Origin of the sequence: Terrabacter sp. Root181 (assembly GCF_001428505.1) — a bacterium.
Classification (GTDB): domain Bacteria; phylum Actinomycetota; class Actinomycetes; order Actinomycetales; family Dermatophilaceae; genus Terrabacter.
Genome location: NZ_LMHU01000011.1, coordinates 57672 through 172560 on the forward strand (window position 1 = coordinate 57672; position 114889 = coordinate 172560).

The window sequence follows — 114889 nt, forward strand, 5'->3', positions numbered from 1 at the left end:
TACGGGACGCTCCATGTCGTCGGCGTCATGACCAGCGTCAACATCGACTTCGACCTGTTCAGCTTCAGTGGCGTCCCGCTGCGCGCGAAGTGCGCGGTGCAGATCAAGGAGCAGAAGGCCGAGTTCGACCTGACGCAGGACGGCGCCGGCGCCAACACCGGCGCGGGCGCCTCGGACGTCCTGCGACCCGGGGCCGCGGGCGGCCAGCCGTCGGGCGCAGACGGGACACCCCGCCGCCCCACCGACCGCACGGGAGCGGCCGTCGCAGGAGAGAGCGCGCCGTCGTTCGCCAACCGGATGGGTCTTGACCCCAAGGCGTGGAAAGGCCTCCAGGGCATCGACGACCCGATGAACCTGACCGCCGGTGAGCAGATCGACTACGCGTCGGACCTGTCCCTCGACGTGGGGCTTGGCGTTCAGGTCGGCCCGGGGGCGGTCTCGTCGGCGCCCCCGGCGGCCGGGCCCACCGCGTCCGAACTTCCTGCGAGCCCCGTCCCCACATCCCTACCTCTGAGCGGACCCGACCTGACGGCGGCCGGCGGCCTAACGAACGCACTCGGTCGCCTCGCGGCCAGCGCGGCGGCTGGCGCTGCGGCGGCCGCCGTTGCCTCGTTCACCGGAGCGGCCGCGCGGTCGGGGTCTGGCACAGCGACGACACCTGACGCCCCGAGCACGCCGTTTGCCTCGGCCCAGCCGGGCACCGACCGTCCCGACCCGCGCGCCGTGACGTACGGGTATGGCGCGCCACTGCGACCGCGGCGGGCCGTGGTCGGGCCCGCTGCGGTCGGTCTGGTCCACCAGCGGCAGCGCCGGCTCGCGGCAGGAGGGGAGCTACCGCCCGAGTCACACGACTCCACGGTTCCCAGCTGGCAGGCGCTCTCGGCCCATGAGATGGCACTGGCGCCGGGGCCCGACGGCGGCGGGTGCGGGTGCGGCTCCGGCGGGTGTGACGGCGGGTGCGGCTCTGGCAGCGGGGGATGCTCGCACGGCTCGACAACGGTCGTGCGCGGGTCATGCGCAGGAGGTTGTCCATGAGCCTGCACATCGGCGACATCACCTCCGAAGTCAGGGTCGAAGGGCCGGTGCCGACTGGAGGGCCTCCGGCCGGCGGAGCCCAGCAGCCCGCGCAGCCGTGGGATTTCATCGAGCGGCATCGACTGCTGGACGAAGAGGTGTCCGACCTGCGTCGGCGCACGGACTCGGAGGGATTCGATGGCTGAGACTCCGGCATACGCATCCGCCAGTCCCGTGCTCAGCGTCGACGGCAGCCGCGAGCCTGACCTCGCCCGGGACCTCGTCCGCCTCGAGGTCGCCGAGACGACGGAAGGGCTTCGCACCCTCGTCGCCCACGTGCTCGGAAATGCCCCTCGGGTTCAGTCCTCCAAAGACGTCGTCGAGTACCTGGACGGCAGGACGCTCGACTTCGGCAAACGGCTACAGGTGTCCATCGGACCACCGGGCACCGAGAAGATCGTGTTCAAGGGCGTCATCTCCGCGATCGGTGCCGACTTCGCCGACGGGGATGCTCCGACGATCGTCATCCACGCAGAGGACGATCTCATGCGACTCCGGTTGACCCAGCGTTCGGCGACATACCTCAAGGTCACGGATGCCGACGTCCTGCGCACGATCGCGTCGAAGCATGGCCTCACCGCCAAACCAGACGTCGACGGGCCGACCTACGACGTTGTGCAGCAGTTCAACCAGAGCGACCTGGCCTTCCTTCGCGAACGTGCGAGAAGGATCCGCGCCGAGCTGTGGGCGGACGACGGCGCGCTTCGCCTGACAACGCGCGACCGACGGCCGAGCACGACGGCGACCCTGACGCGGGGTGGGGACCTCATCTCGCTCACCGCTCGCGCCGACCTCGCCGAGCAGTGCACGTCCGTTCGCGCTGCGGGGTACGACGCATTGTCACGCAAGTCCATCGACGCGGAGGCTCCCGCCTCGACGGTGAATGCCGAGACGACCGGCGGCCGGACCGGGCCGCAGACTCTCGAACGCGCCCTCGGTGAGCTGCCCGGGCGACTCATCCGTGACGTCCCCGTCGCCGAAACGGAAGCGCGCGCGTACTCACGTGCGGAGATGCTCGGCCGCTCGCGGCGTTTCGTCCGTGTCCGCGGGGTCACCAGTGGCACGCCTCAGCTGCTGGTCGGCACCCAGGTCACCCTGTCGCGCTGCGGCCGGCCCTTCGACGGCCCCGGCTACTACGTCACCGCCTTTCGGCACACGTACGACCTACGGAACGGGATGCGCACGCATTTCGACGCCGAGCGACCGACTGTCAACGCGAGCTGAGCGGAAGGGGACCCCGCAATGACCGAGAACAGGCACCCGCCGAACTGGACCGGCTCCAGCTTCTTCGGGCTCTACCCCGCGATCGTCACCGACATCGTCGACCGGGATCGGCTGAGCCGGGTCGAGGTCAGCTTCCCGTGGCTGGGGGACGGGGGTTCGGATGTCCGCGCCTGGGCGACACTGCTGACCCCGTACGCCGACGACGACCAGGGCTTCGTGGCCCTGCCCGAGGTCGGCACCCAGGTCGTGGTGGGGTTCGAGGCGGGCGACCTGCATCGCCCGTACGTGGTCGGCTCGTGCTGGAACGGCAAGGAGATGATGCCCGTCACTCCGACCCGCCCGAACGACAAGCGACTCATCAAGACCAGGTCCGGCAGCCTCCTGGAGTTCGACGACACCTCCGGAGCGACGAAGGTCACGCTGTCGACGTCCAAGGGTCACAAGGTCGTTCTCGACGAGGGGTCCCTGCAGCTGCAGATCACCCACCAGAACGGATCGAGCATCACGTTCACGGCATCGGGGCAGATCCAGATCCAGGCCAACGCCACCGTGGACGTCACGGCGTCCGTGCTGAACGTGCACGCGCCCGTCGCGAACTTCGACGGAATCATCAACTGCACCAACGTGGTGGCCTCGGTCGGCATCTCATCGCCGCTGTACACCCCCGGCGTCGGGAACGTCTGGTGACCGCCGTGCAGACGCAGGTCGGTCACCAATGGCGCGTCGTCGCCCCTTGGTGGCACTGGCCGCAGCGCGCCTCCTCCGATCCGGGCGACCTCGGCGACCCGGACGACCGGCGCGCTGTCCGGGCGTCCCGGCCGGTCCTGCAGAAGTATGCGACGTCGGACCCCGTGACCGACTTCCTTGGCCAGCCGCAACACCGGCTGGAGTTCGACTGTGAGACGGACGAGGTCTGGGACGTCTCGCCCAACGGCTTCGGCAAGGTGCCTTCCCGGACTCGGACCCACCGCCGCAAGCTCTTCCTCACGTCGCACCACCGTCACTACCTCGTCGTGTGCTCGATCCATTGCGACACAGCCGGTTTCCCACACGCGCGCCGCGACGACGTATGCGAGGCAGGTTTCGTCGTTCGGCGACGCCGCGTCGATCTGCCGGGCGGTCCGCGCGGCGAGGCCGCCGGCGCGTTCCGGCGACACGCGGTGGCCCGGAGCAGGCGCCTCGATCTTGAGTTCCGCCTTCGGCTCGCCACGCCGCACAAGCTCCGGATGGCAGCGCTGCGTCGGCGCCTCGAGGTGGCCCGCGAAAGCGAGCGCGACGCCGCCGACCGACTTCGCGTCTGGCTGGAGGAGCTGGGCAACGTCCGATTCCTCGAAGGATGGGTCCCGGCCGGGGTCGACCCGGCGGGAGATCGCCAGCCGGTGCCGCCGTGCACCAACCCCACCAGCTTGGAGCCGGTGCGCGGCTTCGGCTCGTGGCAGCAGGTCGAGGAGTTGCCGGCCGCACTTGGCGAGTCGTGGTTCCCGCTCTCGCCCTTGGTCCCGGACCCGACCAAGCCTGAGCACGACGCGACCGGTGAGTCGATCTATTTCGGCGTGGTGCCCACCGGGTCGTCCGACCTCGACGACCAGCAGGCGCCCCGGTTCGGCCCGACCGACGACTACGAGATACGGTGTTTCGTCCGGCGACATCGAGCAGAGTGTCCTCGCGATGGAGGCCACTGCGGGTGCCCGCTCACCTGGTCGGAGGCGACAGAGGCGTACCGCCTGGCAGACCCGATGGACCTCGAAGGAACGGCCAACCGTGCCTCCACGGTCGTCATGCCAGACCTCGCCCAGCTGCACGCCGACACGATGCGCCTGAGCCCTGGCGGCACGGGCGGCGTACGCTTCCAGACTCCACCGGGCTCGACGTTGAGCTTCACCTCGCAGGACACCAAGGCGACGCAGACCCCGGCCCTGCCGGACGCTCAGACCTGCTCGTTCGCGATCCCCCTCATCACCATCGTCGCGTACTTCCTGCTCAAGCTGTTCCTGCCCATCGTCGTCTTCGTCTTCCAGCTCTGGTTCCTGCTCGCCCTTCGCTTCTGCATTCCGTCCAGCATCAAGATCGACACCGGGCTCGCCGGAAAGTTGGACCAACTGGGCGGCGGCCTCGACATCGACGCCGATGTCGTGGTCGCGAACCAGGCCGATTTCGACAAGCTCCTGAAGGACCTGCTCGACGGCCTCGAGCCCGGTGGACCGGGGACCAAACTGGGCAGCCGCATCGTTGCCGAGCACGCCAACGGTGACATGGACCATGGGTCCTTCGGCTCACTCGTGGGCGCGGTCGCGGCACGAAAGGTCACGGGGCCGAAACTCGTGTTCGCCGGGCGCGTCGAGCGATCGGAGGTGGTCCGACCATGAGCATCCCGCCCGCTCCCTCGCCGGCCGTGCGAGATGACGTCCTCGGCGTGGGATGGCGGTTCCCGCCAACTCCGTCGGGTGCCGGTCGTTTCGAGCTGCGCAACGGAGCGGCCCTGGTCCGACAGTCCATCCTGGTCATCGTCGGCACCGAGCGCGGCGAGCGACTGATGCGACCGAGCTTCGGCTGCGGCCTGCGGCGCTTCCTGATGGAGGCCAACACCCCGGCCACGCGGGCTGCGATCGCGCGTGACATTCGGTCGGCGATCACCCTGTGGGAGCCTCGCGTCCGGCTCGAGTCGGTCGACGTGTCGCCGACCGGCGACCCGAGCGCCGTGCTGGTCGACATCATCTACACCCAGATCCGGGACGAGAGCGTCGGGGCAGTACAGCTCACCGTCCCCGTCGCGGGTATGCCGGGAGGCTGAGATGACACTGCCCGCACCGATCCTCGACGACAGGTCCTACGACGAGCTGCGCGAAGAGCTCGTCTCGCGGATCTCCGTGTACCTTCCGGAGTGGACCGACATCGGGCCGAGCGATCCCGGCATCACCTTGCTCGAGCTCGTCGCCGGACTCGGCGAGAGTATGCTCTACCGGTTCAACCAGATCCCGGACCAGACCCGGCTCTGGCTGCTGCGCCTGCTGCAGCTCCTGCCCTACCCGGCAAGGCCGGCCACGGGCCTGGTCCAGTTCGAGCTTGCGGGACAGGGCGCCTCCGCCGACGTCATCGAGGGCTCGGCGGCGCAGGCGCGAGACGTCTCCTTCAGGGTCGAGAACGATGTCACGGTGCTACCCCTGACCGCGACAGCCGTCGTGAAGGCCACAGCCGATCCTCCGACTGACGAGATGCTCCAGGACGAGTACCAGCGGGTGCTCGACGCCGCGGGCCTGACCGCGGACGAGGCACAGCCGTACGAAGAGGCGGTGCTCGACCACGACCCGGGCTCCCCCGGGTTCACGGCGTTGGATGTCGAGTCGGCCGTCGACCGGTTCCTCTGGATCGCCGTGCACGCCTACCCCGACCCTGAGACCTTCGAGGTGCATCGGACCGCGCTGTTCGGCAGCACGGGGGTGCTCAGCCGCGCACCGCTGCTGCTGGGCCTGGCCGGGGAGACCGAGTTCCCCACGATCGACGAGATCGATCCCTGTGCCGGTCCAACCCTCGCGCCCGAGGCGCAGCGCCTCCGAGACGTGCAGTCGCGTTGGTGCGAGCAGCGCTGCGACGACGGCGTCGCACCGGGCCCGGAGACCGACGGAGTCCGCCCCACGGGCGTGGCCTCCACCCTGGTGTGGCAGGCGTCCGTGCGTCGGGACGACGACCCGACGGTGCCGGAGTACGTGCCGCTGACAGTGGTCCGCGACACGACGAGCTCGCTGCGACACGACGGTGTAGTCGCGCTCCGTCTCCCGGCCTCGAGGCTCAAGGACATCGGCGTCCCGGACCTCGCCGATCCCGACCTGGCCGGAGTGCAGGACCGACCGCCTTCGCTCGCCGACGGCAAGCCGGTGCTGTTCTGGATCCGCGTCTTCTCCCGCGACGGCACCGCGCCGCTCCGTCGGCTCCGCTGGGTGGGCCTCAACGCCGCGGACGTCGTGCAGGTCACCGATGCCTCCCCCGAGCAGGTGGCCGTCGGGACGGGTTTCAGCCATCAGGAGTACCAGCTGGCCAACATGCCCGTCGTGCCGGGCACCCTCGAGCTGCAGGTCTTGGAGAACAACCGGTGGCAGACCTGGACGCCGGTGGAGACCTTCGCGGGGAGCCGTCCCGGCGATCGCCACTTCGTCCTGGACGCCGGCCCGGCAAGGGTCCGCTGCGGGGACAGCGTCCGGGGAATGGTCTTTCCGGCCGGCGCACAGATCCGCGCGGCGGCATACCGCTACGGCGGCGGTCGCCGGGGACTGGTTAAGGCACACGACATCCAGACGACCGATTCGCCCGGCGTCACTGTGGACAACCCGCTCCCGACGGCGGGCGGCGAGGACGCCGAGTCCATTACGTCGGCACTCGAGCGTATTCCCGGCGAGCTCGCGCGGCACGACCGTGCCGTGACCGCCGACGACTTCCGGGCACTAGCGTCGATCCCGGGTGTCGCGCGCACGGAGTGCCTGCCCCGCTTCGACCCGACGACCAAGCGGTTCGACGCAGCCGGAGTCGTCACGGTGATGGTGTGGCCAGCGGCCGACCCACACCATCCCGACGCCCCCCTGCCCGACGCGACGTTGCTGCGCGCGGTCTGTGGACAGCTCGACGCCCGCCGGCTGGTGACGACAGAACTGTACGTGATCCCGCCCACCTACAAGCGGATCGCCATATCGGTCGGGCTTGCCGTGAAGCCGGGATTCAGCCCACTCGGTGTGCGTCGATGGGTCGAGCTGGTCCTGCGCCAGTACCTGTCGCCGCTGCCGCCCTTCGGCCCGGACGGACGCGGGTGGCCGCTGGGGCACCGTGTCCACGCGCCGGAGCTCGAAGCCGCTGCCGTGCAGGTCGAAGGGGTCGACTTCGTCGAGGAGCTGGTGGTGGCCGACCTGAGTTCCGGGACGCCGGTTGAGGGCACGGTCGAGCTCATGGGCTGGGAGGTCCCCGAGGTGGTCGAGATCACCGTCGTCGAGGGTCCGGCGCCCGCTCCGGGCTCTGGCGGCGCGACCCCTGCGCCGACCAACCCACCCGTGCCCGTTCCAGTGCCGAAGGACGAGTGCTGATGGCCACGGCGAGCTCGGCGCAGGTCGGTGGCCGGCGGATGGTGCCGCTGGCGGGTCCGAACGCCTGGTTCCTGCCGCAGGGCTGTGGGGCCGTGCTGGAGCCCGTGGCGGCCGAGGTCCTGCTCGCCGGCGAACCGATCGGGCCCCAGGCGCCGTGGCCGGACGGAGGACAGCTTCCCCCGGAACGCGCCGGCCTGTGCTTCGACGGGTGCGGCTCGCTGTACCACGGCGACCCCGACTCTGGACAGGTCGTCCGGCTCCCATGGCCACCGACGGGTCACGAACAACCATCCCAGCGGGTTCCATGGCCCGCCGACGCGGACCCCGGTGCTGCCGCCGAGTTCGTCCCGACGACGGGTGGCGGCCGGTCGCTGCGAACTCGCGCTCTCGCCATCGACGCACACGGCTGTCTATACGTCCTGGACGGGGCTTCGGAGACGATCGCCATCATCGATCCTGCGGACGACCGGCTCATTCGCACCGTGGCGACCGCGCCGGGGCCTCCCCGGGATATCGCGAGCGCCGGCGACGGTGTCATCGCAGCCCTCGCATCACGCTCGACGCCGATCGTGTGGCTCGACGAGATCAGCGGGCCGCGTCGGTTCCCGCTGTTCCCGGCCGCGGTCCCGGAGCTCGCAGCGCTCGACGAGGCCGCCCTGCCGTCCCGCGTCGCAATCGACCCGGCGGGCGGTGTCTGGCTGCTGCTGCGGGCCGAAACGGCCGCGTGGATCGTCTGCTGTACCGGCGAGGCGACCGGTGCGTCGCTCCGCCTGGACGGAGCCTGCGACTTGGAGTTCGACGCGACCGGCAGGCTGATCGTGGGCGGCCCCGCCGGATCCGACCTCCTGGCGTTCACGGTCGACAAGGGCCAGCTCGTTCCGGCGGTTCCGCTCGCCGGGCAGCGGTACGACGGACGCGGGCTCGCCCGAGCCCCCGACGGCAGGGTGGCCTGCTGGACCGACCGTGGAGCCCGGATCGCCCGGCCGTACCGGCTCCGGTACCCACCCCATGGATTCGCCGAGAGCTACGCGCTCGACAGCCTGACGCCACGGGCGGTATGGGGCCGCATCTTCATCGAGGCGTGCGTGCCGCCCGGCGCGAGGCTCGACATCGGGTTCGCCACGCTCGACGAGCTCCCCCACCTTGCCGAGCCCGATGCCGGCCTCGCGCGGCCGGTCGCCGGACCGCCCGCCGCACCTGCGTCACTCGACGAACTCGACGTTCGTCGACCGCTCCACCGCCGCGAGACCGGCCGGGAGCTGCCCTGGACGCCGCTGTCCCGCGGCGACCGTTACGAGGTGTACGAGGCCCCGGTCATCGCTCCCCCTGGGCGTTATCTGTTCGTCCGGTTCCACCTGTCGGGCACACCCACGCAAACGCCCAGGGTGCGTGCCGCGCGGGTCGAGTGCGACAGCCACGCCCTCATGAGCCAGCTGCCGCGGATCTACCGCGAGGACCCGTCGGCCGAGCAGCCGTTGCGGCGCTACCTGGCCATCGTCGACGGACTGCTGCGCGACCTCGAGTGGCGGGCGCTCGAACGGCATCGCGTCCTGGACCCGTGGGGGGCTCCGGCCGAGCTGCTGCCGTGGCTGGGGTCGCTCATCGGGCTGTCGGTCGACGAGCGCTGGAGCGAACAAGCGCGGCGCACGCTGCTCGCCGAGGCGATGAGCCTGTTCCGGGCGCGCGGCACCGTCAGAGGGCTCACGCGACTCCTCGAGATCTACCTCGGTGCGCCGGTGTCGATCCTGGAGGCGTTCCGGGTGCGCGGATACGGCGGTGCCTTCGTGGGCGGCGCGAACGACGCTCCCGGGCCGGCCTCGGCCGTCGTGGGCGAGACGTATCGAGTCGGTGGCGCACTCGGGGGCGGTGACGACTGCACCTCTGCCGACGACGCCTTCACTACTCATGCTCACCGCTTCACGGTCCTGGTCGCCCGCGATCTGTGCGCCGACGAGGTCGACGTCGTCCAGAGCATCCTGGACGTGCACCGCCCCGCTCACACGGTCGTCGAGGTCTGCACCGCGGCGAAGGGCATGCGAGTCGGCATCAGCCTGCACATCGAGCTCTCGACCGTGGTCGGCCCCGGCGCGGCGTTCGGCAGCCTCGTCGTCGGCGGTGCAGCACTCGAGTCCGGAGCCGTGTTGGGGCGTGGTCGTGCGGGCGTCCGCCTCGGCACGACCGTTCTCGAGGAGGGCACGGTGATCGACCCATGACGTTCGGCTCGGCACCCACCAGCTCGATCGGCTCCGTCCACGCGACCTGGCGGGTTCCACAGACCCTGAGCACACCCGACCGCGAGCGCCTCGACGCCCTCGCCATGGCGCTCGAGGCAGGTCCCCTCGCGGACGCCCTCGATGCCATCGTGCGGAACCCGTCCGAAGTGGTCTGCATCCGCCACATCGTCGCTGAGCCGTTGACGGTGAGATGGGCGACGACCGACGACGAGCTCCTCCACCGCTGGGCTCGGCAGATCGCCGACGCGGTCTCCGGCGCGGCCCGGGCAGCCGACTCGGACGTGGTGCGCTATCCAAGCCTGCGGCATACGGCCATCGATCTTGTCCTCTCCCTCCTGGCGGGCGACCGGTCGCGCGCCTGGGCGTGGACGATGGCGGGCCTGCCGCAGGCTGTCGGCACGTCACCCGATGCCGTCGTCCGGGCGGTTGTCGAGCGCTTCGCCGTCGACGACCCAAGCTGGCTGGTCCCGCTCATCGTTGAGGTCGCTCGCGGGGGCTCCCTGAGCCGACTCGTCGAATGGCTGGGCTCCTCACTCGTGGCGGCCGCCGACACGGCGTGGCTCCACACCGGCGGCTCGCGGCCCGCCACGGCCGTCGAGCACGCTGGCCCGTCCGTCGACGCACTGGCCGCCTCGGTCCGAGCGCGGTCGGCCATCTGGGCTGGAGTCGCCCGCTCGGCACCTGCTCAGCGGCATGTGTTCGCCTCGAACTCGGCGGGTGCCGAGGTGGGTGCAACGGCAAGGTCGCTCGCGCGGCTGAGCATTCTCGAGGTCGAGCCGGCATCTGCCCGCGGTTCGTTGGCCAGTCGTGCCGTCACGGCACTGGTCGACGCCCTTGACCGGACCTCAGACGCGTCCGTCGGGCAACGGGCGTCACGCGTGGGCACAGCTCCGGGCGCCGTGGACCGACACAGCTCATCCTCCGGGGAGCACGCGCCCCCGGCTCAGCAGGCGGACCCGGCTCAGCAGGCTGACCCTGCACAGCAGGCGGGCCCGGCGGGGCGGGCCGACCCACAACGCCCCGCCGGTACGTCTGACGAACCCCGCTCGGCGGCAGATGACTCCAACGCCCAGCACGGTATGCCGTCAGTCGGCCGCGCGGCATACGCGTCGTCGGTGTGGGGTGGGCTCCTGTTCCTCCTGCGGCCGCTCGGCGAGACCGGGTTTGCCGAACGCGCAGCCGACGATCCGCACGTGTACGGGGTGAGCATCCGGTCCGCAGTGGGTAGGCTCGCCCGCGCCCTCATCCAGCTCGCGGTCCCGGACGCTGCGCCTCCCGATCCGCGCGATCCCGCGGTGCTCGCCTTCTGTGGCCTTCCGCCGGACGCCGACGACCCCGTATGCGCGCCGGACCGCCTCGAACCCGACCGCTGGGTCGCCGCCGAGCTCGCCTCCGTGTTGGACGTCCTGCGCAGAGACCTCGTCATCACCGACCCGCGGGGGGACGGCCTCGCGGTCCGAACCGACTCCTCGCTCTTGCTCCGCGTCGTCCGGCGGCCAGCGCGGATCGTCGGCGACGCGGGGTGGATCGAGGCCGAGTACGACCTCGACGACGTCGACGTCGACGTGCGCCGAGCAGGCCTCGACCTCGACCCCGGATTCGTCCCATGCCTGGGAGTGGTCGTGAGGTTCCGCTATGTCTGAGCGGCGCGCCCGGCCCAGCCGCTCCGGGACCACGTCGACGCGGATCGACGCGGCCATCGATCTCATGCTCCGCGGCCTCGCTGTCGTGGTCGCCGATGTCATCGCCCCCGAGGCTGGCCGTGTTCTCGAAGGCCTTGCGGCGGAACGGAACTCGACAAGCCCGGACGGTGGCGCCGTAGGTCTGCCGACGGGCGATCCGCAGCCGGTGGACCGTCTGGTGTCAATTCTGCAGCTCCGCGCCTGGGAAAGAGACCTCACCGTGCTGGCGGTGGTCGGCCACCGCGACGCCGAGGCCGCCGCGGCGCTTCGGACCCTGCACCCGCACGGACGGCCGACTCCCACGGTGGGACTCGTCGCCGAGCTCGGGAGACGAGGACTCATGGCCGGACTGACCACGGCCGCGGATCTTCGCCTGGCCGTCGCGGATTCGCCGCTGCTCGCGACAGGCGTCGTGAGAGTCGAAGGTGACGGACCCTGGTCCGAGCGAAGCGTTGTCGCGGGCCCCGCGGTGTGGGAGGCCCTGGTCGGCCTGGGCGGTTGGCCCGGCGATCTCTCCGCCGACCCGTTGCCGAGTCCCGACTGGGGCCTCGACGAGTGGCTCGACCTGCCCGGGGTCGTGACCGCACGACGTGCCATCGAGGCGCGCCGCGCCTACGCGCTCGGCGCGTTCGGCGACCGGCCCGGTGCCGCGGCCGCACGACTCGCTGCGCTCGTCCGGGTGAGCGGCAACGAGCCGGTCATCCTGCGGGCGCCCCAGCTGAGCAGCCGCGATGTCCAGCTGGCCATGGTCGTCGCCGCCGTGCGCGACCTCATCCCGGTCTTCTGCGAGACCGGTGACTCGAGCTCCCCACTCGAGCTGTCGGTTCCATACGTGACCCTGCCGCTGCTCGTCGCGCGTGGCTCGAGCGCCTTGACGGCCTACCCGCGCGCGCTGATCCGCGTGCCGGTGGCCGCGCTCAGTCACCATGACCGAGTCGCCGGCCTTCGATCGGCGGCACCCGACCTGCGGCTCGAGGACGCACGCTCCTCCGCATCCGCGGAGCCGCGCGACCTGGCCCTGGCCGCGACCGACCTCCGGGGTCGGCTCGCACTCGGACGTGACCAGACAGACGTGTCGCGCCACAGGACGTTCTCGGACGCTGTCGAGCGTCATCTGTCCGGCACAGCTCCGCAGGGAGCCGTCCTCGTACATCCACGTGCGACGTGGGACGACCTCGTCCTGGCCGACGATCGCCTCGGGCTGCTCCGAGATGCCGTCCGGCGTGTCGAGCTGCAGGGCGCACTCCATGCCCGGCCCGACCAGCCCGAGCCGCGGCGCGGTGAGCGAGGCCTTCGGATGTTGTTCCACGGCCCTCCGGGCACCGGCAAGACGCTGTGTGCCGAAGTCCTGGCACGAGCGCTGGGCCGCGACCTGCTGGTGGTGAACCTTGCATTCCTGGTCAGCAAGTGGATCGGCGAGACCGAGAAGAACCTCGAGAACGTCTTCGACGCCGCGGAGCGGGCCAGCGTGCTGTTCTTCGACGAGGCCGACGCACTCTTCGGGAGACGCACGGAGATCGGCGACGCTCGCGACAGGTACGCGAACATCGAGACGGCCTACCTGCTGGGCCGTATCGAGTCGTACGACGGCGTGGTCGTGCTGTCGACCAACCTCAGACGCAACCTCGACTCGGCCTTCGCGCGCCGCCTCGAGTTCATCGTCCCGTTCGACCTGCCGGACGCGGCCGCCCGGGAGCGCCTGTGGCGCCTGCACGCGCCGACGTGGGCACGGCTCTCACCCGATGTGCGTCTCGAGGACCTCGCAGCGCTCTACGACCTCACGGGCGCCCTGATCCGAAACGCCGCGACCGCCGCGGGCTACCTGGCTGCGGGCGACCATGCGGCGGACGAGCCCGGCGATCCGGACACACCCCGGAAGCTTCCAACCATCACCGACGAACACTTGGCGCGCGCGATCGAGCGCGAGCACGACAAAGCCGGGATGGCCTACCCCGGCGCACCACCGCTGCTGCACACGGTCGGCAATGGACACGGGCGCCGACTCGGAGGGCTCGCCCATGCCTGAGACACGAACGCACCCCGGGTCGCCGAGTCGGTCGGCCCACGCAGGCCATGGCGTGCAGACCACGCCGACGTACGAGTGCCAAAGGAGTCGGCAATGACCGCATGGGATCCCCCGCAGCAGAGCGATGCGCAGGAATCGGAACTGGCGAGCGCGCTCACCGTCGACCCGTTCAACTCCCTCTTGGCGCACTACGGGATGCTCCTCGGTGTCTCGGACTTCCAGGTGCTCGGCGCAAACCCGCGTGGAAAGCTCCGGCTGCACCAGGCGTGGCAGCACGGCGCAGGCGTCATCTGGGGGTTCGACGTCGCCCTCGTCAACGGCGACAGCCTCCGCGTCAGTCCTGGACTGGCCGTGGACGCGCTGGGGCGCGAAGTCGCCTGCGGCGCGGAGATGTGCCTGGACCTGCCGGCCTGGTGCCGCGAGCGGCAGGCGACGGACACCGGCTTCAAACCGGGGACGGGGTCACCTCCGTGGAGGTTCAGCGCCCGGCTGTGGGTGCGCCACACCACCTGCCTGGGCAGGAGGGTGCCGTCGGTCAGCTCGAGCTGCGCCCAGGGCGACGATTCGGTCCAGTACTCGCGCGTGCACGAGTTCGGACGGCTCGAGCTCGAGCCGTACACCCGGTCTGATGACCTGTGCGCGCCACGTGGCGAGTCGGGCGAGGATCGCGCGCCGTGCCTGTTCGACGATGCGTTCGAGCCGCTTCGCAGCCTTGTGCGGGACGGCACCGTTCCGGACCTGCCGCGAGAACCGGACGGTTGGGTGGACGCCTTCCGGGCGGTCTCCGCGAAGGCCGCGGCCCAGTTCAGGCCACCGGGCCATCAACCCGGCGGTGAAGGGACCCTGCTGTTCCCGTGCGACGGGCCGGGCTGCATCCTCTTGGCAGACCTTCCGAGCATCGTCATCGAGAGAGGCTCGGACAACGCGTACAAGGTCACGGTCGAGCCGATCGATCTCTCGGTGCGCCGTACGTCGGTCCCGACCATGGTCACGCAGGAGCTCCTTCTCGAGGCGCTGACGGGTCTGGTCGGGCCGCGGTTCGCGCCGGATGCCGGAGGACCACGGGTCCGCCGAATGTTCGTCTCCGAGGGTCGCGTCAACATCGACCTCACCGGCAACGTTGTCGAGGGCACGATCGGCGACGCGCTGGAGGTTCACTCGATCGATCGCGCTGCCGCGAATCCGTCATGGAGCCAGCCGATCCGGGTCCGGACGCGCTACGCCGAGACGACTGCCGAGGACGATGCGCGGATCAGCTTCCGCCTTCCCGAGGACGCAGGCGACATCTGGTACCGGGTCCTGGTCCGAGGCACTGGCCCCACGCCCTTGCTCGGTCTGTGCGAAGCAGAACTCGTCCCGCTGGCTGGTCGCGTCGGCGACCCCGCCGCCCGCCGGACCGACGGCCGAGACGTCGTCGACATTCTGCGAAAGGACGGTGCGTCATGAGCCCCGACCAGATGCGGCTCGCCGAAGGCCCGGACACGGCCAACCCGAGCATCGCGTCGTCCGAGTCCGTGGCCGGGTTCGTCGTCACACCGACGTCTCCCGAGAACCTCGGTCTGAACTACTTCGACGGCAGGTTCCTTCGTGCCGACGATCTCAACTTCGAGCGTCTGGCACAGCGGGCGTACATCGACGTCGGCCGGCGGGCCGCGGGGTCGGGATGCGGGTACGGACTCACGTTGTCCTCGACGGGCACCACCGTGACGGTGGGCTCCGGAGCCGGGATAGACAGGTCCGGCCGACTCATCTCACTCAACACCGCGGTCACGGTCGAGTTCGCACGGCTGGTGTCGTCGTCCGAGCAGCCAGATGCCTCGGTCGGGACGCCGCCCTCCGGCGTCTACATCGTTGCTCTCAGCCGGCAGACACAGCTCGCCGGCAACGCCGAGGTCCTTGGCCGGCTTTGCGACTGCGGGTGCACCTCGTCCAGCGACCGGCCGACGACGGTCGACGGCGTCCGCATCTCCGCGCGGCTGATGCCGCCCCTGACCCTGCCACCCCCACCGGCAGGGCTCGCGGACGAGTCGAAGTTCCTCCGTTCACGGATCGCTTCAGCGTTCTTCGACGACGAGCGCGACCGCACGTGGACACCGGTGTCCGGCCAGTCCCTGTCCGCTGCGGGCTGGTCAGGGGGAGAGTCTCCCGACGCCGACCTGGGCGGCGTCGGGCTCGACATCGGCATCCTGCTGTGGAATGGCTCGAGTGTCGCGTGGCACGACGACTGGATCGCGCGGCGGGACCTGATGGAGACGCGACCGCGCACCTACTGGGCGAACCAGGTCGAGCAGCGACCGTGGGCGGTCTTCATCGCACAGGTGCTGCAGTTCCAGAGTCAGCTCGCCAGCACCGACGCATCCGCGGCCAGCGGCGGCCTCACCGCGGCGGGGTTCGTCGCGGTCCCGCCGACCGGGTACCTCCGGGTGACCCCCACGACCGCGACCGCCCTGCGGAGCGATCTCGAGACGTTGTTCGGCGCCGGCATCGACCTCCGGGTCGGTGCGGTGCGGCGGGACCAGATCGCGCAGGAGTTCGAACGCGCCCAGCACATGGAGCGGATCTCGCTCGTTCGAGGACTGGCAGACCCGGCCCACCGTCAGCTGGTAGACGTCCTGGTCCCGGACGGGGTCGTCGAGGCGTCGACCGAAGGGTCGACGAGCCACGGGTTCAGCGTCGACTTCGTGCTGCCGCAACGCGTCAGGGAGCCTGGGCGCGAGCTCGGTCTGCGAGCGGCAGCGGACGCCGCGCGGCTGCGGTTCCAAGGGGTCGGTCGGTTCAGCACGAGCGGCGGCATCTCGGTCCGGGCCGCCGTGGCAGGGACGGACGCGCGCTCGATCAAGGAGGTAATGAGCGCCCTCACCGAGGTTGCCCGCGGTGCCACGACACTCGGGAGCGCGATTGCGACGATGCGCGCGCAGGCCTTCGGCACCGGCGGACTCTCCCACGAGCTGCTCCGCCAGGTTGCCCACGCCACGGCCCTGGGAGCAGCCCAGCATCGAGTCACTCGTAGCAGGGCGAGGTTCGTCAACGTTGCTGAGGCAGGCGGTCGCGTCGGGGCGCTGGGCGGCAGCCTCTGGGTCGGCATGGACCCCTTCGCCCTGGGCGACGGCAAGCAGACGATCATCCACGGCACGTGGGAGCACGTGATGCCACAGGCAGCGGCCACGATCGGCATGCGCGTGCAGGTCGACGGGGTGCTCCAGCGGCTCTTCCTGACAGCGGGTCCCGGTGGCGAGAAACTCACGGTCCAGGTCGACGGGCTGGTCCGTGCCACGGGCTCCGGCGCTGCCGAGCAGAAGACGTCGTTCAGCAGGCGTATGGAGGTGACCCGGGACCAGTCGGGGCCGCAGTCCGACCTCACGCTGGTCGACGTCCGCTCCCGGGCGACGGTCACCGTGATGTGGCAGGGCTCGCCCATCGAGGCCACCGGGGACCTGGGTACGGCGGTTGCGAATGGACCCGATGACGTGCAGGCGCAGTTCACCGCACAGGAGACCCAGGCCATCGACCAGCCGGGCAACGACTATCGCGACGCCGCGATCTCGGCCCTGCAGCTACTGGCCGGGCTCGATCCCAAGGACCCGTCGTACTTCGACGACAACCTCGCCCTGCTCTTCCCCGACCAGGGTGTCGAGGTCGGGCGCTCGGGCATCCGCCCGATCTATGACTGGGTGCTGTTCCGGCGCCGCCTGCGCGAGGAGTATGCCGGATCGGCTGCCGGGCCGGAGCTGCGACCCGCGCAGGTCGCGGTGTGGGTGGCAACGGCCGAGACTGCGGACCAGGCGGAGCAGTACCGGAGGTTCCTGCTCACCGGGACTGCACCCGTGCCCTGGACCCCGACAGCCGTGCAGCTTGTCGTCTTCGACCCCGGCACCGCCACCCTCCGCTCCTCAGCTGCCGAGTGGCGGCAACGCTATGAGGCGGCCCGGGGCAGCGACGCGCTGGTGTTGGCCGCATACGCGAGGTCGTCGTCCTCGACGGAACTCCCGGTTGGCCTGCCCCGGGCCAAGGCACTCGTCGCAGCGACGGCCCCGAGCGCGACGATGGACGCAGATGGCCAGTTCGAGATTCTGCCCAATCCGCCGGCGGCACAGATGTCGGTCGACACCGACGGCAGCATCTTCCTGATCGGCTACACCAGTGACGCCGTCGAGGTCGTTGCAGTAGACACGCTGGGCGACGCGGACCTGCTGAAGGCCGTGACGGACGGCGACGTCAAGCTCCTCGCCGCGGCTCCAGCCGACGTGTTCACCGTGCTCGCCAGCTCGAACCGGTCGGGGCAGCTGGTCGATCCGCCCGCCAAGGACGTCATTACGCGCCTTGACGAGTGGAAGGGCGACGTGGAGACGCAGCACGCCAGCTCGGGCATCTTCAGCGCGGTCATCTGGACGGCGACCGGCGTCAGCGACGCTCGGTCGACCCGAGCAGTCGATCGCGCGCAGTCGATCATCAAGGAGATCGGCCTCGACCCCGCGAATACCAAGGTTGCGGTCGACTTCCGCCCGGGGCCGGGAGTCGTCGCGCGGGTCTACGTGACCATCGTGACCATCGTCGAGGGGTGATGCCATGGGCAGCGAGAGCGCCGGGGCGGACGCCGATCTCAAGAAGGCGCCCGACGCGAAGCCCGCCGTCAAGGACGCGCGGGACGGCACTGCCGCTGCCAGCACAACACCTACGGCGGCGACGCAGGGTCTGGGTCAACGCCAGCTCCAGCGGACGTCCGTCGTCGGCAGGTCCGGCGACGACGCCGAGCGCAAGGCCGACCAGGCAGCCGACCATGTGATGCGCACGCCGGCACCCGTCCGGCCGGGCGGCGACACCGACGCGCCGCACGGTGCCGCGCCCGGGTTTGGAACCTCGTCACAGGAGCCGGTGCGCCGCGCCGCAGACCCGGCCGCGGAGCAGAAGCCGCCCGGCCAGCCCACGGTGAAGCCCACGAACACCGGCGCCGGCGGCGGCGCCGGTCCGGACACGGCGACACCAGCCGGCCCCGCCCCAATGGTGGCCGCGCCCGCCGGAGCCGGCCAGACGCCCGCCGGGGCCGGCCAGCGGCCCGCCGAGTCGGCGACCCCGGCGCCCGAGCCAGAACCGCCGGCGCCGGCCGGATCAGCCCCGTCCCGCGAGACTCCGGTCGTGTCCCCCGAGCTCCAGGACTACCTGGACGCCAGCCGCGGCAAGGGCGCGCCACTCCCCGATGCCGTCCGCGCCGAGTTCGAGTCGCGATTCCAGCGACCGTTCGACGACGTCCGGGTCCACGACGACGCCGAGGCCGACAACGCCGCCCGTGGAATCGACGCGCTGGCGTTCACCCGTGGCAACGACATCTACTTCCGATCCGGCGCCTACGACCCGACGTCGGCAGTTGGCCGCTGGCTGCTGGCGCACGAGTTGACCCATGTGGTGCAGCAGCGGCCGGGTGTGAACCGGAAGGTGGCTCCTGGTCTGGGCGGCGCCATCATCCGTCGCGCCGACTCGAATGCCTCGAAATCGGCGTCCCCCTCACACGTCCCCGTGGGCACCAAAACCAAGGTCTCTAATGAGTTGGGCGCGATCGACACGGACGCGCATACCCTCACTTTCGATCAAATCATGGTCCCTGGCTTCAAGGTGGCGGGAACAAAATCTCCAATCGTCTGGCGGAAACTCTCTGAGAAGCGCCAGGACAAGCAGCGCAGTATATGGCTCACGAATAAGGATAAGGTTCTGGGCCCGGCTTCGAAGGCATTGCAATCTAAGATCAAATCGTTGCCGGGGATGGCGGACGACAAGGGCCCCTACAAACTTCAATTCAAGGGAGAAAAGAGCAGCAAGTTCTTCTACTTCGGGACGGTCGATGATATTGCGCCCCTCTTGGCGATTCCGCCTTGGAATAGAAGCGGGACATTTGCCCAGTGGGAGGTCGACCATATTCATGAACACCAGATCGGCGGACAGGACGTCATAGACAATTTCCAACTCCTAAACCGGTCCGTCAATATGGCAGCAGGAGACGAGATAAAGAAGTTTGTGTCAACGCAGGTCAAGAATTTTCTCAAGCAGGCAAATCCAGAACTTGCCAAACCGCAGGACGAGCGGACGGTGCGAGCGGACGACTGGACGGTGTCCTGGAAGCTGGCGGCAGCGAGCAACTTCCCGGAACCCGCCAAGGACAAATACTTCGAGCTCAAGGAAATGGAGCAGATTGAGGCGATGGCTGGCCTCTCAAAGCTGGACGATGAGGCGGTCGACAGGCTTGAGGGCACTCAGGATACACTTGCCATCTATCGCGACAAGGCAGGCGGGCACGTCAGCAATCCCAAGAAGAAGGACGCAGGAAAGAGCAACATCTCAGGCCCAGCCACGTACGACTACAAGTCGGTGATCGGGTTCAACAAGCTGCGCTCTGTGGTCTGGAAGCACGACGGCCCGAACCACGACACAACGGGTGAGGTCGGGACGATCAGCGGGATCGCGTTCGAGGACCGTGGCCTTACAAGGCCACTGGCCCAGGGCCCGATTTCCTTGTTGGGAATCCCCAACGTGGTTCCCTGGGGTGGCTACATCGACCAAAAGTCGATAGAGGCTATGCGATCGAAGCCACCAGTTGAGGTCCGCGGTGCGAGTCCGGTAGCCTTCGACACGCTCGAGGCGGACATGGACCTCGGCCTTTCGGGCAGAGGCCTCATACCCAAGCCCTCTTGGAAGATCCTTGAGAAGGCGTCAATCTACGTCATCTCGAAGGATGGCGAGCTAGGCATCGAAGCGACGATCACTGGCGGCGAGCTGTCACTCCCCGGCCCGCTCCATGTGACTGGGGGCGCGCTGACGTTGTCGGCCACAACCGGAGGCCTTGAGGTGAGCGGCGAGGTCGGCATACGGATCGACAAGCTCGCGACGGGTTCTATCGGAGCGGCCGCCAAGAAGGGCGCGACTGGCACGGCCTTTGCGCTTCAGGGCAGCCTGGACTTCGATTCCAAAATGTTCGAGCCGGCGAGGATTAGGGTCTCATACGAACAGGGCAGCTGGGGAGCCGAGGGTGAGCTCGGCGTGCCTCCCGGCAAGGTCAAAGGCATCAAGTCAGCGAGAGCGCGGGTCGGTATCTCGGATGAGGCGATCACGGCCGACGGCGAGTTCGTGCCAGCGATCAAGGGCGTGAAGAAGGGGACCCTGGGTTTCAAGTACGACGAGAAGAACGGTGCCGAGATCACGGGGCTGATCGAGCTCGGCGAGGGGATCCCCGGGATCAAGAGCGGCAAGCTGGCGGCGACGATCAAGGAAGGGTCGGACAAACACTCGCTGAGCGGCGACCTCGCGCTCGAGCCGTCGATCCCCGGTGTGACGGGGAAGATCACCGGACGGTACGAGGACGGCGCCTTCGCGGTCGATGCGCAGCTGGGCTACGAGAAGGGTTTCGCCAAGGGCACGGTCCACGTCGGAGCCACGAACCAGGCCATCGGTCCGGACGGAAAGCCCGCCGGGCCGCCCAAGGCCGACGGGAGGCTTGCCGTTTTCGGCGACGGCACGGTCACGCTCCAGCTCACCCCTTGGCTCCGTGGCACGGTCGGCCTGAAGCTCACTCCCGACGGCCAGGTCGAGGTGAGCGGCGAGGTCGCGCTGCCACCGACGTTCGACGTGTTCGACGTGCAGCCGATCGACAAGGAGCTGCTTTCCCTTCGTGTCGACATCCCGATCGTCGGCGTCGCCGTTGCGGGCCAACGGATCGGGATCTTCGCCTCGATAGGCGGGGCAGTCCGAGTCGAGGCCGGGGTCGGGCCCGGGCAGTTGCGCGACACCGTGTTGAAGGTGGTCTACAACCCGGCCAAGCCCGAGGACACCACCGTCTCAGGCAACGCCAAGTTCGCCGTTCCAGCCTTCGCGTACCTGCGGCTGTCGGTTGACGGATCCGTCGGCGCGGGAATACCCGTGGTGAGCGCCAAGGCGGGCCTCGAGGTGTTCGGCGAGATCGGGGTCTTCGGTGAGGCGTCGGCTGCGAGCACGGTGACCTGGACGCCCACTGCCGGAGTCGTCCTCGACGCCAAGGGTGAGATCTTCGTCGAGCCGAAGTTCAAGTTCGGTATCAACGCGTTTGTCGACGTGAGCGCCGACCTGTGGCTCACCACCGTCGAGCTGTACCACCAGACGTGGAATCTAGCGGCCTTTGAGTACGGATCGAACCTCAGGTTCGGGCTCACGCTGCCCATCCACTACGAGTCGAGCAAGCCGTTCGCGGTGTCATACGACCAGATTCAGTGGACGATCCCGCACATCGAGCCCAAGGAACTCATCAGTGGCTTGGTCAAGCAGATTGTCGGCTAGAACGGGAGACGAAGATGGCCGGGCTCGATGAATCACCTGCCAAGAACTCCGTGAACCGGGGTGCCGTGCGGCTGGCCGAGGGAGATGTCGAAGGCGCGGAGTCGCTGTTCCGTGAGGCGATCGCGGTAGACCCCAGGAACCCCATTGCGCACGCGAACCTCGGTTACGTACTCGCGTTGACGGACCGGCATACCGAGGCGATCGACGAGTCCGAACAGGCGCTCGCGCTCGAGCCCGAGCGCACCGCCCCATGGGCGCACATCGGCATGTCCCGACTTGCGCTCGGTGAGATCAGCGCAGGCTTGTCTGCGCTGTCCCAGGCGGTCCGGCTAGACCCGCGCAACCACTTCGCATGGCATGCGCTGGGGCGAGCCCTCCTTGCCCTGGGACGGGCCGAGGAGGCCGAACGAGCATGGGCATCTGCTGTAGCCGTCCGGCCAAATGATGTCGACCTGCTGATCGGCCTGGCCGTTGCACTCTCGGTGGGTGGCCGCACGGGCGAGGCGGTCCACATACTGCATCGAGCCACCGCGCAGGCGCCACGGTCCAGCCGGGTCTGGACCCAGCTTGGTGTCGCCTCCTTGGTCAACCATGACCACGGCACGGCCGGCGAGGCCCTACTCAACGCGATCGAACTCGACCCCGACGATCTCGATGCGCGATTCCATCTCGCCCTCCTTCACGTGCTGGTCGGTGCCGTGGACGAGGCGGTGACCGCCCTCACGGGGCTGGCCGTCGGCGACACGCAGGTTGCATCCGAGGCCCGAGCCCTCCTCGCTCGGATTGACGATTCGACTGGCTTCCCGGAACGCATTGCAAAGAGCGCCTGGACCGCCGGCCAGTTCGTGCAGACCGGTACGGCCGGGGGCCAGGCGAGGCGCACTGGGACGGCACTGCGTGGCAGGAAGGCCGGGCGCCCTGAATCGAGGGCTGGGAGGGATGGGTCAACTAGTGGGCCGGGGGATCGCAACTGAACGTACCTATCTCAAAGAGACCCGATACCCAGAAGGGCTTTGTACCGACCTCGGAATCAGCAGCGTGCACGGCGTCCTCAGCCGAGGGACACCCCCGTCGGAACGCGCGTGGATGTCGATGTGGCCAGGATCCTGGACGGCCTGTCGACCAGTCCGCTGGCGCTGCCCATCGTCAGAGGATGAGGTCTACGTCGTCTTTGGATGATGGCGCGCCAAGGGAGCCTCAAGTACCCGATCCGCGACTCGCTGCACGCCAAGGAAGGAGCACGGTTCGGCGCCCGGTCACCGTGTGTCTGCCAAAACACCATGGGGGCCTGAGGTCAGGCTGTCTCTTCAACCGTAGCGTCGTTCGAGGGGCATGGCCCGAGCGAGACATATGTGGCCAAGAAAGGTGCGAGCGCGAGGGCAATAGCCGCGCGGGCGACCGGCCCCGTTCCCGGAGTCGCGCCGCTTGGCTGCCTTCGAGTTGGACGGCCACCCGGTCACTGTGGACATGGTCAGGCCTCCGCCGTATTCACCGCGGGGGAGCAGACTGCCGACCTAGGCCAGTCTTTGGCGTTCCCGAATGTCGCATTGTCGGCGGAATCTCTTCATGGGCCGGCCGGCCGGTGGACTCGCCACGATGGGGCGCTGACAATGCGGTTTGGCCCCGCCGGGTCCGCGACCCGACGCACGCGATTCGGCAAAGCGCGCCCACGCCGGAGTGCCGTGCACCAAAGCCATGCTTAGTTCGGTGAGTTGCGGCGTAGCGGTCGGTGCACGATGTGCAGCGGTCCCTAGAGCGGTCTGACAGTGAACGTGCCGGCGTCCTCGATGAGCAGCACGCCGGCACCCTTGCCGAGGGGCTCGACGTGCGGTCCCATCACCGGGCTACGACGGTGACCGCGTCATGGGGTCTTCATCGGAAGCCCGAAGAAGACCGAAGAAGACCGATGCATCCAAATGCGTCGCCCAGATCAACATGCGGCTCAGAAGATCGTCATGGCGAAGATTCAGGCGAAGCATGCGAGGAACTTGTGGCGATAGGACGCAGCCCGAGGTGAATGCCACATCCCCGCCGCCTCGGGCGCCATGAGTTGGGACAGGTGGGAAATGCACTCGGAGAAGTTGTCCGCAAGGTATGCGAAGAGCCTGGCGTTCCTCCAGGCCCAGAGGACGGTAACGGGATCCTGCGTGACCAGATGGCGCGCCGCAGGGATGGCTCGCCGTTGTGTGGCGCGACTTCGGCGCCCCGGCGGACGGTGTTCACCCGCTGATGAACTCCTCAGGCTCACTCATCCCTTTGTGTTTCACCAGCGTCACCCTTGCTGGCCAGAGGACTGGTTGGCAAAGGCGCTCGCTCACGCGTGACCCGCGGCGTGACACGCGGCAGGAACGCTGTAACGTTCAGGCCGCTTGGGCCGGCAGCACGAGCAGGGTTCCGTCGCTGTGCTTCTCGATCTCGATCACCACCTCCGACGTGGGCGACACCGGGCCAACCCCATTCCCGAGGGCTCGAAGCCGGTAGGACGCCTCCAGCAACTCGTCGACCTGTCCTCGGCTCATGAACGTGTCGAAGAGCCCCTTCGGTGCCTGCAATTCCAAGGTCGAAAGCCGTAGCAGGACGGTACTGATTCGCGCTTCCAGCTCGTCGATCCGCTGCTGGTCGACCTTCAGGCTGCGAGCGAAGTGTTCGAACGGGTTGTTCAGGTCGCTCTGTCCGGCCTCGACCGCCTGCAAGACGACCACTCGGCGCTTCAGCGCAATGGCAAGGGCCGCCAGTTCGACGTGTGTCCGGAATTCGCCGCCGTCTTGGCCGATTCCTGGGAATGCGTCCTCTAGGTCTTCGACCCAGACGCGGCTGCCGCCGAAGGCGTCGAGGGCGACTTCCCACTTCCGCAGCCGACGGCCGGCATTCTCCGCCGCGGTACTGATCGCGTGTACGGCTGAGTCCAGGCCGAGGGATGCCCCGATCCTGCCCCGGTCCAGCAGGAGCGCGGTGGCCTTGTCGATGGCGTCGCGACAGCCGTCCAGTTCGCTGCGTTCGTGGTCCAACTTGTCGCTGTGCAACTTCTCCAACAGCTCCGCGATGTGCTCGATCGCCGCCTGTCTTTGACGGTCGGCATGTGCACTCACGCCTACTGCGATCGCCATGAGAACGAGCGGCGCGGCGACAGTCAATGCAGTCCCGGCGGCGGCAGTACCTACGACTGTGCCTGCGGCTCCGGCGGCGGCTGTCTGTACCGGCACGAAAGTCGCCTTGGCCGACACGATGTTGGTTGCGCTACCGACCAGATCGCCGTACACACCGTTGGCGACCGCTTTGGAGGCCATCGGCTTCACAAGGCCGCGGCCTACCTGCGCTGCAACTTTCGCGGGGACCACCATCCGGTAGAGGACCTCAGCCGAGTCTGCGACCGTCGCGACCGCGGAGACGTTCGTCGCGTTCGCTGTAACCAGACGCGACAACTCCTGCGCGAGCGGGCTCATAGCGTCCAGCGGCAGTCCCGCCGTGCGCTCACGCCTCTTCGGGAGGGGATGTGCCTCCAAGGTGACCAGTGGCGCCGTCGCAAAGGCTGCAAGCGCTGAGCGGAGCTCCGCCAAGCGTCCCGGGGTGAGCGCGCCGTCGGCGGAGACCGCCGGAACGCTCGCGGTGTCGGCCGTGGACAGCGTCCAAAACGGCACGACCGTGGTGTCTTCGTCGCTCATGGATCTCCCTTGGTGAGGTTCCGGATGCTAACGGCCCATGGCGACACACTTACCCCCGGCCCGCTCGAAGAGGCGCATCCCCGACGTGAAACGTCCGCCCCCACCGCAGGCAGCCATGGCGAGGCGGCGCTTGACGTGGGAAGGGAGACCTCGAGACTGGTCGGCTCGCGGTGAAAGGACGCAACCACTTGGCGGTGGGTGCGGGATGTCGGACATCGCTGTCGTGAGGGCGGCGGCGTCGGCCTATCGCACCATGCGTATCTCGACCAGCCCGTCGAGATCTGGGTCGACCTGCTCGGTCCCGTCGGCTGTGAATCCGTTCTTCTCGTAGAACCGTCGAGCCCGCGCGTTGTCCTTGGCCACCCACAGTTGTGCAGGCCGCTCGCCGAGAGCCTGGTCAAGGAGAGCTTGACCGACACCGTGGCCGTAGTAGTTGGACAGCACGTAGAGCGCGTACAGCTGCTCGTCGCGCTCTGGCGGGTGCCCTCGGTGGTCGGCGGCCGGACCGTGCGCGACGAACCCCACGATTCGGCCGTCGCGCCGGGCGACACGGACCCGCTCCCCGGCATCCTCCTCTGAGAGCAGACCCGACCACATCACCTGCCGACTTTCGCGCGCGGCGTCATCGTAGAAATGCTCTGGGAGCAGCTCTCTGTAGGCTTCCCGCCACGCCTGAACGTGGACCGAGGCCAGTTCCTCAGCGTCAGCGAGGTGCGGCACCACCACCTCAAAGTCTGTCGACACGGCCACTCACATCCTCACCGGAGACCCACGAGATGCGTCGCTCCGACAGCGAAGAACACTATCNCTCGCGCGCGGCGTCATCGTAGAAATGCTCTGGGAGCAGCTCTCTGTAGGCTTCCCGCCACGCCTGAACGTGGACCGAGGCCAGTTCCTCAGCGTCAGCGAGGTGCGGCACCACCACCTCAAAGTCTGTCGACACGGCCACTCACATCCTCACCGGAGACTCACGAGTCGCGTCGCTCCGACAGCGAAGAACACCATCCCCAGTTCCGCACCGCATCGATGCCGAAGAGACCGTATCGCGGCGGAATGGGGCACATGACGTTCAGGCCGATAGCTAAGAGCCGGATGGCTGCTGGTCGACGGCGGAGCAATCCCGGACCAGTCCACGAGTCGCATGCGACCAGCCGAGCTTGGCACAGACCGCCGCCGAAGGCGCTGATGAGCTGCTCACGGCGCAAGAGGCCGCCCAGATCCGCAGCGGCGTGCGAAGTGTTCTCAGAAGACGACGTGGCATGGACGCGGTCAGAGCTCCTCTCGCGTTGGTCACCTGGACTCGCGAGCCGCCAAGTGACAGGCCCGCGTGGACCTCGACGCAACGGCCGATCACCGCAGGGTCGACAGAGTAATCCGAGGAGTCGACCCGGCCGCAGAGTCGCGTCCCAAATGGACCCTGTTGACCCACCCAAGCGGCGGCGGCACCGGCGGAAGAGGCAGCATCGCTGCCCGGTCGACCTCAAGTCGCTGGAGCGGCCTAGCCTTGACCGTCCGCACCACCCTGGCGTTCGCGACGGCCAGCCAGTCAGTGAACTGGCCTCGTTTTCGGTCGTCGTTATGGCCTCGTTTTCAAGCGTCTTCGACAGCTAGCCAGTCGGGACAGGTGCACCTACACACGCGTCGTTTGTCCCAAGGGCGGTTGGAAGTCAGTGCGCGACGTCGAGATCGCCGTCGCCGAATACGTCGACTGGTCCACCACCGACGCCTTCACGGCGAGATCGGCCTCGTCCCGCCAGCCGGTTGGCGTCCACCACTGTGCCAGCGTCACGCCCGAGCACTACCCTGAACCACCCGTCCCATCAGGGGCTGGTTCCAAGTAACCGAGCCCGACTCGAAACCCGGGGCGATTCACACGCCGCATGTCGCCAGGCCGGTGGTCTGAGCTAGGTGCGCTCCTCGAGTGGCAGCGCGAGCTCGGTAAACCGCTCATCAGGATGGCGCACACCGAGATCGATCTTGAGATCGGTCCGCAGAAGTGAGAGCTTCAGGGCGACCTCGGCCTCAGTCGCGTTGCTGTCCGCGAGGGCGTCACGGGTCTCCAGGAACTGCCTCAGGGCGCGTCCGGACAGCAGCAGACCCGCGCCGTCTGTGTAGTACCACTGCCGAATCTGCTTGCTCAGCTTCTGCCTGTCCTCCGCGGTGCCCGGGACGTTCTCCGTCAGTGCCAAGAGGGCTGAGTACCTGTTCAAGCGCTGGTCGAAAAGGCCTTGGATGCCTGCGATGGCGGGCTCTGCCGCTGGGTCGCCTCGCAATCGATTCGCATGTCGCCAAGGTTCCTTCTGGCCGCGCATGACCCGCTTCCAGTCTGTGCAGGCTTTTTCGAGATCGGGGCTTGACGTCTGTGGAAGCTTCGCCAGTTCATCGAGGTAGTACAGCCACTGATCTCCGTCGTGCTTGTCAAAAGCGATCCAGAGCTGGTTCACCGCATAGATGACCGCAGGGTGCAGGCTCAGGATGAAATCCTTGTTTCCGGACACCTGCTCACGCTCGAAGATCTCCTCGTGTATGAACCGCTTCCGTAGATGCTGCCACCACGGAGACTCCGGATCGCCACTCACCTGGAACGGGCCGATCTCGGCAAGCTCGCGCTTGATGATCCTCTCGAACTTTCGTCCGCGCTGCCTCGCTTGCAACCAGGGCCAGAACACGGCAACCGTGCCTCCGACCAGCGGGACAGCCAAAGGCACGATCCAGTCCTTCAGCATGTCGATGCACCCCTCCGTCTTGACGTGGCTCTTTCGCCTTGCGGGTCCCCGGGACGGTCGGCCGCTGCTACGTGGCTCGAACACGAGAAACCATGCTTTCATATCCAACCCGTTCCTCGGTCACAAACCACCCACCTTGCGGTCACCTCGGCCAGTGGCCGCCGTCTGGTCCAGCTGTTCATCTGCCAATCGGCGAACACGCCGAAGTGTGGGTCCTATAGTGGATGCAAGCGATTCAGCGTCGACGCAGGGGGATTCATGAATGACAAGATTGGCTGGCCCGCGGCCTTCGTCGCTCTGGGATTCCTCGCACTGGTCGGCCTGATGTTCTGGCGGGCGACCGCGGACATGGCGAACTTCGACAAGATCTGGCTGGCCGCCGGTCCCATCGTCGGCGTGGTCGTCGGTGCAATTCCAGGTTTCTTCTTCGCGCAGAATGCACGGAATGACCAGAAGAACGCCCAGCACCGAGCAGAGATCTACGCGGCGGCAGTGCCCGCGGACCAGAAGATGGACATAGCAGAGGCGGTGCGCACCTTCCGCTAGGCCACCGCACCACAGGTGTGCGCTGCTCGGTTCGCGGTCGTTGTGCGCGCGTGCCATCTGCCCTGGTTGCCGGTCACTGAATGGCCGACAGCCGCGCGTTACCTTTCCTGGGTTGCTCCCGGGAACCTGATCGACAAGGGCAACTCCATCGGCCAGAAGGCCATCGACTGAACTCGATTCCAGGACGTCCTCACCGCCCTGACGGTTCGCCATCGAGGTGACGTTTCGCGCGCCTTGAAGAGGCAGGGTGTTTGGACTTCTCCTCTAATTCCAGTCCTGATGTCCGACATCATCCATTCCGCTTCGGGACTTCGGGCGGGACAGTAGACTTGTGGGGCAGGAGTTTCGCAGCGGCGGCAGTTCGCGGCCGCTGTAGATCGTGTCGAACAGATCGTTGGGGAGGTCGGCATGGCTACTGGATTCTCGCTTCACATCGGGCTCAACTCGGTGAGTTCGAGGCACTACTTGGGCTGGTCTGGAGAGTTGGTTGCCTGCGAGAACGACGCCCGAGACATGGCGACGCTCGCACAATCACTGGACTACGCCGAGACGAAGGTGCTGCTGACCAGGGCCGCCACTGCCAAGGCAGTGATCGCCGGCATTCGCGGCACTGCGCAGAAGATGGCGGCCGGAGACGCGTTCCTACTCACGTACTCGGGCCATGGCGGGCAGGTCACCGACACGAACGGCGACGAAGCCGTCCGTGACTACGGCGAGATGGGCGAGAAGCCCGACCGCAAGGACGAGACCTGGTGCCTCTACGACCGCCAGCTCATCGATGACGAGCTGTGGGCCCTGTGGGCGGAGTTCCCGGCGAGGTCACGCGTCTTCGTCCATTCCGACTCGTGCCACAGCGGCACGGTCTCGCGAGGCCCGCTCGACGAACCCGACTGGGATGCGGTGGCGGGGGTCGACGCTGCCCGCGGGAGGGGCCGGGCGGCCAGAGCAGCACGTCCTCGAACGCGTGACATGCCCGTTCACGTCGCCCTGGAGGTACAGAAAGCGCGCGCCGCCACGTACGCGCGCATCCAGCGCGAGGTGCCTCCGCGCGAGGCGAACAGCGTCAAGGCGACAGTGGCGCTCGTGTCCGGCTGCCAGGACAACCAGACGAGTCTCGACGGCGACGTCAACGGCCTCTTTACCGAGACCCTGCTCCAGGTCTGGGACGGAGGGTCGTACGAAGGCTCGTTCCATGACCTGCGCAACCAGGTCGTCCAGCTGATGCCGGCAACTCAAACACCGAACTACTACGTGGTGGGCCGATCGAACGTCCGCGCCCTGCGACGCCCTGCCCTGCGGATCTGACCTGCCTCGGGCGCGGGCAGGAGGGGATTGCCATGAAGGCCCGGGGGCAATCGACACCTCGACGAGCACTGTCAGTTGCATACGCCACCTCGTTCGATGGCGAAACACACGACATGGACGCCGCGGGCGGAAACCCATTCGCCACCGCTCTCATCAAGGCCGTGTCCACGACCGCGTTGCCGTTCACCGAGCTCCTCACCAAGGTGCAGAAGCAGACAGACCGTGCAACGGAAGGGTTCCAGAAGCCGCAGTTCACCATTCCGGATTCCATGGCCGGGTGGCAGCTCCATACCTCGACGAAACTCGGCAAGGACTCCCGAGTCGCGTTGGTGCTCGTCGTATCCGACTATTCAGCGACCCGGTGGAAGTCACTGGAAGGCGCGGCGTGGGACGAGCGGAGAGTCTCTGCGATGTTGGCGGAGCAAGGCTTCTCGGTCCACCAAGGTGTCGGCCCCTCGCGTGGGGCCATCCAGAAAGCACTTCGAGACTTCAGGCTGTGGTCAGCAGGTCACGATTCCGCGGCCATCTACTGTACGGGCCACGGGCTCATGGTCGGGGATGAGACGTTCCTACTGCCCGGGTCACGATTCGACCCGACCGTCGAAACAGGCGCGCGCTGGGTGGCTCGTCACGGGATTTCAGTGACGAGGATCGCCGACGTCGCACGCGCACGACAGCATAACGTCTGCTTCTTTGCGGGTTGTCGCCGACAGGCGCACCGTGACGCGTGATATCTGGCGCAGCGCAGGTCTGATCACGACCGATCCAGGGGGACATCATGAGAGTCGAGCTCGTCACCGCATTCGACCTGGGTCGCTCGTTCGGGGTGGGCGACGACGCGTTCGTGCAGGAGGCTCGCAGCCCGGACCCTGATGTCGAGTGGGTGGCCATACGGAACCCGCTCGGCAACGGATCGACGCTGGACCTTCTTGCAACCAGCCCTGAACTTCTCCAGAAATGGCGCGAAGAGAGCGTCCGCCAACTGCGTCGCGCTGAGCTCGAGACCGGTTGGAGCGAGGTATTGGGAATATCGGAGGCCGCGTTCGACGCCGAACTCGAAACTCTGGTCACGTACCAGCCGGCCACGATCTGCCAGGTCACCGTTTTCGCAGTCGGGACGGCATATGTCCGAGTGGGGATCGAGCTGACCAATCCGACGCTCTACCTGCTCGACGGGCTCCTTTCGGCCTGGGAGTACGCCGCGTACACCAAGCCCATCTCCGACGGAATAGCGCGCGCCGTCGAACACCACCTACGTCGATCGATCGTGCCTGGGCGGACCGATTTCGAGACATTGACACGGCGGCCCGGGGCAAGCACCAGGACCAGCGGCGCTGGGTACATGGAGTCGACACTGTTCACCAGCTTCACCCGCGTGATCGAGTGTCCGGGCGACGAGGATCCGTTGCGAGTGACACAGATCCTGAAGGACTTCGAGATGCGCAAGAAGCCCGTGGAGTTCGAATACCACGGGAAGCTCTATTTCAGCTGGGAGACCTGCGTCCTCGTAGCACGTGGAGTGGACCCCATGGAACTCGAGCTCGAAAGACACCGAGAGTGCATGCGCATTGCCCACGTGTTCAGCGGCTCGTGCGCCGCACTCCTGAGCCTGTTCGAGACCGAGATCAAGGTTCAGGTGGACTCCTACTTCGGCGCGGACTCCCGCGCCAGAGGCCTGGCGGACCTGAATCGACTGAGAACCTTTGCGCTCGCTGTTGTCACGCTCACCAACTTCGACCGCGTCACGGACACGAAGGAGGATCGACGGTACTTCGCGGCATATGCGACCGAGGCGAACATCGACCGCACGCAACAGCTGCTGACCGAGTCGGTTTCGGTCCTCTTCGAGGTCCAGGCGGCAGAAGTGCAGGAGGAGCGAAGCGGCCGTGAGCTCCTGTTGAACGCGGTCGTCCTCGCGTTGGCACTGATCACACTCATCTCTGTCTCGGCAGACGCCTATAACTTCGTTCGCGAGCAGGAGAGCATCGTGGGGACTCGGGTCGAACGGCTCGAGATGTTGGTCCTGTTCCTGGCTGCTCTCTTGGTCCTCAGCACCGTTTTCCTGACGCGATCGCGTTCTCGACCTTTGGGCATGCGGCGCCGAAAGACGCGCAAGCGCCCGACGCAGAAGGTCCCCTGAGGTTCGCCTGGGACTGCTGACGGCTGGTTGACACCTGACCTGTGGCGACGGAGGTCGCCGCTGGAAGGATGTTCACCAAGCCTGCAGCCCACCAGAAGGAGTTCCGCGACGACGTCGTGGCCGTCGCCCGACGCGGCGAGGCCCCGCTCGGTCAGGTCGCCAGGGACTTCGGGATCTCCGAGTCCTGCCTGCGCAACTGGCTCAAGAGCGCCGATGTCGAGGACGGGATCCGACCCGGCACGACGCGGCAAGAGTCCGACGAGCTTCGCGAGCTGAAGAAGCGAAACCGGTTGTTGGAACAGGAGAACGAGGTCCTGCGACGAGCTGCTGCGTATCTGTCCCAGGCGAACCTGAAGCTCGGTCAGTCCCCAAAATGAGCTACCCGCTGGTCCGTGACCTTGCTGCTGACGGGATCCCCGTCGCGGTGACCTGCCGGGTGCTGGGCTTCTCCCGCCAAGCGTTCTACTCCTGGCGCGCCGCGCCAGTCAGCGAGCACGACCTCGTCGATGCCTACGCGACCAACGCCGCCGTCGAGGTCCACGCCGATGACCCCGGCTTCGGGTACCGGTTCATCGCCGACGAGGTCATCGACGCCGGCCATGCCGTCTCTGAGCGGCGGATGTGGCGGCTGTGCTCACAGGCCAACCTCGTGTCCCTACACGCCCGCAAACGCGGCAAGTCCCGCCGGCCCGGGCCGCCCGTGCACGATGACCTCGTCAAACGTGACTTCACCTCGGATCGGCCGAACCGGCTGTGGCTGACTGACATCACCGAGCACCCCACCCGCGAGGGCAAGCTGTACCTCTGCGCCGTGAAAGACGCCTGGTCGCGGCGGATCCTCGGGTACGCCATCGATGACCGGATAACCTCACACCTGGCCGTCGACGCGCTCCGGATGGCCGTGGCCCGGCGCGGCGGCCTTCATGTCACCGCCGGCTGCGTGGTGCACAGGGACCGCGGGTCGCAGGGCGGATTCAACTGGTCGTCGCAACACCTCGAGCGTGGAGGTGTCGATGGGCAGGCCAGCGGGATGGATGAAGGAGTTCACGGGGCGGGCGCCGATGAGGTCGCCGGGCGCACCGTCGCACCGTCGGGAGGTCGAGCGGGAGTTCTGGAAGGAGATCGCCAAGGGTCTCCTCCCCGAGGAGGCAGCCAACGTTGTGGGCGCGTCGCAGGCGGTCGGAAGCAGATGGTTCCGCCACGGTGGCGGCATGTCACCGTTCGACCTCAAGGCGTTCACGGGCAGGTACCTGTCCTTCCCTGAGCGCGAGGAGATCGCGCTGCTCAAGGCTCAAGGCGCTGGCGTCAGGGCGATCGCCCGCTCGCTGGGCCGCTCACCATCGACGATCAGCAGGGAGCTGGGCCGCAACGCCGCGACCCGCGGCGGGACGCTCGAGTACCGGGCGTCGGTGGCGCAGTGGAAGGCCGAGCTGGTCGCGCGGCGACCGAAGAGCGCGAAGCTGGTGGACAACCCGCGGCTGCACGCCTACGTCCAGGATCGGCTCTCGGACCAGATCACCCGCCCCGATGGCACCGTCGTGCCGGGCCCGGCGGCCGGGGCGTGGACCGGCCGGAACAAGCCGCATCGCAAGGACCGGGCGTGGGTGCGGGCGTGGAGCCCGGAACAGATCGCCAACCGGTTGCCGGTCGACTTCCCCGATGATCAGTCCATGCGCATCTCGCACGAGGCGATCTACCAGGCGCTGTACATCGAGGGCCGCGGCGCCCTCAAGCGCGAACTCATCCTGTGCCTGCGCACCGGACGAGCCTTGCGCGCCCCGCGGGCCAGGTCCACGCGCAAGACGTGGGCGCACGTGACACCCGAGGCGCTGATCAGCGAACGGCCTGCCGAGGTCGAGGACCGCGCCGTGCCGGGGCACTGGGAGGGCGACCTGATCATCGGCCTGGAGCGCTCGGCCATCGGCACCTTGGTGGAACGGACCACCCGCTACACGATGCTGGTACACCTTCCCCGCGAGGAGGGTTGGCGTCACAACCAATCGGTCAAGAACGGCCCGGCGCTGGCCGGCTACGGCGCGATCACGATGAAGAACCGCCTGGCCGAAACCATGTCGACGCTGCCCGAGCAGCTGCGCCGCTCCGTGACCTGGGACCGCGGCAAAGAGATGTCCGCACACGCCCAGTTCAAGATCGAAACCGGCATCCCGGTGTTCTTCGCGGACCCACACAGCCCGTGGCAGCGTGCCACCAACGAGAACGGCAACGGCCTTCTCCGGCAGTACTTCCCCAAGGGCACCGACCTCTCGCGGTGGACCGCCGAAGACCTCGAAGCTGTCGCCCACGCCCTCAACACCAGGCCCCGCAAGTGTCCCGTTCCGGGTCTGATGGAGGCTCTCATTCCACGGAAGGATGAGAGTCATGGCAGCACCGAGGAAGTACCCGGAGGAGCTTCGGGAGCGAGCGATCAGGATGGCCGTCGAGCTGCGGCGTGACCCGGACACCAGATCCGGGGCGCTCAAGCGGGTCGGTGACCACCTGGGGATCAACTCAGAGACGTTGCGCAACTGGGTCCAGCAGGCCGAGGTCGACGAGGGCCACCGGCCTGGCGTGAGCACCGCCGAGGCGAAGCGGATCGCTGAGCTCGAGCGTGAGGTCAAGGAGCTGCGTCGGGCGAATGAGATCCTGCGGACCGCGTCCGCGTTTTTCGCCAGTCGTCAACGGGCGGAGCTCGACCGCAAGCTGAAGTGAGCACAGCAGTGCCGACCGGGGTGCTCGTGGAGTACGTCGACGAGCACCGCGACCGGTTCGGGGTCGAGCCGATCTGCACCGTCCTGACGGGGGCCGGCACGCAGATCGCCCGCATGGGCAGCGGGCACGCACTACGCGGCCAAGACCCGCGCGCCGTCGGCGCGCTCCGTCAGCGATGCCGCGACGCTCGCGAAGATCGTGACGATCCACGCCGAGAACTACGGCGTGTACGGCATCCGGAAGGTCCACGCCGAGCTGTGCCGGCAAGGTCATCTGGTGGCTCGCTGCACGACGCACCGGTTGATGAGATCCGTTGGCCTGCATGGCGTGAGCCGCGCGAAGGGGCCACGCACCACGATCCAGGGCAGCGGACCGGACACCCGACCGGACCTCGGGCAGAGGGCGTTCACCGCCACGGCACCGGACCAGCTGTGGGTCGCGGACATCACCTACTGCCGCACGTTCGCCGGGTGGGTGTACGCCGCGTTCGTCATCGACGTCTTCTCCCGCCGTGTTGTCGGCTGGCAGCTGTCCAAGAACCTGCGCACCGACCTGGCCCTGGACGCCCTGGAGATGGGGTTGTGGGACCGGGCCCGCGCCGGCCGGGACACGACCGGCCTGATTCATCACTCCGACAAAGGAGTTCAGTACCTCGCCATCCGCTACACCCAGCGCCTGGCAGACGCCGGCGCGGTGGCTTCGGTCGGCTCAACCGGTGACTCCTACGACAACGCCCTGGCCGAGGCGTTCAACTCGCTGTTCAAGGCAGAGCTGATCCGCAACCGGGGTCCGTGGCGATCGATCGATGACCTCGAGATCGCAGTCGCGGAGTACATCGACTGGTTCAACCACCGACGCCTCCACGGCGAGATCGGACTCATCCCACCCGTCGAGCTCGAGAACCAGCACTACCGACAGAACCTCGTGACGGCTACCGTCGAAACGTCAGTTCCGAGCCTCCACTAAACCCGGAACGGGACAGGCAGGAACAACGGCCGCACCTCCCGAACCCGGTCCTTGAGCACCGTCAACGACCGCTGCCAGCCGATCCGCTGCGCGATCACCGTGGCCGGCATCGTCGGGCACGAACGCAGCAGCTCCCGGATCGCCGGCTCCACCACATCCACGCACGAGCCCTTCGCCGGCCGCTCGTACCGTGGCGGACTCTCCTTAGCCAACGCGCGGCGCACCGCGTTCCTGGAGATCCCCAACCGCCGAGCGATCCCCTTGATCGGCATCTGCTCCGACCGGTGCAACCGGCGAATCTCTGCCCAGTCCTCCACGCTGATCACCCTCCACAGGCTCACGGAAGGGGTGCGTTTTCACCCGTCGATCAGGGGTCAGTTTTCACCCGACGCTGACAAGAGGGCCCTCAGAACGACAAAACCGCAGGTCAGAGGGCTCTGAATTGCGGTTTCGGGTGGTGGCCAGGGGCGGGGTCGAACCGCCGACCTTCCGATTTTGAGTAGGAGCTTTTGCTGGATGGCTGGTCTCAATTCTGGTCTCATTCGCGCGCGATCGGTGTAGTCCAGAGGTGTTCGCCCCAGCCCCCATGAGCGCGTCGCTGCCCTCCGCGGCCCCATGCGGACTCTGTAGCGCAGACCTCGAAAGCGTGTGTGGGGGTAACTCCACCGTGGGTTCAAATCCCACCGCCACCGCCAGAACGACGAAGGACCCGGCATGCTTCACCGTCGGGTCCTTCGTCGTTCTACCGGAAGCACGCGGGATTTGGGAGGAGCGAGCGGTCGGGTGAGGAACGAACCCGCCCGCTAGTGACGGTTCCCACCGCCACTGATCGCCGAAGGCGATGCGCTACCGCCCGTTGCCCGCGGCGCGATCCTCTGCCGGTCGCGGTATGCGCGCCTCGAGACGGGTGCCACCGTCAGGCGGGCTCGTCACGATCAGCCGTCCCCCCATGGTCTCGATCCGGTCGGTGAGGCCGAGCAGGCCTGATCCGTACGGGTCCGCCCCACCGATACCGTCGTCCTCGACGACCGCGATGATCAGGTCCGGCCCAGCCGTGATGATGACCTCGCACCGGGTCGCGCCGGCGTGCTTCGCCACGTTGGTCATTGCCTCGGAGCAGAAGAAGAGCAATGCCCCCTCGAGCGCGTCGGGAAGCCGTCCCACATCGACTCGTACATCGACCTGGAACGGAAGGTGCCCGGCCATGTCACGGACAGCCGCGTCGAGGCCACCCTCGACGAGGGCTGAAGGGCGCACCCCCCGGACGAACCTCGTCAGGTCCTCCTGCGCCTGCATGACCTCCGCACGTACCAGCGTGAGGTGCCGGTCACCTGACAGATCCGCAGTCGCGGCGTGGTCCAGGATGTCGGCGACGCGGGCAAGTCGTCTTTGAGCGCCGCCGGCGAGCTCGTCAGCGATCCGTGCCCGCTCGTCGTCGACGGCTTCAACGATGCGTTGCCTGGACTGCGTGAGGTCGCCGACCCGGGAGCGGATGTCAGCGAGCATCTGCGCGTTGGTCATCGCGAGCCTGGCCGCCGTTGCCACGCCGCTCACCAGCCCGGGGTCCTCGAGCAGCGCCCGGTCGTGGACCAGCACGGCGACATGCCTCCCGTCGTCGTCGATGGGGGTCGCCAGGCGACCACCGTCATGCGCCGGCAGCTCGATCGGCTCACCCTGGTCATCGACGTAGGCCGCCCTCTCCGGGATCCAGTAGCCGACCGTGAGCCCGGGGTCGCCCAAGGCTCGCTGCAGCCGTCCGGCCAGCCCGCTCGTATCGGAGGTTTTCCCGAGGTCGGCAACGAGATCACTCAGGGTCGCTTCAGTCCAGCGACCCCACCGTAGGTCGGCAGCCAGCACGACAGCGGCGCCCGCGACGACACCGTCGTATGCCAGCAGGACGGGCACGTCGATGTTCCAGGCCAGTAGCTGGTTGAGGGCGCTCGTCATCAGCACCGCGGAGAACCCGAGGGCTGCCCCCAGGGCCGGGCGTCCCGCCTTGCGGGCGGGGCCCGTGGTGCGCACGAAGACGTCGATCGCCGCTGCGGCGACCAGGAGCGCGAGTGCCAGGGTGAGCGNCGTCCCGCCTTGCGGGCGGGGCCCGTGGTGCGCACGAAGACGTCGATCGCCGCTGCGGCGACCAGGAGCGCGAGTGCCAGGGTGAGCGCGGCAGCGGGCACGAACGCCTCGACAACGCCCAGGACGTATGCCGCCCCGATGACGACCGTGACGTAGCGGCGCCTCGCGTGCCCGGTGGGATAGGTGAGGTGCAGCTGCACCAGCGGACCGCGGTGAAGGAAGACGGCTGCGGAGAAGACGCTGCCGACCAGCCACGTCGCCCCGACGAGCAGCATCAGCCGGGCGACCCTGCCGGACCGCATCGACGCCAGGCCGGCGGAGATCACGACCACACCGACCAGCAGGTCGACGACTTGGAGGAACCGACTCCCGACCATGGGTCACCCGGTCACCCGGTCAGCAGGTCCAGCGCAGAGCCGCTGAGCTCGCTCTTGCCGACGAAGCCGCGAGCGGGGCTGGCGGCAACGCGCGCTCCGTAGGATCTGCGCCCGCGAGTTGACGTCAGCACGACCGCACAGTGAGGCGCCGTGTCCGCAATGCGCTCGGACACCGCGAACCCGTCGACGTCCGGCAGAACGACGTCGAGCAGCACGACATCGGGTTGCAGGCGGCCGACCAGCTCAGCACCCGAGGAACCGTCGGCGGCTTCTCCGACGACGTCGTAGCCCTCCGTCTCGAGCAGCGCTCTGGCGAAAGCCCGGAAGCCGGCGTGGTCGTCGATGATCACGAGCGTCGGTGTCATGGCGCCCTCTTCGTCAGGGTCCACGGGTGGCGGGTCCACAGGACCCGGCTCTCACACCGCCAGGACCCCACGGGTGTGAGCGTCAGAGTCCTGCCGACGAACGTGAAGGTAGCGGTCATGGGGCCGCGGCGGTCAGTGCCGGCCGGATAGTTCGCTGTGCTCCTGAGACCGGTCAGCTCGAAAGTGTTGCCGTAGACGCGGTAGCTGCCCACCCATCCCATGCGGGCGATCGCCGTAGGGCTGACTTCGCTCTCGTGCTCCGTCACCACTCCGCCATCGAGAGTGAAGCTCAGGTACCAGGTGCGGGGGTGGTCCTGCGGGACGAAGAGTTCCCTGTTGAGAAGGTATTCACCCAGCTGGCCGTCGCAGAGGTGGCGGTCGGCTGGAGACAGAACCGTCTCGTACGTGCCCTCCGGAACCACCGGCGCGCCCGCCGCAGGGGGTGTCCGGAGGACCCAGGGTTTGGTCGTCCAGATGACGGTCTCGCCGCACGAGCCACCGGTCATGTCGCTGAACCGTAGGGCATTCCCGTCGAAGGACCACCTCGCGTTGAGGCTGTCTATCCGGATCCGGTCGCGCAGGGTGGAGTACGCCCCGTTGTATGCGGACTCCTTGGGCGCAGTCTGGCTGTCGACGCGTTGGCGAATGGTGACCTTGTCGCCCCTCACCTCGAGCGAGAACCAGGACCTTCGACCTGGAGTGCCCTGCCGCGGGCCGCCCGGGCACTGCCATCTGGCATCGTTGTCGAGCGCCATCTCGTAGGTTCCCTCGGGGAACGACCCGCGCGCTGAAACGGCTCCCGGCATAGGACAGACCGAGAGGTCCGGCGGCGCGGCGACGGTGGCCCTGAGAGCAGCGAGCCGGTCGAGCATGCGGGCGTTGTCCGGGTCGACGGCGGCGATCTGGTTGTAGACCGGTTGGACGGCCTGGCGCAGGGCGGCGAGCTGGAGGTCCGACGAGGCCGGGAACGCGACATCCTGACCACACAGCTTGGCGACCGCGGAGACGTCCTCCGTCCGAGCTGCCTCGAGAGCCGCCGGGACCGCAGTCGTTGCGGCCGTGCGCAAGACTTCCCGCTGGGCGTCGGTCAGCCCGCGGTAGGCCGCCTCGTTGAGGACCACGGTCATGGCCGCCGGCCAGAGGTTGAGGTTCGCGGTGACGTATCTCGCCTCGAGTCCGTAGAAGCTGCCGAAGATGCTGTCGACCTGTTGCTCGTAGGCGTCGAGCCCGCTGAGGCTTGCTCCGGACGACATTCGGGTGAGGGTCGCCCCGAGCGCCTTCGCCGTGGCCTCCGGTATGTCGCCGCCCTGGACTCCGAGTTCGGCGCCCCAGAAGTCCACGGGCTCCCGGAACGGCCTGCGCACCCCGAGCACCTTGCGCATCGGACCCGGCAGGACGGCGACCGCCATCAAGCCGTGCCCCTCGAAGCTGCGCGCCATCTCGAGCGGGATGCCCTCCGAGAAGATGCGATCCTGCATGTCGTGGCTGTCGACGAGCAGCGGGGCAACCAGCGGCTGGAACGAGGTCACCCCGATCAGGTCGAGCGACCGCACGCCGACCCAGGCACCCGGCACGCGACCGCTCGTCACGTCTTCGAGGGTGTTCTTCTCGAACAAGATCTCGCCCTGACGCCAGTCGTCGTTGAAGTGAAGGCGCAGGGCCCCGTGCGACTGCTTCTCCACCTCCGACGCATACGCCTGCACCTGCGCGGGCGCAGCGTTGTCAGGCTGGGCGATCTCCAGCACGGTCACCTCGTGGAGGCCACGGCCGCCGGCCCGGTCCGGTTCCGTGGTGGTGCACCCGGCGGCGACCACGGCCACGGCGGCCAGGAGCGCCCAGGTCGATCTCTTCACCAAGCAGCCGGCCGTCATGACAGTCGGCATGACTCCTGCGGTCGATGTCGTGCTTCGGATCATGGCCGGCACGTCCCTTCGGTGCCACAACGGTCCATTGTCTCGCTCCCAGGCCAGTGTCGTCCGGTCAATCGATCGAGCGAATCAGTGCCAACCCTGAGTCGCGAGGCTCGTCCTGGGTGGACGCTGGGTGACATGAGGGGTCCGCAGAGGGCGCGACGTGCGTTCGTCCCGGCGGCCGGGGGCGTCGCAGGCGGGCACGCGCCACGACGGGCGATGTCCGTCGATGCCGCACAGATCTTTCGGTCGGCCGTGACGCTGGGCATCACCGCTGGTCTCGCGTGGCTCACGGCACGCGTCGTGGCCGCGTCGCCGGGCTTCTCCGACAGCGGTGAGTCAGTTCGCTCCGAACTCGCCTTCTTCTGCACTGTGTCCTGGCTCGTGACCGTCGGAATCGTCCATCGGCTTGCCAGACCGGTGAATCCGTTCGGCTGGCTGCTGATCCTCGTCGCGAGCCTCATGCTTACGACCGAGTGGGACATCCCTGGTGCCGCAACGGCTGGATTCCTGTCTGCGGCAGTGTTTTCGGTGGGGCTGCTTCTCGCTGTCGCCGTTCCTGTCGCCGCGACCTGGACGGTGTTTGCCTTCCCATCCGGACACATCGACTCGCGTGCGGAGCGTTACCTGCTCGCGGCGGGAGCCCTCGTGCTCGTCGGTGCACTGGGACTCGTGCCCATGCTGTTCTTCGACCCGCAGGCCCTGGGCTGCTCGGACTGCCCGAGGAATCTTCTTCTGGTGCTTGACGACCCGGACGTGGCAGCAACATCCGCGCGACTGGCGATGATCGCCGCGCTCGCGTGGGCGATCGTCACAATGGTCGTCCTGGCCGTCGGCCTCGTGCGTATGAGTCCCGCGTCGCGACGGGCGCGTGGCGCGGTGTGGACGATCGGCTTCCTGTACCTGGCGGCGGTCGTGGCGCACCTCGTCATGAGCCTGGATCGCGGCTTCGTGGGAGGTTCGGCGGCGGAACAGGCTCTCTGGTGGGCGCAGCTCGTGGGTCTGGCCGCACTGGCAGCCGCGGTGGCGTTCAGCCTGCTGCGATCTCGTGTCATGCGCCGGGGCGTCACGGGCCTCGTCGTCGACCTGCACCGGGAGGCGGCGGCCGGCGGCATGCGTGAGGCGCTGGCCGCGTGGCTGCACGACCCATCGCTCCTCGTGGCCTATCCCGTCGACGGCACCTACCGCGACGTCCACCTCGAGACGGTGGACGTGACGCCCCGGCCGGGACGAGCAACCAGCCGACTCGTGAACGACGGCGACGAGATCGCCGTGCTGGTGCACCGGCCGGGCCTGCTCGACAACCCGGATGAGCTCCGTGAGGTCGTGACCGCAGCCCGGTTGGGGCTCGAGAACGAGCGGTTGCGCGCCGAGGGGCTCGCCCAGGTGCGCGCCCTCGCGGGGTCGCGTCTCCGCATCATCGAGGCAGGCGACCGCGAACGGCGTCGGCTGGAGCGCGACCTTCACGACGGTGCGCAACAACGTCTCGTCGGTCTTCTGCTGGGCCTACGCCTGCTGCGGGCGAGCATCGGGAAGGACCAGCCCGAGGTGGCAAGGACGGTGGATGTGGCGGAGGCCGAGGTTCAGGGTGCCGTGCGCGACCTCCGGGAGCTGGCCGCGGGGTTGTTCCCGAACGTCTTGGTGACCGAAGGGCTCGCAGGCGCGTGGGAGGCGCTGAGCGAAACACTGTCTCTGCAGGTCGTGGCCGCCCCGGAGGGGCGGCTTCCGACGGCGGTCGAGGCGACGGCATACGTCGTCGTCGCAACCGCTGCGGCACATGGGCCCACGACGGTTCGCGCGACATGCGACGGGGGCTGGCTCCGTGTCTGCGCGGACGTCGCGGATGCCAGCCTGGGCTTCTCAGCTCTCGAGGACCGGGTGGCCGCCATCGGCGGGCGCATCGAGTTGACGCACGTGGACGGCGGCAGCCGCGTCGACCTGGCGCTGCCGCTCAGGCTGGACGTGTCCCCTGACGCGGAACCCGCCGATGGCGTGCGGACGTGAGTCGACGATGCCCCTTGACCGTCGCAGAGGGATGATCCACTCCTCGGGGGCAAGCCTGCTCGGACTCAACCCCAAGTGCGCGGACGGCGGGGCTGACACACTGGCACGGGGACCAGGGCGACCGCCGAGATCGGTGTCGACTGGCCTCCGAGCGGAGGTGGCATGCGAGCCGTTGTTGCGGACGACACACTCCTGACGCGCGAGGGCGTCGTCGCCCTGTTGCGGTCCGGCGGGGTCGATGTCGTGGGCCAGGCGGCCGACGCCTCGGCGCTCCTCCACCTGGTGCGAGCCCACCGTCCGGACGTCTGCGTCGTCGACATCCGCATGCCTCCGACGCATACCGACGAGGGCCTGGTCGCGGCAGCCACGATCCGGTCCGAGTTCCCGGACACCGGCGTGCTGGTGCTGTCCCACTACGTCGAGTCGGCGTACGCGTTGCGTCTCATCGAGGACCAGCCCGAGGGCATCGGCTACATCCTCAAGGAGAGGATCTACTCGGGCGACGTCCTCGTCGACAGCCTGCGGCGGGTGGCGGAGGCGGAGACGGTGATCGACCCGACGATCGTCGCGCGCCTCCTGCACAAGCACCGCGACGCGGACCCGCTCGACGAGCTCAGCGTGCGTGAGCGCGAGGTGCTTGCTCTCGTCGCTGAGGGCCTGACCAACCAGGGCATCAGTAGGCGGCTGTTCATCACCGACCGCACGGTCGAGGCGCATGTCCGCCAGATCTTCACGAAGCTGGGGCTCGACGAGTCGCCGGAGAGCAACCGCCGGGTCCTGGCCGTCCTGACCTTCCTGCGCAGCGCCTGACGCCGGGACAGGTCAGGCCCCATGGGCCTGGCCGACGCCTGGTCGCGGACGCGCGGTTGATGCGCATTTCACAGCCTTTTGCGACGCCGCGATGCGGGGAAACCCCAAGACCGCGGTGCGCGGTCAAGTGCTACTCCGCATGTGCGCCAGGCCTCCCTGAGACGACTCTGGACGTGGATCACCCGGCGCGAGCCGCGACATCGATCCCGAACCACATCGCTTGACCCACAAGCGAACTCATCCAGGAGATGATCATGAACGTTCGCACCGCCACCGTCTCACTCGTCGCCTTCGGCCTGTTGGCACTGCCCGTCGCCGCTACCGCCTCGCCGGTTCCGGATCCACCGTCACGGCAGACGTCCGACATGGTCCAGGTGGCGATCGACGAGCTGACCGAGGCCTACGCGCAGGCGCGGCCCTCGGACAGACGCGGCATCCACAACGAGATCGTCCTGCTGACCAACGTCGGTCACGCAGCGCTCTGAGAGATGCAAGGAGCGTGGTGGGTCGCCGGCACCCGGTGCCGGCGACCCGCGGATGCATCCTCCGGCACGCTCCCTGTTCGCCCGGCCGGCCCTCCTCCTGCGTTCCACGCCTCCACCTGGACGAACCGCCCGGTATGCCGTTCGGTTGCATCGGCAGGAAAGGTGGCTCGGGTGTGCCCGGTGACGGGGGACGAGCGGCATACGCGATCACTGTTGGCAGGGCCCTCCACCGCAAATTCCTTGACGAGCCGCGATCCCAGGACCCACGCTCGGAAACGGCAGAGTGGGAGGGAGGCGCCGTGCGCGAGCTGCCGTCCGGGACGGTGTCGATGCTGTTCTCCGACATCGAGGGGTCGACGCTGATGCTGAGCCGTCTGGGGCGCCGGTACACGGAGGCCCTGGACAAGCACCGGGACGTGCTGCGTTCGGCATGGGCCGCCCACGGGGGCACGGAGATGGGCACCGAGGGGGACAGCTTCTTCGTCGTGTTCCCCACCGCCGAGGGCGCGGTGAGCGCCGCCGTCCAGGCCCAGCGCGGACTGGACACCCAGCCGTGGCCCGGGGACGAGCGCGTACGCGTACGCATGGGCATCCACACGGGGTCACCGCAGGTCCACCACGACGACTACGTCGGGATGGACGTGCACCGCGCGGCCCGCATCGCCTCCTCTGCCCACGGGGGGCAGGCCGTCCTGTCGTCGGTCTCGGCGGGGCTCGCTCGGGGCGCTCTTCCCGACGGCGTCGGACTGCGGGACCTCGGCAGCCACCGCCTCAAGGACATCCCGGAGCCGGAGCGGCTCTTCCAGCTCACGGTCGACGGCCTGCAGAACGACTTCCCGGCGCTCAGGACCCTCGGCGCTGCGACCCGCCTGCCGATCCCGACGACCCACCTGGTCGGACGTGAAGAGGCGGTAGAGGAACTGGTCGACCTGGTGCGGTCGCCCGAGGTCCGACTGGTCACGCTCAGCGGACCCGGAGGATCGGGCAAGACGCGACTCGCGACGGAGGTGGCGACCAACCTCGTGACGGCCTTTCCCGACGGGGTCTACTTCGTGCCCCTGGCGGCGGCCACCACCCCCGAGGTGACGTGGACGACGCTCGGCGACGTGCTCGAGGTGCCGCGGAGCAGCCGCCTGCCACCGCGACTGTTCGAGCAGGTGGCGAACCGGACGGCCCTCTTCGTCCTGGACAACCTCGAGCAGCTCAGCGACGCCGACGAGGTCGTCTCGGAGCTGCTGCAGGCGGCGCCCCGAGCAGCGGTCGTGGCCACCTCGCGTCGACCGCTGGCCGTGCCGGGGGAGCACCTCTACCCGGTCCTGCCCCTCGGCCTGCCGACCGGTTCGACGGTGGCTGCCGTCGAGAGGTCCCCGGCGGTGCAGCTGTTCCTGCAGCAGGCCCGTAGCGTGCGCCCGGACTTCCGGCTGACGCCGGAGAACGTCGACGCGGTCGTCGCCATCTGCCGGCGCCTGGACGGGCTACCGCTGGCCATCGAGCTGTCCGCCGCGCGGACCCGTCTGCTCGGTCCGCAGGCGCTCCTGCGTCGGATCGACACGACGCTCGACCTCGCGTCGATGAGCAGGCACGGCCCGATGAGGCACCGGACGCTGCGCGAGACCATCGCCTGGTCCTACGACCTGCTCCCCGGGCGTCATCAGGCGTTCTTCCGGCGGCTGGGGGTGTTCGCAGGCGGGGCAGACCTCGAGGCGGTGAGGGCGGTCGCGCTCCCCGCCGGGTCGGGGGACCCGCCCAGCGAGCCCCTGGACCTCGTCGCCGACCTCGTCGACGCCAGTCTCGCGCTCGTGTCCGAGGCGCCCGACGGCGAGCCGCGCATCACCCTCCTGGAGACGATCCGATCCTTCGCACTGGCGGAGCTGCGCGGCACGGGTCAGCTCGACGAGGCACGCTCCGCGCACGCCGACCACTACCTGGAGGTCGCCGAGAGCCTCAGGGTGACGCGCGACTCCGACCACCTCCTCGCCCTCGGCCAGGCGGAGGCCGAGCTCGACAACTTCCGTGAGGCCCTGGTGTGGGGGCTTCGCCATGGCGGGGCGACCGAGGGCCTGGATCTCGCCGCGACCTCGACCGCGCTCCGGTTGTCGACGTCGCTCGGATGGCTCTGGTACACGGGTGGATACGTCATCGAGGGATGCCGTTGGTTGGAGCTGGCTCTCGAGCGCGCCGGGAGCGCGCCGTCGGGGGAGCTCGCCGCATGCCTCGGGACCTACGCCAACCTCCTGATCGCGCGGGGTGAGGCCGATCGCAGCGCTGAGTACGCCATGCAGAGCCTGTCCATGGCGCGCGCGGTCGCCGACGAGGAGCGGGAGGCCTTCGCGATGGGGGTCCTCGGGACGGCGCAGCTGCACCAGGGGGACATCCACTCCGCCCATCGGACGTTCGAGGAGTCCCTCTCGCTGCACCGGCGGATCGGCAACCAGTCGAGGCTCACCCGTGCCCTGGGCAACCTCGCCGGGGTCGAGGAGGAGCTGGGCCACTACGCACGCGCCGAGGAGCAGACCCACGAGGCGCTCGAGATCGTCCGGGAGGCCGGCGATGAGCACGAGTCAGCGGTCCAGGGCCAGAACCTCGCCAACCTCCTGGCGGCGAGCGGGCGGGCGGAGGAGGCCGGCCGGCTCGCACAGTCGCTCGTCGACCAGGTCGTGCGGCTGCGCAGCCCGAACCTCACGATGGCCTTCGCCAACACCTACATGACCATCCTCATCGGGCTCGGGGACCCGGTGGGCGCCGCGCACCTGATCGGAGCCGAGGAGGCCATGAGGGACCGTCTCTCGCTGCCGAACCCCTACCGGGACGAGGAGCGGGCCGAGGCCTGGACCGCGGTGGAGGGGCACATCTCCGCCGAGGACTGGGCGCGCGAGATCCGGACCGGGCGGGAGTCCTTGGTGGAGGACCTGCTCCTCGGACTCGACGACGGCTGACCCCGCCGACCGGCGTCCACCGCCGGGTGCAGTCGCGACCGATCGACGCACAGGCAGGCACGTCGGAGACCCGAACCCGAGCTGCACGGTTCGGGACGCCACGTGGCGTCTCGTGGTGGCGCACCACTGGCAGGATGTGCGGCATGACCACGGACGTCCCCCTCAGCGTGCGCACCCCCTCACCCCTGGGCGAGTTCCTCCGCGCGCGCCGGCACGAGCTGGCCCCCGAGGAGGTCGGCATCAAGCGGGCCAAGGGTCGGCGCCGGGTGGGCCTCAGCCGCACCGAGGTGGCCGAGCTCGCGAACGTCTCCGTGGCGTACTACGACATCATCGAGCGCGGCCGCGACCTGCGTCCGAGCCAGAGCGTCATCGACGGCCTCGCCCGTGCCCTCAAGCTCAACGCCGACGGGCGCGCGCACCTGCACGCGCTCGCGACGGGCGCCCCGTCGCGGCGGCCGCAGGCGCACGAGGAGCTGACCGAGGAGCTCGAGGAGCTGCTCGACTCGATCGACCCGAACCCGGCCTACGTCGTCGGCGCTCGCTGGGACGTGCTCGGCGCCAACCACACCGCCTGCCAGCTGTTCACGGACTGGGAGAGCAAGCGGAGCAAGCGCGAGCGCAACCTGCTCTGGTTCTACTGCTGCGACCCGGCGGCCCGGAGCCTCTTCGTGGACTGGGAGCAGGAGGCGGCCGACCAGCTCGCGCTCTTCCGCGAGGCGTACGCGCGGCACCCGGACGACCCGTCGTTCAAGCGGATCCTCGATGAGATCTTCAAGACCAACCCGGACACCGTCGAGTGGTGGGAGCGGCACGACTCCGACCCGACCCGCGGCCGCACCAAGCGGATCCGCCTCGACACCGGCCAGGTGATCCAGCTGCGCCAGCTCGTGCTCCAGGTGCTCGACGAGCCGGACATCCGCATCATCAGCTACTTCGCCGACGTCGACGGGGACCTCGACGACGTCGAGCTCGACGCGTAGCCGAGGGTCGCCGGTCGGGTTGTCCCGGTGAGCCGTCCGCGCCAGAGCGCCCCGACCCTCGAGGTCGGGGCGCTCTGGCGGCCCACTAGCGAGCGATGACGGGCCACGCCCGCCAGTCGTCCGGCAGGACCGCCCGAACCACGAGGGGGTCCTGACTCGTCTCGTTGACCCAGTCGTAGGCGGCTTCGGCGTCCTTCGGTACGGACCTCAGCGTCCAGGTCCGTCCTCGGTCGCTGCTGAGCAACGCGGTGAGCGGCGTGCCAGCGACCACGTCCTCCTCGGTGCTCAGGTACCAGCCGATCGTGCCGTCCACGGCGTCCTCGACGAACGCCCGCGTCGGGCTCGCCACGAGCTCGTAGAGCTCGGGGCGCAGGAGGGTGCCGTCCGACTGCTCGACGACGGCCTGCCCGGTGTCCAGGATTCCCCACCAGCCGGCCTGATTGGTGATGGCCCAGGCCCCGGTCGGCAGATCGTCGACCGGGACCAGGACGTTCGCTGACAGGTCGACCACACAGATGCGCCAAGGCTGGTCCGGGCAGGTGACGTGCGGTCGCCCTATGGCCGACTGCATGTCCGTGGTGCGTACCGGGTCGACGGCAAGTGTCACGGGTGCGGCCAGGCGGGGGGACGCTGCGACGGTTCGCCACAGGGCCGGGTGCTGCGGCGAGGCCAGACGAAGGACCCAGACGCCACCGCCGGCGTACCTCAGGTCGTCACCGTCCCCGGGCGGTAGGAGCTGCTGACGTCCCGTGCCGTCCGTGACTTCCCAGGCGTCCACGAGCAGTGCCGGGTCGCACTTCGTCACCGTGAGGGTGTCACTGCTGCACTGTTGCCAGTCACGGATGACGAACTGTCCGGATCGTTCTGGGGCGATGCGCGTCCACCGAATGGTGGCGTTGCGACCGTTGACGATCTGCTCGGGGGGCCGGGCCGTGGCAGCCACAGAGGTCGGCGGATGCGTGGCGGGCAGCGCCCGAGGGCGACCTGACGTCGAGCTCAGCGCGATGACGGACACGACGGCGGCGAGACCGCCGGCCGTGACAGTGGTACCGACGCGACGCACGCGCCGGGTCCGCGCCCGGCGGGTGATCCCCTCGAACGCCGGCTCCTCGACCCGCTGGGCCACTTCGTCGACGAGTGACGTGAGGTCAGACATGGTCGGCTCCTTCCCGGTCCGAGAGCAGGTCGGCCAGCGCGACCCGTCCGCGCGACAGACGCGCCTTGACGGTGCCCTCGGCCACGTTGAGCTCCGAGGCCACGGTCGCGACGGGCAGGTCGATGACGTAGTGCAGGACGAAGGTCTCGCGCAGGACCGGGGTCAGGCGTCCGAGGGCGGCGACCAGCGCCACGTGGTCGGGGTCGAGCCCGAAGCCGTCGTCCGGCGCGGCCGCGCTGGACTGCGACAGGACACGACGGGCGAGCGCGCGGCGCCGCCACCCCTTGCGGATCCGGTTGAGGGCCACGGTGCGCAGCCACGCCTCCGGCCTGTCCATCTCGAGGAAGCGGCGTCGGTGGTAGACCGCCTGAACGAACGCCTCCTGCACGGCGTCCTCCGCGTCTCCGCGGTTGCCGCACACGGCATACATCTGCCCGACGAGTCTTCGGTACGACGCGTCGTAGATGACCCGGATCGGGTCCTCGTCCTCGGGCATGGCCCACCTCGGTTCCCGCTGATCAATCCTGACAGCGGAACAGTCCCTGCCGAGGTCGTTTGGTTGCGTCCGAGCACGCGAGAGCGCCCCGACCCACGAACGGTCGAGGCGCCCCGGTCAGGGAGTCGGTGGTGTCAGCGTTTGCGGGTGCCGAAGATGCTGCGGGTGATCTCGCGGCCGATGACGGTGCCCGCCGAGCGGAGCATCGACTTGAACGCCGAGCTCCCGGCGACCTGCTCGATGATGCTGGGCTCCTCCTTGGGCGCGCGCTTCGACGCGGGCACGGGCGCAGGGGTCGGGGCGGCGGGGGTCGGCGCGGGCGCAGCCGGGGCGGCAGGAGCCGCCTGGAGCCGGGCCGCCAGCTTCTCGTACGCCGACTCGCGGTCGACGACGTCGGCGTACTTCGTCCTGAGCTGGGACGCGGCGGTCACCGCGTCCATCGTCGCGGGCGACGAGGGGTCCATGAGCGAGTTCGGGGCCTTCATCCGGGTCCACGCGACGGGCGTCGGCACGCCCTTGTCGGACAGGACGGTCACGACGGCCTCGCCGATGCCGAGGCTCGTGAGGAGCTTCTCCATGTCGTAGGCCGTGTGCGGGTAGGTGGCGATGGCCTGCTTGAGCGCCTTCGCGTCGTCGGGGGTGAACGCTCGCAGGGCGTGCTGGACGCGGTTGCCGAGCTGGGCGAGGACTCCGGACGGGACGTCCTTGGGCGACTGGGTGACGAAGAAGACGCCGACGCCCTTGGACCGGATGAGCCGGACGGTCTGCTCGATGGCCTGCAGGAACGCCTTGCTCGCGTCGTTGAAGAGCAGGTGCGCCTCGTCGAAGAAGAAGACGAGCTTCGGCTTGTCGACGTCGCCCTCCTCGGGCAGGTCGTGGAAGAGGTCGGCGAGCATCCACATGAGGAACGTCGAGAACAGCTGCGGGCGGTCCTGCACCTGCGGCAGCTCGAGGCAGGAGATGATCCCCTTGCCGTCGGCGGTGGTGCGCAGCAGGTCGCCGGTCTCGAACTCGGGCTCGCCGAAGAAGGCGCCGGCGCCCTGGTCCTCGAAGGTGATGAGGTTGCGCAGGATGACGCCGGCCGTCGCGCTCGAGAGCCCGCCGAGGTCCTTGAGGTCGGCCTTGCCCTCGTCGGACGTCAGGTGGCTGATGACGGCGCGGAGGTCCTTGAGGTCGAGGAGCGCGAGGCCGTTCTTGTCGGCGTAGTGGAAGATCAGCCCGAGGCTGCTCTCCTGCGTGTCGTTGAGGCCGAGGACCTTGCTGAGCAGCGTCGGGCCGAAGCTCGTGATCGTGGCGCGGACCGAGATGCCGTCACCCTTGCCGCCGAGCGAGTAGAACTCCGTGGGGTATGCCGTCCCCGTCCACGGCATGCCGACGTCGGCCGCGCGGCTGGTGATCTTGTCGCCGCCCTCGCCGGGACTCGCGAGGCCGGACAGGTCGCCCTTCATGTCGGCGAGGAAGACCGGGACACCCTGGTCGGCGAGCTGTTCGGCCATGAGCTGGAGCGTCTTCGTCTTGCCGGTGCCGGTCGCGCCCGCGACGAGCCCGTGGCGGTTGAGGACGCTGAGCGGGATCTGCACGGGGGCGTCGGCGTGGGCCTGACCGTCGACGACCGCGGCGCCGAGCTTGAGCACCCCGCCGTCGAATGCGTAGCCCGCCCGGATCTCGTCGATCTGGGTCGTGTCGCCGGCCCCCGGGGCTCCTGAGGCGTCAGTCTCGGTCACGGTTCGAACTCTAGTGGCTGGTCGTCCACGTTCGACGCCTATGCTGACCCGGTGATTTTCAAGGCCGTCGGCGACTCGCGCCCGTACCCAGACCATGGACTCGAGACGACCAAGGACTGGTCGAACGTCCCGCCTCGGGTGGTGCAGCTCGGCGAGCTCATCACGACCAAGAGCACGCTCGACCTGCGCGGCCTGCTGGCCGACGACTCGACGTTCTACGGAGACCTCTTCCCGCACTGCGTCGAGTGGGAGGGCGAGCTCTACCTCGAGGACGGGCTGCACCGGGCACTTCGTGCCGCGCTGCAGCAGAGACCTGTCCTTCACGCCCGAGTCCTCGTACTCTCCTGACACAGGGCCGCTCGACCGCGGGGGCCGACGGACGAAGGAGCGTGGATGTCGGAGGTCGTTGACGAGGACGACCGCACCTACCGGGTGCGACGTCAGCGCCGATCGACGATCGTCATCGCGGTCGTCCTGCTGAGCCTGGCCGGGGCGTTCTACTACGCCTCGACGTACTTCCGTGACACGACCCCGACTCCGGGGCCGTGCACGACGGAGGTGCCCACCGCCGCCCTGCGGCCAGCCGACGTGAGCCTCAACGTCTACAACTCGACCGCGCGCAAGGGGCTGGCCGCGGCGGTCGCCAAGGCCGCAGGCGACCGGGGCTTCAAGGTCAAGGCGGTCGGCAACGACCCCAAGGACGCCAACGTCAAGCAGGTCGCGCAGATCCGCTTCGGCCCGGAGGGCGCCGCGTCGGCACGCCTCGTCAAGGCACACGTGCCGCAGGCGGTCTACGTCAACGACAAGCGCAAGGGCGACACCGTCGACCTCGTCGTGGGTGCGGCGTGGAAGAGCTTCGGCAAGGTGCCGGTCACCCCGACCCCGACCCAGACGCTGCGCCAGTGCCCGACGATCACCGTCCAGCAGTGACCGCCGGACCCGCCGGTTCGAGGTAGACGCGCGGGTAGAGCTGCGGCCCGTCCACCTCAGACGACAGGACTCGGACTCAGGCGTCGAGCGGCACCAGCGTGGCGACCATGAGCGCCTTGATCGTGTGCATGCGGTTCTCGGCCTGGTCGAAGACGACCGAGGCGTCGGACTCGAACACGTCGTCGGTGACCTCGAGCTCCTTGAGCCCGAACTGCTCGTGCACGTCCACGCCGACCTGCGTCTCGAGGTCGTGGAAGGCGGGCAGGCAGTGCATGAACTTGACCTGCGGATTCCCTGTCAGGGCAAGGAGCTCCGCGTTGACCTGGTAGGGCGCGAGCAGCTCGATGCGCTCGGCCCACACCTCCTTGGCCTCGCCCATCGACACCCACACGTCGGTGTGGACGAAGTCGACGCCGCGCACCCCTTCGGCCACGTCCTCGGTGAGCGTGACGCGCGCACCGGTCTCGGCGGCATACCTCCTCGCGACGGCGACGACGGCGTCGGACGGCCACAGTGACTGCGGCGCCACGATGCGCACGTCCATGCCGAGGAGGGCACCGGTCACGAGCAGCGAGTTGCCCATGTTGAAGCGGGCGTCGCCGACGTAGGCGTACGCGATCTGCTCGTCGGGCTTGCCGGCGTGCTCACGCATGGTCAGCGCGTCGCACAGCGACTGCGTCGGGTGCCAGTCGTCGGTCAGGCCGTTCCAGACGGGGACCCCGGCGAAGGCGCCGAGCGTCTCGATGACGTCGTGGCCGGCGCCGCGGTACTCGATGCCGTCGTAGAAGCGACCGAGCACGCGGGCGGTGTCCTTGGCCGACTCCTTGTGGCCCATCTGCGAGCCGATCGGGTCGAGGTAGGTCGTGCTCGCGCCCTGGTCGGCCGCGGCCACCTCGAACGCGCAGCGCGTGCGGGTCGAGGTCTTCGCGAAGAGCAGGGCGATGTTCTTGCCGGTGAGGTGTCGCACCTCGCGGCCCTCACGCTTGGCGGCCTTGAGCTCGGCGGCGAGGTCGAGCAGCGCCCGGAACTCGTCGGGCGTCAGGTCGATCTCCTTGAGCAGGTTGCGGCGGTGGAGTGCGGCGAGCGACATGCACGTGATGGTTTCAGGCGTGGTCGCCGCCCGGCAATCCGGTCTCAGGGGCCCGTCGGCCGCCGATGCAGGCCGAGGCGCCAGCGCACCTGCTCGAGCAGGGCCCGGGCCTGGAGCGGGACGATGACCCGCGGCCCCTCGCCGACGCAGAAGACGACGTCGTCGAAGTGGTGGATGCCGGGCCGCTGCGCGACGGTGCGGAAGGCGTCGCGGGCGGCGCGCAGCTGCGCCACCGTCATGAAGGGGGACGGCTCGTCGGGCTGGTACCGCGAGCCGAGCGGGTAGTCACGCCCCGGTCGCCGCGTCATCTCGACGTGGCAGCCGAGGACGTGACGCACGTCGCGGTCGTCGGCGAAGGTGACGAGCCGGTCGAAGGTGTCGAGCAGGGCCGGCGGGTCGTTGACGTAGATGCGGCCGGGGTAGACGGTGTCGCCGGTGTGGAGCAGCCCGGTGCGGGCGTCGTGCACGGCGATGGAGGCCGCATGGTGCCCGGGGATGCCGAAGATCTCGAGGGTGCGATCGCCGAGGTCGAGGGTGACGACCTCGTCGGGCCAGTCGCCGATGCCGAAGAAGTCGCGCACCGCCTCGACGTCGCGGCCGACGACCGTCGTGTGCGGTCGGTCCGCGAAGGCGGCGTCGCCGGCGACGTGGTCGCCGTGGCCGTGCGTGTGGGCGACGACGAGGTCGTACGCGTCGACGGCGGAGGCGGTGACCGTGTCCTGCGTCGAGCGCCAGTCCGCGACGAGGTCGTCGACGATCCGGCGCAGGGTCGTGCCGTCGACCGCGCCGGTGTCGAGGAGCAGGGCGCGACGCTCGCCGAGGAGCAGCAGGATGAACGGCGCCTCGAAGGTGAGGTCCTTGCTCTGCCGGATCAGGACCGTGCCGGGGGCGAGGTGGTGGACCTGGAGCGGTGGGTCGGTCAGGTGTCGTGGCGACGGGGAGCCGTGGATCCAGGCGACGTCGGTGTCGAGGGGGAGCGGCGCGAGCGGGGCCATGGGCTGATTGTGCTCCGGGGTGGTGTCGGGCGTCCTCCCGGGATGCCGATTTCTTGTGCGGGGTCCGCCTCCGGTAGCCTGCGCGACGGAGGATTCGCATAGTGGCCTAGTGCGCACGATTGGAAATCGTGTTGGGATAAAACCCTCGGGGGTTCAAATCCCCCATCCTCCGCCAACAGCAACGGCCCCCATCGCGCTCAGCGCGATGGGGGCCGACGCTTCCCCCATCCCCGCGCACGATGGTGTCCCCAGCCCGCGACAGGAGACCCAGCCCGGACGAGGGCCAGGGGGCCTGTCGGCGAGCTCCACGCATACGCAAGCTCTGTCGGCGGTCTCCACGCTCGTGGACGAGGCCGACGACGCCACGACGAGCGCGCCGAACAGGAGTGCGAAGCCGACCGTCCAGCGGATACCCGCGACATCGGGTCCGGGACGACGAACGTTGCGGCGGCAGTGAGGATTCCGGCGATCACGAGCCCGAGGGGCAGCGGGCCCGGGGCGTCGGTCGGCGCCAGAGGCGAAGGTCCCGAAAACCGTGCGACGGCTGTCGGTGGGTCACGGCAGACTGCCCCGGTGAGCTCGACCAGTGCCGCCCGACCACCGCTGTCCTCGTTCTGGCACGACCTGCCGCGCGAGGGCAAGCTGCTCATCTCGACCGTCGTCTTCCAGTCGATCGGCACGGGCCTCGTCCTGCCGTTCATGGTCGTCTACCTCCACGAGGTGCGCGGCATCCCGTTCGAGGCCGTGGGGCTGCTGCTCGCCCTCCAGGCCGGGGTCGGCATCGTGCTCGTGGCGCCGGCGGGGGCGCTCATCGACCGCATCGGCCCGCGGCGGGTCTACGCGAGCAGCCTCGTCGCGCTGCTCCTCGCCGACGTCGTGCTGGCGCTCGCGACGACGACGGGGCAGGCGGCGTTCGCGCTCGTGCTCATGGGCTACGGCTTCGGCATCGTGTGGCCGGCGTCGAGTGCACTCATCGGCAACCTCATCCCCACCGAGCAGCGCCAGCGCTACTTCGGCATCAACTTCACGCTGCTCAACCTCGGGATCGGCCTCGGCGGCATCGTCGGTGGCCGCTTCGTCGACGTGACTCGGCCCGGCACGTTCGTCACGGTCTACCTGCTCGACGCCCTCAGCTACGTCCCGGCGCTGGTGATCCTGCTCGGCCCGCTGCGCCGGGCCCGTGACCGGGTCGAGCGGCCGGTCGACGCCGGGTCCGAGTCGGTCTCCTACCTCGCGCTGCTGCGCGATCCGCGGCTGCGCGCGCTGCTGCTCCTCGTGGGGGTGGCCGCGCTCGTCAGCTATCCCCAGCTCAATGCCGGCATGCCGGCCTTCGCCCGCGCGGTGGGGCAGGTGTCGACCGAGGGGCTCGGCTACGCGTTCGCCGCCAACACCGTCGTCATCGTCCTGCTGCAGCTCTTCGTGCTCCAGCGCATCGAGGGGCGGCGCCGCACCCGCGTCACCGTCGTCATGGCCTTCACGTGGATGGTGGCCTGGTCGCTGCTCGGCGCGACGTCGCTCGTGCCGGGCACCGTCACGGCCACGGTCCTGCTCTGCGCCTGCGCGGGCGTCTTCGGGCTCGGCGAGACGATGCTCCAGCCGACGAGCGCGGCCATGGTCAACGACCTCGCGCCCGACCACCTGCGCGGCCGCTACAACGCGCTCAGCTCGCTGATGTTCTCGGTCGCGTTCGTCGTCGGTCCGGTCGTCGCGAGCCTCCTCATCGGCCGCGACCTCGGCCTGGTCTACATCGCGTTCCTCGTCGGCGGGTGTGCCCTGCTCGCCGTCATCGCGCTCGTCGTCGAGCGGCGCCTGCCGCCGCACGTCAACGGCGTCCGTGAGGTCAAGGAGGTGCCGGCCGCGAGCCCGGCCACCGCGGGAGGGGCGATTTCCGGCTGACGTCGGCCGCGGCATACACTGGCCGTCGGCACCCCGCGTGGTGGTACCTCTCCGAACTCCCCCAGGGCAGGAATGCAGCAAGGGTAGGAGAGCTCTTCCAGGTACGCGGGGTGTCCCTTTTCCCTCCGGGGTTCCTACCGGGCCGGGCGCTCGTGGGCCTCCGTCAGGGTGGGGGCGCCGTCGTGGTGCCGACCCGCAGCAGGACCGGCTGGGTGACGCTGCGCGGGCGTGTGCCGTCGAGCCGCCGTCGCACGAGGGTGCCGAGGAGGCGTCCCTTCTCGCGGCCCTGCTGGTCCATCGTCGTGATGCGGTGCGGCAGCCAGGGGAGGTCGACGCCGTCGAAGCCCGTGACGCTGAGGTCGTCGGGCACCCGGAGGCCGAGCTCCTCCGCCGCGACGATGACCCCGGCCGCGATGACGTCCGACTGGGTGACGATGGCCGTGGGCCGTTCCTGCTCGGGCACGTCGAGCAGGGCGCGGCCTGCGATCCGACCGCCCTCGAACGACGACCCGTCGCCGGTCTGGACCGCGGGGGCGTCGGGCCCGAAGACGTCGCGGAAGCCGAGGAGACGCCCCACGCTGGGCACGTTGGCCTCACCCGGCCGCACCTCGGCGTCCGGGACCGGGCCGGCGGTGCTCGTCGGCAGCAGCGGCATGGCGACGTGGGCGACCCGACGGTGCCCGAGCTCCCTGATGTGCTCCGCGACGGCGACACCGGCGGCGCGCTCGTCGATGCGGACCTGGGTGATGCGCCGGTCGCCCGGCACGCCGGTGCTGAACATCGGGATGCCGCGGGCCGCGAGGTGCTCGACGGCCGGGTTGTCGCCGGGCCCGCAGAGCGAGAAGACGACGGCGTCGAGCGCGAGCGGCGCGAGCTGGGGGATGACGGACTCGCTGGTGCCCGCGGGCTGCCCGATGAGGAGCATGCCGGTGGGCACTGCTTCGAGCACCTCGGCGAGGCCGTCGAGGACGGCGATGGCGAAGGGGTCGCGGAAGGCCATCCGCAGGCGTCCCTCGACGAGGACGCCGATCGCGCCCGAGCGGCCATGGCGCAGCGACGAGGCGAGCGGGTTGGGCCCCGTGAAGCCGAGCTCGGACGCGGCTGCGCGGACGCGGTCGCCCGTGGCCTCCGCGACCGGTCCCTTGCCGCTGAAGACGAGGGAGGCCGTCGACACCGACACTCCTGCGCGCTCGGCGACATCGCGGAGCGTCGGGCGGGCTTGACCTCGGGCAACCATGGGAGGCATGCTATCGAAACGTTTCGAGTCGAATCGATTCGAAGACGTCCGGGGCTCGTCCCCACCGCTCGACCCACGCTCCGACCCACGCTCCGACCCACGCTCCGACCCCGTCGCCGGGCCGCGGTCGAGGTGGCCGGCCGTCCTGACGGCCCGCCTGCTCGTCTCGCCCCGACCGTCGCCGTCCCTGAGAGGCTCTTGTCATGTCCGCCGTCAGCGCCCCGCCGGCCGCCGTCGTCCGCACGGCCCGCACCGCCGTCTTCACGGCCTTCGCGATCAACGGTGCCGCGTTCGCGGCCTTCGCCTCGCGGGTCCCGGACATCAAGCACGAGCTCGGGCTCTCGGCCGGCGAGCTCGGCCTGACCCTGCTCGCGGCCTCGCTCGGATCGGTGATCGGCCTGCCGCTGTCGGGCTGGATCGTGCACCGCCTCGGGGCCGCCCGCACCCTCATGGGCGCTGCCATCGTCCAGAGCGTCGGACTCATCGGTGTCGGTCTGGGTGTCGACGTCGCCGGCAACCGGGCAGTCGTCATGGCCGGCCTCGTGCTCGTCGGCATCGGCACCGGCGTCTTCGACGTCGCGATGAACCTCGAGGGTGCCGAGGTCGAGCGCTTCCTCGGCCGCGCGATCATGCCGCACTTCCATGCGGCCTTCAGCGGTGGCACGGTCGTCAGTGCCCTCATCGGCGCCGGGCTGTCGTTCCTCCACGTGCCGGTCGCGGTGCACCTCGCCGGCGTCGTCGTGCTGCTGCTCGCGGTGACCCCGTGGTTCCTCCGCGCGTTCCTGCCCCGGTCGGTCGAGACGGACGAGACGGGTGCGGAGGTGCGGTCTGACGCCGGGATCGGTGCCGCCTGGCACGAGCCACGTACGCTGCTCATCGGTGTCGTCGTGCTGGCGGCCGCGTTCACCGAGGGCACGGCCAACGACTGGGTCGCGGTGGCTCTCTCCGACGGCTACGGCCTCGAGCGCTGGGTCGGCGTCGTCGGCTTCGCCGTGTTCCTCACCGCGATGACCGCAGGCCGGCTGCTCGGCACCCGCGTGCTCGACCGGCGCGGCCGAGTGCCCGTGCTCCGCGTCCTCTTCGTGTCGGCCGTCGTCGGCTGCCTGCTCGTCGTCTACGGCGGTCCGGTGCTCGCGTTCGTCGGAGCCGCGGTCTGGGGTGTCGGCGCGAGCCTCGGCTTCCCCGTCGGCATGAGCGCCGCGGCCGACGACCCGAGGCGCGCCGCCGCCCGGATGAGCGTCGTCTCGACGATCGGCTACACGGCCTTCCTCGCAGGCCCGCCCCTGCTCGGCTTCCTCGGCGACCACGTCGGGGTGCTGCACTCGCTGCTCGTCGTCGGCGCCATGGCGGTCGTCGCCCTGCTCGCGCTCCCCGCCGTCCGCGAGCCCGACGCGAGGGAGTGCCCGGCCCCACTCGAGTGAGCGCCCAGCCCCACGCGAGTGGCCTCGGCGCCCCACCTGTCACACGCGCCTGGGACGCCGCGCTCGCTCGACCGGTGCGACGCACTGACCCGGGGTGCGGGGGTCAGAAGTACTCGGTGATGAAGGGCTGGCAGGCGAAGACGGCGTCGAGGGCGGCGTCACCCTCGGAGGTGCCGCCGCTCGCGAGCCCGGCCAGGCGCAGGCGCGAGACCGACCAACCGCACCACAGCGCCGACAGGCCGCGGGCGTCGACGTGCAGCGCGTCCGAGGCGATCGCGTCGGCCACGTGGGTCTCGGCATCACCTCGAACCGGGGCGTCGCCGGTGCGGGTCGCAGTCCCGCGGCCGTCGGCGACCGACAGCGTCCAGCGGCCGGCGTTGGCCGGCGCATCGGAGTCCTCGACGAGGAGGTCGACCTCGACCGAGGTGTGCCGACCGAAGCCGCGGCCGGTGAACGCCGCGCCGAGGTCGATGACCCGGGCCATCCACGGGACCTGCCGCGCGTCCGCCACCGGCAGCCCGCCGAGCACGAGTGTCACCGGGTCGCGGGGGTCGAGGAAGGTGTGCACCGTCGGAGCGGCGGACGACCCCGATCCGACGACCCCCCAGAGCGTCGCCGCCGCCTCGGGCGTCGTCGCGACGAGCTCCTCTACCGTGACCGCCTGCTCGGACAGGTCGTAGACGACGAAGCCGCCGTCGACGACGTACGCGATGAGCTCGTCGCGCTCGAGCATCCCCGTCAGGGCTGCCACCGACCGCACCATCGGTCCGCTCACCCCGGCCCGGGCGCTCGCCTCGCGGGCGAGGTCGTGCAGGTGCTGCGCGTCGTCCGGCACGGCGGGGCGCAGGCCGTTCGACGCCGCCCGCCCGGAGCGCGAGGGTCCGAGGTCGCGGACGTGGTGGGCGGCATACGTCATCCGCGTCTGCACGCCGCCGATCTCGTAGCCGGAGCGGCGGTAGAGGGTGGCGGTGGTCGGGAAGAGGCACGACACGACGTCACCGAGCTCGCCCATCCGCGCGATGAGCGCGCGGGTGAGGGCCGTGGCGACGCCTCGGCCCCGCGCGCTCGGCTCGACGTAGACCCCGGCGACACCACCCATCTGCAGGTGCCGCCCGCCCCAGGCCTGCTCGAACGGTCGGATGCGGCCGGCGCCGACGACGGTGTCCGACTCGTCGACGACCGCGATCATCCGGCCGCCGAGGGTCTCGGCCGAGACGCGGTGCCACCACGCGTCGCCGCCGATGCCGAGCGGCCCGAACGACCGGCTGCGGATGGCCAGGACGGCGGGGAGGTCGGCGTCGACGACGTCACGGGTGCGCAGCTCGCTCATGGCCCGAACCTAACGAGTCGCCGCCCGCGACGGCGAGCGGGTTGTCCCTCAGGCCCGGTGCAGGTAGGTGAGCCGGCGGACCTTCGAGACCGCCCACGCGAGCACGGCGTAGACGAGCCAGCTCACGACGGAGAGCCACGTGTAGCTGCCGGCCTTGGTCAGCACCGCCACGAGCGAGCCGAGCAGGACGACGGTGAAGGCCGGGACGGCATACCAGGCGATCACCATCTGGGGCCGCAGCATGAACGTGGGCGAGCCGCGGAACGCCGCGAGCACGTTGCCCGCGACGACGAGCACGAGGACCAGCCACAGCGACAGCGGCGCGCTGGCCGGCAGCGAGCCGATCGCCGCCGCGACGCCCACCCAGCCGCCGAGGACGAGGACCGTCAGGGCCGTCGGCACCGTCACGTGGGCCCCTGCCTCGGTCAGCTCGCTGGTGCCGAGCAGCGACGGGGTGCCGACGTTGTCGGCCTGCAGGCGCAGACCCTCCGCCCAGGCCCCGAACCCGAGGTAGAGCGGCAGCAGGCCGATCGTCGCCGCGATGCTGGGTGCCGCCGGCTGCGTGAACGCCCACGTGACGATGGCACCGCCGAGGGCGGTGAGCCCCAGGCCCGAGAGGAACGCGCCCGGCGTACGCCGCAGGCCGAGGACGTCGCGGCGCACCAGCACGCCGAACGGGCGGCCGGGTCGCAGGCGGGCCGAGCGGCCGTGACGGATCGGCCGGGTCAGGGCCAGGCGCGCCGTGCGGAGGTTGCCGGTCAGGGCCGAGCCGGCCATCGTCGAGGTGTTGGCCGAGTGCGCGCGCAGGGACTCCGCGTGCAGCTCGCGCAGCGCGTCCGGCACGCGCCAGAGCAGGCTGAGGCCGCGGTCGGGCCCGGGCCAGGAGCGCACCTGCGACCAGAGCCAGAGGCGCGTGGCGAGGACACCGAGAGCGGTGCCGACGGCCGTGGTCACGATGATCGTCACCGGGCCGGCCAGGTGCGCGAAGGCCAGGCCGGCGCCGATGGTCAGCCCGCTGAGCGCCCCGATGAACAGACCCCCGACGGCGGCGTAGCGCCACCACCGACGCAGGGCCAGGGCGCGGTCGAGCGGCACGGGTAGCACGAGGTCGATCCAGGGCATGGGCGGCACGACCGGGCCCCGGAAGCGGCCGGCGAAGACCACCGCTCCGAGGAGCGCCGCGACGGACGCGACGAGCAGCGCGATCGCCTCGGGCGAGCTGAGCTGGTCACCGAGCGAGGAGGCATCGGACGTGCGGAACACGGCCTGGACGATCGGCAGGCCGTAGACGAGCGCACCGAGGAAGAGGACGTAGCCGGCATACAACCCCTGCTGCCGCGCCTTGCGGGCCGCCTCACCGCCGATGACCCAGTCGGCCTGGCCGAGCAGGTCGTGGTCGTCGTAGTCGACCTCCGCCGGAGTCGTCGGCTCGTCCGTCATCGGGTCGGGCGTCGTCGGGTCGGGCGTCGTCGGGTCGTATGCCGTCCGGTCGGGTGCCGTGGACTGCGGCCGTTCCGCCGGCGCCGGTTCCGCCGGCATCGGCTGGGGTGTCCTCGGCTGGGCTGTCGTCGGCTCGGGCGCGGGCTTGGCGCGGGCCGGTTGCTTGCGCTTGCTCATCGCGGGTCCACGGTCAGCGTGCCGGGACGATGTCGACGACGCGGGTCGCGAGGGTGGCCGTCAGCTCGGGGTCGTGGCAGGCCATGACCACGGTGCCGCCGGACTCGGTGCGCTCGCGGATCAGCTCGGCGACCACCTGGCGCTTGCCGGTGTCGAGCCGCTGCTCGGGCTCGTCGAGGAGCACGACGCTGGCGGGCCGCGAGAACGTCAGCGCGAGCCGGAAGAGCTGCTCCTGCCCCGACGACAGCTCGTGCGGGAAACGGTCGTCGAGGTGGGCGATGCCGAGGCGGTCGAGCAGGGCGAGGCTGCGGTCGTCGGACGTGGCCGGGTCACCACCCCACGTCGAGTCGATGAGGACCAGGTGGTCGACGAGGGTGAGGTCGCGGTAGGTCGTCGGGGCGCCGAGCAGGGCCGCGACGGCGGCGCGGACCGTCCGGTCGCGCTCGTCGGCCTCGCGGCCGCCGATGGTCGCGGTGCCGGTGCTGGGCACGAGCAGCCCGCCGATGATCCGGAGCAGGGTCGTCTTGCCGGAGCCGTTGGGACCCCGGAGCACGATGCACTCGCCGGGGTCGGCGCTGACGTCGGTCGGCAGCAGCAGGGTCGTCTCGTCGATCGTCTTGCCGACGCCCTCCGCACGGACCTCACCGGTCAGCACTGCGACCGCACCCATCTGCATCCATCCCTTCGTCGACCCTGTCGATCTGTCGGAAGCCACCGTATGCCGCCCGGCTCAGAATGCCCTGACCGGGAGAAGGTGCCCCATCGAGCTGAGGGGACGGCGAGGTCGGAGCGGGGGTCAGCCCTGTGCGCCCACGGGCGGGCCCACGAGCAGCGCGACACCGGTCAGGGTGAGCACCGCGACGACGCCGACGCCGACGGCGACCATCGGACGGGCGAGCAGGGCGGCGACGACGCGCTCGGCCGGGGTGGTCGGGGCCTCGCCGTCGCGGCCGAGGCGCCAGCCACCGTCGAGTCGGCCGCGACGCCCGAGGCGCCGCTCCCACCACACGGTGAGGAACGGCGGGACCGCGCTGAGCAGGCCGAGCAGGCCCTCACGGACCGTCCAGCGCTGGTTGACCCAGAGCAGGACGGTGACGAGGCAGAACGCGATGAAGACGACGCCGTGCACGAGTCCGAAGACCCGGACTCCGAGCTCGGTCGTGTGCGTGACGTACTTGAGGACCATGCCGAGCAGGAGCAGCGCCCAGGTGACCACCTCCGCGAGGGCGATCCGGCGGTAGAGGGTGCGAGGGGTCATGCGGAGATCTCCTACGTCGTGTCGTACTCGAGTGGTCAGTGTGCCAAATGCCCGGCAGGCACCCACGAGCACCCCCGCGCCCCTCACGGCCGTGCCGGACAGGGGTGTGCCGTCGCGGCCCCGGTGCGACGGCATACCCGTGTCGACTCGTCCGTGGGCTCAGCGGCGGGCCACCTTCTCGGGGAGGGCGACGCGGACGCTCGTGCCGATGATCCACACGTCGATGAGGGTCTGCGCCGCGAAGAGGTTCGACACCTGCGGGTTGCCCGTGACCGCCAGCAGTGGAGCGGCGACCGCGAAAGCGATACCTCCGACGACACCGGCGACGGCGAGGAGTTGCGCGGGTCGTGTCGCTGCGGCCCGAGCGACCGCGACGGCGAGAAGGGCCGCCGACAGGCCGACGAGTGGGGTCGTGAACGTCGAGAGGGCCAGGTGTGTGTCGACCATCGGGGTCGCGCCGCCGACCTCCAGCGCGTCGTGCTCGGCGCCCGCGAGCAGGTGCGGCACGAACTCGGGCGTCGCGACCGTCCACGCGATGATCGTCCCGGTGAGCCACGGCCGGACCGGGGCAGGAAAGGCGTCGTGTCGCCGGAGCAGGACCAGGCCGACCACCGCCGTCAGCATGCCGGCGAGGAGTACGGCATGGGCGGGCAGCCAGGCCGGGGACCCGATGAGGGCGAGGAGACTCTCGTGCATCGACCCCGACGTCTCGTGCGGGTGCATCGTCCCGCCGATGGCGAGGAGTGCCCCACCGATGCCGAAGACAGCGGCCGCGCGTCGCACGGCGTCGTGTCGGGCCGACACGCGATCCGACGCGCGATCCGACGCGGGGGCGATTGTGCCGGATGTGCGGCCCGCGAGTGCCTCGCCGACCGTCCCGCCCACGAGGGCGCTCATCGCGTTGCCTCGAGGGTGTTGTGGGTGACGGCGACCTGCCAGGTGTCGCCGACGCGGACGAGGACCGAGGTCGACGTGGCGGCGTGGATGCCGGCAAGCGGACCGCTCGGGGCGTCAAGGGTGTTGCGGGACGTCGCGACGATGACGTCGTCGGCGACGTGGCGCGCGTCGACGAGCTCCATCCGGTTCGTGCTGCCGGCGTAGATCGTCGCGAGGATCGCCGCGTGTCCGCTGCCGACGGCGTCGCGGCCTCGGTGGTGCTCCCCGCGGATGGTCACGAAGGTCGCGTCCGAGGTGTAGGGCGCCGCGAAGGCCTTTCCGTCGCCGGCGTTCCATGCCGACTCGAGGCGGTTGAGGATCGCGGCGGCGGTCCCGGTGGCCGCGGTGTGCTGCGTGACTTCGGTGGCGGACGGGTCCGGCTGGGTCGTGCTCATGGTGCTCTCCTTTGAGTGAGTTGCTCATGATTGATTGAGCAATACTCAGTTAATATAGAACCACTCAACCGACCTGTACAGTGGTTTCCGTGAAGAGTTCCGAGCCCGCACCCCGCGCCTACCGCTCCGCCCTTCGTGAGGAGCAGGCCGAGCAGACGAAGCAGCGCATCGCCCGGGCTGCGCGACGGCGCTTCATCGAGTCGGGGTGGGCGGGCACGAGTGTGCGCTCGGTCGCGGCGGATGCCGGCGTCTCCGAGGCCACGGTCTATGCGGTCTACGGCACCAAGGCGGGGCTCGCGACCTCCCTCGTCGAGAGCGGCGAGATGGATGCCGGGGTCGAGCAGGTCGCCCGCGAGATCGAGTCGGCGCAGGGTGACCCGGCAGCACAGCTCGCTGCGTTCATCCGGTTCGACCGGCGGCTCTTCGAGCGCGGCGGGGATGGCCTGCGCCTCACGGTCGAGGGCGGGCGCAACGAGCCCGCTCTCGCGACGGCGTACGAGCAAGGGCGGGCACGTGGCGACGCGAGCCGACGCAGGGTGTTCGCGGCCTGGCCGAGCGACGTGCTGCGTGACGGTGTCACGCTGGACCGAGCGCTCGACGTCTACGCGATGGTGTGCTCGATCCAGGCGTTCGACATCGCGACGCGTGAGCGTGGCTGGTCTGTGGACCAGGTCGAGCAGTGGTGGGTCGAGACCCTCACGGAGCTCCTCCTCGGCTGACCTGCGCGCCTGACGGTGCGACCGCCCCGGTCAGTCGTCGCGGCGGGCGAGGGTCAGGGCGAAGTCACCGTCGGCGTCGGTCCAGGTGCGCTCGACCGTGAAGCCGGCCGCGCCCAGCTCGTCGCGCAGGCTCTCACGGCGGAACTTCGTCGAGATCTCGACGCGAATCTCCTCACCGTGAGCGAGGTCGAACGTCAGGCCGGCGCCGGGGATGGTGACCCGCTGCGGCATGTCGGCGCGCAGCCGCAGGTCCATCCGCTCCTGGCGCGGGTCCCAGAAGGGGACGTAGGAGAAGGCGTCGATGTCGAAGTCGGCGCCGAGCTCCCGGTTGAGCACCCGGAGGCAGTTCGTGACGAAGCGAGCGGTGACGCCCCGGCTGTCGTCGTAGGCGGAGATCAGCCGGTCGGTGCTCTTGACGAGGTCGGTGCCGAGCAGGAACCAGTCGCCCGGGTCGAGGCTGTCGTGCAGGGCCCCGAGGAAGGCGGCGCGCTCCTCGACGTAGAAGTTGCCGATGGTGCCGCCGAGGAAGGCGACGAGGCGTCGCCCGCCGCGCGGCAGGTGTCCGAGGTGCAGCGTGAAGTCGCCGACGAGCGCCTCGACGCGCAGCGACGGGTAGCGCTCCGAGAGCATCACCGCTGCGTCGCGGAGGGTCTGCTCGGACACGTCGACCGGGACGAAGCGCTCGAGGCTCCCGACCTCGGAGAACGCGTCGAGCAGGGTGCGGGTCTTGTCGCTCGTGCCGCTGCCGAGCTCGACGACCGTGGTGGCGTCGCAGGCGGCCACGATGTCGACGGCGTGGTCGCGCAGGATGGCCCGCTCCCGCTCGGTGGGGTAGTACTCGGGCAGCCTCGTGATCTCGTCGAAGAGGTCGGAGCCGACGTCGTCGTAGAGCCACTTCGGTGGCAGGGTGCGCGGCTGCGAGCCGAGCCCACGGCGTACGTCGTCGACGAGCGCGCCCGAGGCCCAGTCGGGGTCGAGCGCGACGGTGACGACCGGCTCGCGCGCGCTCATCGGCGCTCACCCCCGTCGGCGAGGCGGACGCCCGACAGCGCCCAGCGCGACCCCGGTGGGAAGAAGTTGCGGTAGGTCGCGCGGGCGTGGCCGGGCGGGGTGAGGGCGCAGCCGCCACGCAGGACCATCTGGCCCGACATGAACTTGCCGTTGTACTCGCCGATGGCTCCGGCCGGTGCGTGGTAGCCGGGGTAGGCGAGGTAGGCCGAGCTCGTCCACTCCCAGCAGTCGCCGTAGAGCTGCCGCAGGTGACCGGTGGTCGGGCCCGCGGCGCGCGGGTGGAAGGTCTCGGTGTCGGCGAGGTTGCCACCCGCGGCGGACGCGTCGGCCTGGCCGTCGGCGACGACGGCGTGCTCCCACTCGACCTCGGTGGGCAGCCGTCTGCCCGCCCACGCGGCATAGGCATCGGCCTCGTAGTGGCTGACGTGGCTCACCGGCAGTCCGGGGTCGACGGGCCGTGTGCCGCTCAGCGTGTGCTCGAACCAGGCGCCGTCGACCTCGGTCCAGTAGAACGGCGCGCGCCAGCCCTCGGCGCGCACCTTCCCCCAGCCGTCGGAGAGCCACAGCTCGTGCCGCTCGTAGCCGCGGTCGGCCATGAACTCGAGCCACTCGCCGTTGGTGACGAGGCGGTCGGCGAGCCGGTAGGGCTCGAGCCACTGCTGGTGGAGCGGCAGCTCGTTGTCGAAGCTGAACCCGCCGCCGCGGTGACCCACCTCGACGAGGCCGCCCTCGACGTCGACCCAGCCCAACGGGTCGGGAGCGGACGGCGCGAGGGGGCTTCCGGCATACGTCGGCTGGAGCGGGTTGACCGAGAGGACGTGCTTGATGTCCATGAGGAGCAGCTCCTGGTGCTGCTGCTCGTGGTGGAAGCCGAGCTCGATGGTGGACGTGAGCTTCTCGAGCGAGCCGCCGTCGAGGGTCGTGACGAGGTCACGCATGCGCGCGTCGACATCGGCGCGGTAGAGCCCGACGTCGTGGGCGCCCGGGCGGGTGATGAAGCCACGCTCGGCGCGGGCGTAGCGGGGCCCGACGCCCTCGTAGTAGCTGTTGAAGAGGAACCAGTACTGGTCCTGGTAGGGCTTGAACGACGGCTCGTGGTCGGCGAGCACGAACGTCTCGAAGAACCACGTGACGTGCGCGCGGTGCCACTTCGTCGGTGACACGTCCGGCATGGACTGGACGGTCTGGTCCTCGGGGGACAGCGGCCCGGCGAGCGTCTCGGTGTGGGCTCGCACCTCGTCATAGCGGGCGACGAGCGCGTCGGCGTCCCAGATCGGGTCGGGCATGGGTGACCTCCTCCGTCCGGCCGCTGGCGCCCCGTGCGCCGCTGACCGGTGCAACGACCCTAGGCACACCCGGTGACAGCCGCCCGTCGGAGCGGCCGTCCGTAAGGAGCTGTTCACCCTTTCGACCCCGATCGGCTCCCGCCGTAGGCGGCGGCTCGGTCGGCGTTCCCGGCGTCGGTCGTGGCGGTTAGGGTTTCGGACATGGCCACCGCCCTGTACCGCCGCTACCGGCCCGAGAGCTTCGCCGACGTCATCGGCCAGGAGCACGTGACGGAGCCGCTCATGCAGGCGCTGCGCACGGGCCGCGTCAACCACGCCTACCTCTTCAGCGGCCCCCGCGGCTGCGGCAAGACGACGAGCGCGCGCATCCTCGCGCGCTGCCTCAACTGCGAGCAGGGCCCGACGCCGATCCCGTGCGGCACGTGTGACTCGTGCGTGGCGCTCGCACGCGGCGGCTCGGGCTCCGTCGACGTCATCGAGATCGACGCCGCGAGCCACGGTGGCGTCGACGACGCCCGCGACCTGCGCGAGCGGGCCAGCTACGGCCCGGCCCAGAGTCGCTTCAAGATCTACATCATCGACGAGGCGCACATGGTGACGCCGCAGGGCTTCAACGCGCTGCTCAAGATCGTCGAGGAGCCGCCGGAGCACGTGAAGTTCGTCTTCGCGACGACCGAGCCCGAGAAGGTCATCGGCACGATCCGCTCCCGCACGCACCACTACCCGTTCCGCCTCGTCCCGCCGGCCAAGCTCTCGGCCTACATGGAGCGCTTGCTCGAGTCCGAGCACGTGGCGGTCCAGCCGGGCGTGCTCAGCTTCGTGACGCGCGCGGGTGGCGGCTCGGTGCGTGACTCGCTGTCGGTGCTCGACCAGCTCATCGCCGGCTCGGGTCCCGAGGGGCTCACCTACGACGGGGCCGTGTCCCTCCTCGGCTTCACCGACGGCGAGCTGCTCGACAGCACCGTCGACGCGATGGCCGCCGGTGACGGCGCCGCCACCTTCCGACAGATCGACCGGGTCATCGAGTCGGGCCACGACCCGCGGCGCTTCGTCGAGGACCTCCTCGAGCGGCTGCGCGACCTCATCATCGTCGCCGCCATCCCCGAGGGCGTCTCGCAGGTGCTGCGCGGCGTCCCCGAGGACCAGCTCGAGCGCATGCGGGTCCAGCAGGCGGCGTTCGGGCCGGGGGCGCTGTCGCGCGCGGCCGACATCGTCAACACCGGCCTGACCGAGATGACCGGCGCCACCGCGCCTCGCCTGCAGCTCGAGCTCATCTGTGCTCGGATCCTCCTGCCCGCCGCCTCCGGCGAGCAGGGGTATGCCGCCCGCCTCGACCGCCTCGAACGCCGCCTCGACGTCGGCGGGGTCCCCACCGCCGCCCGCGCCGACGGTCCGCCCACGGCCGCGCCGCACAGCGCGCCGCACAGCGCGCCGCCGGCCTCGCAGCCCTCCTCGCCGCCGAGCGGGGCCGCTGGTGCTGCGGTGTCGGCTCCGGCGCGCACCGTCTCCGACTACACGCCGCCGTCCAGCGGCGGTGGGTCGGCTGCATCGCACTCGGCGGGCGGCATGGGCGGAGGCGGTCGCAGCGCCGGCATCGAGACCGCAGGCGCAGGGGCGCACGGGTCCACCGGTTCGCCGTCGGGCCCGGGTGACCCGGGACGTGTCGACGCCGCCCGCGCCGAGGTCGGCGCGCCGCCGGTCATGACACCGGACGAGTCGGTCGGCGGCCCGTCGGCCGTCCAGTCGCACGGGGGTGGCCAGCACCTCGCGGGCGTCTCCGACGAGGCCCGGTCCGCGCCTGACTCGTCCTCCCCGACACCGGGGGCCGGGCCGGCCGGGGGAGCACCTTCAGGTGCCGACGACCACGGCGCCGGTGCGGCAGGTGGTGCGGCCGGCGGCATGGACACCGATGCCATCCGCCGGGCGTGGCCCAACGTGCTCGGACGCATCTTCACGATGCGGCGCATCACGTGGACGTTCGTGTCGCAGAACGCCCAGGTCACGGCCTTCGACGGCAAGAAGCTGACCCTGGGCATCGCGACGGCGGGTCTCACCCAGACCTTCCGCGCAGGCAACCACGCCGACATCGTCCGCCAGGCCCTCATCGACGAGCTCGGTGTCGACGCCATCGTCGACGGCATCCACGTCGACGCGGTCTCCCAGCAGGCTCCTGTCGCACCTCCGCCGGGCGTGGTTCCGCCCGGGCTCCCCGACCCGCCGAGCAAGGGTGCTCCTGGCGGCCCGGACGGCGGGCAGCCCACCGGACAGCCCGGAAGCCCGCAGGGTGACGGCGGAGCCGCCCGCCAGTCCTGGGGTGATGCCGGCGCGGGTCATGAGTCCGCCGGCCCCCGAGACAGCGGCTCGAGCGGGGCCGGCGGCTTCAGCGGGTCGTCGCAGTCCGGGGGCGCGGCCGGCCCGTCGACCTCCGGGTCACGGGGCGCGTCGGCTCTCGCCGACGCCGGGCTGAGCCCGGTGTCCGGTCGTTCTCTCGAGGACAACGCCGGATGGGGCTCGGCAACCGGGCCTGCTCCCGACTGGGCCACGGGTCCTGCCGGGGAGTCGACGGCCTCGGGTCCGTCGGGCACGGCGGCTGCTGCGGCACCCACGTCTGCAGTGGCAAGTGCGCCGGCCGGGGGAGACGTGCCTACGCACTCCGCCGTGCGCGGTGCGAGCGCCGTGCGGCAGTCCTTCGCCCAGGCCCGGTCCCGGGCCGGTGGCTCCCGTCCCACCGACGACGACCAGCCGCGACAGCCGGTCACCGACGACTCGGCCGTGAGTGCCGACGACGAGGACATCGAGCAGTCCGGCGACGTCGGTCGCGCCGTCATCGAGAAGGTGCTCGGCGGTCGCGTCGTCCAGGAGCTCGAGAGCTGACGTAGCCCGCGCTGGCGCGGGTCCGGTCCCGGCGGGGCGGGCCCGACGGCATACCCACCAGACCACTCGAGTGGGGTGGGGTGCTCGCTCGAGTGGGTGGGGGGGTCAGGTGGTGCGGCGGCGGAGGCCGAGGGCCTTGGCCAGGGCGGGCAGGGCGGCGGCCAGCACCGGGTCGAGCTCACCCCTCGCGATCACCGACAGGCGCACCGGGAGGTCGACCCGCGAGGCCATGACCCGGTCGCCGGGCCTCCCGGACATCCGGGCAGCGCTGGACGGGACGATCGCGATGCCGTCGCGTCGGCGCGAGATCTCCAGGGCCACGGGGGCGGTCGCCGCGTGGCGCGGGGTGCCGCCCAGCGCCGCGATGCGTTCGGCGATGAGCGGACCCGAGTTGTCGTAGGGCGCGTACGTCACGACCCGATCGAGGAAGGGGAGGCTGCCCCGGCGCGGCGGCTGCACCCCCGACGCGACGAAGGCGACGAGCTCGTCGGTGCCGAGCCGGTGGGCGACGACATGGGGCGGCAGCTGCACCTGCTCGGCGATCCCGATGAGGGCCGCGTCCATCGACCCCTCGGCGACGAGGTCGATCATCTCGTTGCCGTGGTGGACCACCGTCGACAGCCGCACGGCGTCGCCGACCAGCTCGTCGAGCGCCGGGAACGCGTAGCCGGAGATGCCGGCGAACGTGCCGACTCGCAGGGTGCGGGCTGATGCGGACGACCGGACCGCCGCGAAGACCCCGTGGAGGTGTCCGAGGATGTGCTCGGCCTGTCGGACCATCTCCGCGCCCGCTGGTGTGGCGGTCGTCCCGAGCGGGCTGCGAGCGAAGAGCACTGTGCCACAGCGTCGCTCGAGTCGTGACAAGCGCTGTGAGGCGGCCGGCTGGCTGACGAGAAGCTCCCGCGCCGCCGCCCCGAGCGACTGGGTCCGGTGCAGCGTCAGCACGAGGCTGAGGTCCTCGACATCGGGCACCTGCACCAATGTGTTCATAAGTCCACCTTATGACCGCCACACAGGTCCTGCTCCCTACCGCAGGTGCAAGTCCCCGTCGAGGCTGGATGGCGTGACCGCGACAGTGACGACCGAGAATCCCGAGAACCCCGAGAACCCCGACCAGACCGACGATCCCGGGACGACGGCGATCCACCACGTGCGAGTCCTCTTGCTGTCCAACGCCATCGAGCACCTCGCCTACCGCTTCACCCAGATCGCCCTGCCCCTCGTCGTGCTGCGCGAGTTCGACTCCGCGGCGATGGCGGGTCTCGTGGGAGGCCTCGCCGGCCTGCCGGTCGTGACGTCCCCGTGGTGGGCCCGCCACCTGCGTCAGCGCCTCGGCGACGGCCGCGGACTCGCGCTCGTGTCCCTCTGGCAGGCCGGTGCCGTGCTCGTCGTCCCGGTCGCGCTGGCCCTCGGGGCGCTGCATCCCGTGATGCTTGCTCTGGCCGGGCTCGCGGTGGGCGTCTCGGACGCCCTTGCCTCGCCGGGCCGCACGGCGCTGCTCGGCGACCTCGGCGACCGGCTGGGCGCCGGCGCCGCCATCCGCGTCATCACGTGGGACGACGCCCTGCGCCGCGGCGCGATGGTCGTCGGGCCGGCGCTCGCCGGGCTCGGTGTGCAGCTGGGCCGGACCGACGCCCTGCTCTGGGTCGAGGGGCTCGCCCTCACCGTCTCGGCCCTGCTCGTGCGCCGCGTCGTCGTGCCGGCCGCCACCGGTTCGGTCGCCTCTGTCGCGGCATCGCCGGTGGTCCGGGCGTCGGCTCCCGTGGTCGCGGGCACTTCGGCTCCCGCCCCAGGCATCCTGGCCTCGGTCCGGGACCACCCCGACGTCCTGCGCGGCTGGGTCATGCGCGGGACGAGCTGCCTGCTGTGGTTCGCCTTCGCCCTCGGGCTCGCCGTCGAGGGGGAGCGGACCGGGCGCGCCGGCGCCCTCTACGCGACGGCCCTGACGGCATACGGCCTCGGATCGCTCGTCGTGACGGTCGCCGTCGCGCGGCAGCCGCCGTCGGCGCGCCCGCTCCGTCTCGCGACGGTCGCCTGGGTCGGACAGGGCCTCGCCTTCGCGGCGATGGCCGTCTGGACCACGCCGGTGTCCGTCGCGGTGTGCGCGGCCGCGGCCGGCGCGGTGACCGTCGTCGGCATCCGCGCCATGATGCAGGTGCTGCTGGCCCGGACCCACGGCCCCGCCCGGCGCGCGGCGCTCGCGGGCCAGTCGATCCTCGTCGACGTCACGGTCTCGGTGGGGATGCTCGTCGGGGGCCTCGTGATCGACCACGTCGGACCGCGTCCGACACTCGCCGTCACCGGCCTCGTCACGGCAGCCGTCGCGCTCCTCGCCGGCCTGACGGTGCGAGGCGTGACGGCGACGTCCGCCCCGTCGACGTCCGTCGCCCGTGGCCTCGACCGGGCGTGAGGAGGCCATCCCGATCGCGTCGCTGGGACAATCGCCATTCAGGCGTGGGGTGCCCGCGTCCGGGAGTAGCGTCGGGACGTGACCTTCGAGGTTGCGGCGGACGCCTACAACCGCTTCATGGGGCGTTACTCGGGGCCGCTCGCTACGCGATTCGCCGACTGGTCCGGTGTGGCCGGGCCGGGTCGGGCGCTCGACGTGGGCTGCGGGACCGGGGCCCTGACCCGCGTCATCATCGACCGGCTCGGCGTCGACGGCGTGTCGGCGGTGGACCCGTCGCAACAGCTGCTCGCGGCGCTGCGCCAGTCGTTCCCGACCCTCGACGTGCAGACGGGGACGGCCGAGCGGCTGCCTTATCCCGACGACCTCTTCGACCACACGCTCGCCCAGCTCGTCGTCAGCTTCATGGCCGACCCGGTGCTCGGCCTCCACGAGATGGCCCGTGTGACCCGCCCGGGTGGGACGGTCTCGGCGTGCGTGTGGGACCTCGCCGGCGGTGGGGCCCCGTTGACCGCCTTCTGGCAGGCAGCTCGGGACCTCGACCCGGACGTCGACGACGAGTCCGGGATGAGCGGGGTCCGCGAGGGCGAGCTCGCCAGCCTCTGCGACCAGGCCGGTCTCAACCAGATCGAGGACACCGCCCTCACGGTCACGGTGCGCCACCCGAGCTTCGAGGACTGGTGGGACCCGTACACGCTCGGCGTCGGCCCGGCCGGCGCGCACGTCCAGAGCCTCGACGAGGTCGGCCGCATCCGCCTGCGCGACCACTGCCGCGAGCTCCTGCCCGAGCCGCCGTTCTACATCATGGCCACCGCCTGGGCCGTGCGCGCCCGCGCCTGACACGCCCGAACCCAGCACCCGGCATACCAAGGGGTGAACACCAGTTGGGGGCGACGCACGCCCCGGCCCGGACGCAGCATCGTCGGCCCTAGGCTGTGGCCCATGTACTACAGCCTCGGGCGCAACCTCCTGTACCCGCTGTCCCATGCGCTGTACCGGCCCACGATCGAGGGCAAGGAGAACATCCCGCGTGAGGGTGGCGTGGTCGTCGCGAGCAACCACCTGTCGTTCATCGACTCCTTCGCGATCCCGCTCGCCTCGCCGCGGCAGGTGCGCTTCCTGGCCAAGGAGGAGTACTGGACGGGCACGGGGGTCGGCGGCTTCGTGCGCAAGGGCTTCTTCACCGCCGTCGGGATGGTGCCCGTCAACCGGTCCTCGCCGACGGCCGCGCAGGAGAGCCTCGACGCCGCGCTCGAGGTGCTCAAGGCGGGCGACGCGTTCGGCATCTACCCGGAGGGCACGCGTTCCCGGGACGGTCGGCTCTACCGCGGGCGTACGGGCGTGGCGTGGCTCGCGCTGACCGCCCAGGTGCCCGTCGTGCCCGTCGGCCTCATCGGCACCGAGGACATCCAGCCGGTCGGGGCGCGCTTCCCGAGGCTCGCGAAGGTGACGGTGCGCTTCGGCGAGCCGATCGGCGTCGAGGAGTATGCCGGGGTGCCGGCGGGCAAGGCGCGGCGGCAGCTGACCGACCGCGTGATGGAGGCGATCGCCGCGCTGAGCGGCCAGGAGCGGGTCGAGACCTACAACGAGGTCCCGAGCGGCGAGGCCACCGTCTGACGCGTTTCGTTGCAGATGCGACCCAGTCGCATCTAGCGTGGGGTCGTGACCCTGACGTCCCCACGGCCGCCCTCGGCCCCGCGCTCGGCGCTCCGGCGGCTCTCACGGGACGACCGTCGCAGCCTCGCCGGCATGGGTGCCTTCGTCCTGCTCCTCCACGTCGTCGGCTGGGGCCTGCTCGTCGGCGTCGTCGCGCCCCAGGAGTACCGCGTCGCTGGCCAGCTGTTCGGCGTGGGACTGGGCGTCACGGCCTACACGCTCGGGATGCGCCACGCGTTCGACGCCGACCACATCGCCGCCATCGACAACACGACCCGCAAGCTCATGGGCGAGGGGCAGCGGCCGCTCAGCGTCGGCTTCTGGTTCAGCCTCGGGCACTCGTCGGTCGTCTTCGCCATGGTCATGCTGCTCGCCCTCGGGATCCGCGCCCTCGCCGGCGCGCTCGAGGACGGCGACTCGACGCTGCAGCACGTCACGAGCCTGTGGGGCACGTCCGTCTCGGGCGTCTTCCTCGTGCTCATCGGCCTGCTCAACCTCGCTGCGCTCGTGGGCATCCTCCGCGTCGCCCGCCGCATGCGCGCCGGCCACCTCGACGAGGCCGAGCTGGAGCGCCAGCTCGACAAGCGGGGCTTCCTCACGCGCATCCTGAGCCGCGTGACCCGCACCGTCACGAAGCCGTGGCACATGTATCCCGTCGGGGTCCTCTTCGGCTTCGGCTTCGACACCGTGACCGAGGTGGGCCTGCTCGTCGTCGCCGGTGGCGCCGCCGCCGCCGACCTGCCCTGGTATGCCGTGCTCACCCTTCCCGTGCTGTTCGCCGCGGGCATGTCGCTGCTCGACACGGCGGACGGTGCGTTCATGAACATCGCGTACGGCTGGGCGTTCCAGCGGCCGGTGCGCAAGATCTACTACAACGCCACGGTCACGGCCCTGTCGGTCGCGGTCGCGCTGGGGATCGGCGGCGTCGAGCTCGTCTCGGTGCTCACCGACCGCCTCGGGGTCACGAGCGGGCCCCTCGCGTGGGTCGGCGGCATCGACCTCGGCAACGTCGGCTTCTGGGTCGTCGGGCTCTTCGTCGTGACCTGGGCGGTGGCTTTCGCCGTGTGGCGCTTCGGGCGCATCGAGGAGCGGTGGTCGGCGGCGATCGTCGACTGAGCGAGGGCAGCCGGCAGGGCAGGCACCACCGCGCAGCCCGGTGCGGGCGGGCAGGACTCAGCGGCGGGCGGCCTCGAACGCGTCCCGGAAGTGCGGGATCGCCGCCTCGATCGACTCGGCCGTCGCCGTGAGGCAGATCCGGAACCAGCCCGGCGTCTCGAACAGGATGCCGGGCATGACGAGCACCCCCCGCCTCGAGAGGTCCTCGACGAAGGCCTCGTCGTCGGGGATCGGCGAGCGCGGCCAGAGGTAGAAGGTGCCGTCCGGCGGAGTCGTCTCGTAGCCGATCTCGCCCAGCGCGCCGACGAGCCGGTCGCGTTTCGCCTCGAGCCGCGCGACGTCGAGCGAGAGCTCCTCGAGCCGGGGTGTCGCGTGCTGCATGACGGCGTTCGGGAAGAGCCACCCGGCCGCGATCTGCATCATCTCGATGGCCTCGAGCAACGCCGCACGGTCCGCGACCGCCGGTGGCACGGCGATGTAGCCGAGCCGTTGGCCGGGAGCGAGCAGCGTCTTGCCGTAGGAGTAGCAGACCAGCGTGTGCGGGTAGAACTCGGCCGGGCTGTGGAACTCGCTGCGGGAGAACACGATCCGGTTGTAGGGCTCGTCCGACACGATCCAGATGCGTCGACCGTGACGGGCTGACGCCTCGTCGAGGACGTCGGCGAGGCGACGCAGCAGGTCGGGTGGGTAGATGCGTCCCGACGGGTTGTTCGGGGTGTTGACGACGACGATGCGGGTGCGCGGCGTGATGGCTGCGGCGATCGCGTCGACGTCCAGGTCGAAGCTCGGCTGGAGGGCCGGGACCTTGACCGGCACGAGCCCGGCCTCGAGGGCGAGCGGCTCGTAGAGGAACCACGGCGGCAGCGTGTAGACGACCTCCTCGCCGGGATCGGCGAGCACCTTCATCGCCACCGTGATCGCGCCGAAGCCACCCGTCGTCATACGGACGTCGTCGGCACCCCAGCCGAGCGGGACGACCCGATCGAGAGAGGCGGCTGCCGCTGCCTGCGCGGCTACCTCGCTCTGCTTGTAGGCGAACCACAGCTCGTCCCGGGGCAACGCCGCCTCGCGCAGCGCGTCGACGTAGGTCGGCATCTGCAGCTCGTGCGGGTCGCCGAACGTGAAGTCGATGACACCCGGTTCGAGACGGCGCTCGGCGTAGCCCGAGTGCATCCGGAATCCGAACATCATCCGGAAAGGCGCCGCACCCTGGATCCGTTCGCTCCGCCGGGACACGGTCCGGTTGTGCATCCCGTCACCCACTCCGGTCACCCACTCCGGTCACCCACTCCGGTCACCCACTCCGGTCACCCACTCCGGTCACCCACTCCGGCACCCCACTCGCCGCGTCGGACCCTGACGTCCTTCGTCACGCTAGACCGGTGCGGCGGTCCGCAGCCGGCGATTGCGGGGGCTTAGTGTTGCGGTGTGTACGAAGGCGCAGTGCAGGACCTGATCGACGAGCTCGGACGACTCCCCGGGATCGGCCCCAAGAGCGCCCAGCGCATCGCCTTCCACCTCCTGCAGGCCGACTCCGACGACGTGACCCGGCTCGTCACGGCCCTCACCGAGGTCAAGGCGCGCGTCCGCTTCTGCGAGGAGTGCGGCAACGTCGCCGAGGCCGAGAAGTGCCGCATCTGCGCCGACCCGCGGCGCGACCACAGCGCCATCTGCGTCGTCGAGGAGCCCAAGGACGTCGTCGCCATCGAGCGCACGCGCGAGTTCCGCGGCACCTACCACGTGCTCGGCGGCGCGATCAGCCCCATCGACGGCATCGGCCCCGACGACCTGCGCGTGCGTGAGCTGATGACGCGCCTCGCCTCCGGCGAGGTGCAGGAGGTCATCATCGCGACCGACCCCAACCTCGAGGGTGAGGCGACCGCGACCTACCTCAGCCGGCTGCTGCGCGACGTCGGCCTCATCGTGACGCGCCTCGCGTCGGGCCTGCCCGTCGGAGGCGACCTCGAGTACGCCGACGAGGTGACGCTCGGGCGCGCCTTCGAGGGCCGCCGCCGCGTCGACGCCTGACCCCCTCGGGTCGGTTGGCTCACGCCCACCGACGACGTATGCCGTCCCGCCCCTCGCTCACTCGAGGGGGATTTGGGAAGGGGCATGGGTCGACGGGTCGGGCGGGCACCCGGCAGACTGGGCGGCACCGCGCCAGCCAGCCCCACGGCATACGTCCTCGGGGCCCGAACGACCCGACCAGGGAGACCCGTGATGTCCACCGAAGCGCACGACGTCGACGACCTCGGCGGGCTCGCCGACCTCACGGCCGCGGAGGCGAGCGCCTTCCTCACCTCGGTCACGGAGGTCGCCTCGGGCAGCTCGCCCGACACGGCGCTGCCGCTGCTGACCCTCGCGCTCTCGCAGGTGCTCGTCGCGGGCGCGCGGCTCGGTGCGATCCAGGACGTCGTGCCCGAGGAGCGCTTCGAGCCGGACGCGACCGACGACGACGCCGACCCGCTGCGCACGGGCCTGGCCAACGTCTTCGCCGGCATCGACGACTACGTCTACGTCCTCGACCCGATCACCTCGTCGGAGCGTGCCGACGGCTCGATCACCAACGACCTCGTCGACGTGGCGGTCGCCCTGAGCCACGGCCTCAAGCACTACGCGGCCGGACGCAAGCTCGAGGCGCTGTGGTGGTGGCAGTTCAGCTACCTGTCCGAGTGGGGCGACCGCGCCATGACGGCCCTGCGCGCGCTCCAGTCGATCCTGTCTCACCTGCGGCTCGACGCCGACGAGGAGGCCGTGGGCGAGGCGGAGTTCGACGCGCTGCACCCGTAGTCCGCGCAAGAACGTGCGGCGACGGGGCCCGATCGGCGCACGTCTCACGATCGCGACGTCCCGGTGGACGCCGCGCGCGCGAGCCTAGACTCGGTCACACCGCAGACCTGCCGAGACCCCGAGAAGATCCGGAGCCAGTGTGAGCATCGTCGTCCAGAAGTACGGCGGTTCGTCCGTGTCCGACGCCGAGGCCATCAAGCGCGTGGCCCGGCGCATCGTCGAGACGCAGCGGGCCGGTCACTCCGTGTGCGTCGTCGTCTCCGCGATGGGCGACACGACGGACGAGCTGATGGACCTCGCCGAGCAGGTCACGCCGGCCCCTCCGGCCCGTGAGCTCGACATGCTGCTCACGTCGGGCGAGCGCATCTCGATGGCCCTCGTGGCCATGGCGATCGCGCAGCTCGGCGCCGAGGCCCGCTCGTTCACCGGCAGCCAGGCCGGCGTCATCACCGACGACGCCCACGGCGCAGCCCGCATCATCGACGTGACGCCCGGCCGCATCCAGAGCGCGCTCGACGCCGGTCACATCGCGATCGTCGCCGGCTTCCAGGGCGTCAGCCAGACGACGAAGGACATCACGACCCTCGGTCGCGGCGGCTCCGACACGACGGCCGTGGCGCTCGCCGCGGCCCTCGGGGCCGAGGTCTGCGAGATCTACACCGACGTCGACGGCGTCTTCACGGCCGATCCGCGCGTGCTGCCCAACGCCCGCAAGCTCGACGTGCTCTCGATGGAGGAGATGCTCGACCTCGCCGCCAACGGCAGCAAGATCCTGCACCTGCGCTGCGTCGAGTACGCCCGCCGCTACGGCATCCCGATCCACGTCCGCTCGTCGTGGTCGCGGAAGCCCGGCACGTGGATCAAGGACAACCCCTACGAAGGAGAAGGCGCCGTGGAGGCACCGATCATCGCCGGCATCGCCCACGACCGCAGCGAGGCCAAGATCACGATCGTCGGGGTGCCCGACCGGGTCGGCATCGCGGCCAAGATCTTCGGCGCCATCGCCGAGGCCGGCCTCAACATCGACATGATCGTGCAGAACGTGTCGGCCGCCGAGACGGCCAAGACCGACATCTCCTTCACGCTGCCCAAGGCCGACGGCCCCAAGGCGATGTCGGTGCTCCAGGCGATCAAGCACGAGGTCGAGTACGGCGACCTGCGCTTCGACGACGGCGTCGGCAAGATCGCCCTCGTCGGCGCCGGCATGAAGAGCCACCCCGGCGTCTCGGCGAAGTTCTTCGGCGCGCTCGCCGAGGCCGGCATCAACATCGAGATGATCTCGACCTCCGAGATCCGCGTCTCGGCGGTGACCCGCGCCGAAGACCTCGACGAGGCCGTCCGCGCCGTGCACACCGCCTTCGGCCTCGACTCGACCGAGGACGCCATCGTCTACGGCGGCACCGGCCGCTGAGGCCCAGCCACCGCTCCCGTCGAGAGGTCACATCCGTCCGGGCGTGACCCCTTCGTCGTGTGAGCCACCGGTCGCGTGACCTTCATGACGATGCCGCGGTGACCACCTCGTCGGGCGAGAGACTGGTGTGGGAGGAGGTGACCGCCATGCTCCTGAGGCGTGTCATCCGCTGGATGGTGATCGTCGTCATCGCCGTGCACGGGCTGCTCCACCTGCTGGGGGCGGTCAAAGGTTTCGGATGGGCGGACGTGCCCGCGCTGACCGCGGACATCGGGCCCTGGGCGGCCCTCGCGTGGCTCACGGTTGCGCTGCTCGTGCTCGCGGTGGCAGTCCGCCTCGCTCGGGGCACCTGCCCGTGGTGGCCCCCGCTCCTCGCCGCGATCCTGTCTCAGGCGCTCATCGTCTCGGCCTGGCAGGACGCTGCGGCCGGCACCGCCGTCAACGTCCTCCTGCTCGCGGTCGCCGTTCATGCATGGGCGCGCACCGGGCGGCGCAGCCTCCGTGCCGACTATGCCCGTCACGTGGAGGCGGCACTCTCGCCAGCCCGCGCCCAGCAGGTCGTCACCGAGGGCGACCTCGCGGATCTCCCCGGGCCGGTGGCCCGATACCTCCGTCGCTCCGGAGTCGTCGGCCATCCCGCTGTCGTCGGCTTCCGCGCCTCCATCCGCGGCCGGATCCGGGGCGGCCCGGGCAAGCCGTGGATGCCGTTCGCCGGTGAGCAGGTCAACGTCTACGGCACCGATCCCTGCCGCCTGTTCTTCATGGACGCGACGATGATGGGCCTGCCCGTCGACGTCCTGCACGTCTTCGACCGTGGAACAGCCACGATGCGCGTGCGTCTCGCGTCCGTTGCGCCGATCGTCAAAGGTGCCGGACCCGAGATGGACCGCGCCGAGACGGTCACCGTCCTCAACGACCTCTGCCTGCTCGTGCCGGCGGCTCTCGTCGGTGCCCCGATCAGCTGGGAGTCGCGCAGCGACGAGGTGGCGACGGCGTCCTTCACCCTGGGACAGCAGACCGTCGCGGCGGACCTCGGCTTCGCCGAGGACGGCCGGCTCGTCGACTTCGTCTCCGACGACCGCCTGCGGTCCTCCCCGGACGGCCGGACCTTCACGCAGCAACGCTGGTCGACCCCCGTACGCTCCGAGCGGGAGTGGGACGGCAGGCGCGTATGCGGTGTGGGCGAGGCGCGCTGGCACGCGCCCGACCCCGAGGGCACCTTCACGTACCTCGAGTTCGTCGTCGACGAGTGGTCGCCCATCGAGGGTGTGGCGTGGGCGTCGGCGGTCGCTTCGCCTTCGACGCGCGGGCTGGGGTCGTCCGCTCTAGGTTGAGGAGGCATGAAGACACCCACCCGCACGGTCCTCGTGGCTGCCACGGCCGTGGCCCTGGCACGTGCCTGTCGGCGGGGGTCGGCGGCCGCACCTACCTCGTGAGCGGCGGCGTCGACCCGGCCCGTGTCTTCAGCTCGACCGACCACGGGCGCACGTGGACCGTCGCCGACAGCCCGGTCGCGGGTGGTGGGTCGGCCGGCATCTTCTCGGTGAGCTTCCGGGACGCCCGGCGCGGCGTCGTCGTCGGCGGCGACTTCGCGGCACCGACCGGCGCGGTCGACAACGCGGCGTGGACGGCCGACGGCGGGCGCACCTGGACGACGTCGACGAGCAACCCGTCCGGCTACCGGTCCGGCTCGGCGTGGGTCCCGCGCACGGCCCGCACGGTGCTGGCGGTGGGTCCGTCGGGCTCCGACGTCTCGACCGACGGCGGCCGCACGTGGTCGACGTTCGACACCGGCAGCTTCGACTCGGTCGAGTGCACGCACGACGGCGCCTGCTGGGCGTCCGGCGATCAGGGACGCGTCGCGGTCCTCACCCGCTGACCGACCTGCCGACCGACCGGCGGGTCAGGCGGGGACGGCGGCGGCCACGACGTCGGCGAGCGCGTCGCGGGTCGGTCCGGGGTCGGGTTGCGGGCGCCAGCCCGTGCGGTAGACGGCCCGGGCCCGGTCCTCGACGGCGCCGAGCGACGACGGGAGCGCCTGCATCGAGAGGTAGGGCCCGACGGCCGCACCGATCGACGGGTCCTGCGCCGCGGCCATCATGATGACGTCGGACGGCAGCCGGGCCGACAGGTCGATGTCGTCGCCGGCCCAGCGTCGCGCGAGCGCGTGGTCCATCGTGATGTGGTCCTCGACCCACGGGCGCATGCCGGCCTCGTCCCACGTGTCGAGCTCCCCTCCGATGGCCTCGACGTCGCTGCCGTGCACGTCAACGAGGCGCAGCAGCTCGCTGACCTGCGTCAGCGACGTGGTGAGGCCACGGCCGAAGTTCGGTGTCGTCGTGCACACCGAGTCGCCGACGAAGACGAGGCCGGGCAGGGCCAGCGCCCCTGACGGCCCGCGCTGCCCGCGGTAGACGTTGAGCAGCGGACCACCCGGCAGCACGTCGGTGACGGCTGCCGAGACGTCGGGGTCGGTCCAGGCCCGCAGGCCGGGGATGGCGGCGGCCGCAGCCTCGAAGGCCCGGGTGTGGCGCAGGGCTACGAGCTCACGGTCGCCGGTCGACCGGATGATGAGTGCGGAGAAGATGCCCCTCTCGTGGAGGAAGACGATGACGAGGTAGCCGACGTAGTTGCCTTGCCAGGCAATGGCATTCGTCATCGGTGGTGTGTCGACGCCGGGCCGCAGGCGGTAGACGCGGTCGACGTAGGCGATGCCGCACTCGCCACCGATCCCCGGGGCGCGCAGGTGCCGGTTGACCCGTCCGGAACGGCCGGAGGCGTCGATGACGAGGTCGGCCTCGAGGTCCGAGCCGTCGACGCGTACGCCCTGGGCACGGCCGGCCCTCGTCGTGACCCCGTCGACGTGCCCGAGGCGCACCTCGAGGCCAGGCTGCTCCAGTGCCGCGGCGCGGACGGCCCGCTCGAAGGTCTCCCGGCGCGAGCGGACGCCGCCCGGCACCGTGCGGCCGTCGCCGAGCGGCATCTCAACCGGTTCGGCGCCCTGGGCCATCCAGGCGTCCCACGCCGCGGGGGCCTCCGCGCGGAGCACCGCCCCGACCTGTGGCCGGAAGGCGTGCGCGTGGTGGAACTGCATGACCCCGCGCCGGGCCCAGGGGCTGCCGTCGTCCGGCGGGCCGGGGTCCCGGTCGACCGCGACGACCGCGTGGCCACGGCGCGCGAGACCCATCCCCGTGACGAGGCCCGTGGGGCCACCGCCGATGACCGCGACTCTCACGACCACCACCCCTTCCGCCCTCTCCACAGTGGGAGCGGGGTGAGCCGACGTCAAGCGGTTTGACGTCGCCGGGCGGCTCCCGCGACGGTCTGCGGCATATGTCCACGGCGGCCTCCTCCGGGGCGGAGGAAGGGGAGACAGTCGGTTCCTTCCGGAGGAGCATGGGTATGGGCCAGACACAACACGACCACCTACTCGGGGCGGATAGGTAATGAGCAACGTGACCCCTCACGAATCACACCTGCAGAGCGACGGGTCGGTCTTCCCGCCCGTCACGCCCGATCCTCCTCTGCCGCCCGGTCAGGCGGAGATCAAGGTGCCCGACATGGTCCCGGTCGCCTCTCCGGACGGTCCCGACACCGAGGTGTCGACGCGCGAGACCACCGACGCGACGTCAGAGGTCGCGGGCGTCCGGCCCGATCCCGCTGACTGAGCCACCCTCGGCTCACCGCATCGCGTTGCGGCGCGGTGCGGTTGGCCCGCGACCCGGTGCGGGTATCTCCTCGGTGTGAGACTTCGCCAGAGCACGATCGACAAGCCCGGGATCCGTCGCGTGCGACGTGGCAAGGGCTTCAGCTACGTCGATGCCGACGGGAAGGCCGTCGACGCCGAGACCCGCGAGCGGGTCACCGCGCTCGTCATCCCGCCGGCCTGGCAGGACGTCTGGATCAGCCCGCACCCCAACGGCCACATCCAGGCCGTCGGCACCGACGACGCGGGCCGGCGCCAGTATCTCTACCACGAGGCCTGGCACGAGGCTCGTGGCCGCGAGAAGCACGACCGCGTGCTCGTGCTCGCTCGCAAGCTCCCCGCGTCGCGCAAGCAGATCGCGGCCGACCTGCGCACCAACGGCCTGACGAAGAAGCGCGTCACGGCCGCCGGCCTGCGGATGCTCGACGCCGGGCTCTTCCGCAGTGGCGGTGAGGAGTACGAGGCCGAGCACGGCTCTCACGGTGTCGCGACGCTGCTGCGCTCGCACGTCACCGTCAGTGGCGAGGACGTCACCTTCGAGTTCCCGGCGAAGTCGGGGGTGACCCGCGAGGCCGTCATGACCGACCAGCTGTTGGCGCGGGTCGTGCTGTCCCTCAAGCGAAGTGGCTATCCCGGGGAGCGGCTGCTCGCCTACCGCGACACGGATGGCTGGCACGAGCTGCGCTCGAGCGACCTCAACGTCGCCTTCAAGGAGCTCGTCGGCGAGGAGTACACCGTCAAGGACCTCCGCACGTGGGCGGCCACCGTGACGGCGGCCGTCGCACTCGCCCGGACCGGACCGGTCGACTCCGAGCGCGAGCTCAAGCGCGCCGAGAAGGACGCGATGAAGGTCGTCTCCGAGCACCTCGGCAACACGCCCGCCGTCGCCCGCGGCTCGTACGTCGACCCGCGAGTCCTCGACGAGTACGCCGTCGGTCGCACCATCGCGCGCAGCCTCTCGCGCCTGACCAAGGCCGACCGCACCCGTCTCGAGCTCGGCGAGCTCGTGCGGGTCCGTGACCGTGACGCGCTGGAGCGAGCCGTGATGCGGCTCGTCAAGGGTGCCGCCTGAGGGTTGACTCAGACGCAGGTATGCCGTTGGGTTCCTCTCGCGCAGAAGGGAACCCAACGGCATTCGTGCAGTCTTCAGGCGGTCAGAGGTCGACGACGTCGTTGTCGCCCTCGAGGCGCTCGCCGGTGACCTTCGCCTTGACGAAGTTCGCGATCTGCGTGACCTTGGCCCCGGGGGAGTCCCAGTACTCCGCCGAGTCGGCGCTCACCTTGATGATGATGTTGTTCGGGTTCTCCGGGCCGCCCTCGAGCCAGGCACCGGTGAAGGTGTCCCACAGCTCGGCCAGCTTGGCGTTGTCGTCGACGATGGTCGCCGTCCCGGACAACGACACCCATGAGCTCTTCGAGCTGTAGGCGACGTTGACCCGGGCGGGCGACTGGGTCGCGATGTCGCGGGCCTTGTGGCTGTCGCGCTCGGCGACGAAGAGCACGTCACCGTCGAACTCGACCTCCTGCGTCGCCATCGGGTGGCTCACGAGCACCCCGTTCGAGTCCGCGTGCGTCAGCATCGCGATCCGGATGTCCTTGATCAGGTCGGCGACCTTCGTGGTGCCGTCGTCGTGCTCGCTCATGGAGTTCTCCTCGTCGTCGGGGGTCGTGTCGCTGTCTCCCGCGACGTACCCGCTGCCCCGTGGAGTCGGTCGCCGCTGTCGAGGGTTACGACGAGGCGGCGACGGCCGGGACGTCCCACCGCGCGGGATCATCCCGCCGCGCGGGATCACCCCGCCGCGGCTAGGTTGCTCACTTGCGTGGGACCGAGCGCTCGCTCGAGTGGGGTCGGCTGACGAGGAGCGGCTCAGGCGGTGGACCGCTCGGCCTCGGTGACGTCGGCATCGTCGGCCGCGGCCGGGCCACCGTGGGCGACGTCCTCGGCCCGCGTGTGCGGCATGAGCAGCCCGGCCGCGATGGTGGCGACGGCGGCGACGAGAACGGCGAGGAAGACGGCCGTCGAGCCGGCCTGCACGGCCTCGCTCGACGCGGCGCCGCCCTCGGCCGCGATGACGGCGTTGGCGATGGCGCCGAAGATCGCGACGCCGACGGCGCTGCCGACCGAGCGCATGAACATGTTGGTGCCCGTCACGACGGCGCGTTCGTTCCACGGCACCGAGGCCTGTGCCGCGATGAGGGTCGGGGTGGCCACGAGCCCGAGTCCCAGGCCGACGACGAGGCACGATGCCGCCGTGGCCCAGACGTTCGGGGTGGACGACGTGAGCCACAGGGCCAGGGCCCCGAGGGTCGCGACGACGAGGCCGATGAGCGCGGTGGGGCGGAAGCCGATGCGCATGTAGAGCCGGCCCGACTGCGATGCCGAGATGGGCCAGCCGATGGTGAGGGCGGCGACGGCGAGGCCGGCCACGATGGGGGTGGCCCCCGTCGAGCGCTCGAGGAAGGTCGGCACGTAGGACGTGAGGCCGACGAGGACGGCACCGACCCCGATGCCGATGAGGCACGTCGCGACGATGAGGCGGCGGGTCAGCACCTCGAGCGGCAGCACCGGCTCCGGTGCGCGGTGCTCGATGAGCCCGAAGACGACGAGGAGCACGCCACCGACGACGAAGGAGCCGACGCTCTGCCACGAGCTCCACGCCCAGGCCTGTCCACCCTCGAGGACGGCGAGGATGAGCAGCGTCAGCGCGACGGTGAGGACGCCGGCACCGGCGTAGTCGATGCGGTGGCGGCGGCGCTCGACGGACTCGTCGTAGTGGCGCCACAGCATCCCCGCCGCCAGCAGGCAGAAGGGGATGTTGACGAAGAAGATCCAGCGCCACGAGGCGAACTGGGAGAAGACGCCACCGAGGGTCGGCCCGACGACCGACGAGACGGCCCAGACGCTCGCGATGTAGCCCTGGGTCTTGGCGCGCTCGGCCACGGTGTAGATGTCGGCGGCGATGGTCGTCGTCATGGGCAGGACCGCGCCCGCGCCGAGCCCCTGCAGCGCCCGCATGATGATGAGCGATCCCATGTCCCAAGCGAACCCGCACAGGATGCTGCCGACGAGGAACAGGCCGATGCCGAAGAGGATGACGGGCTTGCGGCCCACCGTGTCGGCGACCTTCGCGTAGACCGGCACCGAGACCGCCTGCGCGAGAAGGTAGACGGAGAAGAGCCACGGGAACTGCGTCAGCCCGCCGAGGTCCTCGACGATCGAGGGAACCGCCGTGGCCAGGATGGTCGAGTCGAGCGCGATGAGCGACGTCGACAGCATGAGCGCGATGAGGATCGGCCCGCGTTCGGAGCGGAATCCCAGGGTGGACGAGGTCGACACGATCCTCCTGCTGGTGTTGGGGCAACAAAGAGGGACAACGCACGCGAGCGCGGTTCATTCCCACCGTCCCGACATCCGGGCCCCTCGTCCCTCCCCGCAGGCGCCGACCGCAGGCCAGACTGGTCACGCGGAGCAACGGGCGTATGCCGTCCGGCGCGCCGGGCGCCACGGGGCGCCCAGGAGCGCCACCGGGCCACACGGCATACGTCCTCGGTCGTGTTCCGGAAGGAGCGCCATGGTGCGGACCCTCGGTGTCGAGGAGGAGATGCTGCTCGTCGACGTCCACGACGGCCGTCCGCGGTCGGTCCAGGGGCAGCTGCTCGTGCGCGCCGCACACCGTCAGCAGGAGGTCACGGGCGCCGGCGTGCACGGGGCCGTCGAGGGGGAGTTCCAGCAGCAGCAGATCGAGATGCACACCGCGCCGACCGCCGACCTCGCGACGCTGCGCACCGAGGTCAGGCACTGGCGCTCCGAGGCCGTCGTGGCCGCCCGTGGGACCGGGTCGAGCGTCGCCGCGCTCGCCACCTCGCCGCTGCCCGTGCACCCGGTCGCGGTGAAGTCGGAGCGATATGCCTGGCTGGAGGACCGCTACCAGCTCACCGCCCGCGAGCACCTGATCTGCGGCTGCCACGTCCACGTCTCCGTCGAGAGCGACGAGGAGGGCGTCGCCGTTCTCGACCGGATCCGCGTCTGGCTGCCGACCCTGCTCGCCCTCAGCGCCAACTCGCCCTTCTGGAACGGCGAGGACTCGGGCTACGCGAGCTACCGGAGCCAGGCGCTCGCGAGGTGGCCGTCGTGGGGGCCCACGGGTGTCTTCGGCTCGGCGGACGCGTACCACCGCCTCGTGCGCGACATGGTGCTGTCGTCGGTGATCCTCGACGAGGGGATGGTCTACTTCGTCGCCCGGCTCGCGGAGCACTACCCGACCGTCGAGGTCCGGGCCGCGGATGTGTGCTTCACCGTCGAGGAGGCCGTCGTCGTGGCCGCCCTGTGCCGTGGGCTCGTCGAGACGGCCGCGCAGGAGTGGGCCTCGGGGACGAGGCCGCCCGACGTGCGGACCCCGATGATCAGGCTCGCGACGTGGCAGGCCGGGCGTGACGGGCTCGACGGCCACCTGCTCGACTGGAGGACCGGTCTGCCCGCGCCGAGCTGGACGGTGCTCGACGCGCTCCTCGACCACGTGGGCCCGGCGCTGGAGGCAGCCGGCGACCTCGCGGCCGTGCAGGAGGGGCTCGCGCGGGTGCGCGCGGAGGGCAACGGCGCCGCGCGGCAGCGCGCCATGCTCGCGCGCACCGGACAGCTCGTCGACGTCGTCGCCGAGTCGGTGCGCGCGACGGCCCTGAACGAGGAGGACTAGCGCGAGCCCTGCCGCCCCGCGTCAGTCCGGGGCGGGGAAACGGACGTCGTCGATAGGGCCGGCGAAGACCCGACGCGCGATCTCCATGTGGCCGATGACGTAGCCGACACCGGAGGCGGCCCCCACGAGCGAGACGACCGCGGTGCCCGCTCCGGCGACGTCGGCGATGAGGGCACCGAGGGTGCCGGCCACGATCCCGTTGACGACCATGAGGAAGAACGCGGTGCTGCCCACGATGTGCAGCACGAGGTTGCGACGGTAGCCCAGCGAGTAGGTCTGCATGAGCCCGCGGTCGTCGTCATGGACCGACGCCGTCAGGTAGGGCGCGATCTCCGGGGCGAGCTCGACGTAGGCGTGCCGCAGCCGGTTCATCGCCCGGATCAGGTCGGCATCCTCCCGGCTCGCGAGGTTGACCCTGATCGCCGTCAGCGAGCCCATGACCAGGGCGGCCGCCGCGAATCCGATGGCCATGACCCGGAACGGCGTGCCGAAGCCGGTGGCCTGCGCGGTCAGCGCCAGCACGACCAGGAAGGCGGACACGACGGTGAGGTAGATCGTGATCCGGCTCATGATCTCCGACCACGTCATCGAGCGGGTGCCGAGCAGGCTCCAGTGCTCGGTCGAGAGATAGACCGGCAGGCCCGGCGTCGTCGAGTCGCGCAGGCGGGGAGGGGTGCCGGGCCCCTCGGGGTCGGCGGACTGGCGTGCCGAAGGCGGCTCGTCGCTCATCGTGGTCTCCGTCCGTGCTCGGGGCCGGACGCCGAGCCGGCACCTCCGCACCAGTCTCGCGCCGGGTCGAGCTCGACACACGAGGTTTTCGGTCGGTGCCGGCAGGTCTCCATGGCAGGCGGCGGGGCTTGCTGTGAGGATGGCGGGATGACGTGGACCGCGCCCGAGGTGTCGTTGCCGCAGTTCGAGCCCGTGGGGGACGAGCGGACACTCCTCGAGGCCAGGCTCGCCTGGCGACGGGCGGTGCTGCTCGACAAGTGCGCCGGCCTGACCGGCGAGCAGCTCGCGGAGCGCTCCGTCCCGCCGTCCAACCTGTCGTTGCTCGGGCTGGTCAGGCACATGGCCAAGGTCGAGCGCGGGTGGTTCCGCGAGTTCATCGGCGGGGAGGAGCTCGAGCCCATGTACGACCCGGCGCTCGGGCCGGACGCCGACTTCGAGGACCTCGACCCCGCTCGCGCCCAGGCCGACTACGCGCGGCTGGTCGAGGAGTGCCGGCTGGCCGAGGCGGCGCTCGCGACGATCTCGCTGGACGAGGTCCTCGCGACCGGCAGCGGGCAGATGTCCGTGCGGGCCGTCGTGGGCCACATGATCTCGGAGTACGCCCAGCACATCGGGCACGCCGACCTGCTGCGGGAGTGCATCGACGGCCGGACGGACCGGTAGGGCTCGACACCGCCGAGCCGGGCGATGGCGGCCGTGGTGCTGCGCTGCCTCGGCAGAGGTGGCAGGCCGCTCCCGATGCATGGCTGCCACGCCGTGACTGAAGACACCAGCGAAACCGGTCGCGACTCACCCTTGACGCCCCCCCGGATGGCTGGAGGAGGATTCGGGTGAACCGTCTGATCCCTGGAGGAAATATGTCCGATCACACGATCGCGTCCGACCATGAGCACGTTCCTGACGACGGCTGCGAGACCGTCGAGCATGGCGACCACCTCGACCACGTCCATGGCTCCGAACGTCACGCCGAGCAGGCCGTGCACACCGACCACGGCCACGTGCACGCCGAGGGTGACGGTTGCGAGACGGTCCAGCATGGCAACCACGTGGATCACCTGCACGATGGGCACCGCCACTACCAGCACGGCGACCACGTCGTCGAACACTGAGGCTCCACATCTGCCGCTGCCCTGGAACTCGACCAGGAGATGGCGACTGACCTGGACGAGCACATCTGGCGGCCAGCACGATCAATGACCCGGCCCGTGCGCTGACGGGGATGCTCGACCTGACGCGTGGTGAGCACGGCCACCTGCTCGCGAGGCTGCTCGACGTCGTCCCCGGCCATGACGAAGGGCCTGGTGGAAGGCGACTCCGTCGCTCTCCACCAAGCCCTTCGGATGGTCGGGGTGACAGGATTTGAACCTGCGACCTCTTCGTCCCGAACGAAGCGCGCTACCAAGCTGCGCCACACCCCGGTGCTGCATCTACCCCTGATCCGTGGACCGGAGGCAGCAAGGAGAGATGCTAGCGCAGCCCCCCGCCCATCTCCGAATCGGGCTCGTCGACCGCCACGACGACCGTGCGGGTCTAGCCGTGCGAGCGGGGGACGAGCGTCAGGAGGATTGCCTCGGGACGGCAGGCCAGGCGTACGGGAGCGGTGGGCGCGGTGCCCAGCCCGGCGGACACCTCGAGCCACGCGGCGCCCTCGGGAGCCTGCGACGACGGCCGGGACCCGGCGCCCGGCCACCAGCGCGACAGACCCTTGACGCGGCCCGTGTCGAGGTCGCAGTTCGTCACGAGAGCGCCGTAGCCGGGCACGCAGACCTGCCCGCCGTGGGTGTGGCCGGCGACGATGAGGGCGGCGCCGTCGGAGGCGTACGCGTCGAGCACCCGCTGGTAGGGCGCGTGCGTCACGCCGAGCGTCAGGTCCGCGTCGGGCGAGGCCGGACCGCGCACGAGGTCGAGGCGGTCGTAGCCGAGGTGGGGGTCGTCGACGCCGCGGACGTCGATCCGCAGGCCGCGCACGGTGAGCGAGTCGCGACGGTTCGTCAGGTCGACCCAACCGCGAGAGCCGAGGCCGCGCACGAGGTCGGCGGTGGGGAGCCGCTGCGTCGTGCCGATGCCCTTCGCGAAGTTGCGGGTCAGGTAGCCGAGGGGGTTCTTCAGCTTCGGGGCGAAGTAGTCGTTGGACCCGAGGACGAAGACGCCGGGGATGCCGAGGAGCCGGTCGTACGCGTCGAGCAGGGCGGGCACCGCATCGGGCGCCGCGATGTTGTCGCCCGTCGTGATGACGAGGTCGGGGTCGAGCGACGCGAGGCCGTGCACCCACGAGCGCTTCGCGCGCTGGCGCGGCAGCAGGTGCAGGTCGGACAGGTGCAGCACCCGCAGCGGCTCTGCGCCGTCGGGCAGCACCGGCACGTCGAAACGACGCAGCACGAAGGCGTTGCGCTCGACGAGCGAGGCCCAGCCGAGCACCCCGGCGCCGGCGATCCCCAGGCCCAGGACGGTCTTGGTCACGGCACGCATGGGGCCCATCCTCGCACCCGGGGGCGCGACCCCTGACAAACCGGTCGGGCCCCGCGTGGCCGACCTGACAGACTGGCCCCATGAGCACCCTCAAGGAGCAGCTGAAGTCCGACCTCACGTCCGCGATGCGCGAGCGGGACCAGGTCCGGGCCGGCTCGCTGCGGATGGCCCTCACCGCCGTCACGAACGAGGAGGTCGCCGGCACCGAGCACCGCGAGCTCACCGACGACGACGTGCTCAAGGTCCTCACCAAGGAGGCCAAGAAGCGACGCGAGGCCGCCACGGCATACGTCGGCGCGGGACGCCCGGAGCTCGCGGCCAAGGAGGACGCCGAGCTCGCCGTCCTCGAGGCGTACCTCCCGAAGCAGCTGGGCGACGACGAGCTCGAGGCGATCGTCCGCGAGGCCGTCACGGCCTCCGGAGCCACGGGTATGCCGAAGATGGGACTCGCGATGAAGGCCGCCAACGCTGCCGTGGCCGGCCGCGCCGAGGGTGGACGCGTCGCTGCCATCGTGCGCCGCGTCCTGGCCGGCTGACTCCGGCTGCCCGCGCTGTGCGGCACCGTGATGATCATCCTCGCGAGGCGGTGGCGCCGACGGGAGCGCTGCGACGCGCGTCACGCGTGGGCCGTGATGCCCGGTGCACCGAAGACGACGAAGGCCCGACGCGGATCGCGTCGGGCCTTCGTCATCGCTGGGTCAGCCGCGGCCTGGTGGCTTCGTCGGTTTGCCGCCCGGTTTGCCGGGCCCGGTGTTGCCGCCACCTCCGGTGCCGCCGGTGCCGCCCGTGCCGCCTGGTTTGATGATGGTCGTCTGGGGCTGGGGGAGCTGCTGCCGGTCAGCGCCGCGTGAGGTGTAGATCGTCACGAAGCTGCCGCTCGGCGCCTGGCCGTAGGGCGAGGTCCCGGCGACGAGGCCGTTCGGCACCGACGAGCTCATCGTGCCACCGACGCCCGCGGAGAAGCCGGCCGCCTGGAGCGTCGTGATGGCATCGCCGACCGACATGCCCGTGACGCTCGGGATGTCGACCTGGTCGCCCTTCAGCAGCTTGTCGGACGGTTCGCCGAACTTGACGTCGGGCTGGCCGTCAAGGGCCCTGTTCATGATGGCCTTCCAGATCGGTGCAGCGATGGCTGCACCGTGCATGACCGGGTAGAACTCGCCGCCGACGCGGACGTTCTTCATGACTCGCGTCACCGGGTCGTACGGCGTACCGACCCAGACCGCCGTCACGAGCTGCGGCGTGTAGCCCACGAACCACGACTCGTTGTTGTTGTTCGCCGTTCCGGTCTTGCCGGCCGACTGGCGGTTGCCGTCGTCGAGCTGGTTGCGGATGCCCGACCCGTTGGTCATGTTGTACTCGAGGAACTTGTCGGTGGCGCGGGCGACGTCGGGCTCGACGACCTGGTCGCACTTGGAGGCCGGCAGCGCGATGTTCTTGCCGCCTTGCGTGATCTTCGTGACGGCGACCATCGGGCACTTCTTGCCCTCGGCTGCGAGCACGCCGTAGGCGTGCGCGACGCCCTGCGGGGAGACGTCGTCGCCACCGAGGATGTACTGCGGGGCGTACTTGCCGATCGTCTGGCCGTCAGCGCGGTGCAGCCCGAGACGGATCATCGTGTCGCGGACCTTGCAGCCGCCGAGCTGCTCGACGAGGGCGACGAACGCGGTGTTGGTCGACAGCGCCGTCGCCTCCATGAGCGAGATCTTGCCGCCCTTGAACGGCGTGTCGTTGCGGACCTTCCAGGGCTCACCCGGGCCGCAGTTCTTGGTGCCGCCGGGCCACTCCTTGGGCGTGTACGTCGCCTTGCTCTCGCCGCCGGCGGCCTTGGCGTCGACCGACGACTTCGTGTTCATGCCGGACTGCATGGCCGTCACCAGCGCGAACGCCTTGGCCGTCGAGCCGAACTGGAAGCCGCCGGACCCGCCGTACTTCTTGTCGAGCGCCCAGTTGATGCCCGTCTCACCGCCGGCGTCCTTGCTGACGGAGTACGAGGTGTTCTGGGCGAAGGCGAGCACCTTGCCGGTGTTGGGGTCGGCGACGTAGGCCGCGGAACCGATGCGGGCCTTGTTGCCGATCGGCACCTTCTTGGTGATCTCCTTCTGCGCGTAGTCCTGCAGCTTGGGATCGAGCGTCGTCGTGATGGTGACGCCGCCGCGGTAGAGGGTCCGCTTGCGCTCCTCGACCGTCTTGCCGAGCTGCGGCATGGCCAGGGCGTAGTTGACGATGAAGTCACACCAGTACGGGTAGGGCGAGGCGAGGCACGTGCTCTTGGGCTGCGTCACGCGCATGTCCTGCTTGAGCGTGCGCTTCTTGGCGGCCTGCCACTGCTTGTCGGTGATCTTGCCGAGCTCGTGCATGCGGTCGAGCACGACGTTGCGTCGGGCCACGGCCTTCTTCGGGAAGTTCACGGGGTCCGTCGTGCCGGGGTTCTGCGTCAGTCCGGCGAGGAGCGCCGCCTGGGACAGGCTCAGCCTGCTCGCCGGGACGCTGAAGTAGTGCTGGGCCGCGGCCTCGACGCCGTAGGCGCGGTCGCCGTAGTAGACGAGGTTGAGGTAGCCCTCGAGGATCTGGTCCTTCGACAGCTTCTTCTCCAGCGTGATGGCGTACTTCAGCTCCTTGAGCTTGCGCATGTAGTCCTTCTTGACGGCCTCGGCGGCCGCCTCCTCGTTGCCGGAGCTGAGGGCGGAGTACTGGAGCGAGATCTTGACGTACTGCTGGGTGAGCGACGAGGCGCCGACCGAGGAGCCGTTGCGCAGGTTGGAGATGACGGCGCGGGCGGTGCCCTGGATGTCGATGCCACCGTGGTCGTAGAAGCGGTGGTCCTCGATCGCGACCTGGGCCTCGCGCATGATCGGCGCGATCCTGGTCAGCGGCACGACCGTGCGGTTCTGCTCCTGCGGCGTGGCGATGACGGTGCCGTCGGCCGCGAGGATGCGCGAGGTCTGGGCCAGCGGGTCGGTCGTGAACTCGCTCGGGAGCTCGTTGAAGACGTCGACCCCGCTGCGGGCGAGGGCGCCCGTGGCGCCCACCGCGGGCATCACCAGGCCGGCGGCGAGCAGGCCGAGCACGAGCGCGGACGCGAGGAACGCGCCGAGCAGGCTGATGACGCCGCCGATCGAGGTAGTGCGTGAAGACATGGGCCCAAGGGTAACCGCTCACCCTATGGCCACAGTTTCTCCGCAGCCACCCGGGTCTGCGGGTGTCTCAAACGGGCCGTTCGCGCCTCGGATGACCATGGCGCCGGCCCCGAGGTGACTAGTCACCGTCTCAACTAAATGGTCCATAGGTGCTATGTCGGGCCGGGGCCAGCGCTCGTAATGTCTCGTTTGGGCCTTAGGGGGGTCCACTTGATCAGGATCGGTGGGACGGTCCGCGGTCAGTCCGGATGTCATGGGAGGCGCCGGGCGGGGAGGGGTAAACAATGAGTGCTGTCGCAATCGTGGATCCGTGGGTGGACGAGTGGGCCAGTCAGGCCAGCTGTTCAGGCACGGACCCGGATGCTCTGTTCGTCCGAGGCAAGGCCCAGCACGACGCGAAGGCCGTCTGCAAGACGTGTCCGGTCCTCGCGCAGTGCCTGGCCGAGGCTCTCGACAACCGGACCGAGTTCGGCGTCTGGGGAGGCATGACCGAGCGCGAGCGTCGGGCCCTGCTGCGCAAGCGGCCGGACATCACCTCGTGGAAGTCGGCGCTCCGGGCGGGCATGGCCTCACAGGTCAAGCACGACTGAGCCGCATCCACACCGACCGGTCTCCGGTCGCACGAGCCATACGTGAGCGGGGCCGTGGCCACCTGAGGGGTGGTTCACGACCCCCCTAGCGCGTGTCCGATCTCGCGCAGGCTGTCGAGGTCGTGGACGTCGCGTCCCAGCGCGGGCACGTTCACCACGGGTATGCCGGGGTGTGACCGTGAGAAGCGGTCCGCGAGCTCCCGCTGTCGCTCGGCCGTGCGCACGAGCGATGCGTGGAGCCGCAGCAGGCCGGCGGCGTTCGACGCCGACTTCGGACCTCCGCCCTCCTCGAGCGACTCCGCGGCGGCGAGCGCCCGTGACGGGGTGACTCCGGTCGCCGAGACGCGGCCGATGCGGTTGACGACGAGCCCGGCGAGCGGCATACCGTCCGCCTCGAGGCGGTCGACGAAGTAGGACGCCTCGCGGAGCGCGTCGCGCTCGGGTGCGGCGACGACGAGGAAGGCCGTGCCCTGCTCGGACAGCAGCCGGTACGTCTCGTCGGCGCGCTCGCGGAAGCCGCCGAACATCGTGTCGAGGGCGTTGACGAAGGTCTGGACGTCGCTGAGCATCTGGCCGCCGAGGATCTTCGTCATCGCGCCGGTCACGATCTGCACGCCGACGCCGAAGACCTTGAGGCCTGCGCGGCCGCCCGCCTTGGCCGGCGCCGTGAGCAGGCGGATGAACCGTCCGTCGAGGAAGCTGCCGAGCCGGTTGGGGGCGTCGAGGAAGTCCAGGGCCGACCGGGACGGCGGGGTGTCGACGACGATGAGGTCCCACGGGGCGTCCTCGGTGCCGGCGCTCGCCTTGAGCTGCCCGAGCTTCTCCATCGCCATGTACTCCTGCGTGCCGGCGAAGGAGCTGCTCACGGCCTGGTAGAAGGGGTTGGCGAGGATCTGCTCGGCCTTGCCCGGCTCGGAGTGGGCGATGACGACCTCGTCGAAGGTCCGCTTCATGTCGAGCATCATCGCGTGGAGGCTGCCGCCCGCGGAGGTGTCGATGTCGGTGACCGGCCGGGGTGTGTTGTCGAGCTCGGTGAGGCCGAGCGACTGGGCCAGACGACGAGCCGGGTCGATCGTCAGGACGACCACCTTGCGACCCGACTCGGCGGCGCGCAGGCCCAGGGCCGCGGCCGTCGTCGTCTTGCCGACGCCGCCCGAGCCGCAGCAGACGACGATCTGGGTCGCGGGGTCGTCGATGAGCGCGTCGACGTCGAGCGCCGGAGCCTTGCTCGAGACGGGGCCGGGGCTCATGCGTCGACCGTGCCGGCACCAACGTGCGGGTCGACGTGCGAGAGCTGCGGGTCGACGTGGTGGACGAAGAGCGGCACGAGGAGGTCGGCGAGCTCGCGGACCGAGCCGGAGTCGACGCCGTCGGGCAGGGCAGGCAGCGAGGCGATCGGAAGCCCGGTGGCCTCCAGGAGCGCGAGCTGCTCGCGCTCGAGGTCGATGCGCTGGGCGTGGTCGCGGGCCTCCTCGAGCAGGCCGTCGACGAGCTCGGGCGTCGCCTTGACGCCGGCCTCGCCGAGCTGGGTACGGATCGAGGGCTTGTGCAGCCGACCCTCGCGGGCCTTCTCGAGCGCGGTGTCGTCGAGGAGTGGCTCGCGCACCATGTTGACGATGATCGCGCCCGGGTGCAGACCCTTGGCGCGCAGGTCCTCGATGGCCTCGAGCGTCTCCTGGACCGGCATCTCCTCGAGCAGGGTCACGACGTGCACGACGGTCTGCTCGGACTCGAGCAGGCGGGTGATCGAGCCGGCCTGCGAGGCGATCGGCCCGACGCGGGCGAGGTCGGCGACCTCGGAGTTGACCGAGAGGAAGCGGCCGATGCGTCCCGTCGGCGGGGCGTCCAGGACGATGCCGTCGTAGACCGGGGCGGCGTCGCCCTTGTGCTTGCCGTCGCGGCGGCGCCGGTTGGCCTCGTAGATCTTGCCGATGAGCAGGACGTCCCGGACGCCGGGCGCGATGGTGGTCGCGAAGTCGATGGCGCCGAACTTCTCGAGGAGCTTGCCCGCGCGTCCGAGCTTGTAGAACAGGTGGAGGTACTCCAGCAGGGCGGCCTTGGGCTCGATCGACAGGCCGACGACCTCGCCGCCCCCCGGCAGCCGCACGATGCGGGTCTCGTCGGTGCCGAGCGGGGGCACGTCGAAGGTCTGGCTGATGCCCTGGCGGCCCTCGACCTCGGTCAGCAGCACGTGGGCCGGTGTCGACGCGAGGGCGAGTGCGATCGCCGAGGCGACCGTGGTCTTGCCCGTGCCGCCCTTGCCGGTGACGACGTGCAACCGCGCTCGCGCAAAGGTGGGGCCGGTCGTCACGCGTCCACTCTAGGACCCGCCCCACACCCACCCCCGTTCGAGGTGATCCCGGTAGCACCGTGGGTGTCGGAATCACCTCGAACGAGGCCGACCCACCGCCGGTTCGAGGTGATCGCGGTAGCCGCACCGGTGGCGGGATCACCTCGAACCGGTGCGAGCGGGACGTGCGTCAGGCGGCGGGGTGCTCGAGCTGGGCGTGGCCCTGGGCCACCTGGCTCATGAACTCGTCGGTGAAGACACGCAGCCCGACGAGGTCGATGCGGAGCGCGCGGTCCCCCTTGAGGACGAGCGCGTTGGTGCGGAGGTTGTCCGCCGAGACGGCCAGAGCGCGCCCGTGCTGGACGCCGTCGATCTCGACCACGAGCCCGTTGCGCCAGCGGACGTCGAGATAGACCCGACCTCGATCGGTGCGCACGACGACCTGCCGGTCCGGCTCCGGGAGCCCGCGCTCGCGGCACAGCCGGGCGAAGTCGAGCTCGCCCAGCGACTGCACACCGAGCGCGATGTCACGCACGACTTCCTTGACGAACGCCCTGCGACGTCTGCCCCGAAGCTGCCTGGTTGCCCGCAGCAGCTGCTCCGGGGAGGCCAGTCCCTGCTGCGCCGTCATGAGCAGGATGAGCGCCGCCTGCCGGTTGCTGACGGCCCAGTGCGCCGCACGGACCGCTGCCACCGCCGGGCGTGTCCGGGGGATCCCGACCTCGATCACCTCGCCGTCGACGCGCCGGATCACCTTGTGCGGCGCCACACCGCGGGGCCAGGTCACACGGGCAGTGTGGACGACGGAGCAGTGGATCGCCGGGTCGTCGTAGTGCTCGAGTCCGGCGACCTGAAGCGCTGTCACGCCATCGAGCGCGGCGACGTCCGGCCCGACCTCCCAGACGGCACGCCACAGGGTCTCCTCACGGCTCAGTGGACGGGTGTGCACGGCGACTGTGACGTCGCCGTGCACCACCCACCGCTCCGAGCGAACTTCGTAGGCCACGTGACGTCGCTCGATACCAGCTGACCGAAGCATCGCCCGCGACACGACCCCGCCGTGACGCTCGGCGAGATCACGGGCGATCCGCCGTCGTTCCGAACCCTTCATGCGTCCCAAGGTCGCGGTGTCCCCGGTCCGGGGCGAGCGGCATACGCACGCCTGTGGACGGGGAGGCAGCGGCCGGGTGGGGCTGTGGATACCCGGTTCGAGGTGATGTCGGCACCGCCGTGGCCCCCGCGATCACCTCGAACCGAGGGAGGCGACGCCGAGTCGAGGTGATGTCGAGACCGACGAGGCTGCCGCGATCACCTCGAACCGGCGAGCGCGGGGGGAGTCAGGTGAGGGAGCGGACGGCGGCGAGGACGGATGCGAACGCCTTGGACTGCGGGTCGATGACGGCGAAGTGGTCGGCGCCCGGCACGACCTGCTCGGTCACGTCGCCGCCGGCGGCCTTCGCCTGCGCGACGTAGTCGTGGGCCACGGCCAGCGGCACGGTGTCGTCGTCGGTGCCGTTGACGAGCCGCACCGGCACCTTCGGCGGAAGGGTCGACATCGGGTCGGCCGAGGCCCACGCGGCCGTGCCCGGCCCGGACCCGACGAAGTCACGCGTCGCGTCGGACCCGAGGTGCAGCCGGTCCGCAGCCCCGAGGTCGACGACGCCGGCCAGCGACACGACTCCCGCGATCCCGCGCTCGCGGGCCCAGGTCTGGCCGGCGGCCCACGCGACGAGGTGACCCCCGGCCGAGTGACCGACGAGGACGAGCGGCTTGGGCAGGTCGGGCTGCGCGGCGACGGACGCGAGGAGGTCGCGCACGTCGTCGAGGGTCCCGGGGACGCCGCCACCCGGCATACCGACTCGGCGGTACTCCGCCAGCACCACGTGGTAGCCCGCCGACGCGAAGGCGTGGGCCTCGGGCAGCGCGTGCTCGCGGTCATACTCGGCGCGCCAGAAGCCGCCGTGGACGACGACGACCGTGGCCGTCACCGCCGGCGCGCCCGCGGCCGGCGGGAGGACGTCGTAGACCTGCGCGGCGTCGCTGCCGTAGGAGCGGGTCGAGGCGCTCGCGGGGGACGTCGTCGAAGGGCTGCCCGTCATGGGCGTCATGGTGTCACCCGCGCCGCCGACGCACCCCGAGAGAGCTGTGGTGACACTGAGTAGGGTGATGGCCATGACCCAGTGGGAATACCTCACCGCACCGCTTCTGATCCACAACACCAAGCAGATCCTCGACAACTTCGGGGCGGACGGGTGGGAGCTCGTCCAGATCGTCAACGGTCCCGACGGCACGAGCCTCGTCGCCTACTTTAAGCGCCCGAAGTCCTGAGGAGTCACCGCACCATGTCTGCAGTCGAAGACCGCCTGTCCGAGCTCGGCCTCACCGTGCCCGAGGTCGTGCCGCCCGTCGCCGCCTACGTCCCCGTCGTCCGTGAGGGCGACCTCGTGTTCACCTCGGGTCAGCTGCCCATGGTCGACGGTTCCCTCGCCGCGACCGGCAAGGTCGGCGCCGAGGTCGACGCCGAGACCGCCAAGTCCCTCGCCGAGACGTGCGCCCTCAACGCGATCGCGGCCATCAAGTCCGAGATCGGCGACCTCGACACGGTGACCCGTGTCGTCAAGGTCGTCGGTTTCGTCGCCTCCGACCCGGGCTTCACCGGCCAGCCCGGGGTCATCAACGGCGCGAGCGAGCTGCTCGTCAAAGCCTTTGGTGACAAGGGGATCCATGCCCGTTCGGCCGTCGGTGTCGCTGCGCTCCCGCTGGACGCACCCGTCGAGGTCGAGGTCATCGTCTCCGTCGCCCGGTGAGCGCAGGTGAGCGCCAGGTGACCAGCACCACGGGTCGTCGGTTTCCCCTGACCACGACGCCCGGCATCTCCGACGCGGCCAGTCGCTGGCTCGCGGGGGAGCGCTGGGACGAGGCGGAGCCCCGACGGGCCAGCACCGTGATGCTCGTGCGCGACGGCGACGGCGACGGCATCGGCGGCGTCACCGGTCCCGAGGTCTTCATGCTCCGGCGCGTCTCCGGGATGGAGTTCGCGCCGAGCACGATGGTCTTCCCCGGTGGCTCCGTCGACGAGCGGGACGGCGAGATCGGTCTGCCCTGGGCCGGCCCGTCGCCGTCCGAGTGGGCCGACCGGCTCGGCTGCTCGCCCGCCGAGGCGCAGATGTACGTCGCGGCCGCGATCCGCGAGGTCTTCGAGGAGTGCGGCGTGCTCCTCGCGAGCCCGTCGGCGAGCGGACCGCTGGCGATGGTCGACGGGCCGGAGTGGCTCGACATCCGTCTCGCCCTCGTCGACCGACGGCTCTCGCTGGCCGACGCGCTCCGCGACAAGGGCCTCGTCCTGCGCTCCGACCTCATCGTCGCCAAGGCGCACTGGCTGACGCCCGTCTTCGAGCCGCGGCGCTACGACACGTGGTTCTTCGCCGCGCTCATGCCGCCCTTCCAGGTGGCCGACGGCGAGACCACCGAGGCCGACCAGGCCACGTGGGTGGTCCCGGCCGAGCTGCTGAGGGCGTATGCCGCCGGGTCGGCTCTCATGCTGCCCCCGACGGTCGTGTGCGTGGAGGAGATCCGCGACGCCCCTTGCGCCGCAGACGTCGTCGTGCACAGCGACACCCTCCCGCTCATCATGCCGGAGGTCGTCGACGGTCCTGACGGGCCGGCCATGGAGATCGTCGAGCGATGAGCCCGGTGACGCCGTCGGGTCGGCCTCGGGAGGTGGCGCAGTGATCGGGACCGCGGCCGACCCCGGCTGGCACGGCGGCGTCACGAGTGAGCGCGCCGAGTGCGTGCTGTGCCCCAACCCGTCGCCGATGACCCTCGACGGCACCAACACGTGGCTGCTCGCCGAGCCCGGGTCCGACGAGGTCGTCGTCGTCGACCCGGGACCGCTCGACGAGGGCCACCTCCAGCACGTCCTGCGCCGCGTCGCCGACTCCGGTCGACGGGTCGCGCTCACGCTGCTCACCCACGGCCACGACGACCATGCCGAGAGCGCCGACCGCTTCCACGAGCTGACCGGCGCCCCGGTCCGGGCGTTCGGCCGCGGCCACGACGACCTGTGGGCCGGCGAGACCATCGCCGTCGGCGGCCTCGAGGTCCTCGCCGTCGAGACGCCGGGTCACACGAGCGACTCGTTCTCCTTCGTGCTGCCGGCCGACAACACCCTCCTCACCGGCGACACGATCCTCGGGCGGGGCACCACCGTCGTCGCCTGGCCCGACGGCAGCCTCGAGTCCTACCTCGCCTCGCTCGACCGCATCGAGGCCCTGACCCGGGCCGGCGACGTCACGAGCCTGCTCCCGGGCCACGGGCCGTTCGTCGCCGACGCGGCCGCGACCGTGGCCTTCTACCTGAAGCACCGTGCCGAACGGCTGGACCAGGTGCGTGACGCGGTCGCCCGAGGTGCGCAGACGGCATACGCCGTCGTCCAGCAGGTCTACGCCGACGTGCCGCGGAGCGTCTGGCCGGCGGCCGAGCTGTCGGTGCAGGCGCAGCTGGAGTACCTCCGCACCCACCCGTGAGTGCGAGACTCCGGCCATGGACGCGGGGACCGACGCAGGGATGGACGAGCTGGCGGCTGCGGCGGTGGCGCTCGTGGGCGACCGCCGCCGGGTGGTGCTCGGCATCGCCGGGGCGCCGGGTGCGGGCAAGTCGACCCTGGCCGAGGCGCTCGTCGAGGCGGTCGCCTCCCGAGAGGGAGACGGCTGGGTCGCGCAGGTGCCGATGGACGGCTTCCACCTCGCCGACGCCCAGCTCGACCGACTGGGTCTGCGCTCGCGCAAGGGCGCGCCCGACACGTTCGACGCCGACGGGTATGCAGCCCTGTTGCGCCGTCTCGTCGAGCAGCCCGACACGTGGGTCTATGCGCCGGGCTTCGAGCGGACCCTCGAGCAGCCGGTCGCGGCGGCCGTGGTCGTGCCTCCCAGCGCGCGTCTCGTCGTGACCGAGGGCAACTACCTGCTGCTGCCCGAGGAGCGTTGGGAGCGGGCCAGGGCCCAGCTCGCCGAGGTCTGGCTCGTGTCGGGTGACGACGACCTGCGCCGGTCGCGGCTCCTCGAGCGCCACGTCCGGTTCGGCAAGGCGCCGGCCGAGGCCGAGGCCTGGGTGGCGGGCAACGACGACGTCAACGCGGCGCTCGTCCTGGCCACCGGCGACGCCGACCGCGTCGTGCTCAACGGGCCGGACGGCTGGTCCCTCAGCGGTTGAGGTGTTCGGCGACGGGTTCTGTCGGCGCGTCTACCTCAACCGGGTGGGGAGTTGAGCGAGCTTGCGGCCCAGTCGAACTCGCGGTGCTCAGCGAGCGCGGCGCTTGAGCCGCTCGACGTCCTGCAGGAGCACCGCGCGCGCCTCGAGACGCAGCCAGCCACGCGTGGCGAAGTCGGCGAGGGCCTTGTTGACGGTCTCGCGGGACGCGCCGACGAGCTGCGCGAGCTCCTCCTGGGTGAGGTCGTGGGAGACCATGATCCCGCCCTCGACCGGGCGCCCGAAGCGCTCGGACAGGTCGAGCAGGGCCTTCGCGACACGACCCGGGACGTCGGTGAAGACGAGGTCGGCCAGGTGGGCGTTGGTGCGGCGCAGGCGCTGGGCGAGCGCCGCGAGCAGGGCCTTGGACACCTCGGGGCGGCCCGTGAGGACCACCGTCAGCGAGTCGTTGCCGAGGCCGAGCAGCTGCGTCTCGGCAACGGCCGTGGCCGTCATCGTGCGTGGGCCCGGGTCGAAGAGGCTGAGCTCGCCGAACATCTCGCCGGGGCCGAGGATCGCGACGAGGTTCTCGCGGCCGTCGGGGCTCGTGCGGCCGAGCTTGATCTTGCCCTCGGCGATGACGTAGAGCGTGTCGCCCCGGTCACCCTCGTGGAAGAGCACGTCGCCGCGCTCCATGTGCGACCGGCTCATCTCCGACTGCAGCGCGGAGGCCGCCTCGTCGTCCAGAGCCTTGAACAGGGGCGCACGCCTCACCACGTCGAGATCCACGGGGTCAGTGTGCCACGTCGCCTCCGCCGCTGCCCTGTCACCGCAGGGGTTTCGGGACGCGGGTCTCAGTCGTCGATGCGGTAGTCGATGGGCTTGCACACGCCGTTGTTGGACTTCTCGGCCGAGCAGGCGGTGAGGCCGACGACGAGGTCGGCCTCGGCGCGCAGCACGAACCGGTCACCGGCGGTCGAGGTCGGGGGGTCGATGTGCAGCTCGCCGTCCCGCTCGGCCCACACGTTCATGAAGATGTTGAGCGTCGTCGAGATGCGGTCGGGGTCGACGCCGAAGTCCGCCATGTTCGTCGCGAGGTTCTCGAAGCAGCTCGGGTGGTAGGCGCCCTCGAACTCGGGGTAGAGCAGGTCGAACGTCTGCTGCGAGCACGGCGTGAGGAGCAGGTCGTGGTGCCCGCACGTGTCCTCGACGACGGTCGCCATCGGCCGGCTCCTGTTGCTGTAGAGCACCCGGCCCGTCGTCACGGCCGTCGAGTTGGCGTAGTCGATGGTGCGGCCCGAGCTGAACCACTCGTCGCGGTCGTCGTCCATGACGGCGAAGAAGTCACTGACCTGCTCGCCGGTCGGGTCGATGACCGTGAGGCGCTCCCCGGCCCGCAGCGGGAAGGCGGTGCCGGTCTGGGGGGCGAGACGGGTCAGGTCCATCCCGTCACGGTAGTCGCCGGCCGGTTGGAGCACCGGGCCGCCGGGGCCGAAGAGGCGGTCGGTCGTGAGCCGTGCGTCCTGCGAGATCGTCATCCTTGCTCCCTGTGTCATGCGTGCTGTTCCTGGTGCTGTTGGTCTCGCCGGTCTCGCCGGTCTCGCGGGTCTCGTGCACCTCGAGCGGCGGCTCCCAGCCCGCCGTGTGCCGCCGGCCGGAGTACTGGAGCGCCTCGGTGCTGTCGCCGTGGTCGGCGACCATCGGGTTGACGAAGCCCTGGAGGTCCTCGTCGCGCCGACGGATCGTGGCGCGCATGCCGTCGAAGCGGCCCTCGGCCCGCAGCTCCTCGAACTGGTCGTGCGGGTTGAAGACGAGGGTCGGCAGCGGCGCCCGGCGGGCCACGCGCGACGCGGCCGGGTGGAGCCCGACGATGAAGTACGCGGTGCCGCCGGCGCTGAAGGCGAAGTGCGGGTCGTTGGGGTCGGAGCCCACCCCGTCGGCCCAGCTCTGGTCGTCGGCGTCGTGCAGGCGCTGGAGCAGGGCGAAGAGGGAGGTCTCGAAGCCGGCCTCGTCGGTGGGCGTCGGTCCCCGGAACGTCGCGATGAAGGAGTGGAAGCCGCTCTCGCCCTCGATGGACCGAGCGAACGCCTCGAGCCGCTCGAGCAGCCGGCCCGGGACGTCGGGGTCGGTCATGTCGTCGAGGACCACGTGCGCGACGCTGCCGCGCCGGAAGACGGACTTGGCCCCGAGGCAGGGGAACTCGGCGTGGGTGACCATCAGCTCGAGGGCCCGGACGACATCGGCCTCGGAGGCCTGGGCAAGGTCCATCCCGGCGAGCAGGTCGAGCGTCGTCTCGAGGCGGTGGTGCTCCTCAGGGACGTCCAGCGTGGCTTTGTTCGGGTTCGGTGCTTCGGTGCGCGTATCCGTTGACATGTCGGACTCCTCCCGTGCAGGCAGGACGTACCCACCTCGGGTTCGCTTCGCGCGCAACCTTGGACGCGCCCGGGACGCAACCGCACCAAACCCGGGACGAGTCCCATCCGACCGACCGCACGACGGAGCCGGACAGCGGGTGACAGCGCGGCGGCATACAGTGTCGTCCGTGTCCCCCCGAGCCCTCGTGATCGACGACGAGACCCCCGTGGCGCGGACCCGGCGCGCCCGGAAGATGTACCGCTCCCTCCATGAGCGCTACCCCTACGCCCACTGCGAGCTCGACTTCACCACCCCGCTCGAGCTGCTCGTCGCGACGATCCTCTCGGCGCAGACGACCGACGTCGGGGTCAACAAGGTGACGCCGATCGTCTTCGCCAAGTACCCGACGGCCGCGGACTATGCGAACGCCGACCGCACCGAGCTCGAGACGATCATCCAGCCGACCGGCTTCTACCGCGCCAAGACCGACTCGCTCATCAAGCTCGGCATCGCCCTCGTCGAGCGCTTCGACGGGGAGGTGCCGCCGCGCCTCAAGGACCTCGTGACGCTGCCCGGGGTCGGGCGCAAGACGGCCAACGTCGTGCTCGGCAACGCCTTCGACATCCCCGGCATCACCGTCGACACCCACTTCGGGCGTCTCGTGCGCCGCTTCGGCTGGACCGAGGAGGAGGACCCGGTCAAGGTCGAGCACGAGATCGGCCGGCTCTTCATGCGCAAGGACTGGACGATGCTCAGCCACGTCGTCATCTTCCACGGCCGCCGCACGTGCCACGCGAAGAAGCCGGCCTGCGGGGCGTGCCCGGTCGCGCGCTGGTGCCCGAGCTACGGAGCCGGCGAGACCGACCCCGACAAGGCGGCGAAGCTCCTGAAGTACGAGCTGGCGCCGAAGTGACCCACGTGGTCAGCCGGATCGCGTATGCCGGCAGGTCGGGCTCCATCGAACCCTCCCCGACGCTCGGGGCGGGGGCGGTCCCGCGCCCCGCGTGGATGGACGAGCTCGCGGTGCGGCTCGAGGACGTCGCGCCCGACTGGTTCTCGCGCTTCCTGCCCCCGGAGGAGGGCGGCCGCGAGTCGGCGGTGCTCATCCTCTTCGGACCGCCACCCGCGGGCGCCGACGACGACGGCGAGCACGTCGTGCTCATCGAGCGCTCACACACGATGCGCACCCAGCCGGCGCAGATCGCCTTCCCGGGCGGCTCGCGCGACCCCGACGACGACGACCTCGTCGCGACGGCGCTGCGCGAGGCCGAGGAGGAGACGGGCGTCGACCCCGCGGGCGTCGACGTCGTCGCCCAGCTGCCCTCCCTCTTCCTCGCGCCCGCCCAGTTCGTCGTCGCGCCCGTGCTCGGCTGGTGGGCGCAGCCCTCGCCGATCGGGGTCCGCGACGCGGCCGAGGTGCACGACGTGCTGGCGGTCCCGGTCTCGCACCTCGTCGACCCGTCGACCCGCTTCTCGGTGACCCACCCGTCCGGCTACGTCGGCCCGGGCTTCGACCTCGACCACCTGCTGCTGTGGGGCTTCACGGCCGGGCTCATCAGCAGCGTGCTCGAGCTCGGGGGCCTGTCGCGGCCCTGGGACGCCGACCGGCAGCGGGAGCTCCCCGAGCGCTACCTGCAGGGGAGGCGCGCATGAGCGGCAGCGTCGTGCTCGACATCGCCCTGGTCCTGCTCCTGCTCGCCTACGCGTACTCCGGCTATCGGCAGGGGCTGATCCAGAGCGTCTTCTCGCTCGTCGGCTTCTTCGTCTTCGCGATGTTCGCCGTGTGGCAGCTGCCCGGCATGCTCGCCCGCTGGAACGCGGTCGCCGACGACGACCGCACCCGGGTGCTCGTGCTCATCGTCGGCGTCGTGGCCTTCGGGTGGCTCGGCCAGTACCTCGGCAGCCTCCTCGGCGCACGGATCCGGCGCCAGGTCGGCCAGACGTCGCTGCGCCGGGTCGACTCGGCGCTGGGCGCCGTCGTCGTGATGCTCGCCGCGAGCCTCATCATCTGGTTCATCGGTGGCGCGCTGCGCACGGCCGGCAACCCGGCGCTGTCCAAGGCGATGGCCGAGTCGAAGGTGCTCCAGGTCGTCAACTCGGTCGTCCCCGAGCAGACCGGTGAGGTCTTCGCGGGCTTCCGTGGCTTCCTGTCGAGCCAGGGCTTCCCGCAGGTGTTCAGCGGTCTGGTGCCCGAGCCCATCACGCCGGTGCAGAACCCCGACCCGGCCGTCGCCCAGTCGCCGGCCATCCGCGAGGCCGGCCGGTCGGTCGTCAAGGTGACGACGCAGTCCCAGTCGTGCCAGCGCGGCCAGGAGGGCACCGGCTGGGTGCTGTCGCCGGGCCGAATCGTCACCAACGCCCACGTCGTCGCCGGCGCCGACGAGGTTCGGGTGGAGGGCGGCGACCAGACGCTCCGCGCCCGCGTCGTCGTCTTCGACGCACGCCGCGACCTCGCGGTGCTCAGCGTGCCCGGCCTCCAGCTGCCGGCGCTCCCGCTCGGCGGCGAGCTGAAGCGCGGCGACTCGGCCGCGGTCCCCGGCTTCCCGCTCGACGGCCCCTACCGCGTCGTCTCCGCGCGGGTGCGCGCCCAGCTCCAGGCGCGCGGGCTCGACATCTACGGCGGCGACCGCGTCGTCCGCGAGATCTACTCGCTGGCCACGACCGTCCAGCCGGGCAACTCCGGAGGACCTCTGCTCGACACCCAGGGCCGGGTCGTCGGGGTCATCTTCGCCAAGTCCCTCGAGGACGACTCGACCGGCTACGCCCTGACCCTCGCCGAGGCCAAGCCGGTGCTCGACCAGGCCATGTCGGCCGGGGCCTCTGTCGATACCGGCGCCTGCGTCGCCGGCTGACTGCCCGGGTCGCGCCGTCAAGGTGCCGGCGAGCCCGATGTCGCTGCCGGGATCACCTCGATCCGAAGGCGCACCGGTGCCAGAGTGGGTGCATGCAGGTGTCGTTCGTCACCGCTGACGGGATCGCCGACCACCCGGCCGAGGCGCTCGATGGGCTGCTCGCGCGCCCGGACGGCTACGTGTGGGTCGACCTGCCCGACTACGACGCCGAGGCCGACACCCTGCTCGCTGACGTGTTCCACGCGCACTCGCTGGTTCGGGCGCACTGCGCCGAGCGCAACTTCGTGCCGACGGTCCATGCCTACGATCAGCACCTCTTCGTCATCCTCCACGCACCCCTCACCGGGGCGGGTGGGCACGTCCACGTCCTCGAGCTCGACGAGCTCATCGGCGACCGCTACCTCGTCACCGTCCACGGGCCGCGCAACCCGGTCGTCACGTCAGAGCAGGCCACCGAGGAGACCCGCGCGGTCCGGGCCCGCATCGACGCGGGCCGGCTGCGACCGGCGGGACCGCACGACCTCGCGTACGCCATCGGCTCCGCCATTGCCCGACGCCAGAGCGCCGCGGTGCGCGAGGTGGCGAGTCGCCTGCCGGCCATGGAGGCACAGGTCCTGGCGGCGGACTTCCACCGGCCCGAGGAGCTGCTCGAGCAGCTCTTCCTCGTCCGGCACGAACTCATGACGGCCCGGACGATGGCCGCGCAGGCTCACGACATCCAGGCCCGTATCACGTCGCTCGAGGGCTTCGTCACCGAGGACGCCCGGCGCCGCGCTGCCGACCTCGCCGACCAGTTCGACCGCGTGCGCAGCCTCGGGGACGGGGAGGTGCAGTTCCTCGTCGGCGTCATCGACCTCTACCAGACGCGTGTCACCACGAAGATGACGGTCGCCATGGAGCGCCTCGCCGTGATCGCCGCGGTCACGCTGCCCATCACCGCCATCGCGTCGGTGTACGGCATGAACCTCATCGCCAACAGTGAGACCCACGTGACACAGCTCGTCATCGTCCTGGCCGCCATGCTTGGCATCAGCCTCGTGCTGCTGCGGTGGGCGCGGCGCCAGGGCTGGTGGTGACATCGGCGCATGCGCATCGACTCACCGGGGCTGACGACCGACCTCGACCTGCTCTGCCTCCAGGGGTCGACCGTCACCGACCTCGGCGACCATCTCGTCGTGCGCACCGAGGCCAACCCGACCTTCTGGTGGGGCAACTTCATCCTCGTGCCGACGGCCCCACGCTCCGACGAGGTCGAGCGCTGGACCGCGCGGTTCGAGGCGGAGTTCCCGGACGCCCGTCACCGCGCGATCGGCTTCGCGCAACCGGACGGCGACAGCGGTGCCTGGGCCGCGCAGGGCTGGGACGTCGAGGTCGACGTCGACCTCGCCACGACGTCGGTTCCGGCGGCCGCGGTCGCACCGGACGGCATACGGCTCCGCGCGCTCACGAGCGGCGACGACTGGGAGCAGTCGGCACGGGTCGGCGGGAGCGACACCCCGCAGGACCGGCGCGACGGCCGCCTCGTCTTCGAGCGTCGTCGTGCAGTCGCGCAGCGCGGGCTCGTCGAGTCCGGTCGGGCGCGCTGGGTCGGCGCCTTCGAGGGCGACCAGCTGGTCGCGAACCTCGGCATCGTCCGGCTCGGTGACCTTGCCCGCTACCAGGACGTCGTGACCCTCGAGAGCCACCGGCGGCGCGGCATCGCCGGCGCGCTCGTGCGGGCCGCGGGCGAGTGGGCGCTGGAGGACCCGGCCGTCGGGCGGCTCGTCATCGTCGCCGAGGACGGCGGTCCCGCGATCGGGCTCTACCAGCGCGCTGGGTTCGTCGAGGTGGCGCGACACGTCGGCGTCTCCCGCACGGGAGGTCAGTGGCCCGATACGACCCAGTAGGTGCGCTGGTTCGTGAAGGCGAGCAGGCCGGCGTCTGCGAGCTCGCGGCCGTAGCCGCTGCGCTTCGTGCCGCCGAACGGCACGCGTGGGTCGGACGCGACCACGGCGTTGACGAACGCCGCACCGGTCGTGATCCGCCGGGCCAACGCCACCGCACGCTCCGTCGACCGGCTCCAGACGCTCAGCCCGAGGCCGTATGCCGTGTGGTCGGCGAGCGCGACGGCGTGGTCGTCGTCGCAGGCGACGGCGACGGCAGCTACCGGGCCGAAGGTCTCCTCGTCGAAGACCGGCATGCCGGGGCCGGTGCCGATGAGCACGGTCGGCTCGTAGAACCAACCCGTGTCGGTGTCGTCACCTGATCCCGAGCCCCGACCGCTTCGGCCACCGATGGCGACCGTGGCACCCAGGGCGACGGACTCGTCCACCTGGCGCTGCAGCGCGTCACGCAGGTCGGCGCGGGCGAGCGGGCCCACCTCCGTCGAGGCGTCGGTCGGGTCGCCCGCTCTGAGGGCGCGCACGCCGTCGACGAAGAGCCGGACGAACTCGTCGGCGACTGCTGCCGCGACGACGAACCGCTTGGCGCACACGCAGCTCTGGCCGGAGTTGGTGAAGCGGGCGCGAACGGCCGCGGCCGCGGCCGCCTCCACATCGGCGTCCGCGAGCACGACGAACGCGTCCGAGCCGCCGAGCTCGAGGACCGAGGGTTTCGACGCGCGCCCGGCCGCGGCCCCGACCATCTCGCCTGCGCGGTTGCTTCCGGTGAGGGTGACGGCAGCGACGCGCTCGTCGGCGATGAGGCCCTCGACGGTGGCCGGCACGTCCGGCTCGGCGACGACCAGGGCGGTCACGAGGTGCTCGGGCAACCCTGCGGCGGTGAAGAGCTCGGCGATCGCCAGGGCGGAACCGGTCACGTTGGGTGAGTGCTTGAGGAGCAGACCGTTGCCGGCGGCCACGGTCGGGATCGCGGCACGCATGACCTGCCAGACCGGAAAGTTCCACGGCATGACGGCGAGCACGAGCCCCATCGGCTCGTGGGAGACCCACGCCTCGACGCCCTCGGGAGCGTCGATCGGGACCGGCCGGTCGGCGAGGATCCGGGAGCCGTGGGCGGCGTAGTGCTCGGCCGTGACCGCCGACTTGACCACCTCACCGCGCGCCTCCGCGATGGGCTTGCCCATCTCCCGCGTGACGAGGTCGGCGAGGTCCTCCGACCGCTCGCGCAGGACCTCGGCCAGACGCGCCACGGCCGCGAGGCGCGCGGCCACGGGTGTCGAGCCCCAGACGGACGCGGCAGCGGCACCCGCGGCGACGGCGTCCTCGACCTCAGCCGCATTCATCGCCGGATAGGACTGCAGCACAAGGCCCGTCGTTGGGTCGACTGTGTCCACGCTCGTGGTCGTGCTGGTGCGCCCCATGGCGGTCATGGCGCGCTCAGTCCGCCCCGGTCGCTCTCGGACAGGTGCTCGAATGTCTCGCCGGTGGCGGTCATGGTGCGGGTCACGTCGCGTCCGCCGTAGACCCAGTAGATGCGCATGGTCCCCGCGCCCCGGTTGGAGAAGCGGTGCGGGATGCCGGCCGGCACCCAGGTGGCCTCGCCGGCGACGAGGTCGAACGACTCGTCACCGATCTCGGCGACGGCCTCGCCCTCGAGGACGAGCACGGACTCCTCGACGTTGTGGCTGTGCAGCGGCAGGCCGGTTCCCTCGGCGAACTGGGTCTGGCCCGTGGTCAGGCGGTTGGTCTCGCAGTTCCACCTGCCGACGTAGGGGATGGTGAGGACGCCGTTGCCCCGGTCGAACGGTGCGACGGAGTCGGGGCGGATGAGCAGGCGCTGGGCGGTCGGCTGGTCAGGCATGGCTGTCCTCTCGGGTCGTGGTCGTGGTCGTTCTGCGGCCGGGGCCGTGGTCCAGTGCGTCGGCGACGGCGGCGGCCAGCTCGTCGGTCGTGAGCGTGCCGCCGAGGTCGGCGGTGCGGGTGGCCGGGTTGCCGACCACCTCGGCCACGGCGCCGTCGATGCCACGGGCCGCGATGACGAGGTCGTCGCGGCCGCAGCGCCGGCCGTGCCAGTCGAGGAGCATGGCCGCCGAGCGGATCAGCGACACGGGGTTGGCGATGCCCTGGCCGGCGATGTCGGGAGCGGACCCGTGCTGCGCCTGGGCCACGCACACGTCGTCGCCGGCATTGATCGCGCCCCCGAGGCCGAGGCTGCCACAGAGCTCGGAGGCCTCGTCGCTGAGGATGTCCCCGAACATGTTCGTCGTGACGAGGACGTCGAACGACCCCGGGTCGCGGATGAGCCGGGCGGCTCCCGCGTCGACGATGAGCTCGCGCAGCGCGACGTCGGGGTAGTCCTCCGCGACGCGCCGCACCTCCCGGAGGAAGAGCCCGTCGGAGAGCTTGAGGACGTTGGCCTTGTGCACGGCGGTCACGTGCCGGCGACGGGTGCGGGCGATCTCGAAGGCCGTGCGGGCGACGCTGGCCGACGCGTGCGCGGTGATCTTGCGGATGGAGAACGCGGAGTCGGCGTCCGGCATGAACTCTCCCGAGCCGGCATACATGCTCCGGTCGGAGTAGAAGCCCTCGGTGTTCTCGCGCACGATGACGAGGTCCATCGGCGTGCGCAGCACGCTGAGGTCGGCGACGGACCGGCACGGCCGGATGTTCGCGTGGAGGGCGAACCGGGTGCGCAGCTCGGCCGAGGGGTTCACCCCACCCTCGGCGCGCGGTGGGTAGTCGTAGTGCGAGACCGGCCCGAGCACCGTGCCGTCGACCTCGGTGACGAGCGCGAGCACGTCGTCCGGGAGGGTCGTGCCGGCGGCCGCGAGCGACGCCAGCCCGACGTCCCGGACGATGAGGTCGAGCCCGAGCCCGAACCGCTCGTCGGCGGCCTCGAGGACGCGAAGGGTCGCCGCGGTGATCTCCGGGCCGATGCCGTCGCCCGGCAGCACGAGGACCTTCATGTCCGGGCTCCTTCCGGGTGGTGGAACCGCATGGTCGACACCGTGTTGACCTGGCTACCCGGCAGGACGCAACGGTCGGCGGCCTCGCGCCACTGCGCGAAGTGCGGTGCGGCCCGGTGCGCCGCGACGGCGGCCTCGTCGGCGTACAGCTCGTAGAAGACGAAGTGGTGCGGGTCGGCCAGGTCCTGGGTCACGTCGAATGACAGGCACCCTGGCTCGTCGGTGAAGGTCCGTTCGGCATTCGTCGCGATGGCGGCGGTGAAGTCGTCCAGGCGCTCGGGCACGACGTGGAGCGAGACGATGAGGGCGATCATGCGCGGGCCTCCTCGGGCTGGTCCTGCTGGTTGGTTGGGTCGGTCGTGGTGGGTGGGCGGTCGACGCCGCTCTCGGCGGCGAGGGTGAGGAGGGCGTCCCACGTCGCGCGCGCCAGGCGTATGCCGTCGCGTTCGTTCGTGGCACGGTTGCGGTCCTCGAGCTCGCCGGGGACGAGGATCGCGTCGGACCACGCCGCGAGCTCATCGGACCGGGTCTCGTCGACGAGCTGCTCCATGCGAGAGGCGAACTCGGCCGGTTCACCGGTGGCCGCGGGGTCGATCACGATGAGCAGGTGACCGGCTCCGCTGCGTCGCTGCGGGTCGTAGGGGCCGACCACGGAGTCGCCGAAGGCGCTGCCTGTCAGGACCCCCGCGAGGACGTCCATCATGAAGGAGATGACGTAGCCCTTCGCCCCGGCCATCGGCTGGATGAGGCCGGCGATGGCGGCCGCAGGGTCGGTGGTGGGCGTGCCGTCGGCGGCCGCGGCCCAGCCCTCGGGGATCGGCTCGCCACGCTCCGCCGCGAGGTAGACCTTGCCGCGTGCGACGGCGGTGTTGGCGAGGTCCATGACGACGACGCCGTGCCGTCCGGCGGGGGCGGCGATGGACCAGGGGTTGGTGCCGATGCTCTTGCGACGCCCGCCCCACGGGGCCATGGCCGGGCTGGCGTTCGTGACCAGGATGGCGACGCAACCCGCCTCGGCGGCGGCCCGGGTGAAGTAGGCGGCCGTGCCGAAGTGGCCGGAGTTGCGCACCGCGATGCCGGCGATGCCGTGCTGCCGCGCCCGTTCGACGCCGAGCTTGACGGCGCGTTGGGCCACCACCTGCCCGATGCCGTCGCGCCCGTCGAGGACGACGACCGCGCCGTTGTCGGTGACCGGCTCCACGAGCGTGACCGCGGCCATCGCGCCCGAGTCCAAGCGGGCGGCATACCAAGGCAGCCGGAGGACCCCGTGCGAGGCGTGACCCCACAGCTCCGCGGTGACGAGCGTGTCGGCGAGCAGCGCCGCGTCGGGCTCGGGGACGCCCCGACGCGTGAGCAGCGCCGTGACGAAGGCGCCCAGGTCTGCGGCCGAGAGGACGACGGTCGGCTCGGCCGCCTGGGGCTGTTGCTCGGTCATGCCTGCTCCTTCGTGGCGGCCGGTCGTGGAAGACTGGGAGCATGGAAGCATACTTGTATACATGTGTGCAACGACAGGTCGTGGCATGGAACGGATGAGGCGCGCCTCGGGGGGACAGCTGGTCTACGCCGAGCTGCGCCGCCGCATCCTCAGTCTCGAGCTCGAGCCCGGCCAGCGGCTCTACGAGCCCGAGCTCGCGACCGCGCTGCAGGTCAGCCGCACGCCGCTGCGTGAGGCGCTGCGCCTGCTCCTCGCCGAGGACCTCGTCGACCAGCTGCCGACGGGCGGGATGGTCGTGCGCCCGCTCACCGCGAGCGACATCGAGGAGCTCTACGGTGTGCGCGCCGCGCTCGAGGGGCTCATGACGGGGGAGGCCGCGCGGCGGCTCACCGACGACGACGCCGCGGCGCTGCGACGGCTGCTCGACCGCAACGAGCGCCTCGTCGGCAACGCCGACGACGCCATGCGCGCCGGCCACGACCTGCACCTGCGCATCGCGGGCATCGCCGGGCACGGTTGGGCGAGCAGGCTGCACGCGCAGGTCGACGGCCACATGTCGCGCTACCGGCCGTTCACCAACGAGAGCCAGGCGCGACGCACCGCTGCACTGCAGGAGCATGGGGAGATCGTCGCCGCGCTCACGGAACGTGACCCGGACGAGGCGCGCCGCCGCGCCGAGTCGCACGTGCTCGCCGCCCGCGACGTGGCCCTCGACGCGATCGGAACCCGCCTCGACGCCCGCTGACCGGCGAAAGGCCAGAGCTCGCGGGGTGGGTGACGCTGGTCAGCGGCTGCGGACGCGGTAGCGGCGCTCGGGGCGACCGGCCGCGCCGTAGCGCGGGGGAAGCAGCTCCGCCGCCCCGGTCTCGACGAGGTGGTCGAGGTAACGCCGGGTGCTGCTGCGCGACAACCCGGTCGCGTCGGCGCACTCCATCGCGGACATGCCGTCCGCATCCCCGTCGACGCCCCGCAACGCCGTCTCGACGACCTCGACCGTCTCCGGGCTGATGCTCTTCGGGAGTCGGCGCGCCTGGCCGGACTGCGCCCGGAAGGCCCGGTCGACGTCGTCCTGGCGCATCTCGGCGGCCTCGTCGAGGTCGCGCAGCTCGGCGCGGTGGTCGCTGAACTCGACGAGCCGCTGACGCAGCGAGTCGATCTCGAAGGGCTTGACGAGGTAGTGGAAGACCCCGCCGTGCAGGGCGCGCCGGATCGACTCGATGTCCCGGGCGGCGCTGATGACGATGACG

98 protein-coding genes, 2 tRNA genes, 1 other RNA gene and 3 pseudogenes (2 of these 104 only partly in view) are annotated in these 114889 nt (G+C 70.5%); 61 read left to right on the plus strand and 43 right to left on the minus strand.

The window, feature by feature from the left end:
• The 14 genes from ASD90_RS21805 to ASD90_RS21870 all read left to right on the plus strand — a co-directional run.
• A protein-coding gene (locus ASD90_RS21805) for a hypothetical protein (protein ID WP_056761334.1) crosses the window boundary here: on the plus strand, nt 1-1035 show its 3' portion. Its footprint begins 333 nt before the window's first position; the window shows 1035 of its 1368 coding nt (coding positions 334-1368); its start codon lies beyond the left edge, outside the window; its stop codon occupies nt 1033-1035.
• Nucleotides 1032-1220 carry a hypothetical protein gene (locus ASD90_RS21810; RefSeq protein WP_056761336.1) on the plus strand — a complete coding sequence of 63 codons (189 nt, stop codon included), beginning with the start codon at nt 1032-1034 and terminating at the stop codon, nt 1218-1220. Before ASD90_RS21805 ends, ASD90_RS21810 begins: the two co-directional genes overlap by 4 nt.
• The gene (locus ASD90_RS21815) at nt 1213-2298 is read left to right on the plus strand and encodes a phage late control D family protein (RefSeq protein ID WP_056761339.1); all 1086 of its coding nucleotides are present in this window, start codon (nt 1213-1215) and stop codon (nt 2296-2298) included. The genes ASD90_RS21810 and ASD90_RS21815 overlap by 8 nt, the downstream gene beginning before the upstream one ends.
• 18 nt (nt 2299-2316) lie before the next feature.
• Nucleotides 2317-2985, plus strand: coding sequence for a phage baseplate assembly protein V (locus ASD90_RS21820; RefSeq protein WP_056761342.1), 669 nt, complete (start codon nt 2317-2319; stop codon nt 2983-2985).
• Entirely contained in the window at nt 2982-4664 is a 1683-nt protein-coding gene (locus tag ASD90_RS21825; protein ID WP_056761344.1) for a hypothetical protein, read from the plus strand. Before ASD90_RS21820 ends, ASD90_RS21825 begins: the two co-directional genes overlap by 4 nt.
• Nucleotides 4661-5089 (plus strand): GPW/gp25 family protein, encoded by a 429-nt coding sequence (locus tag ASD90_RS21830; protein ID WP_056761348.1) that lies wholly within the window; start codon nt 4661-4663, stop codon nt 5087-5089. Before ASD90_RS21825 ends, ASD90_RS21830 begins: the two co-directional genes overlap by 4 nt.
• Nucleotide 5090: 1 nt before the next feature.
• Nucleotides 5091-7364, plus strand: coding sequence for a putative baseplate assembly protein (locus tag ASD90_RS21835; protein WP_056761351.1), 2274 nt, complete (start codon nt 5091-5093; stop codon nt 7362-7364).
• Nucleotides 7364-9577, plus strand: coding sequence for a phage tail protein (locus tag ASD90_RS21840; protein ID WP_056761353.1), 2214 nt, complete (start codon nt 7364-7366; stop codon nt 9575-9577). The genes ASD90_RS21835 and ASD90_RS21840 overlap by 1 nt, the downstream gene beginning before the upstream one ends.
• Entirely contained in the window at nt 9574-11241 is a 1668-nt protein-coding gene (locus ASD90_RS21845) for a hypothetical protein (protein ID WP_056761356.1), read from the plus strand. The genes ASD90_RS21840 and ASD90_RS21845 overlap by 4 nt, the downstream gene beginning before the upstream one ends.
• 217 nt (nt 11242-11458) lie before the next feature.
• Nucleotides 11459-13306: an ATP-binding protein gene (locus tag ASD90_RS21850; RefSeq protein WP_200958678.1), complete on the plus strand. Its 1848-nt coding sequence runs from the start codon at nt 11459-11461 to the stop codon at nt 13304-13306.
• A gap of 93 nt (nt 13307-13399) precedes the next feature.
• Nucleotides 13400-14752, plus strand: coding sequence for a hypothetical protein (locus ASD90_RS21855; protein WP_056761362.1), 1353 nt, complete (start codon nt 13400-13402; stop codon nt 14750-14752).
• A complete protein-coding gene (locus tag ASD90_RS21860) occupies nt 14749-17868 on the plus strand; it encodes a hypothetical protein (protein ID WP_056761365.1) in 3120 nt (1039 codons plus the stop codon). Before ASD90_RS21855 ends, ASD90_RS21860 begins: the two co-directional genes overlap by 4 nt.
• A gap of 4 nt (nt 17869-17872) precedes the next feature.
• On the plus strand, nt 17873-21601 hold the full coding sequence (locus tag ASD90_RS21865; RefSeq protein ID WP_056761368.1) for a DUF4157 domain-containing protein: 3729 nt from the start codon (nt 17873-17875) through the stop codon (nt 21599-21601).
• Nucleotides 21602-21615: 14 nt separating this feature from the next.
• Nucleotides 21616-22575: a tetratricopeptide repeat protein gene (locus ASD90_RS21870; RefSeq protein ID WP_082588965.1), complete on the plus strand. Its 960-nt coding sequence runs from the start codon at nt 21616-21618 to the stop codon at nt 22573-22575.
• A 1386-nt stretch (nt 22576-23961) separates the two neighbouring features.
• Here the strand turns inward: ASD90_RS21870 and ASD90_RS21875 are convergent.
• The 3 genes from ASD90_RS21875 to ASD90_RS21885 form a co-directional block, all read right to left on the minus strand.
• The gene (locus ASD90_RS21875; protein WP_056761375.1) at nt 23962-25263 is read right to left on the minus strand and encodes a hypothetical protein; all 1302 of its coding nucleotides are present in this window, start codon (nt 25261-25263) and stop codon (nt 23962-23964) included.
• Between the two features lie 243 nt (nt 25264-25506).
• Nucleotides 25507-26007 (minus strand): GNAT family N-acetyltransferase, encoded by a 501-nt coding sequence (locus tag ASD90_RS21880; RefSeq protein ID WP_056761624.1) that lies wholly within the window; start codon nt 26005-26007, stop codon nt 25507-25509.
• Nucleotides 26008-27167: 1160 nt separating this feature from the next.
• Nucleotides 27168-27989 (minus strand): hypothetical protein, encoded by an 822-nt coding sequence (locus ASD90_RS21885; RefSeq protein WP_056761378.1) that lies wholly within the window; start codon nt 27987-27989, stop codon nt 27168-27170.
• 258 nt (nt 27990-28247) lie between these two features.
• On the opposite strand from ASD90_RS21885, the gene ASD90_RS21890 reads away from it, so the two are divergent.
• From ASD90_RS21890 to ASD90_RS23250, 7 genes and pseudogenes are all read left to right on the plus strand, one after another.
• Nucleotides 28248-28535, plus strand: a complete 288-nt coding sequence (locus ASD90_RS21890) for a hypothetical protein (RefSeq protein ID WP_056761381.1) — start codon at nt 28248-28250, stop codon at nt 28533-28535.
• A gap of 408 nt (nt 28536-28943) precedes the next feature.
• The gene (locus tag ASD90_RS21895; RefSeq protein WP_056761385.1) at nt 28944-29840 is read left to right on the plus strand and encodes a caspase family protein; all 897 of its coding nucleotides are present in this window, start codon (nt 28944-28946) and stop codon (nt 29838-29840) included.
• Nucleotides 29841-29953: 113 nt separating this feature from the next.
• A complete protein-coding gene (locus ASD90_RS21900; RefSeq protein WP_056761388.1) occupies nt 29954-30571 on the plus strand; it encodes a caspase family protein in 618 nt (205 codons plus the stop codon).
• A 47-nt stretch (nt 30572-30618) separates the two neighbouring features.
• On the plus strand, nt 30619-31980 hold the full coding sequence (locus ASD90_RS21905) for a hypothetical protein (protein ID WP_056761392.1): 1362 nt from the start codon (nt 30619-30621) through the stop codon (nt 31978-31980).
• A 68-nt stretch (nt 31981-32048) separates the two neighbouring features.
• Nucleotides 32049-32947 (plus strand): annotated as a pseudogene (locus ASD90_RS24490) (IS3 family transposase); the annotation flags it as partial.
• 67 nt (nt 32948-33014) lie between these two features.
• A complete protein-coding gene (locus tag ASD90_RS21920; protein ID WP_235506871.1) occupies nt 33015-34433 on the plus strand; it encodes an IS30 family transposase in 1419 nt (472 codons plus the stop codon).
• A pseudogene (locus ASD90_RS23250) lies at nt 34360-35655 on the plus strand (IS3 family transposase). Before ASD90_RS21920 ends, ASD90_RS23250 begins: the two are co-directional and overlap by 74 nt.
• A gap of 14 nt (nt 35656-35669) precedes the next feature.
• Here the strand turns inward: ASD90_RS23250 and ASD90_RS21935 are convergent.
• The 4 genes and pseudogenes from ASD90_RS21935 to ASD90_RS21955 all read right to left on the minus strand — a co-directional run.
• Nucleotides 35670-35981: pseudogene (locus tag ASD90_RS21935) on the minus strand (helix-turn-helix domain-containing protein); the annotation flags it as partial.
• A 520-nt stretch (nt 35982-36501) separates the two neighbouring features.
• On the minus strand, nt 36502-37602 hold the full coding sequence (locus ASD90_RS24805) for a sensor histidine kinase (RefSeq protein ID WP_369793647.1): 1101 nt from the start codon (nt 37600-37602) through the stop codon (nt 36502-36504).
• Between the two features lie 517 nt (nt 37603-38119).
• Nucleotides 38120-38473 carry a response regulator transcription factor gene (locus tag ASD90_RS21950; RefSeq protein WP_056761406.1) on the minus strand — a complete coding sequence of 118 codons (354 nt, stop codon included), beginning with the start codon at nt 38471-38473 and terminating at the stop codon, nt 38120-38122.
• Nucleotides 38470-40389, minus strand: a complete 1920-nt coding sequence (locus tag ASD90_RS21955; protein WP_082588967.1) for a TRAP transporter substrate-binding protein DctP — start codon at nt 40387-40389, stop codon at nt 38470-38472. Before ASD90_RS21955 ends, ASD90_RS21950 begins: the two co-directional genes overlap by 4 nt.
• 213 nt (nt 40390-40602) lie before the next feature.
• Here ASD90_RS21955 and ASD90_RS21960 point away from each other — a divergent pair, with 213 nt between their 5' ends.
• From ASD90_RS21960 to ASD90_RS21980, 5 genes are all read left to right on the plus strand, one after another.
• Nucleotides 40603-42387 carry a histidine kinase gene (locus tag ASD90_RS21960; protein WP_056761414.1) on the plus strand — a complete coding sequence of 595 codons (1785 nt, stop codon included), beginning with the start codon at nt 40603-40605 and terminating at the stop codon, nt 42385-42387.
• Nucleotides 42388-42549: 162 nt separating this feature from the next.
• Complete coding sequence (locus ASD90_RS21965) at nt 42550-43197, plus strand: response regulator transcription factor (RefSeq protein ID WP_056761417.1); 648 nt, start codon at nt 42550-42552, stop codon at nt 43195-43197.
• Between the two features lie 254 nt (nt 43198-43451).
• Entirely contained in the window at nt 43452-43682 is a 231-nt protein-coding gene (locus ASD90_RS21970) for a hypothetical protein (protein ID WP_157610587.1), read from the plus strand.
• Between the two features lie 299 nt (nt 43683-43981).
• Nucleotides 43982-46618 (plus strand): adenylate/guanylate cyclase domain-containing protein, encoded by a 2637-nt coding sequence (locus ASD90_RS21975; RefSeq protein ID WP_056761423.1) that lies wholly within the window; start codon nt 43982-43984, stop codon nt 46616-46618.
• 143 nt (nt 46619-46761) lie between these two features.
• Entirely contained in the window at nt 46762-47598 is an 837-nt protein-coding gene (locus ASD90_RS21980; RefSeq protein WP_056761426.1) for a helix-turn-helix transcriptional regulator, read from the plus strand.
• Nucleotides 47599-47683: 85 nt separating this feature from the next.
• Here the strand turns inward: ASD90_RS21980 and ASD90_RS21985 are convergent, their stop codons facing one another.
• The 3 genes from ASD90_RS21985 to ASD90_RS21995 form a co-directional block, all read right to left on the minus strand.
• On the minus strand, nt 47684-48754 hold the full coding sequence (locus ASD90_RS21985) for a hypothetical protein (protein ID WP_056761430.1): 1071 nt from the start codon (nt 48752-48754) through the stop codon (nt 47684-47686).
• Nucleotides 48747-49250: an RNA polymerase sigma factor gene (locus ASD90_RS21990; protein ID WP_056761432.1), complete on the minus strand. Its 504-nt coding sequence runs from the start codon at nt 49248-49250 to the stop codon at nt 48747-48749. Before ASD90_RS21990 ends, ASD90_RS21985 begins: the two co-directional genes overlap by 8 nt.
• A gap of 134 nt (nt 49251-49384) precedes the next feature.
• Nucleotides 49385-50974, minus strand: coding sequence for a helicase HerA-like domain-containing protein (locus tag ASD90_RS21995; protein ID WP_056761434.1), 1590 nt, complete (start codon nt 50972-50974; stop codon nt 49385-49387).
• 51 nt (nt 50975-51025) lie between these two features.
• On the opposite strand from ASD90_RS21995, the gene ASD90_RS22000 reads away from it, so the two are divergent.
• Both ASD90_RS22000 and ASD90_RS22005 read left to right on the plus strand, forming a co-directional pair.
• Complete coding sequence (locus ASD90_RS22000; protein WP_020145941.1) at nt 51026-51322, plus strand: type II toxin-antitoxin system VapB family antitoxin; 297 nt, start codon at nt 51026-51028, stop codon at nt 51320-51322.
• A 45-nt stretch (nt 51323-51367) separates the two neighbouring features.
• Nucleotides 51368-51904 carry a LytR C-terminal domain-containing protein gene (locus tag ASD90_RS22005; RefSeq protein ID WP_056761437.1) on the plus strand — a complete coding sequence of 179 codons (537 nt, stop codon included), beginning with the start codon at nt 51368-51370 and terminating at the stop codon, nt 51902-51904.
• Nucleotides 51905-51980: 76 nt separating this feature from the next.
• Here the strand turns inward: ASD90_RS22005 and argF are convergent, their stop codons facing one another.
• Together argF and ASD90_RS22015 are read right to left on the minus strand one after the other, a co-directional pair.
• On the minus strand, nt 51981-52994 hold the full coding sequence (gene argF, locus ASD90_RS22010; RefSeq protein ID WP_056761440.1) for an ornithine carbamoyltransferase: 1014 nt from the start codon (nt 52992-52994) through the stop codon (nt 51981-51983).
• 44 nt (nt 52995-53038) lie between these two features.
• Nucleotides 53039-53989, minus strand: coding sequence for an MBL fold metallo-hydrolase (locus ASD90_RS22015; protein WP_082588970.1), 951 nt, complete (start codon nt 53987-53989; stop codon nt 53039-53041).
• Nucleotides 53990-54076: 87 nt separating this feature from the next.
• Here ASD90_RS22015 and ASD90_RS22020 point away from each other — a divergent pair.
• The 3 genes from ASD90_RS22020 to ffs all read left to right on the plus strand — a co-directional run bounded on the left by ASD90_RS22020 (nt 54077) and on the right by ffs (nt 56006).
• A tRNA-Ser gene (locus ASD90_RS22020) sits at nt 54077-54164 on the plus strand.
• 398 nt (nt 54165-54562) lie between these two features.
• A complete protein-coding gene (locus ASD90_RS22025; protein ID WP_056761447.1) occupies nt 54563-55885 on the plus strand; it encodes an MFS transporter in 1323 nt (440 codons plus the stop codon).
• A 24-nt stretch (nt 55886-55909) separates the two neighbouring features.
• Nucleotides 55910-56006: signal recognition particle sRNA small type (gene ffs / locus ASD90_RS23255), an RNA gene on the plus strand.
• Between the two features lie 42 nt (nt 56007-56048).
• Here the strand turns inward: ffs and ASD90_RS22030 are convergent.
• Nucleotides 56049-57122 (minus strand): LacI family DNA-binding transcriptional regulator, encoded by a 1074-nt coding sequence (locus tag ASD90_RS22030; RefSeq protein WP_056761450.1) that lies wholly within the window; start codon nt 57120-57122, stop codon nt 56049-56051.
• A gap of 203 nt (nt 57123-57325) precedes the next feature.
• Here ASD90_RS22030 and ASD90_RS22035 point away from each other — a divergent pair, with 203 nt between their 5' ends.
• Nucleotides 57326-58543, plus strand: coding sequence for an MFS transporter (locus ASD90_RS22035; protein ID WP_056761453.1), 1218 nt, complete (start codon nt 57326-57328; stop codon nt 58541-58543).
• Between the two features lie 103 nt (nt 58544-58646).
• On the opposite strand, the gene eis is transcribed toward ASD90_RS22035, so the two are convergent.
• From eis to ASD90_RS22065, 6 genes are all read right to left on the minus strand, one after another.
• Nucleotides 58647-59873 carry an enhanced intracellular survival protein Eis gene (gene eis / locus ASD90_RS22040; protein WP_056761454.1) on the minus strand — a complete coding sequence of 409 codons (1227 nt, stop codon included), beginning with the start codon at nt 59871-59873 and terminating at the stop codon, nt 58647-58649.
• 48 nt (nt 59874-59921) lie between these two features.
• Nucleotides 59922-61490, minus strand: a complete 1569-nt coding sequence (locus ASD90_RS22045; protein ID WP_056761457.1) for a hypothetical protein — start codon at nt 61488-61490, stop codon at nt 59922-59924.
• A gap of 13 nt (nt 61491-61503) precedes the next feature.
• A complete protein-coding gene (locus ASD90_RS22050) occupies nt 61504-62166 on the minus strand; it encodes an ABC transporter ATP-binding protein (protein WP_235506874.1) in 663 nt (220 codons plus the stop codon).
• A 120-nt stretch (nt 62167-62286) separates the two neighbouring features.
• Nucleotides 62287-62748 (minus strand): DUF3817 domain-containing protein, encoded by a 462-nt coding sequence (locus ASD90_RS22055; RefSeq protein ID WP_056761460.1) that lies wholly within the window; start codon nt 62746-62748, stop codon nt 62287-62289.
• A gap of 159 nt (nt 62749-62907) precedes the next feature.
• On the minus strand, nt 62908-63552 hold the full coding sequence (locus ASD90_RS22060) for a hypothetical protein (protein ID WP_157623264.1): 645 nt from the start codon (nt 63550-63552) through the stop codon (nt 62908-62910).
• Between the two features lie 89 nt (nt 63553-63641).
• Entirely contained in the window at nt 63642-64079 is a 438-nt protein-coding gene (locus ASD90_RS22065) for an SgcJ/EcaC family oxidoreductase (protein ID WP_056761466.1), read from the minus strand.
• Between the two features lie 89 nt (nt 64080-64168).
• Here ASD90_RS22065 and ASD90_RS22070 point away from each other — a divergent pair, with 89 nt between their 5' ends.
• Nucleotides 64169-64798 (plus strand): TetR/AcrR family transcriptional regulator, encoded by a 630-nt coding sequence (locus ASD90_RS22070; RefSeq protein WP_056761469.1) that lies wholly within the window; start codon nt 64169-64171, stop codon nt 64796-64798.
• A gap of 30 nt (nt 64799-64828) precedes the next feature.
• On the opposite strand, the gene egtD is transcribed toward ASD90_RS22070, so the two are convergent.
• Together egtD and egtB are read right to left on the minus strand one after the other, a co-directional pair.
• Entirely contained in the window at nt 64829-65809 is a 981-nt protein-coding gene (egtD, locus tag ASD90_RS22075) for an L-histidine N(alpha)-methyltransferase (RefSeq protein ID WP_056761472.1), read from the minus strand.
• Nucleotides 65806-67095, minus strand: coding sequence for an ergothioneine biosynthesis protein EgtB (gene egtB, locus ASD90_RS22080; protein WP_056761474.1), 1290 nt, complete (start codon nt 67093-67095; stop codon nt 65806-65808). Before egtB ends, egtD begins: the two co-directional genes overlap by 4 nt.
• 201 nt (nt 67096-67296) lie before the next feature.
• Here egtB and ASD90_RS22085 point away from each other — a divergent pair, with 201 nt between their 5' ends.
• Nucleotides 67297-69969 (plus strand): DNA polymerase III subunit gamma and tau, encoded by a 2673-nt coding sequence (locus tag ASD90_RS22085; protein ID WP_056761477.1) that lies wholly within the window; start codon nt 67297-67299, stop codon nt 69967-69969.
• Nucleotides 69970-70074: 105 nt separating this feature from the next.
• On the opposite strand, the gene ASD90_RS22090 is transcribed toward ASD90_RS22085, so the two are convergent.
• Nucleotides 70075-70959, minus strand: a complete 885-nt coding sequence (locus ASD90_RS22090) for a LysR family transcriptional regulator (RefSeq protein WP_082588971.1) — start codon at nt 70957-70959, stop codon at nt 70075-70077.
• Between the two features lie 73 nt (nt 70960-71032).
• Between ASD90_RS22090 and ASD90_RS22095 the strand changes: the two genes are divergently transcribed.
• The 4 genes from ASD90_RS22095 to ASD90_RS22110 all read left to right on the plus strand — a co-directional run bounded on the left by ASD90_RS22095 (nt 71033) and on the right by ASD90_RS22110 (nt 75148).
• Nucleotides 71033-72379 (plus strand): hypothetical protein, encoded by a 1347-nt coding sequence (locus tag ASD90_RS22095; RefSeq protein WP_056761482.1) that lies wholly within the window; start codon nt 71033-71035, stop codon nt 72377-72379.
• A gap of 78 nt (nt 72380-72457) precedes the next feature.
• On the plus strand, nt 72458-73216 hold the full coding sequence (locus ASD90_RS22100) for a class I SAM-dependent methyltransferase (RefSeq protein WP_056761485.1): 759 nt from the start codon (nt 72458-72460) through the stop codon (nt 73214-73216).
• Between the two features lie 102 nt (nt 73217-73318).
• Nucleotides 73319-73993 (plus strand): 1-acyl-sn-glycerol-3-phosphate acyltransferase, encoded by a 675-nt coding sequence (locus tag ASD90_RS22105; RefSeq protein WP_056761487.1) that lies wholly within the window; start codon nt 73319-73321, stop codon nt 73991-73993.
• Nucleotides 73994-74038: 45 nt separating this feature from the next.
• On the plus strand, nt 74039-75148 hold the full coding sequence (locus tag ASD90_RS22110) for a HoxN/HupN/NixA family nickel/cobalt transporter (protein WP_235506875.1): 1110 nt from the start codon (nt 74039-74041) through the stop codon (nt 75146-75148).
• Between the two features lie 57 nt (nt 75149-75205).
• On the opposite strand, the gene ASD90_RS22115 is transcribed toward ASD90_RS22110, so the two are convergent.
• Nucleotides 75206-76339, minus strand: a complete 1134-nt coding sequence (locus ASD90_RS22115; protein ID WP_235506876.1) for an aminotransferase class I/II-fold pyridoxal phosphate-dependent enzyme — start codon at nt 76337-76339, stop codon at nt 75206-75208.
• A gap of 237 nt (nt 76340-76576) precedes the next feature.
• Between ASD90_RS22115 and recR the strand changes: the two genes are divergently transcribed.
• From recR to ASD90_RS22140, 5 genes are all read left to right on the plus strand, one after another.
• Entirely contained in the window at nt 76577-77176 is a 600-nt protein-coding gene (recR, locus tag ASD90_RS22120; RefSeq protein WP_056761491.1) for a recombination mediator RecR, read from the plus strand.
• Nucleotides 77177-77368: 192 nt separating this feature from the next.
• Nucleotides 77369-77938 carry a DUF5063 domain-containing protein gene (locus ASD90_RS22125; protein WP_056761494.1) on the plus strand — a complete coding sequence of 190 codons (570 nt, stop codon included), beginning with the start codon at nt 77369-77371 and terminating at the stop codon, nt 77936-77938.
• 139 nt (nt 77939-78077) lie between these two features.
• On the plus strand, nt 78078-79349 hold the full coding sequence (locus tag ASD90_RS22130; protein WP_056761497.1) for an aspartate kinase: 1272 nt from the start codon (nt 78078-78080) through the stop codon (nt 79347-79349).
• 146 nt (nt 79350-79495) lie between these two features.
• Complete coding sequence (locus tag ASD90_RS22135; RefSeq protein ID WP_162260243.1) at nt 79496-80683, plus strand: DUF6544 family protein; 1188 nt, start codon at nt 79496-79498, stop codon at nt 80681-80683.
• 98 nt (nt 80684-80781) lie between these two features.
• Entirely contained in the window at nt 80782-81228 is a 447-nt protein-coding gene (locus ASD90_RS22140) for a hypothetical protein (RefSeq protein WP_200958679.1), read from the plus strand.
• A gap of 24 nt (nt 81229-81252) precedes the next feature.
• On the opposite strand, the gene ASD90_RS22145 is transcribed toward ASD90_RS22140, so the two are convergent.
• Nucleotides 81253-82584 (minus strand): NAD(P)/FAD-dependent oxidoreductase, encoded by a 1332-nt coding sequence (locus tag ASD90_RS22145; RefSeq protein WP_157610589.1) that lies wholly within the window; start codon nt 82582-82584, stop codon nt 81253-81255.
• A gap of 220 nt (nt 82585-82804) precedes the next feature.
• Here ASD90_RS22145 and ASD90_RS22150 point away from each other — a divergent pair, with 220 nt between their 5' ends.
• Nucleotides 82805-83017, plus strand: a complete 213-nt coding sequence (locus tag ASD90_RS22150) for a hypothetical protein (protein WP_157610590.1) — start codon at nt 82805-82807, stop codon at nt 83015-83017.
• Between the two features lie 75 nt (nt 83018-83092).
• Nucleotides 83093-84127, plus strand: coding sequence for a DNA topoisomerase IB (locus ASD90_RS22155; RefSeq protein WP_056761510.1), 1035 nt, complete (start codon nt 83093-83095; stop codon nt 84125-84127).
• Between the two features lie 82 nt (nt 84128-84209).
• Here the strand turns inward: ASD90_RS22155 and ASD90_RS22160 are convergent, their stop codons facing one another.
• Together ASD90_RS22160 and ASD90_RS22165 are read right to left on the minus strand one after the other, a co-directional pair.
• A complete protein-coding gene (locus ASD90_RS22160) occupies nt 84210-84698 on the minus strand; it encodes a pyridoxamine 5'-phosphate oxidase family protein (RefSeq protein ID WP_056761513.1) in 489 nt (162 codons plus the stop codon).
• Nucleotides 84699-84922: 224 nt separating this feature from the next.
• The gene (locus ASD90_RS22165; protein ID WP_369793648.1) at nt 84923-86332 is read right to left on the minus strand and encodes an MDR family MFS transporter; all 1410 of its coding nucleotides are present in this window, start codon (nt 86330-86332) and stop codon (nt 84923-84925) included.
• A gap of 295 nt (nt 86333-86627) precedes the next feature.
• On the opposite strand from ASD90_RS22165, the gene ASD90_RS22170 reads away from it, so the two are divergent.
• Complete coding sequence (locus tag ASD90_RS22170) at nt 86628-87749, plus strand: glutamate--cysteine ligase (RefSeq protein WP_056761518.1); 1122 nt, start codon at nt 86628-86630, stop codon at nt 87747-87749.
• A gap of 21 nt (nt 87750-87770) precedes the next feature.
• Here ASD90_RS22170 and ASD90_RS22175 read toward each other — a convergent pair whose 3' ends face one another.
• Complete coding sequence (locus ASD90_RS22175) at nt 87771-88478, minus strand: hypothetical protein (protein WP_056761522.1); 708 nt, start codon at nt 88476-88478, stop codon at nt 87771-87773.
• Between the two features lie 147 nt (nt 88479-88625).
• Between ASD90_RS22175 and ASD90_RS22180 the strand changes: the two genes are divergently transcribed.
• Both ASD90_RS22180 and ASD90_RS24495 read left to right on the plus strand, forming a co-directional pair.
• The gene (locus ASD90_RS22180; RefSeq protein WP_056761524.1) at nt 88626-89141 is read left to right on the plus strand and encodes a DinB family protein; all 516 of its coding nucleotides are present in this window, start codon (nt 88626-88628) and stop codon (nt 89139-89141) included.
• Between the two features lie 167 nt (nt 89142-89308).
• Nucleotides 89309-89587: a hypothetical protein gene (locus ASD90_RS24495; RefSeq protein WP_235506877.1), complete on the plus strand. Its 279-nt coding sequence runs from the start codon at nt 89309-89311 to the stop codon at nt 89585-89587.
• A 232-nt stretch (nt 89588-89819) separates the two neighbouring features.
• On the opposite strand, the gene ASD90_RS22190 is transcribed toward ASD90_RS24495, so the two are convergent.
• Nucleotides 89820-89896, minus strand: a tRNA-Pro gene (locus ASD90_RS22190).
• 112 nt (nt 89897-90008) lie between these two features.
• On the minus strand, nt 90009-90947 hold the full coding sequence (locus tag ASD90_RS22195) for a metallophosphoesterase (protein WP_056761530.1): 939 nt from the start codon (nt 90945-90947) through the stop codon (nt 90009-90011).
• Between the two features lie 80 nt (nt 90948-91027).
• On the opposite strand from ASD90_RS22195, the gene ASD90_RS22200 reads away from it, so the two are divergent.
• Nucleotides 91028-91483 (plus strand): GatB/YqeY domain-containing protein, encoded by a 456-nt coding sequence (locus tag ASD90_RS22200; RefSeq protein WP_056761533.1) that lies wholly within the window; start codon nt 91028-91030, stop codon nt 91481-91483.
• A 162-nt stretch (nt 91484-91645) separates the two neighbouring features.
• On the opposite strand, the gene ASD90_RS22205 is transcribed toward ASD90_RS22200, so the two are convergent.
• The gene (locus ASD90_RS22205; RefSeq protein ID WP_056761536.1) at nt 91646-94087 is read right to left on the minus strand and encodes a transglycosylase domain-containing protein; all 2442 of its coding nucleotides are present in this window, start codon (nt 94085-94087) and stop codon (nt 91646-91648) included.
• A 284-nt stretch (nt 94088-94371) separates the two neighbouring features.
• Between ASD90_RS22205 and ASD90_RS22210 the strand changes: the two genes are divergently transcribed.
• Entirely contained in the window at nt 94372-94677 is a 306-nt protein-coding gene (locus ASD90_RS22210) for a WhiB family transcriptional regulator (protein ID WP_056761538.1), read from the plus strand.
• A 74-nt stretch (nt 94678-94751) separates the two neighbouring features.
• On the opposite strand, the gene ASD90_RS22215 is transcribed toward ASD90_RS22210, so the two are convergent.
• The 4 genes from ASD90_RS22215 to ASD90_RS22230 all read right to left on the minus strand — a co-directional run bounded on the left by ASD90_RS22215 (nt 94752) and on the right by ASD90_RS22230 (nt 99066).
• Nucleotides 94752-95927: an ArsA family ATPase gene (locus tag ASD90_RS22215; RefSeq protein ID WP_056761541.1), complete on the minus strand. Its 1176-nt coding sequence runs from the start codon at nt 95925-95927 to the stop codon at nt 94752-94754.
• Complete coding sequence (locus ASD90_RS22220) at nt 95924-96988, minus strand: ArsA-related P-loop ATPase (protein ID WP_056761543.1); 1065 nt, start codon at nt 96986-96988, stop codon at nt 95924-95926. Before ASD90_RS22220 ends, ASD90_RS22215 begins: the two co-directional genes overlap by 4 nt.
• A 169-nt stretch (nt 96989-97157) precedes the next feature.
• The gene (locus ASD90_RS22225; protein WP_157623265.1) at nt 97158-97973 is read right to left on the minus strand and encodes a hypothetical protein; all 816 of its coding nucleotides are present in this window, start codon (nt 97971-97973) and stop codon (nt 97158-97160) included.
• A 331-nt stretch (nt 97974-98304) separates the two neighbouring features.
• Nucleotides 98305-99066, minus strand: coding sequence for a S9 family peptidase (locus ASD90_RS22230; protein ID WP_056761549.1), 762 nt, complete (start codon nt 99064-99066; stop codon nt 98305-98307).
• A gap of 73 nt (nt 99067-99139) precedes the next feature.
• Here ASD90_RS22230 and ASD90_RS23695 point away from each other — a divergent pair, with 73 nt between their 5' ends.
• The 5 genes from ASD90_RS23695 to ASD90_RS22250 are packed head-to-tail and all read left to right on the plus strand — an operon-like array spanning nt 99140 to nt 102178.
• Nucleotides 99140-99295 (plus strand): DUF4177 domain-containing protein, encoded by a 156-nt coding sequence (locus ASD90_RS23695; protein ID WP_142179199.1) that lies wholly within the window; start codon nt 99140-99142, stop codon nt 99293-99295.
• 14 nt (nt 99296-99309) lie between these two features.
• Complete coding sequence (locus ASD90_RS22235; protein ID WP_020145788.1) at nt 99310-99774, plus strand: RidA family protein; 465 nt, start codon at nt 99310-99312, stop codon at nt 99772-99774.
• Nucleotides 99775-99791: 17 nt separating this feature from the next.
• Nucleotides 99792-100655: an NUDIX hydrolase gene (locus ASD90_RS22240; RefSeq protein WP_056761636.1), complete on the plus strand. Its 864-nt coding sequence runs from the start codon at nt 99792-99794 to the stop codon at nt 100653-100655.
• A 40-nt stretch (nt 100656-100695) separates the two neighbouring features.
• Nucleotides 100696-101493, plus strand: coding sequence for an MBL fold metallo-hydrolase (locus tag ASD90_RS22245; protein ID WP_056761552.1), 798 nt, complete (start codon nt 100696-100698; stop codon nt 101491-101493).
• Nucleotides 101494-101509: 16 nt separating this feature from the next.
• Nucleotides 101510-102178: a nucleoside/nucleotide kinase family protein gene (locus ASD90_RS22250; RefSeq protein WP_056761555.1), complete on the plus strand. Its 669-nt coding sequence runs from the start codon at nt 101510-101512 to the stop codon at nt 102176-102178.
• A gap of 87 nt (nt 102179-102265) precedes the next feature.
• Here the strand turns inward: ASD90_RS22250 and ASD90_RS22255 are convergent, their stop codons facing one another.
• The 3 genes from ASD90_RS22255 to gntA all read right to left on the minus strand — a co-directional run bounded on the left by ASD90_RS22255 (nt 102266) and on the right by gntA (nt 104527).
• Nucleotides 102266-102943 (minus strand): Crp/Fnr family transcriptional regulator, encoded by a 678-nt coding sequence (locus ASD90_RS22255; protein WP_056761557.1) that lies wholly within the window; start codon nt 102941-102943, stop codon nt 102266-102268.
• 65 nt (nt 102944-103008) lie between these two features.
• Nucleotides 103009-103692, minus strand: coding sequence for a DUF1989 domain-containing protein (locus ASD90_RS22260; protein ID WP_082588975.1), 684 nt, complete (start codon nt 103690-103692; stop codon nt 103009-103011).
• Complete coding sequence (gene gntA, locus ASD90_RS22265; protein WP_056761559.1) at nt 103604-104527, minus strand: guanitoxin biosynthesis heme-dependent pre-guanitoxin N-hydroxylase GntA; 924 nt, start codon at nt 104525-104527, stop codon at nt 103604-103606. The genes ASD90_RS22260 and gntA overlap by 89 nt, the downstream gene beginning before the upstream one ends.
• A gap of 235 nt (nt 104528-104762) precedes the next feature.
• On the opposite strand from gntA, the gene nth reads away from it, so the two are divergent.
• The 5 genes from nth to ASD90_RS22290 all read left to right on the plus strand — a co-directional run bounded on the left by nth (nt 104763) and on the right by ASD90_RS22290 (nt 109247).
• Nucleotides 104763-105422, plus strand: coding sequence for an endonuclease III (gene nth / locus ASD90_RS22270; RefSeq protein ID WP_235506883.1), 660 nt, complete (start codon nt 104763-104765; stop codon nt 105420-105422).
• 5 nt (nt 105423-105427) lie between these two features.
• Nucleotides 105428-106162 carry a CoA pyrophosphatase gene (locus ASD90_RS22275; protein WP_369793646.1) on the plus strand — a complete coding sequence of 245 codons (735 nt, stop codon included), beginning with the start codon at nt 105428-105430 and terminating at the stop codon, nt 106160-106162.
• Nucleotides 106159-107361, plus strand: coding sequence for a MarP family serine protease (locus tag ASD90_RS22280; RefSeq protein ID WP_056761568.1), 1203 nt, complete (start codon nt 106159-106161; stop codon nt 107359-107361). The genes ASD90_RS22275 and ASD90_RS22280 overlap by 4 nt, the downstream gene beginning before the upstream one ends.
• A gap of 92 nt (nt 107362-107453) precedes the next feature.
• Nucleotides 107454-108437: a magnesium transporter CorA family protein gene (locus ASD90_RS22285; RefSeq protein WP_056761570.1), complete on the plus strand. Its 984-nt coding sequence runs from the start codon at nt 107454-107456 to the stop codon at nt 108435-108437.
• A gap of 9 nt (nt 108438-108446) precedes the next feature.
• Nucleotides 108447-109247 (plus strand): GNAT family N-acetyltransferase, encoded by an 801-nt coding sequence (locus ASD90_RS22290; RefSeq protein ID WP_056761573.1) that lies wholly within the window; start codon nt 108447-108449, stop codon nt 109245-109247.
• Here ASD90_RS22290 and ASD90_RS22295 read toward each other — a convergent pair.
• From ASD90_RS22295 to ASD90_RS22315, 5 genes are read right to left on the minus strand one after another with little or no spacing between them, the layout of a single operon-like run.
• Entirely contained in the window at nt 109223-110671 is a 1449-nt protein-coding gene (locus ASD90_RS22295) for an aldehyde dehydrogenase family protein (protein WP_200958680.1), read from the minus strand. The two genes, ASD90_RS22290 and ASD90_RS22295, sit on opposite strands and share 25 nt — an antisense overlap.
• Nucleotides 110668-111102 carry a cupin domain-containing protein gene (locus tag ASD90_RS22300; RefSeq protein WP_056761576.1) on the minus strand — a complete coding sequence of 145 codons (435 nt, stop codon included), beginning with the start codon at nt 111100-111102 and terminating at the stop codon, nt 110668-110670. Before ASD90_RS22300 ends, ASD90_RS22295 begins: the two co-directional genes overlap by 4 nt.
• On the minus strand, nt 111095-112207 hold the full coding sequence (locus ASD90_RS22305; protein ID WP_056761578.1) for an isocitrate/isopropylmalate dehydrogenase family protein: 1113 nt from the start codon (nt 112205-112207) through the stop codon (nt 111095-111097). The genes ASD90_RS22300 and ASD90_RS22305 overlap by 8 nt, the downstream gene beginning before the upstream one ends.
• Nucleotides 112204-112521, minus strand: coding sequence for a putative quinol monooxygenase (locus ASD90_RS22310; protein WP_056761581.1), 318 nt, complete (start codon nt 112519-112521; stop codon nt 112204-112206). The genes ASD90_RS22305 and ASD90_RS22310 overlap by 4 nt, the downstream gene beginning before the upstream one ends.
• A complete protein-coding gene (locus ASD90_RS22315; RefSeq protein WP_056761582.1) occupies nt 112518-113642 on the minus strand; it encodes an Ldh family oxidoreductase in 1125 nt (374 codons plus the stop codon). Before ASD90_RS22315 ends, ASD90_RS22310 begins: the two co-directional genes overlap by 4 nt.
• Before the next feature lie 85 nt (nt 113643-113727).
• Here ASD90_RS22315 and ASD90_RS22320 point away from each other — a divergent pair, with 85 nt between their 5' ends.
• Nucleotides 113728-114387 (plus strand): GntR family transcriptional regulator, encoded by a 660-nt coding sequence (locus tag ASD90_RS22320; RefSeq protein WP_056761585.1) that lies wholly within the window; start codon nt 113728-113730, stop codon nt 114385-114387.
• Nucleotides 114388-114426: 39 nt separating this feature from the next.
• On the opposite strand, the gene ASD90_RS22325 is transcribed toward ASD90_RS22320, so the two are convergent.
• A protein-coding gene (locus ASD90_RS22325; RefSeq protein WP_056761588.1) for a response regulator crosses the window boundary here: on the minus strand, nt 114427-114889 show its 3' portion. The gene runs 233 nt beyond the window's last position; 463 of the gene's 696 nt are visible here — the last part of the coding sequence; the start codon falls outside the window, past its right edge; its stop codon occupies nt 114427-114429.

Coding starts and splice junctions, on each gene's coding strand:
- ASD90_RS22180 (WP_056761524.1), top strand. CDS start 88,626: ATGACGTGGACCGCGCCCGAGGTGTCGTTGCCGCAGTTCGAGCCCGTG.
- ASD90_RS22280 (WP_056761568.1), top strand. CDS start 106,159: ATGAGCGGCAGCGTCGTGCTCGACATCGCCCTGGTCCTGCTCCTGCTC.
- ASD90_RS22215 (WP_056761541.1), bottom strand. CDS start 95,927: ATGAGCCCCGGCCCCGTCTCGAGCAAGGCTCCGGCGCTCGACGTCGAC.
- ASD90_RS21860 (WP_056761365.1), top strand. CDS start 14,749: ATGAGCCCCGACCAGATGCGGCTCGCCGAAGGCCCGGACACGGCCAAC.
- ASD90_RS21965 (WP_056761417.1), top strand. CDS start 42,550: ATGCGAGCCGTTGTTGCGGACGACACACTCCTGACGCGCGAGGGCGTC.
- argF (WP_056761440.1), bottom strand. CDS start 52,994: ATGTCGCTCGCCGCACTCCACCGCCGCAACCTGCTCAAGGAGATCGAC.
- ASD90_RS21885 (WP_056761378.1), bottom strand. CDS start 27,989: ATGCTGAAGGACTGGATCGTGCCTTTGGCTGTCCCGCTGGTCGGAGGC.
- egtD (WP_056761472.1), bottom strand. CDS start 65,809: ATGAGCGCGCGCGAGCCGGTCGTCACCGTCGCGCTCGACCCCGACTGG.
- ASD90_RS21905 (WP_056761392.1), top strand. CDS start 30,619: ATGAGAGTCGAGCTCGTCACCGCATTCGACCTGGGTCGCTCGTTCGGG.
- ASD90_RS22045 (WP_056761457.1), bottom strand. CDS start 61,490: ATGAGCAAGCGCAAGCAACCGGCCCGCGCCAAGCCCGCGCCCGAGCCG.
- ASD90_RS24805 (WP_369793647.1), bottom strand. CDS start 37,602: ATGACGAGCGCCCTCAACCAGCTACTGGCCTGGAACATCGACGTGCCC.
- ASD90_RS21955 (WP_082588967.1), bottom strand. CDS start 40,389: ATGATCCGAAGCACGACATCGACCGCAGGAGTCATGCCGACTGTCATG.
- ASD90_RS22210 (WP_056761538.1), top strand. CDS start 94,372: ATGAGTGCTGTCGCAATCGTGGATCCGTGGGTGGACGAGTGGGCCAGT.
- ASD90_RS22205 (WP_056761536.1), bottom strand. CDS start 94,087: ATGTCTTCACGCACTACCTCGATCGGCGGCGTCATCAGCCTGCTCGGC.
- ASD90_RS22090 (WP_082588971.1), bottom strand. CDS start 70,959: ATGAACACATTGGTGCAGGTGCCCGATGTCGAGGACCTCAGCCTCGTG.
- ASD90_RS22250 (WP_056761555.1), top strand. CDS start 101,510: ATGGACGCGGGGACCGACGCAGGGATGGACGAGCTGGCGGCTGCGGCG.
- ASD90_RS21900 (WP_056761388.1), top strand. CDS start 29,954: ATGGACGCCGCGGGCGGAAACCCATTCGCCACCGCTCTCATCAAGGCC.
- ASD90_RS21875 (WP_056761375.1), bottom strand. CDS start 25,263: ATGAGCGACGAAGACACCACGGTCGTGCCGTTTTGGACGCTGTCCACG.
- ASD90_RS21980 (WP_056761426.1), top strand. CDS start 46,762: ATGACCACGGACGTCCCCCTCAGCGTGCGCACCCCCTCACCCCTGGGC.
- ASD90_RS22290 (WP_056761573.1), top strand. CDS start 108,447: ATGCGCATCGACTCACCGGGGCTGACGACCGACCTCGACCTGCTCTGC.
- nth (WP_235506883.1), top strand. CDS start 104,763: ATGTACCGCTCCCTCCATGAGCGCTACCCCTACGCCCACTGCGAGCTC.
- ASD90_RS22300 (WP_056761576.1), bottom strand. CDS start 111,102: ATGCCTGACCAGCCGACCGCCCAGCGCCTGCTCATCCGCCCCGACTCC.
- ASD90_RS22295 (WP_200958680.1), bottom strand. CDS start 110,671: ATGACCGCCATGGGGCGCACCAGCACGACCACGAGCGTGGACACAGTC.
- ASD90_RS21815 (WP_056761339.1), top strand. CDS start 1,213: ATGGCTGAGACTCCGGCATACGCATCCGCCAGTCCCGTGCTCAGCGTC.
- ASD90_RS22135 (WP_162260243.1), top strand. CDS start 79,496: ATGCTCCTGAGGCGTGTCATCCGCTGGATGGTGATCGTCGTCATCGCC.
- ASD90_RS22170 (WP_056761518.1), top strand. CDS start 86,628: ATGGTGCGGACCCTCGGTGTCGAGGAGGAGATGCTGCTCGTCGACGTC.
- ASD90_RS22065 (WP_056761466.1), bottom strand. CDS start 64,079: ATGAGCACGACCCAGCCGGACCCGTCCGCCACCGAAGTCACGCAGCAC.
- ASD90_RS22165 (WP_369793648.1), bottom strand. CDS start 86,332: ATGCTGTCGACGTCGCTCATCGCGCTCGACTCGACCATCCTGGCCACG.
- ASD90_RS22050 (WP_235506874.1), bottom strand. CDS start 62,166: ATGCAGATGGGTGCGGTCGCAGTGCTGACCGGTGAGGTCCGTGCGGAG.
- ASD90_RS21855 (WP_056761362.1), top strand. CDS start 13,400: ATGACCGCATGGGATCCCCCGCAGCAGAGCGATGCGCAGGAATCGGAA.
- ASD90_RS22200 (WP_056761533.1), top strand. CDS start 91,028: ATGAGCACCCTCAAGGAGCAGCTGAAGTCCGACCTCACGTCCGCGATG.
- ASD90_RS21865 (WP_056761368.1), top strand. CDS start 17,873: ATGGGCAGCGAGAGCGCCGGGGCGGACGCCGATCTCAAGAAGGCGCCC.
- ASD90_RS21835 (WP_056761351.1), top strand. CDS start 5,091: ATGACACTGCCCGCACCGATCCTCGACGACAGGTCCTACGACGAGCTG.
- ASD90_RS21845 (WP_056761356.1), top strand. CDS start 9,574: ATGACGTTCGGCTCGGCACCCACCAGCTCGATCGGCTCCGTCCACGCG.
- ASD90_RS22125 (WP_056761494.1), top strand. CDS start 77,369: ATGTCCACCGAAGCGCACGACGTCGACGACCTCGGCGGGCTCGCCGAC.
- ASD90_RS22030 (WP_056761450.1), bottom strand. CDS start 57,122: ATGGTTGCCCGAGGTCAAGCCCGCCCGACGCTCCGCGATGTCGCCGAG.
- ASD90_RS22230 (WP_056761549.1), bottom strand. CDS start 99,066: ATGACGGGCAGCCCTTCGACGACGTCCCCCGCGAGCGCCTCGACCCGC.
- ASD90_RS21840 (WP_056761353.1), top strand. CDS start 7,364: ATGGCCACGGCGAGCTCGGCGCAGGTCGGTGGCCGGCGGATGGTGCCG.
- ASD90_RS22055 (WP_056761460.1), bottom strand. CDS start 62,748: ATGACCCCTCGCACCCTCTACCGCCGGATCGCCCTCGCGGAGGTGGTC.
- ASD90_RS23695 (WP_142179199.1), top strand. CDS start 99,140: ATGACCCAGTGGGAATACCTCACCGCACCGCTTCTGATCCACAACACC.
- ASD90_RS22005 (WP_056761437.1), top strand. CDS start 51,368: ATGTCGGAGGTCGTTGACGAGGACGACCGCACCTACCGGGTGCGACGT.
- ASD90_RS21960 (WP_056761414.1), top strand. CDS start 40,603: ATGTCCGTCGATGCCGCACAGATCTTTCGGTCGGCCGTGACGCTGGGC.
- ASD90_RS22235 (WP_020145788.1), top strand. CDS start 99,310: ATGTCTGCAGTCGAAGACCGCCTGTCCGAGCTCGGCCTCACCGTGCCC.
- ASD90_RS21920 (WP_235506871.1), top strand. CDS start 33,015: ATGAAGGAGTTCACGGGGCGGGCGCCGATGAGGTCGCCGGGCGCACCG.
- ASD90_RS22260 (WP_082588975.1), bottom strand. CDS start 103,692: ATGACGATCTCGCAGGACGCACGGCTCACGACCGACCGCCTCTTCGGC.
- ASD90_RS22115 (WP_235506876.1), bottom strand. CDS start 76,339: ATGATGTTCGGATTCCGGATGCACTCGGGCTACGCCGAGCGCCGTCTC.
- ASD90_RS22305 (WP_056761578.1), bottom strand. CDS start 112,207: ATGAAGGTCCTCGTGCTGCCGGGCGACGGCATCGGCCCGGAGATCACC.
- ASD90_RS22085 (WP_056761477.1), top strand. CDS start 67,297: ATGGCCACCGCCCTGTACCGCCGCTACCGGCCCGAGAGCTTCGCCGAC.
- ASD90_RS22285 (WP_056761570.1), top strand. CDS start 107,454: ATGCAGGTGTCGTTCGTCACCGCTGACGGGATCGCCGACCACCCGGCC.
- ASD90_RS21870 (WP_082588965.1), top strand. CDS start 21,616: ATGGCCGGGCTCGATGAATCACCTGCCAAGAACTCCGTGAACCGGGGT.
- ASD90_RS22035 (WP_056761453.1), top strand. CDS start 57,326: ATGTCCGCCGTCAGCGCCCCGCCGGCCGCCGTCGTCCGCACGGCCCGC.
- ASD90_RS21820 (WP_056761342.1), top strand. CDS start 2,317: ATGACCGAGAACAGGCACCCGCCGAACTGGACCGGCTCCAGCTTCTTC.
- ASD90_RS22320 (WP_056761585.1), top strand. CDS start 113,728: ATGGAACGGATGAGGCGCGCCTCGGGGGGACAGCTGGTCTACGCCGAG.
- ASD90_RS21890 (WP_056761381.1), top strand. CDS start 28,248: ATGAATGACAAGATTGGCTGGCCCGCGGCCTTCGTCGCTCTGGGATTC.
- gntA (WP_056761559.1), bottom strand. CDS start 104,527: ATGTCAACGGATACGCGCACCGAAGCACCGAACCCGAACAAAGCCACG.
- ASD90_RS22160 (WP_056761513.1), bottom strand. CDS start 84,698: ATGAGCGAGCACGACGACGGCACCACGAAGGTCGCCGACCTGATCAAG.
- ASD90_RS21895 (WP_056761385.1), top strand. CDS start 28,944: ATGGCTACTGGATTCTCGCTTCACATCGGGCTCAACTCGGTGAGTTCG.
- egtB (WP_056761474.1), bottom strand. CDS start 67,095: ATGCCCGACCCGATCTGGGACGCCGACGCGCTCGTCGCCCGCTATGAC.
- ASD90_RS22015 (WP_082588970.1), bottom strand. CDS start 53,989: ATGGCCCCGCTCGCGCCGCTCCCCCTCGACACCGACGTCGCCTGGATC.
- ASD90_RS21810 (WP_056761336.1), top strand. CDS start 1,032: ATGAGCCTGCACATCGGCGACATCACCTCCGAAGTCAGGGTCGAAGGG.
- ASD90_RS22310 (WP_056761581.1), bottom strand. CDS start 112,521: ATGATCGCCCTCATCGTCTCGCTCCACGTCGTGCCCGAGCGCCTGGAC.
- ASD90_RS22105 (WP_056761487.1), top strand. CDS start 73,319: ATGTACTACAGCCTCGGGCGCAACCTCCTGTACCCGCTGTCCCATGCG.
- eis (WP_056761454.1), bottom strand. CDS start 59,873: ATGAGCGAGCTGCGCACCCGTGACGTCGTCGACGCCGACCTCCCCGCC.
- ASD90_RS22315 (WP_056761582.1), bottom strand. CDS start 113,642: ATGACCGAGCAACAGCCCCAGGCGGCCGAGCCGACCGTCGTCCTCTCG.
- ASD90_RS21950 (WP_056761406.1), bottom strand. CDS start 38,473: ATGACACCGACGCTCGTGATCATCGACGACCACGCCGGCTTCCGGGCT.
- ASD90_RS21830 (WP_056761348.1), top strand. CDS start 4,661: ATGAGCATCCCGCCCGCTCCCTCGCCGGCCGTGCGAGATGACGTCCTC.
- ASD90_RS22195 (WP_056761530.1), bottom strand. CDS start 90,947: ATGCGTGCCGTGACCAAGACCGTCCTGGGCCTGGGGATCGCCGGCGCC.
- ASD90_RS22175 (WP_056761522.1), bottom strand. CDS start 88,478: ATGAGCGACGAGCCGCCTTCGGCACGCCAGTCCGCCGACCCCGAGGGG.
- ASD90_RS21970 (WP_157610587.1), top strand. CDS start 43,452: ATGAACGTTCGCACCGCCACCGTCTCACTCGTCGCCTTCGGCCTGTTG.
- ASD90_RS21990 (WP_056761432.1), bottom strand. CDS start 49,250: ATGCCCGAGGACGAGGACCCGATCCGGGTCATCTACGACGCGTCGTAC.
- ASD90_RS21985 (WP_056761430.1), bottom strand. CDS start 48,754: ATGTCTGACCTCACGTCACTCGTCGACGAAGTGGCCCAGCGGGTCGAG.